The 115,343-nt window shown below is 44.8% G+C and carries 97 protein-coding genes (2 of these 97 running past the window's edge); 62 read left to right on the top strand and 35 right to left on the bottom strand.

Annotation, left to right across the window (positions count from 1 at the left end; genetic code table 11):
* The 6 genes from ACQEXS_RS04810 to deoD all read left to right on the top strand — a co-directional run.
* A protein-coding gene (locus ACQEXS_RS04810) for a NupC/NupG family nucleoside CNT transporter (protein WP_427009916.1) crosses the window boundary here: on the top strand, window positions 1–911 show its 3' portion. 352 nt of this gene lie to the left of the window's left edge; the window shows 911 of its 1,263 coding nt (coding positions 353–1,263); the start codon falls outside the window, past its left edge; it ends in the stop codon at window positions 909–911.
* Window positions 912–1,295: 384 nt separating this feature from the next.
* A complete protein-coding gene (locus tag ACQEXS_RS04805; protein ID WP_427013011.1) occupies window positions 1,296–1,466 on the top strand; it encodes a XapX domain-containing protein in 171 nt (56 codons plus the stop codon).
* A 282-nt stretch (window positions 1,467–1,748) separates the two neighbouring features.
* Window positions 1,749–2,525, top strand: coding sequence for a deoxyribose-phosphate aldolase (gene deoC / locus ACQEXS_RS04800; protein ID WP_053440112.1), 777 nt, complete (start codon window positions 1,749–1,751; stop codon window positions 2,523–2,525).
* A gap of 114 nt (window positions 2,526–2,639) precedes the next feature.
* Window positions 2,640–3,968 (top strand): thymidine phosphorylase, encoded by a 1,329-nt coding sequence (gene deoA / locus ACQEXS_RS04795; RefSeq protein WP_427013010.1) that lies wholly within the window; start codon window positions 2,640–2,642, stop codon window positions 3,966–3,968.
* 188 nt (window positions 3,969–4,156) lie between these two features.
* Window positions 4,157–5,377 (top strand): phosphopentomutase, encoded by a 1,221-nt coding sequence (locus ACQEXS_RS04790; RefSeq protein WP_427013009.1) that lies wholly within the window; start codon window positions 4,157–4,159, stop codon window positions 5,375–5,377.
* 90 nt (window positions 5,378–5,467) lie between these two features.
* Window positions 5,468–6,187, top strand: a complete 720-nt coding sequence (deoD, locus tag ACQEXS_RS04785; protein ID WP_005473519.1) for a purine-nucleoside phosphorylase — start codon at window positions 5,468–5,470, stop codon at window positions 6,185–6,187.
* Between the two features lie 51 nt (window positions 6,188–6,238).
* Here deoD and ACQEXS_RS04780 read toward each other — a convergent pair whose 3' ends face one another.
* Entirely contained in the window at window positions 6,239–6,841 is a 603-nt protein-coding gene (locus ACQEXS_RS04780; RefSeq protein WP_427013008.1) for a YtjB family periplasmic protein, read from the bottom strand.
* Window positions 6,842–6,944: 103 nt separating this feature from the next.
* On the opposite strand from ACQEXS_RS04780, the gene serB reads away from it, so the two are divergent.
* Complete coding sequence (serB, locus tag ACQEXS_RS04775) at window positions 6,945–7,925, top strand: phosphoserine phosphatase (RefSeq protein ID WP_427013007.1); 981 nt, start codon at window positions 6,945–6,947, stop codon at window positions 7,923–7,925.
* Between the two features lie 30 nt (window positions 7,926–7,955).
* Here serB and ACQEXS_RS04770 read toward each other — a convergent pair whose 3' ends face one another.
* Complete coding sequence (locus ACQEXS_RS04770; RefSeq protein WP_367987193.1) at window positions 7,956–10,298, bottom strand: PilZ domain-containing protein; 2,343 nt, start codon at window positions 10,296–10,298, stop codon at window positions 7,956–7,958.
* Between the two features lie 137 nt (window positions 10,299–10,435).
* Here ACQEXS_RS04770 and radA point away from each other — a divergent pair, with 137 nt between their 5' ends.
* Window positions 10,436–11,815 carry a DNA repair protein RadA gene (radA, locus tag ACQEXS_RS04765; RefSeq protein ID WP_427009922.1) on the top strand — a complete coding sequence of 460 codons (1,380 nt, stop codon included), beginning with the start codon at window positions 10,436–10,438 and terminating at the stop codon, window positions 11,813–11,815.
* A gap of 70 nt (window positions 11,816–11,885) precedes the next feature.
* On the top strand, window positions 11,886–13,484 hold the full coding sequence (locus tag ACQEXS_RS04760; protein ID WP_427013006.1) for a diguanylate cyclase domain-containing protein: 1,599 nt from the start codon (window positions 11,886–11,888) through the stop codon (window positions 13,482–13,484).
* A 51-nt stretch (window positions 13,485–13,535) separates the two neighbouring features.
* On the opposite strand, the gene ACQEXS_RS04755 is transcribed toward ACQEXS_RS04760, so the two are convergent.
* Both ACQEXS_RS04755 and ACQEXS_RS04750 read right to left on the bottom strand, forming a co-directional pair.
* The gene (locus tag ACQEXS_RS04755; protein WP_367987190.1) at window positions 13,536–15,122 is read right to left on the bottom strand and encodes a hypothetical protein; all 1,587 of its coding nucleotides are present in this window, start codon (window positions 15,120–15,122) and stop codon (window positions 13,536–13,538) included.
* Between the two features lie 239 nt (window positions 15,123–15,361).
* Entirely contained in the window at window positions 15,362–16,912 is a 1,551-nt protein-coding gene (locus tag ACQEXS_RS04750) for a hypothetical protein (protein WP_427013005.1), read from the bottom strand.
* A 317-nt stretch (window positions 16,913–17,229) separates the two neighbouring features.
* Between ACQEXS_RS04750 and fusA the strand changes: the two genes are divergently transcribed.
* Window positions 17,230–19,311, top strand: a complete 2,082-nt coding sequence (fusA, locus tag ACQEXS_RS04745) for an elongation factor G (RefSeq protein WP_427009926.1) — start codon at window positions 17,230–17,232, stop codon at window positions 19,309–19,311.
* A gap of 109 nt (window positions 19,312–19,420) precedes the next feature.
* Here the strand turns inward: fusA and ACQEXS_RS04740 are convergent, their stop codons facing one another.
* From ACQEXS_RS04740 to ACQEXS_RS04730, 3 genes are all read right to left on the bottom strand, one after another.
* Window positions 19,421–20,335, bottom strand: coding sequence for a LysR substrate-binding domain-containing protein (locus ACQEXS_RS04740; protein ID WP_427009927.1), 915 nt, complete (start codon window positions 20,333–20,335; stop codon window positions 19,421–19,423).
* A 131-nt stretch (window positions 20,336–20,466) separates the two neighbouring features.
* Window positions 20,467–22,152: an AMP-binding protein gene (locus tag ACQEXS_RS04735; RefSeq protein WP_427013004.1), complete on the bottom strand. Its 1,686-nt coding sequence runs from the start codon at window positions 22,150–22,152 to the stop codon at window positions 20,467–20,469.
* Window positions 22,153–22,353: 201 nt separating this feature from the next.
* Complete coding sequence (locus tag ACQEXS_RS04730; RefSeq protein ID WP_427009929.1) at window positions 22,354–23,031, bottom strand: helix-turn-helix domain-containing protein; 678 nt, start codon at window positions 23,029–23,031, stop codon at window positions 22,354–22,356.
* 553 nt (window positions 23,032–23,584) lie between these two features.
* On the opposite strand from ACQEXS_RS04730, the gene ACQEXS_RS04725 reads away from it, so the two are divergent.
* From ACQEXS_RS04725 to ACQEXS_RS04655, 15 genes are all read left to right on the top strand, one after another.
* Complete coding sequence (locus ACQEXS_RS04725; RefSeq protein ID WP_427009930.1) at window positions 23,585–23,755, top strand: Flp family type IVb pilin; 171 nt, start codon at window positions 23,585–23,587, stop codon at window positions 23,753–23,755.
* 74 nt (window positions 23,756–23,829) lie between these two features.
* The gene (locus ACQEXS_RS04720) at window positions 23,830–23,985 is read left to right on the top strand and encodes a Flp family type IVb pilin (RefSeq protein ID WP_427013003.1); all 156 of its coding nucleotides are present in this window, start codon (window positions 23,830–23,832) and stop codon (window positions 23,983–23,985) included.
* A 48-nt stretch (window positions 23,986–24,033) separates the two neighbouring features.
* Entirely contained in the window at window positions 24,034–24,552 is a 519-nt protein-coding gene (locus ACQEXS_RS04715) for an A24 family peptidase (protein ID WP_427013002.1), read from the top strand.
* 12 nt (window positions 24,553–24,564) lie between these two features.
* Window positions 24,565–25,911, top strand: a complete 1,347-nt coding sequence (locus tag ACQEXS_RS04710; protein ID WP_427013001.1) for an AAA family ATPase — start codon at window positions 24,565–24,567, stop codon at window positions 25,909–25,911.
* A complete protein-coding gene (gene cpaB, locus ACQEXS_RS04705) occupies window positions 25,908–26,651 on the top strand; it encodes a Flp pilus assembly protein CpaB (protein ID WP_427009934.1) in 744 nt (247 codons plus the stop codon). Before ACQEXS_RS04710 ends, cpaB begins: the two co-directional genes overlap by 4 nt.
* An 8-nt stretch (window positions 26,652–26,659) precedes the next feature.
* Entirely contained in the window at window positions 26,660–28,129 is a 1,470-nt protein-coding gene (locus tag ACQEXS_RS04700) for a type II and III secretion system protein family protein (protein ID WP_427013000.1), read from the top strand.
* Window positions 28,130–28,139: 10 nt separating this feature from the next.
* Window positions 28,140–28,409 carry a hypothetical protein gene (locus ACQEXS_RS04695; RefSeq protein ID WP_427012999.1) on the top strand — a complete coding sequence of 90 codons (270 nt, stop codon included), beginning with the start codon at window positions 28,140–28,142 and terminating at the stop codon, window positions 28,407–28,409.
* A gap of 9 nt (window positions 28,410–28,418) precedes the next feature.
* Window positions 28,419–29,642 (top strand): pilus assembly protein TadG-related protein, encoded by a 1,224-nt coding sequence (locus ACQEXS_RS04690; RefSeq protein ID WP_427012998.1) that lies wholly within the window; start codon window positions 28,419–28,421, stop codon window positions 29,640–29,642.
* Between the two features lies 1 nt (window position 29,643).
* Complete coding sequence (locus ACQEXS_RS04685) at window positions 29,644–30,078, top strand: TadE/TadG family type IV pilus assembly protein (RefSeq protein WP_427009938.1); 435 nt, start codon at window positions 29,644–29,646, stop codon at window positions 30,076–30,078.
* Window positions 30,075–30,554 carry a TadE/TadG family type IV pilus assembly protein gene (locus ACQEXS_RS04680; RefSeq protein ID WP_427012997.1) on the top strand — a complete coding sequence of 160 codons (480 nt, stop codon included), beginning with the start codon at window positions 30,075–30,077 and terminating at the stop codon, window positions 30,552–30,554. The genes ACQEXS_RS04685 and ACQEXS_RS04680 overlap by 4 nt, the downstream gene beginning before the upstream one ends.
* A gap of 10 nt (window positions 30,555–30,564) precedes the next feature.
* Window positions 30,565–31,785: an AAA family ATPase gene (locus ACQEXS_RS04675; RefSeq protein WP_427012996.1), complete on the top strand. Its 1,221-nt coding sequence runs from the start codon at window positions 30,565–30,567 to the stop codon at window positions 31,783–31,785.
* Window positions 31,786–31,803: 18 nt separating this feature from the next.
* Window positions 31,804–33,270: a CpaF family protein gene (locus ACQEXS_RS04670; protein WP_427012995.1), complete on the top strand. Its 1,467-nt coding sequence runs from the start codon at window positions 31,804–31,806 to the stop codon at window positions 33,268–33,270.
* A gap of 11 nt (window positions 33,271–33,281) precedes the next feature.
* On the top strand, window positions 33,282–34,250 hold the full coding sequence (locus tag ACQEXS_RS04665) for a type II secretion system F family protein (protein WP_427012994.1): 969 nt from the start codon (window positions 33,282–33,284) through the stop codon (window positions 34,248–34,250).
* Window position 34,251: 1 nt separating this feature from the next.
* The gene (locus ACQEXS_RS04660; RefSeq protein WP_367987173.1) at window positions 34,252–35,196 is read left to right on the top strand and encodes a type II secretion system F family protein; all 945 of its coding nucleotides are present in this window, start codon (window positions 34,252–34,254) and stop codon (window positions 35,194–35,196) included.
* 9 nt (window positions 35,197–35,205) lie between these two features.
* Entirely contained in the window at window positions 35,206–36,210 is a 1,005-nt protein-coding gene (locus tag ACQEXS_RS04655) for a tetratricopeptide repeat protein (RefSeq protein ID WP_367987172.1), read from the top strand.
* A gap of 57 nt (window positions 36,211–36,267) precedes the next feature.
* Here ACQEXS_RS04655 and chrA read toward each other — a convergent pair whose 3' ends face one another.
* Complete coding sequence (chrA, locus tag ACQEXS_RS04650; RefSeq protein WP_427012993.1) at window positions 36,268–37,410, bottom strand: chromate efflux transporter; 1,143 nt, start codon at window positions 37,408–37,410, stop codon at window positions 36,268–36,270.
* 105 nt (window positions 37,411–37,515) lie between these two features.
* Between chrA and ACQEXS_RS04645 the strand changes: the two genes are divergently transcribed.
* A complete protein-coding gene (locus ACQEXS_RS04645; protein ID WP_427012992.1) occupies window positions 37,516–38,433 on the top strand; it encodes a LysR family transcriptional regulator in 918 nt (305 codons plus the stop codon).
* A 7-nt stretch (window positions 38,434–38,440) separates the two neighbouring features.
* Here the strand turns inward: ACQEXS_RS04645 and ACQEXS_RS04640 are convergent, their stop codons facing one another.
* On the bottom strand, window positions 38,441–38,995 hold the full coding sequence (locus ACQEXS_RS04640; protein ID WP_427012991.1) for a gamma-glutamylcyclotransferase family protein: 555 nt from the start codon (window positions 38,993–38,995) through the stop codon (window positions 38,441–38,443).
* A 268-nt stretch (window positions 38,996–39,263) separates the two neighbouring features.
* Between ACQEXS_RS04640 and ACQEXS_RS04635 the strand changes: the two genes are divergently transcribed.
* Window positions 39,264–40,448, top strand: a complete 1,185-nt coding sequence (locus tag ACQEXS_RS04635; protein ID WP_427012990.1) for an NnrS family protein — start codon at window positions 39,264–39,266, stop codon at window positions 40,446–40,448.
* A 101-nt stretch (window positions 40,449–40,549) separates the two neighbouring features.
* Here the strand turns inward: ACQEXS_RS04635 and glpD are convergent, their stop codons facing one another.
* The 6 genes from glpD to ACQEXS_RS04605 all read right to left on the bottom strand — a co-directional run bounded on the left by glpD (window position 40,550) and on the right by ACQEXS_RS04605 (window position 48,117).
* Window positions 40,550–42,094 carry a glycerol-3-phosphate dehydrogenase gene (gene glpD / locus ACQEXS_RS04630; RefSeq protein ID WP_427012989.1) on the bottom strand — a complete coding sequence of 515 codons (1,545 nt, stop codon included), beginning with the start codon at window positions 42,092–42,094 and terminating at the stop codon, window positions 40,550–40,552.
* Between the two features lie 213 nt (window positions 42,095–42,307).
* A complete protein-coding gene (locus ACQEXS_RS04625; RefSeq protein ID WP_367987166.1) occupies window positions 42,308–43,105 on the bottom strand; it encodes a DeoR/GlpR family transcriptional regulator in 798 nt (265 codons plus the stop codon).
* A 177-nt stretch (window positions 43,106–43,282) separates the two neighbouring features.
* Window positions 43,283–44,800 carry a glycerol kinase GlpK gene (glpK, locus tag ACQEXS_RS04620; protein ID WP_427012988.1) on the bottom strand — a complete coding sequence of 506 codons (1,518 nt, stop codon included), beginning with the start codon at window positions 44,798–44,800 and terminating at the stop codon, window positions 43,283–43,285.
* A gap of 45 nt (window positions 44,801–44,845) precedes the next feature.
* Window positions 44,846–45,700 carry an MIP/aquaporin family protein gene (locus ACQEXS_RS04615; RefSeq protein WP_427009948.1) on the bottom strand — a complete coding sequence of 285 codons (855 nt, stop codon included), beginning with the start codon at window positions 45,698–45,700 and terminating at the stop codon, window positions 44,846–44,848.
* A gap of 453 nt (window positions 45,701–46,153) precedes the next feature.
* The gene (dapD, locus tag ACQEXS_RS04610) at window positions 46,154–47,185 is read right to left on the bottom strand and encodes a 2,3,4,5-tetrahydropyridine-2,6-dicarboxylate N-succinyltransferase (RefSeq protein ID WP_427009949.1); all 1,032 of its coding nucleotides are present in this window, start codon (window positions 47,183–47,185) and stop codon (window positions 46,154–46,156) included.
* 323 nt (window positions 47,186–47,508) lie between these two features.
* Complete coding sequence (locus tag ACQEXS_RS04605; protein ID WP_005424820.1) at window positions 47,509–48,117, bottom strand: peroxiredoxin C; 609 nt, start codon at window positions 48,115–48,117, stop codon at window positions 47,509–47,511.
* Window positions 48,118–48,316: 199 nt separating this feature from the next.
* Here ACQEXS_RS04605 and ACQEXS_RS04600 point away from each other — a divergent pair, with 199 nt between their 5' ends.
* From ACQEXS_RS04600 to aceA, 3 genes are all read left to right on the top strand, one after another.
* Complete coding sequence (locus tag ACQEXS_RS04600; protein WP_367987162.1) at window positions 48,317–49,222, top strand: hydrogen peroxide-inducible genes activator; 906 nt, start codon at window positions 48,317–48,319, stop codon at window positions 49,220–49,222.
* A gap of 604 nt (window positions 49,223–49,826) precedes the next feature.
* Window positions 49,827–51,464 carry a malate synthase A gene (aceB, locus tag ACQEXS_RS04595; protein WP_427009950.1) on the top strand — a complete coding sequence of 546 codons (1,638 nt, stop codon included), beginning with the start codon at window positions 49,827–49,829 and terminating at the stop codon, window positions 51,462–51,464.
* A gap of 119 nt (window positions 51,465–51,583) precedes the next feature.
* A complete protein-coding gene (aceA, locus tag ACQEXS_RS04590; RefSeq protein WP_367987160.1) occupies window positions 51,584–52,894 on the top strand; it encodes an isocitrate lyase in 1,311 nt (436 codons plus the stop codon).
* Window positions 52,895–53,067: 173 nt separating this feature from the next.
* On the opposite strand, the gene ACQEXS_RS04585 is transcribed toward aceA, so the two are convergent.
* The 3 genes from ACQEXS_RS04585 to ACQEXS_RS04575 form a co-directional block, all read right to left on the bottom strand.
* Complete coding sequence (locus ACQEXS_RS04585; RefSeq protein WP_427012987.1) at window positions 53,068–53,991, bottom strand: aminoimidazole riboside kinase; 924 nt, start codon at window positions 53,989–53,991, stop codon at window positions 53,068–53,070.
* Window positions 53,992–54,083: 92 nt separating this feature from the next.
* Complete coding sequence (locus ACQEXS_RS04580; protein ID WP_427012986.1) at window positions 54,084–55,457, bottom strand: PTS transporter subunit EIIC; 1,374 nt, start codon at window positions 55,455–55,457, stop codon at window positions 54,084–54,086.
* Between the two features lie 16 nt (window positions 55,458–55,473).
* Window positions 55,474–56,922 carry a glycoside hydrolase family 32 protein gene (locus tag ACQEXS_RS04575; RefSeq protein ID WP_427012985.1) on the bottom strand — a complete coding sequence of 483 codons (1,449 nt, stop codon included), beginning with the start codon at window positions 56,920–56,922 and terminating at the stop codon, window positions 55,474–55,476.
* Between the two features lie 198 nt (window positions 56,923–57,120).
* Here ACQEXS_RS04575 and ACQEXS_RS04570 point away from each other — a divergent pair, with 198 nt between their 5' ends.
* Window positions 57,121–58,116 (top strand): LacI family DNA-binding transcriptional regulator, encoded by a 996-nt coding sequence (locus tag ACQEXS_RS04570; protein ID WP_427012984.1) that lies wholly within the window; start codon window positions 57,121–57,123, stop codon window positions 58,114–58,116.
* Between the two features lie 57 nt (window positions 58,117–58,173).
* Here ACQEXS_RS04570 and ACQEXS_RS04565 read toward each other — a convergent pair whose 3' ends face one another.
* Together ACQEXS_RS04565 and ACQEXS_RS04560 are read right to left on the bottom strand one after the other, a co-directional pair.
* Complete coding sequence (locus ACQEXS_RS04565) at window positions 58,174–58,614, bottom strand: CBS domain-containing protein (protein WP_427012983.1); 441 nt, start codon at window positions 58,612–58,614, stop codon at window positions 58,174–58,176.
* A 148-nt stretch (window positions 58,615–58,762) separates the two neighbouring features.
* On the bottom strand, window positions 58,763–60,700 hold the full coding sequence (locus ACQEXS_RS04560; protein ID WP_427012982.1) for a methyl-accepting chemotaxis protein: 1,938 nt from the start codon (window positions 60,698–60,700) through the stop codon (window positions 58,763–58,765).
* A gap of 269 nt (window positions 60,701–60,969) precedes the next feature.
* Between ACQEXS_RS04560 and queA the strand changes: the two genes are divergently transcribed.
* The 7 genes from queA to mepA all read left to right on the top strand — a co-directional run bounded on the left by queA (window position 60,970) and on the right by mepA (window position 68,138).
* Window positions 60,970–62,022, top strand: a complete 1,053-nt coding sequence (gene queA, locus ACQEXS_RS04555) for a tRNA preQ1(34) S-adenosylmethionine ribosyltransferase-isomerase QueA (protein WP_427012981.1) — start codon at window positions 60,970–60,972, stop codon at window positions 62,020–62,022.
* A 307-nt stretch (window positions 62,023–62,329) separates the two neighbouring features.
* A complete protein-coding gene (tgt, locus tag ACQEXS_RS04550; protein WP_427012980.1) occupies window positions 62,330–63,460 on the top strand; it encodes a tRNA guanosine(34) transglycosylase Tgt in 1,131 nt (376 codons plus the stop codon).
* A 165-nt stretch (window positions 63,461–63,625) separates the two neighbouring features.
* Window positions 63,626–63,955 carry a preprotein translocase subunit YajC gene (gene yajC / locus ACQEXS_RS04545; protein WP_367987155.1) on the top strand — a complete coding sequence of 110 codons (330 nt, stop codon included), beginning with the start codon at window positions 63,626–63,628 and terminating at the stop codon, window positions 63,953–63,955.
* Window positions 63,956–63,976: 21 nt separating this feature from the next.
* Window positions 63,977–65,833, top strand: coding sequence for a protein translocase subunit SecD (gene secD / locus ACQEXS_RS04540; RefSeq protein ID WP_367987154.1), 1,857 nt, complete (start codon window positions 63,977–63,979; stop codon window positions 65,831–65,833).
* 14 nt (window positions 65,834–65,847) lie between these two features.
* On the top strand, window positions 65,848–66,795 hold the full coding sequence (gene secF, locus ACQEXS_RS04535) for a protein translocase subunit SecF (protein ID WP_367987153.1): 948 nt from the start codon (window positions 65,848–65,850) through the stop codon (window positions 66,793–66,795).
* Between the two features lie 131 nt (window positions 66,796–66,926).
* On the top strand, window positions 66,927–67,259 hold the full coding sequence (locus ACQEXS_RS04530) for a DUF1904 domain-containing protein (RefSeq protein WP_367987152.1): 333 nt from the start codon (window positions 66,927–66,929) through the stop codon (window positions 67,257–67,259).
* Between the two features lie 36 nt (window positions 67,260–67,295).
* Entirely contained in the window at window positions 67,296–68,138 is an 843-nt protein-coding gene (gene mepA / locus ACQEXS_RS04525) for a penicillin-insensitive murein endopeptidase (protein WP_427012979.1), read from the top strand.
* Between the two features lie 48 nt (window positions 68,139–68,186).
* Here the strand turns inward: mepA and ACQEXS_RS04520 are convergent, their stop codons facing one another.
* The 4 genes from ACQEXS_RS04520 to rdgC all read right to left on the bottom strand — a co-directional run bounded on the left by ACQEXS_RS04520 (window position 68,187) and on the right by rdgC (window position 71,676).
* The gene (locus ACQEXS_RS04520; RefSeq protein ID WP_367987150.1) at window positions 68,187–68,441 is read right to left on the bottom strand and encodes a YfhL family 4Fe-4S dicluster ferredoxin; all 255 of its coding nucleotides are present in this window, start codon (window positions 68,439–68,441) and stop codon (window positions 68,187–68,189) included.
* A 2-nt stretch (window positions 68,442–68,443) separates the two neighbouring features.
* Window positions 68,444–69,841 (bottom strand): tRNA 5-hydroxyuridine modification protein YegQ, encoded by a 1,398-nt coding sequence (yegQ, locus tag ACQEXS_RS04515; protein ID WP_427012978.1) that lies wholly within the window; start codon window positions 69,839–69,841, stop codon window positions 68,444–68,446.
* 171 nt (window positions 69,842–70,012) lie between these two features.
* Complete coding sequence (locus ACQEXS_RS04510) at window positions 70,013–70,549, bottom strand: Ail/Lom family outer membrane beta-barrel protein (RefSeq protein WP_427012977.1); 537 nt, start codon at window positions 70,547–70,549, stop codon at window positions 70,013–70,015.
* A gap of 212 nt (window positions 70,550–70,761) precedes the next feature.
* The gene (gene rdgC / locus ACQEXS_RS04505) at window positions 70,762–71,676 is read right to left on the bottom strand and encodes a recombination-associated protein RdgC (RefSeq protein WP_427012976.1); all 915 of its coding nucleotides are present in this window, start codon (window positions 71,674–71,676) and stop codon (window positions 70,762–70,764) included.
* 239 nt (window positions 71,677–71,915) lie between these two features.
* Here rdgC and phoB point away from each other — a divergent pair, with 239 nt between their 5' ends.
* Genes phoB through ACQEXS_RS04490 form a run of 3 tightly spaced genes read left to right on the top strand, consistent with a single transcriptional unit; the run spans window position 71,916 to window position 74,876 of the window.
* Window positions 71,916–72,605, top strand: coding sequence for a phosphate regulon transcriptional regulator PhoB (phoB, locus tag ACQEXS_RS04500; RefSeq protein WP_367987146.1), 690 nt, complete (start codon window positions 71,916–71,918; stop codon window positions 72,603–72,605).
* Window positions 72,606–72,630: 25 nt separating this feature from the next.
* Window positions 72,631–73,932 carry a phosphate regulon sensor histidine kinase PhoR gene (gene phoR / locus ACQEXS_RS04495; RefSeq protein WP_427012975.1) on the top strand — a complete coding sequence of 434 codons (1,302 nt, stop codon included), beginning with the start codon at window positions 72,631–72,633 and terminating at the stop codon, window positions 73,930–73,932.
* Window positions 73,929–74,876 (top strand): PstS family phosphate ABC transporter substrate-binding protein, encoded by a 948-nt coding sequence (locus tag ACQEXS_RS04490; RefSeq protein WP_427012974.1) that lies wholly within the window; start codon window positions 73,929–73,931, stop codon window positions 74,874–74,876. Before phoR ends, ACQEXS_RS04490 begins: the two co-directional genes overlap by 4 nt.
* An 8-nt stretch (window positions 74,877–74,884) precedes the next feature.
* Here the strand turns inward: ACQEXS_RS04490 and ppx are convergent, their stop codons facing one another.
* Entirely contained in the window at window positions 74,885–76,402 is a 1,518-nt protein-coding gene (gene ppx / locus ACQEXS_RS04485; protein ID WP_427012973.1) for an exopolyphosphatase, read from the bottom strand.
* The gene (gene ppk1, locus ACQEXS_RS04480; RefSeq protein WP_427012972.1) at window positions 76,359–78,470 is read right to left on the bottom strand and encodes a polyphosphate kinase 1; all 2,112 of its coding nucleotides are present in this window, start codon (window positions 78,468–78,470) and stop codon (window positions 76,359–76,361) included. Before ppk1 ends, ppx begins: the two co-directional genes overlap by 44 nt.
* A 183-nt stretch (window positions 78,471–78,653) precedes the next feature.
* Between ppk1 and ACQEXS_RS04475 the strand changes: the two genes are divergently transcribed.
* The 4 genes from ACQEXS_RS04475 to phoU all read left to right on the top strand — a co-directional run bounded on the left by ACQEXS_RS04475 (window position 78,654) and on the right by phoU (window position 84,204).
* Window positions 78,654–80,843, top strand: coding sequence for an ABC transporter permease subunit (locus ACQEXS_RS04475; RefSeq protein ID WP_427012971.1), 2,190 nt, complete (start codon window positions 78,654–78,656; stop codon window positions 80,841–80,843).
* A gap of 32 nt (window positions 80,844–80,875) precedes the next feature.
* Window positions 80,876–82,522, top strand: a complete 1,647-nt coding sequence (gene pstA / locus ACQEXS_RS04470; RefSeq protein WP_427012970.1) for a phosphate ABC transporter permease PstA — start codon at window positions 80,876–80,878, stop codon at window positions 82,520–82,522.
* Window positions 82,523–82,524: 2 nt separating this feature from the next.
* Window positions 82,525–83,343 (top strand): phosphate ABC transporter ATP-binding protein PstB, encoded by an 819-nt coding sequence (gene pstB / locus ACQEXS_RS04465; RefSeq protein WP_367987139.1) that lies wholly within the window; start codon window positions 82,525–82,527, stop codon window positions 83,341–83,343.
* A gap of 162 nt (window positions 83,344–83,505) precedes the next feature.
* Window positions 83,506–84,204 carry a phosphate signaling complex protein PhoU gene (phoU, locus tag ACQEXS_RS04460; RefSeq protein WP_427012969.1) on the top strand — a complete coding sequence of 233 codons (699 nt, stop codon included), beginning with the start codon at window positions 83,506–83,508 and terminating at the stop codon, window positions 84,202–84,204.
* 143 nt (window positions 84,205–84,347) lie between these two features.
* On the opposite strand, the gene ACQEXS_RS04455 is transcribed toward phoU, so the two are convergent.
* The 6 genes from ACQEXS_RS04455 to ACQEXS_RS04430 form a co-directional block, all read right to left on the bottom strand.
* A complete protein-coding gene (locus tag ACQEXS_RS04455; RefSeq protein ID WP_427012968.1) occupies window positions 84,348–84,842 on the bottom strand; it encodes a hypothetical protein in 495 nt (164 codons plus the stop codon).
* A gap of 41 nt (window positions 84,843–84,883) precedes the next feature.
* Window positions 84,884–85,426: a porin family protein gene (locus ACQEXS_RS04450; protein ID WP_427012967.1), complete on the bottom strand. Its 543-nt coding sequence runs from the start codon at window positions 85,424–85,426 to the stop codon at window positions 84,884–84,886.
* Window positions 85,427–85,602: 176 nt separating this feature from the next.
* On the bottom strand, window positions 85,603–86,529 hold the full coding sequence (locus ACQEXS_RS04445) for a LysR family transcriptional regulator (RefSeq protein WP_427012966.1): 927 nt from the start codon (window positions 86,527–86,529) through the stop codon (window positions 85,603–85,605).
* Between the two features lie 81 nt (window positions 86,530–86,610).
* Window positions 86,611–87,363: a copper homeostasis protein CutC gene (locus ACQEXS_RS04440; protein ID WP_427012965.1), complete on the bottom strand. Its 753-nt coding sequence runs from the start codon at window positions 87,361–87,363 to the stop codon at window positions 86,611–86,613.
* Window positions 87,364–87,521: 158 nt separating this feature from the next.
* On the bottom strand, window positions 87,522–87,827 hold the full coding sequence (locus tag ACQEXS_RS04435; protein WP_427009973.1) for a YebG family protein: 306 nt from the start codon (window positions 87,825–87,827) through the stop codon (window positions 87,522–87,524).
* Between the two features lie 79 nt (window positions 87,828–87,906).
* Complete coding sequence (locus tag ACQEXS_RS04430) at window positions 87,907–88,824, bottom strand: LysR family transcriptional regulator (RefSeq protein ID WP_367987132.1); 918 nt, start codon at window positions 88,822–88,824, stop codon at window positions 87,907–87,909.
* Window positions 88,825–88,953: 129 nt separating this feature from the next.
* Here ACQEXS_RS04430 and ACQEXS_RS04425 point away from each other — a divergent pair, with 129 nt between their 5' ends.
* The 4 genes from ACQEXS_RS04425 to recD all read left to right on the top strand — a co-directional run bounded on the left by ACQEXS_RS04425 (window position 88,954) and on the right by recD (window position 99,458).
* On the top strand, window positions 88,954–89,922 hold the full coding sequence (locus ACQEXS_RS04425) for a TDT family transporter (RefSeq protein ID WP_427012964.1): 969 nt from the start codon (window positions 88,954–88,956) through the stop codon (window positions 89,920–89,922).
* A gap of 93 nt (window positions 89,923–90,015) precedes the next feature.
* Window positions 90,016–93,474: an exodeoxyribonuclease V subunit gamma gene (recC, locus tag ACQEXS_RS04420; protein WP_427012963.1), complete on the top strand. Its 3,459-nt coding sequence runs from the start codon at window positions 90,016–90,018 to the stop codon at window positions 93,472–93,474.
* 258 nt (window positions 93,475–93,732) lie between these two features.
* Window positions 93,733–97,356 carry an exodeoxyribonuclease V subunit beta gene (recB, locus tag ACQEXS_RS04415; RefSeq protein ID WP_427012962.1) on the top strand — a complete coding sequence of 1,208 codons (3,624 nt, stop codon included), beginning with the start codon at window positions 93,733–93,735 and terminating at the stop codon, window positions 97,354–97,356.
* Window positions 97,353–99,458: an exodeoxyribonuclease V subunit alpha gene (gene recD, locus ACQEXS_RS04410; RefSeq protein WP_427012961.1), complete on the top strand. Its 2,106-nt coding sequence runs from the start codon at window positions 97,353–97,355 to the stop codon at window positions 99,456–99,458. Before recB ends, recD begins: the two co-directional genes overlap by 4 nt.
* Window positions 99,459–99,475: 17 nt before the next feature.
* Here recD and ACQEXS_RS04405 read toward each other — a convergent pair whose 3' ends face one another.
* Complete coding sequence (locus tag ACQEXS_RS04405) at window positions 99,476–99,658, bottom strand: hypothetical protein (RefSeq protein WP_367987127.1); 183 nt, start codon at window positions 99,656–99,658, stop codon at window positions 99,476–99,478.
* A gap of 191 nt (window positions 99,659–99,849) precedes the next feature.
* Window positions 99,850–101,187 (bottom strand): amino-acid N-acetyltransferase, encoded by a 1,338-nt coding sequence (argA, locus tag ACQEXS_RS04400; RefSeq protein WP_427012960.1) that lies wholly within the window; start codon window positions 101,185–101,187, stop codon window positions 99,850–99,852.
* Window positions 101,188–101,326: 139 nt separating this feature from the next.
* Here argA and ACQEXS_RS04395 point away from each other — a divergent pair, with 139 nt between their 5' ends.
* The 13 genes from ACQEXS_RS04395 to ACQEXS_RS04335 all read left to right on the top strand — a co-directional run bounded on the left by ACQEXS_RS04395 (window position 101,327) and on the right by ACQEXS_RS04335 (window position 114,484).
* Window positions 101,327–101,797: a DUF2850 domain-containing protein gene (locus tag ACQEXS_RS04395; RefSeq protein ID WP_427012959.1), complete on the top strand. Its 471-nt coding sequence runs from the start codon at window positions 101,327–101,329 to the stop codon at window positions 101,795–101,797.
* A 63-nt stretch (window positions 101,798–101,860) separates the two neighbouring features.
* Complete coding sequence (gene mltA, locus ACQEXS_RS04390) at window positions 101,861–102,979, top strand: murein transglycosylase A (RefSeq protein WP_367987124.1); 1,119 nt, start codon at window positions 101,861–101,863, stop codon at window positions 102,977–102,979.
* An 81-nt stretch (window positions 102,980–103,060) separates the two neighbouring features.
* Window positions 103,061–103,870, top strand: a complete 810-nt coding sequence (gene tcdA / locus ACQEXS_RS04385; protein ID WP_427009981.1) for a tRNA cyclic N6-threonylcarbamoyladenosine(37) synthase TcdA — start codon at window positions 103,061–103,063, stop codon at window positions 103,868–103,870.
* Window positions 103,871–103,878: 8 nt separating this feature from the next.
* On the top strand, window positions 103,879–104,307 hold the full coding sequence (gene csdE, locus ACQEXS_RS04380; RefSeq protein ID WP_427009982.1) for a cysteine desulfurase sulfur acceptor subunit CsdE: 429 nt from the start codon (window positions 103,879–103,881) through the stop codon (window positions 104,305–104,307).
* Window positions 104,308–104,489: 182 nt separating this feature from the next.
* Window positions 104,490–105,614 (top strand): bifunctional tRNA (adenosine(37)-C2)-methyltransferase TrmG/ribosomal RNA large subunit methyltransferase RlmN, encoded by a 1,125-nt coding sequence (locus tag ACQEXS_RS04375; protein ID WP_367987121.1) that lies wholly within the window; start codon window positions 104,490–104,492, stop codon window positions 105,612–105,614.
* Window positions 105,615–105,970: 356 nt separating this feature from the next.
* The gene (gene rodZ, locus ACQEXS_RS04370) at window positions 105,971–106,933 is read left to right on the top strand and encodes a cytoskeleton protein RodZ (RefSeq protein WP_427012958.1); all 963 of its coding nucleotides are present in this window, start codon (window positions 105,971–105,973) and stop codon (window positions 106,931–106,933) included.
* A gap of 5 nt (window positions 106,934–106,938) precedes the next feature.
* On the top strand, window positions 106,939–108,057 hold the full coding sequence (ispG, locus tag ACQEXS_RS04365; protein ID WP_367987119.1) for a flavodoxin-dependent (E)-4-hydroxy-3-methylbut-2-enyl-diphosphate synthase: 1,119 nt from the start codon (window positions 106,939–106,941) through the stop codon (window positions 108,055–108,057).
* Window positions 108,058–108,102: 45 nt separating this feature from the next.
* A complete protein-coding gene (gene hisS / locus ACQEXS_RS04360; RefSeq protein ID WP_427012957.1) occupies window positions 108,103–109,371 on the top strand; it encodes a histidine--tRNA ligase in 1,269 nt (422 codons plus the stop codon).
* Between the two features lie 63 nt (window positions 109,372–109,434).
* Window positions 109,435–110,049 carry a YfgM family protein gene (locus tag ACQEXS_RS04355; RefSeq protein WP_427012956.1) on the top strand — a complete coding sequence of 205 codons (615 nt, stop codon included), beginning with the start codon at window positions 109,435–109,437 and terminating at the stop codon, window positions 110,047–110,049.
* Between the two features lie 10 nt (window positions 110,050–110,059).
* The gene (bamB, locus tag ACQEXS_RS04350) at window positions 110,060–111,220 is read left to right on the top strand and encodes an outer membrane protein assembly factor BamB (protein ID WP_427012955.1); all 1,161 of its coding nucleotides are present in this window, start codon (window positions 110,060–110,062) and stop codon (window positions 111,218–111,220) included.
* A 273-nt stretch (window positions 111,221–111,493) separates the two neighbouring features.
* Window positions 111,494–112,981, top strand: coding sequence for a ribosome biogenesis GTPase Der (gene der, locus ACQEXS_RS04345; protein ID WP_427009987.1), 1,488 nt, complete (start codon window positions 111,494–111,496; stop codon window positions 112,979–112,981).
* Between the two features lie 72 nt (window positions 112,982–113,053).
* Window positions 113,054–113,932, top strand: a complete 879-nt coding sequence (locus tag ACQEXS_RS04340) for an alanyl-tRNA editing protein (protein ID WP_427012954.1) — start codon at window positions 113,054–113,056, stop codon at window positions 113,930–113,932.
* 327 nt (window positions 113,933–114,259) lie between these two features.
* On the top strand, window positions 114,260–114,484 hold the full coding sequence (locus ACQEXS_RS04335) for a zinc ribbon domain-containing protein (protein WP_427012953.1): 225 nt from the start codon (window positions 114,260–114,262) through the stop codon (window positions 114,482–114,484).
* Here the strand turns inward: ACQEXS_RS04335 and xseA are convergent.
* Window positions 114,477–115,343, bottom strand: partial view of an exodeoxyribonuclease VII large subunit gene (xseA, locus tag ACQEXS_RS04330; protein ID WP_427012952.1) — the 3' portion only. The gene runs 465 nt beyond the window's last position; 867 of the gene's 1,332 nt are visible here — the last part of the coding sequence; the start codon falls outside the window, past its right edge; its stop codon occupies window positions 114,477–114,479. The two genes, ACQEXS_RS04335 and xseA, sit on opposite strands and share 8 nt — an antisense overlap.

Here is a 115,343-nt window from a genome sequence, read left to right as displayed (position 1 = left end):
AGTGGGTTATCAAGATTCTTGGTGGCGGTCTACAAAAAGCACTAGGTACTTCACGTGCCGAGTCTATGTCTGCAGCAGCTAACATTTTCGTAGGTCAAACAGAAGCTCCGCTAGTGGTTCGTCCGTTTGTTCCTAAAATGACTCAATCTGAGCTATTTGCAGTAATGTGTGGTGGTCTAGCGTCTGTTGCTGGTGGTGTACTAGCAGGTTACGCATCTATGGGTGTACCTCTAGAGTACCTTGTAGCAGCATCATTCATGGCAGCACCAGGTGGTCTACTATTCGCTAAAATCATCAAACCAGAAACTGACACGCCAGATGAGAGTCTAGGCGATGACATCGACGGTGGTGAAGACAAGCCAGCTAACGTTATCGATGCAGCAGCAGGCGGCGCATCAGTTGGTCTACAACTAGCTCTTAACGTTGGTGCAATGCTACTAGCATTCATCGGTCTAATCGCGCTAATCAACGGTATCCTAGGTGGCGTTGGCGGTTGGTTCGGTATGGAAAATCTAACTCTAGAACTACTTCTAGGTTGGCTATTCGCTCCTCTAGCATTCCTAATCGGTGTTCCATGGGCTGAAGCAACAGTTGCTGGTTCATTCATCGGTCAGAAACTAGTTGTTAACGAATTCGTAGCTTACCTAAACTTCGTACCTTACGTTGGCGAGAACGCTCAAGTTGTTGCAGCAACAGGTGCAGTGATGTCTGAGAAGACTCAAGCAATCATCGCATTCGCTCTATGTGGTTTCGCAAACCTTTCTTCTATCGCGATTCTACTAGGTGGTCTAGGTGGTCTAGCTCCAAACCGTCGTCACGACATCGCACGTATGGGTGTTAAAGCGGTTGCAGCAGGTACGCTATCTAACCTAATGGCGGCGACAATCGCTGGCTTCTTCCTATCTTTCTAATTGATTAAGCGAAAGATTATATAGACGCCGTTTTAAAAAGCCCCGTAGTCACACGTTGTGTGCTACGGGGCTTTTTTATTTTTTCTTTCGTCGTTTTTTGCTTGCTAACGAAGTTAACTGCGAATATTCGCCCCAATCATTTAGTGAAATGAAACACCTTGGGAGTCATATTCTTGTTGCCTTTGTTCGCGAACAAAATACTTAGAAAGACATCAGCCTAATTGGAGTTAGGCGATAAATTCACTGCGTTTGGATATCGATAAGATTGAGCAAACGTTGAACAAAACCTTTTTTGAGATACAAACCGTTTGCGCTCTATGAGCAACTACAGTTTTGCGATAAATATCTATAATGTATATGTCTATAGAAAGTAGGGTAGAACTCATGTATGAAGTTATCCTCGCAACCCTAGCTGGGTTTGTTGTCGGAATCCTGTTTTCTGCCATTAAGTTGCCAATACCTGCTCCCCCAGTGTTATCTGGTGTGATGGGCATTGTAGGGGTGTACTTAGGTGGCATTACTTATCAATGGATTATTGAGAAGTTTTTTAGCTAGCGCTGATTGATACAAGGAGTATGATGAGCACTGGCGATATACATGTTAGACACCGCAATCACAGATTGTTGTGCCATAGACCAAACTGGTACTGTGCGGTGACAAGGATAGCAATTGGTATACGCAACCCTTTTAGCAATGTTGCTAAAGGTGTTTCATTCGCTGTATATACCGAGTCTTCAAGGAACCAAGTCCGTTCATTAATGACTGTTTAGCCATAAACTCACGGTGGAGTGCCGTGGGCTGAGTAGTGAAATTTTTGAATATTGATCGGAGATAGAAATGAGCGATTTAAAAGCAGCAGCACTACGTGCACTTAAACTAATGGACCTAACTACGCTGAATGATGATGACACTGATGCGAAAGTTATCTCACTTTGTCATGACGCAAAATCAGCAGTAGGTAACACAGCTGCAATCTGTATTTACCCTCGCTTTATTCCTATTGCTAAGAAGACACTTCGTGAGCAAGGTACACCAGACGTTCGCATCGCGACCGTAACTAACTTCCCACACGGTAACGACGACATCGAAATCGCAGTTGCTGAGACAAAAGCGGCAGTCGCTTATGGTGCGGACGAAGTAGACGTAGTATTCCCTTACCGTGCTCTAATGGCAGGTAACGAAGAAGTTGGCTTTGAGCTAGTGAAGCAATGCAAAGAAGCATGTGGTGACATCCTTCTTAAAGTGATCATCGAAACAGGTGAACTGAAAGAAGAAGCACTAATTAAGAAAGCTTCTGAAATCTGTATCAAAGCAGGTGCAGACTTCATCAAAACTTCAACGGGTAAAGTGCCAGTAAACGCAACTCCAGAATACGCTCGCATGATGCTTGAAGTGATTCGTGATATGGGCGTTGCAGAAACGGTTGGTTTCAAACCAGCAGGTGGTGTACGTACAGCTGAAGACGCGCAAGCGTACTTAGCAATGGCTGATGAAATCCTAGGTGACAACTGGGTTGATGCTCGTCACTACCGTTTCGGTGCGTCAAGCCTGCTAACTAACCTACTTAATACATTAGAAGTGACAGACGAGACTGCTGATCCAGCAGCATACTAATTCTCTCATTCGAGAGTAGATAACAAGAAAGTCTGTTTGGTGGAGCAGTGGTTCGCTGCTCCACATTACCTCTTTACCTTACAACCATTGCTACCTTTAGCATGGGAGGATCTAATGTACTTACCCCAAGAAATTATTCGTAAAAAACGCGACGGCGAAGTTCTAACTGCCGAAGAAATTAACTTCTTCATTCAAGGTGTTGCAAACAACTCTGTATCTGAAGGACAGATCGCGGCATTTGCAATGGCAATCTTTTTCAACGAAATGACAATGCCTGAGCGTATCGCACTGACGTGTGCAATGCGTGATTCTGGTATGGTGATCGATTGGAGCCACAAAGAGTTTGGTGGTCCTATTGTTGATAAACACTCAACGGGTGGTGTAGGCGACGTAACCTCGCTAATGCTTGGCCCTATGGTGGCAGCGTGTGGCGGTTTCGTTCCTATGATCTCTGGTCGTGGCCTTGGTCACACTGGCGGTACGCTAGACAAGCTTGAGTCAATTCCAGGCTACAACATCACACCGACTAATGAAGTATTTGGTGATGTGACTAAAGACGCAGGCGTGGCAATTATCGGTCAAACTGGTGACTTAGCACCTGCAGACAAGCGTGTTTACGCAACTCGTGATATTACCGCGACAGTAGACAACGTCTCGCTTATCACAGCGTCAATTCTGTCTAAGAAACTGGCTGCGGGTCTTGAGTCTCTAGTTATGGATGTAAAAGTAGGCTCTGGTGCGTTTATGCCAACTTACGAAGCATCTGAAGAGCTAGCGAAATCAATCGTAGCGGTAGCAAACGGTGCAGGCACCAAGACAACCGCAATTCTAACTGATATGAACCAAGTACTGGCTTCTTCAGCGGGTAACGCAGTAGAAGTTCGTGAAGCGGTTCAGTTCCTAACGGGTGAATACCGTAACCCTCGTCTACTTGAAGTAACGATGGCGTCATGTGCAGAGATGTTGGTATTGGCAAAACTTGCTGATGACACAGAAGATGCACGCGCGAAACTGTTGGAAGTACTAGACAACGGTAAAGCGGCGCAGTGTTTCGGTAAGATGGTTGCAGGCCTTGGTGGCCCAGCAGACTTCGTTGAGAACTACGATAACTACCTAGAAAAAGCAGAAATCATCAAGCCAGTCTTTGCTGATGAATCTGGTGTCGTTTCAGCAATGGATACCCGTGCAATCGGTATGGCAGTTGTTTCTATGGGTGGTGGTCGCCGCGTGGCAACTGACGTGATCGACTACGCAGTCGGCTTTGATGACTTTATTCGCTTGGGTGAACAAGCGTCTAGTGACAAGCCTCTAGCTGTGATCCACGCTCGCAATGAAGAGCAGTGGCAAGAAGCGGCGAACGCACTGAAAGCGGCGATTACGATTGGTGGCGAATATACGCCAACGCCAGAGGTATATCGTCAGATTCGCGCGGAAGACCTTTAAACTCTTCATATTTGAACTTGCAGCGGCGTTAACTGCGCTCGCTCACCCCAGTCACATAGACGAGCTATGCTCAGGGGATTCGCTTGCTTGTTGCCTAGCTGCAAGTCCAACTATCTTGAGTTGAATTACTATTATTATTAGATTGGTCGATTGAGCATTTCCTCTCGACCAGTTAAAGGAAGAGAGCAATGAAAAGAGCATTTATTTTAGTCTTAGACTCATTTGGTATCGGTGCAACGGCTGATGCGAAAGATTTTGGTGATGTGGGTTCTGACACCTTAGGTCATATCGCAGAACAGTGTGATAAAGGTTTAGCTGATAATGCGGATCGTAACGGCGCACTAAAGCTACCTAACCTATCTAAGCTAGGCCTAGCGATGGCGCACAAAGAGTCAACAGGTAGCTTTGCTCCTGGCCTTGACGCTGACGCTGAAATCATCGGTGCATACGGCCATGCGGCTGAGCTTTCTTCTGGTAAAGATACTCCATCAGGCCACTGGGAAATTGCTGGTGTACCAGTCCTGTTTGACTGGGGCTACTTCACTGATAAAGCAAACAGCTTTCCGAAAGAGCTAACAGATCGCATTCTTGAGCGTGCAGGTCTAGACGGCTTCCTAGGTAACTGCCACGCGTCAGGTACTCAGGTTCTTGATGACTTAGGTGAAGAGCATATGAAGACTGGCCAACCCATCTTCTATACCTCAGCTGACTCTGTTTTCCAAATTGCATGTCACGAGGAAACGTTTGGTCTAGAGCGTCTACTAGAGCTGTGCCAAATCGCACGTGAAGAGCTTGAAGATTACAACATTGGCCGTGTTATCGCTCGTCCATTCATTGGCTCAGGTAAAGGTCAGTTTGAGCGTACCGGTAACCGTCGTGACCTATCTGTTGAGCCACCTTCAGCAACGATTCTTCAAAAGCTAGTAGATGAGAAGGGCGGTGAAGTTCACTCGATTGGTAAGATCTCTGATATCTATGCTGGCTGTGGTATCACTAAGAAGACTAAAGCAACGGGCATCCCAGCTCTATTTGAAGCAACCAAAGAAGCAATCAAAGAAGCGGGTGACAATACTATCGTATTCACTAACTTCGTTGATTTCGATTCAGCTTACGGCCACCGTCGTGACGTAGCTGGTTATGCAGCAGCGCTAGAGTACTTTGACGGTCGTATCCATGAAGTAATGGAGCTGATGGAAGAAGATGACCTGTTAATTCTTACCGCTGACCACGGTTGTGATCCTACATGGCCGGGTACTGATCACACACGTGAACATATCCCTGTCATTGTCTACGGGAAAAAAGTGCCAGCAGGTTCACTGGGTCGTCGCGATAGCTTTGCTGATATCGGCCAAACCTTGGCGAGTTACTTTGGTACCTCTCCTATGGAATACGGGAAGAATTTCCTGTAATTACAAATAGTTTGATTTAAATAGAGGGCTTGTCCCTCTATTCTTTTATTTATTGCTAACTTACTCCGATTAAGAAAAGGAAATTGAATCATGGCAACTCCACATATCAACGCAGAAATGGGTGCATTTGCAGATGTTGTTCTTATGCCGGGCGATCCATTGCGAGCAAAATACATCGCAGAGACCTTCCTAGAGGACGTAGTACAGGTGTGCGATGTACGTAACATGTATGGTTTCACTGGGACATACAAAGGCCGTAAGGTGTCTGTTATGGGCCACGGTATGGGTATTCCGTCATGTTCAATCTACGCGACTGAACTAATCAAAGATTTTGGCGTGAAGAAAATTATCCGTGTCGGTAGTTGTGGTGCGGTAAGTGAAGACATCAAAGTTCGCGACGTTGTGATTGGCATGGGCGCGTGTACTGACTCTAAAGTGAACCGTATTCGCTTTAAAGGCCACGATTTTGCAGCTATCGCAGACTACAAGATGGTGCGTGCAGCAGAAGATGCAGCGAAAGCACGTGGTATTGAAGTGAAAGTGGGTAACCTGTTCTCTGCTGAGCTGTTCTACACGCCGGATCCAGAAATGTTCGATGTAATGGACAAGTACGGTATCGTCGGTGTTGAAATGGAAGCGGCAGGCATCTACGGCGTATGTGCGGAATATGGTGCGAAAGCTCTGACTATCTGTACGGTTTCAGACCACATTAAAACAGGTGAGCAAACCACTTCAGATGAGCGTCAAACCACGTTTAACGACATGATGATCATTGCCCTAGATTCTGTATTGCTTGGTGACGCAGAATAAGTGAAGAAAATTAAAAAAGCCTCAGCAACTGCTGAGGTTTTTTTATATCAGTTAGACATTTTTGAGTAGGAGGTTTTCCCCCTTATTTCGAGGTTTTCTGCGTAGGACAAACGCTAGTAGTAACCCACCGATAAAACTCATTCCAACCATTGAATACATGTAACGATCGCTTTTGCGATAGTAATGATCCGAAAACGCTGTGACTTTTCCTGTTTCAAAAGTAATGCGGACAAAGCCAATAATACTACTGTCATGTAAGATCGGTTCAACCAGTTGTTGACGGCCAATTCGTGCTGTTTCCAGTGGCGTATCAAGCCCTAAGATCTCTCGTACCGATTTTGATGTGTCACTTGCAGCTAGGCGTACCCCTTCAGAGTCGTAGATCGCGGCATCAAACACTAAGTTATCTTTCGCTAGCTGGTTGGTGAGTTTCAGCAGGCGCTCTTGATCTTGTTGAATGATCATCTCGCTAGCAGACAATGATGCTTGAGAGATCAGCACCTTGGTTAATGTTTCTAGCTGGTTCGCTTGAATTTGCTCATTACCTTTGGTGATCTTGACGCTGTTGATACCAATCACCCCGACCATTGCGATCAGCGATAGAATGGCTAACACCCTCAAAGCCATGCGAAATGAAAATAAAGAAGTATCCATAACAGTCCTATACGGAATATTCATACTATAGAGAATATTGAGACTTGCGTTTGTAAATTGCAATAGGGTAAGTTGTTGGGAGTTTAAATAAGGATTTAATTACATGGAAACGTTGAAGACATTCTCTATTCGTCGTCAAACTACTTTACTTAATCGCCTTCCTGAAACCCGTTTTGCTACCCAGTTTGATAAAGCAAAAGCGAGTTGGATTATCTACGGTGAATTCTTGTCACCACAGCACTTTGAAGACATCGACTTCTTCGTTGGTGACTATACTCCTGTTGTGGATGTATGGGCGGTAGGAAAATATGAAGTTGCGCTTATGGGCGTAGAGCTAACTCAAGAGCATGAATCAATTCTTCAAGCACTGGAGCTGGACTATGCGCGTTTAACAGAGGTGCCAGATTTATCTAAGCCCGGTTTGATCGTCATGGACATGGACTCAACAGCCATTCAGATCGAGTGTATTGATGAAATTGCTAAGCTCGCAGGCGTTGGTGAAGAAGTCTCTGAAGTGACTGAACGAGCGATGCAAGGAGAGCTCGACTTTGAGCAAAGTTTACGCCAGCGTGTTGGAAAGTTAGCTGGGGCGGATGAAAGTATCCTCGAGTCGGTTCGTGCAGAATTACCTCTGATGCCAGATTTAAAAGAGCTGGTGGCGACGCTACATCAATTTGGATGGAAAACAGCGATCGCGTCAGGCGGCTTTACCTACTTCTCTGATCATCTCAAGTCCTTGCTCGACTTAGATCATGCTCAGTCTAATCAACTGGAAATTATCGACGGTAAGCTCACCGGACGTGTATTGGGAGAGGTGGTTTCAGCACAGACTAAAGCTGACATTTTAGTTCAGCTTGCAGAGCAATATGACGTAGAAGTTCACAACACTATTGCTGTTGGTGATGGTGCAAATGATCTGGTCATGATGGAAGCGGCTGGGTTAGGCATTGCGTATCATGCAAAACCTAAAGTTGAAGCGCAGGCACAGGTTGCAGTGCGCTATGCTGGACTTGGCGGGGTATTGTGTGTCTTATCTGCCATGTTAGCCAAACAGAAGAAATTAAGCTGGAAACCAACACCTTAAATAGAAAGCGAGGCATAAGTCCTCGCTTTTTTATTTGGTCAGTTCGAGTCGAATAAGTACTTCTTCGGTGATATCAATCAGCTCGCCATAGCCAACAATGGTGGCTATTTCTTTCTCTAAGCTTCTTGCCTGATGCATGCTGATCTGGGTTAATTCTTCAATGTCTTTTCGTAACAAGGCGGTGATGGGTTCAAAAACTGGCGCACCACAAATTCGTAGCGCATAAAAGTCGCCCATTGCCTGCGCTTTTTTAATAAAGCTAATTCGCTCTTTGATTGACTCAAAATCACTGGCAAGTTTGGTCTCCAACGATTGAATTCGTGTGCCAAATTTTAGCGCGGAAAGGTATAGTTCGTGATATTGAGGTTCCGCCCCTTCGATACGCTTCATTGGCGTTGCAAGTAGGGTATTGGTACGTCCTTTATAGATGGGCTCAACGGAGAAGCTTTGCTCTTGTCCCAGCTTGGCAAGCAGGGCAAGGTGAGGTAGGAGTGGGTAGTTCACTCCAATAATACTAGGACTTAAGTTCCCCCCTTTTTTCTCGAAAAACAGTGGCGTACTGACCATTTTGTCGAGCAAGATATTATGCAATCCTTCAAGTAACTCATTACTAGGCAACAGCTCTTTCTTCGCATTGAGTTTCTCTTTATTGTGGTCGATTAAGGCACCAAAAAATGCGATGGTTTTGTTCGTATGGCTGTCTTCGTGAATCGCTAATTGAAGTTGTTTCCCACCCGGACTGATCCGTATCACTTTATAAGGGACGGCATCCAAAGGTAGTGACTTGTCATACAATTGAAGTTCACGGAAATTGACGAAACAGTTTTCTCCCGCTTTGAGCTTACTTGGCTCTGCCAACGCAACACTGCAGCCATGTTTAGATATATCAACGGTGACGCCAGCATTTTGCTGGTTAGAATAAGTTAATGTTAATGGTGAGCGGAACTGATAGCGTGGCTCTCTACGTCGTGACTTTGCATCAAAGTAGAGACAGGCAGGCTGCGAAGTCGATTGACGTGAGTGGATGAATTGATTCAGTGTGTTTGTTGGTAACCTAGGCTTTTCGGTCAGAATGTAGTCTCTACCCATGGATGAGTCAGAGATCTCTTGTAAGAAGCCACAATGTGTCAATTCATCATTGTTTAGCTGAAGCTCAGATGTGTGAGGGGCAAGCTGGGTTTTGTCTTCCTCAGACAGTTCAAAAACAGATAAGCGAAAGGCTTTCCAACAACTTTTTTTTGCTCCAACATGCCAAAACAACTGACGAATTTCTCGCGAAGCTTCAGGCATCATCATGGAGAAAAATAGTTTCTTATTTTGATGCTCATGGGTAAAGGAGTAGAGCACATTATTGCTGCCTCTAAGGCCCGGCATTGTTAAGTGCTTCATTCTTTCTTTATGGAATAAACTGCTTAAAGTCTGTTGGTTACGTTCATCGTGCCAGTACTGCCATATTGGCTTGTTGTTCTCAGTCATGAGCACCAACTTCAGCTCATTGCCACTAAAAAAGACAGGTAAATTGCAAGTGTGTTTTAGATAGGCGTGCTCGTAGCCTCTTGTTCTAGCTCGGATGATTTTGTCTTGGTTATCGTGTCGAGCTTTAAGCGAATCCGATTGAAGGTTTTCTTGAATCACTTGTTCAATGACGTTGGTCTCTGTTAGCCTCAATACGCGCAAAAACTTTACGGCATCATTCTCATAAGACTCATCAATGCCCACAATGCGGTATTGAAGCGGTGCCGCAATCTCGTAAATCTCAGAATGCTTTGCCAGCTCAACATAGGTGACTTCAATCACTTCGCCGAGTTTATAGTCAAATGCAGTCGGAACTTTGAAACGAGCACCAGAAGGGGAAACATCAACCGTTACGGCATGTACGAGTTGATCTCGAGGGAGCATGATTTCAATTTGAGAAGAGAGTTTGAGCCGGTTTTCTCGCCGCTTTAAATCGTAGCCGAGTGTGATGGGTTCAACTTCGAATTGATGGTCTTCGTTACTTAGACCTTTGTTTTTCAGTTTTCCTCGTTGTTGCATTACGCGGAAGTTGTTTCGAGTATTGCATAGTGCTTCCCAAACACCTTCGGTGTAACCACCAAACTTGCGTGTATTTTTGTGATAGGCATTAAAGGCGACATCATCCAGCCAGTGTTTGATCCCATCTAATTCGTATTCACGGCATTCGCCTTGGACTCGGCCGCGCAGATCTATACTCTTCGAGCATGGTGCCATGACTCGATTCAACTCCATTTTTACCAGAATTTTGACAGACGGCGCTTCACCTTCCGTCATTTGTGATAAAACGAAATTAAAATCATCAGAGTTGTAGGCTGGAATTAGTCTTTCCGCCAATGAGAGTATTTCAGATTGCTGCATACATTTCTGTTAGAGTATTCCATACCTAATCATATCGGCCTTGATATAAAGATCTTTAGTGATATGTTACGGCTAATCAAGTCAAAATGACGATGAATAACCCGTTTATTGTCACAAGTAAATAAATTTGAGGACTCATGGCAAAAGCAAAACGAGCCTACGTATGTAATGACTGTGGTGCAGACTTCCCTCGTTGGCAAGGACAATGTAATGCATGTGGTAGCTGGAATACGATCAGCGAAGTCAGGCTAGCGGCGTCACCTGCCGCTGCAAGAAATGAACGTTTGACAGGTTATGCCGGAAATAGTGGTGAGACTCAGGTTCAAACATTGTCTGAGATCGATCTACAAGATGTGCCTCGTTTTAGCAGTGGTTTTAAGGAGCTTGATCGTGTGCTGGGGGGCGGAGTGGTCCCAGGAGCGGCTATTTTGATTGGTGGTAATCCAGGTGCGGGTAAATCGACATTACTGCTGCAAACTATGTGCGTGTTATCGTCTCAGATGCCAACGTTATACGTCACGGGTGAAGAGTCATTACAACAAGTTGCGATGAGGGCTTCAAGACTCGGTCTACCGAAAGAGCATTTAAAAATGCTATCAGAAACCAACGTCGATCGTATTTGCCAAGTCGCAGAAAAAGAGCAGCCTAAGATCATGGTCATTGACTCGATTCAGGTTATGCATGTCTCAGACGTTCAATCCTCTCCTGGTAGTGTGGCTCAAGTCCGCGAGTCTGCAACGGCATTAACTCGTTATGCTAAGCAAAACAATGTTGCAGTATTCATCGTGGGCCACGTGACCAAAGATGGCACACTTGCAGGTCCAAAAGTGTTAGAACACATTATTGACTGTTCGGTGTTGCTAGATGGCGGTACCGACAGTCGATTCCGCACCTTACGTAGCCATAAAAACCGTTTTGGTGCGGTTAATGAGCTTGGCGTATTTGCAATGACAGGACAAGGACTGCGAGAAGTAAGCAATCCTTCGGCGATTTTTCTTTCAAGAGGGGAAGAGGATACCGCTGGTAGTTCAGTTATGGTTGTTTGGGAAGGTACCCGGCCTTTATTGGTTGAAATTCAAGCTTTGGTCGATTATTCCCAACTGGCAAACCCACGCCGTGTTGCGGTTGGCTTGGAGCAGAACCGCTTATCGTTGTTGCTTGCCGTCTTACATAAACATGGTGGGTTACAAATGGCTGACCAAGACGTGTTTGTTAATGTTGTTGGCGGTGTGAAGGTCACTGAAACCAGTGCGGATTTAGCACTATTAATGGCCTTGATTTCTAGCTTCCGTGACCGACCATTGCCGAAAGATGTTGTGGTCTTTGGCGAGATAGGATTGGCGGGGGAAATCCGCCCCGTACCTAGTGGGCAAGAGCGCCTCAATGAAGCATTTAAGCATGGCTTTAAACGTGCCATTGTTCCAGCGGCCAATATGCCAAAAGGTGGTATCGCAGGAATGCAAATCTTTGGCGTGAAAAACCTTTCTGAAGCTATTGAGCATTTCGATGATTTGTAATGATAGTATAATTAATAAGACGCAAGTTTTTGCATAATTGATAAGACATTACGTATATAAGGATATATTCGTGAAAATTTATGCAATGTTGCTGCTTTGGATGTGTGCCACTTTTAGTTGGGCACATCCAGAAACAACCGTTGAAACGAGCCAGTCTGTTCAGTGGTATCAAGGAGGTAAGTGGCAAGCCGGCACGTCATTACGTCATCATTTGCATTCGTTAAAGCCAAAGGACGAGTTTGCTCTCACCGGAGGTAAGCAAGTTAGCTTTTTTCGCTTTACCGTTCGTCAACCTCAGCGATATGTCATCGACTTTCGTAATTCAACTTTGATTGGGCACTTCCAGCATGTTCTGTTTGATGGAGGTGAGCAGCCTATTCAAGTTTTTACGGGAGGAATTCTTGAACAAGAAGCCAACCCGTATTTTCTCCGCCATGGTCGAATGGTAGAGCTTATCCCTGGGGATTACTCCTTACTCACCTTCCAGCAGTCACAGTTTAATATTGCCCCGCCAACGCCTTTTATTATGCCGGAAGCGGAATATATTCAAGAGATTAAGACCGGAAACAGCATCACTCTATTAGGGCTAGGTATTTTTGCTAGTCTATTTTTTTACTATTTGGTGCTATCTATTACCCGGCGCTCTCGTGTTGATCTGGCATACGCTCTGTTTATTCTTGGGAACCTTCTATTCAATGCCACATCGTTACTATTCTTAAGTGATGTGCTGGGTGCTACATGGTTCACTGGTGCGAGCTGGCCGATCTTGCTATCGAACATTGCTTATGTGGTTTTTGTTCTTGCATTGCTGGGTATTACTCGTTTGCAGCACCCTTGGTTATGGTGGAGTGGCTTTGCGATTGTTGCATTGTTTAGCGCTTTTTTTATCGTATCGTTTTTCTTGCCAAATTTTCAAAATGAGTTCAATCGGTTGGGGGTCGCCATTTTCTTGTGCTTTGGTTTGTGCAGTGGTTTGGTTCTCAGTTGGCAAAAGAACATTGTTGCAAGGTGGTATTTGCTAGCGAATCTCGGCTTTTTTATTCTAGCGATGATAGCGATTTCACAAGAGCAAATTGCTGGTGTGACAACGATTTATATGTCTCATATTGGGTTGGTTGCGGTTGCTTGTGAGGTGCTTTTGTTGTCTTGTGTGGTGGCATATCAGATGACTCGAATTGAACATGAGCGCCATGAAGCGTTGCAGCGTTCCGAGTTACATTTGCAATTGGCCCATCGTGATCCTTTAACTCAATTGCCAAATCGATATGCGATGGAAGAACGGTTACAAACGGCATCAGAGTCAGAGTCATTCATCTATATTGATTTGGACGGATTGAAGCAATGTAATGATTGTTATGGTCATAAGGTAGGTGACAAGCTTTTGGTTTCGTTTGCTTCCCACTTAGCTAAGGCGTTACCGAAAGAAGCGATGCTTTTTAGGATTTCAGGTGACGAATTTGGCTTGTTTTACGCTACGGGGATACAAGGTCATGTAGAACACGCGCTCATTAGTGTTGAAACGAAATTGAAAAAAGAGTTTTCCTCGTTTTGTGGTATCAGCTATGGCATCGCTGAGTTTAGTCAGTACATGAATTATCACGATACGGTGCAACAAGCTGATGAAAGAATGTACATCAATAAAAGAAAAAGGAAAGCAGCCAACGGCTGAAAGTAGGGCAATATAAAAAGAGGGAGCTTTCGCTCCCTCTTTTTATGGTGATTAGAAAGTATTGATACCCAATGCTTGGATTTCAAAACCATCACTTCTCAGTAGGTGAGATTCAAGTTGAGACTCACTTAAGTTGTGCTTGTCTTGCATTGTTACGCGGTGAGTTTTATCGGCAAAGCGAATCGCAGTTAGGCGACAGCCTTGGTACTCTTTGCCAAACTGAACATTAAGCGTACGGTTGGTACGAAGTAGTTGCTCGTTGCTTTCGTAACCTGGTAGCAACTCATCGTATTCACCGATATCAGCGACCGCTAGCCATGAGCTTTCAATCTCGCCATTACGTAGACATTTTAGCTGAACTTTTGTGACACCTTGCTCTGGGTAATCAGCAAATGTTCTGTTGTAACCACCACCAGTGAATTCACGAACAAAGAGAGATTTACCTTGAACTGGACAGTTTAGTTTCACTGTTGTTGCACCAGCACGGCCCACAGAGTAGAAGGTTGAAGAGTCTTCTGCACCTGTCATGTTTTCTGGGCGGTAACGTGTTTGGTCTGCTTCCGTACGAACACCTTCTTTATTGATACGAACGTAGGCATGACGGCTACCTTCAGGAGCTTCTTCTTTTCCATAAACGACAGTTTGGAGCGCTTCATCAACATTACATGACAAAACATTTGTGTCTGGTTCTGGATTGGTTAGACACTCTTTTAGGTTCTGGCTGTATGGTTCATACAAGCTTTCACATAGTTCGATATGGATATCAGTCAGGTCTTGATCATCACTTGGCTGTACTTTTAGCGAGTTAAGTAGTGGGCCATATGAGTTCGCTTTATCATTCGCACGAACCGTGATTGGTGTGAAGAATCGGTCAGCAACGAACTCAACTGTTGCTTTGTTAAAGCCGTTGTTTTGCTGTGTACGAGTTAAAGGTAGGTCAATACGATGTGCATCCACATTATCTTCAGGTAGAGACTGACCATTGACTTTGATTGTCTCTAATTGATCCGATTTTACGTTGACAATGAGTTTGTCTTGAGTGCGATCGTAACCATAAATGCGCTTTGCATAATCAAGATCGAATGTATAACGTACCCCTGGAGTGGTTGGAATAAAAGTTCGTACGCGGACAGAAGATGGGTTACCACGTTTATCCAGTTGATACCATCGACCATAAGGACTAGCGTACGGATTGTCGCTGTCTTTGATCTTAATGTAGTTCCCGCAGTGGTATAGATCAGAATCTAACTCTGCGACATTCATGTGGTATGGGTAAGGACCGTAAATAGATGCTTTGCCCACCTCCAATTTTGCTTTACAGGTACTATATGGTCCATTAAAAGCTTGGCGAACTTCTTTGACTGATAGAGTATCACTCCATTGCCACTCTAGTAGATCGCGAAGTGTACGTTCAGCCCAACGAACATCAAATAGAATGCGGTTATTCGGGGTGTATGCTAATTTTTCTTCAATGGATAAAGCACTATCATCGTAGCGATATGGGACTGGAGCAATCAGTCCCCAACCGTGTTGACGGTAACCACTAAAATCTTGCTCAAAAGTTTGATTGGTATCGTCCGCGATAGCCCAGCAGCTTGCTAACCCAAGAAAGGTTGCAGGTAATAGTTTCTGTAACATTAAGTCATTCCTTTTTTAGTATGAACTAATAAACAAACTGATGTTGTATGTTTCTTTTTTGTTGTTCGGACTAAAGGGTAATGGCATCTCTTGTGATGATAAATTGACACAGTCAATATAATGTTATTATTCTCATCAATGAGATGGTTTGGGAGTAAAAATCATAGACTTAGGACATGAGGTACGACCAGAACAGCCAAAAAAAGGGGAGCGTAGCCCCCCTTTGTTATGCATTGAAGTTAATGGATACTTAGTGCTTGAATTTCAAAACCATCACTTCTTAATAGATGTGATTGCAGTTGAGACTCTGACAACTTATGGTCATCCTGCATTGTGACTTTATGTGTTTTGTCCGCAAAACGAATGGCGGTTAATCGGCAACCTTGGTATTCATCTCCGAACTTAACATTTAGCGTACGGTTTGTTCGTAGAAGTTGTTCGTTGTTTTCGTAGTTGCTGATCAGTTCGTCAACTTCACCGATATCTGCAATGGCATGCCATTTGATTTCAACTTCTTCATTTCGTAGGCACATCATTCGAACTTTGGTTTCTCCCTGTTCAGGGTAGTCAGCAAATGTTCGACCAGGAGCTCCACCAGTAAACTCTCGCACATAGAGAGATTTGCCTTTTATTGGGCAGTTCATTAATACGGTTGTTACGCCAGAGCGACCTACAGAATAAAAGGTGTTAGAGTTTTCAGGCCCTGTCATACCTTTTGGATGGTAGCGGCTAAAGTCGAACTCAGTGCGAATGCCTTCATCAGTAACACGTACGTAAGGAATTTGAGTTCCAACCGAAGGTGTTGCGTTCTCACCGTATACAATGGTTTCTAACGCTTCATCAACATTACATGAGAAAACATCCCCACCATCTTCAACTTCAGTTAAGCATCGTTGTAGCTGTGGACTGTATGGTTCATACAAATTCTCACAAAGCTCAACATGAACATCTGTCACGTCTTGCTTCTTACTTGCTTTCACTTTTAGTGCATTGAGAATTGGACCATACGAGTTTGGATTATCGTTAGCGCGAATGATAATTGGTGTAAAAAAGTTGTTTGCCACAAAAGTCATTTTAGCTTTGTTAAAGTCGCTATAATGATGTGAAGTGTTTAATGGAAGCTTGATGGTCTGTAGGTCAATATTCTGACTACTTAAGCTCGCATTGTTAACTTTGGCACCTTCAATCGTTGCGGTGTTAATGGATACATATAAGTCTTTTTGAGATTTGTCATACCCATTCACTCGCTTCGCGTAATCCAACGAGAAGTCATATCGAATGCCCGGAGTTGTCGGAATAAACGTACGGATTTGAATTGACGAAGGGTTACCGCGCTTATCGATAGGGTACCAGTTCCGCTTAATCTTAATGCGATTACCACAGTCAGCCAGATCAGAATCTAACTCTGCAACCTTTTGGTTATGTGGATAAGGGCCATAGATTGAAGCAGCACCGACCTCGAGCTTTGCTGTACAAGTACTGTGCGAAGAACCGAATGCTTTTAAAACGTCGCGGCTTGTCAGTGAGCTATTCCAATGACTGTTCAACATGTTGCGGAATGTACTGGCACTCCAGCGCACATCAAAGAGAATATGATTATTTGGTGTATAAGCGAGCTTCTCAGAGATACTTAAATGTTGCTTGTTGTAATCAAAAGGAACGGGAGTAATTAACTGCCAGTTAGACTTATAACCATTAAAGTCTTGAGTGTAGATTTTATGGTGCTCACTTGCGATAGCTCCGTTGCTGGCAGCAGCAATAATGGTTAAAGGTAATATTTTACGTAACATTAAGTTATTCCTTAATTTTATGTTTAGGGAATAAGCTTACGTTTTATGTTGCTATGTTGTTGTTGGTGGGTAGATTAATCGGATAATACTTAAGAATAAATCACCAATATCAATAAGATGTAACTTTCTCGTGTGTGAGACGTGTGCGTGTCTCTTATTTGATTTAACGTTCGGTTAGGAAAGCAGAAAAGTCGAATTGGTAGGTAGTATATAGAGGGAAGGAATTTTTTTTTATCCAACAGCACGCAAGGGTATCAGTCTTGACAGATTGTGGTATACTCTGCGCGCACTTTATACCTTATTAACAGAGTAAGACAATGACTGATTTATCAAAATACAGAAACATTGGTATTTTTGCTCACGTAGACGCGGGTAAAACTACCTCTACAGAGCGTATCCTTAAGCTAACTGGTAAGATCCACAAGATCGGTGATACTCACGACGGTTCAACTACTACTGACTTCATGGAGCAGGAAGCTGAGCGTGGTATTACTATCCAGTCTGCAGCAACAACTTGTTTCTGGAACGATCACCGTCTAAACATCATCGATACTCCTGGACACGTTGACTTCACAATCGAAGTTTACCGTTCTCTAAAAGTACTTGACGGTGGTATCGGTGTATTCTGTGGTTCTGGTGGTGTTGAACCTCAGTCAGAAACTAACTGGCGTTACGCTGACGAATCCGGCGTATCACGTCTGATTTTCGTTAACAAACTAGACCGTATGGGCGCTGACTTCTACAAAGTTGTAGACCAAGTACAAAACGTTCTAGCAGCGACTCCGCTAGTAATGACTCTACCTATCGGTATCGAAGAAGATTTCGTAGGTGTTGTTGACGTACTAAGCCAAAAAGCTTACGTATGGGATGAGTCTGGTCAGCCAGAGAACTACGAAGTTCAAGACATCCCTGCAGACATGGTAGACAAAGCGGCAGAATACCGTGAAATGCTAATCGAAACTGCAGTTGAGCAAGACGACGACCTAATGATGGCTTACATGGATGGCGAAGAGCCTTCTCTAGAAGACATCAAACGTTGTATCCGTAAAGGTACTCGTGACCTAGCGTTCTTCCCAACTTACTGTGGTTCAGCGTACAAGAACAAAGGTATCCAACTTATTCTTGACGCGGTAGTAGATTACCTACCATCTCCAACAGAAGTTAACCCTCAGCCTCTAACTAATCCAGAGACTGGTGAACCAACAGGTGAAGTTGCAACTGTATCTGCAGACGAGCCACTAAAAGCGCTTGCGTTCAAGATCATGGATGACCGCTTCGGTGCTCTAACGTTCATCCGTGTTTACTCAGGTAAGATGAAGAAGGGTGATACTGTTCTTAACTCTGCTACTGGTAAAACTGAGCGTATCGGCCGTATGGTTGAGATGCACGCAGACGAGCGTAACGAGATCGATTCAGCACAAGCTGGTGACATCATCGCTGTTGTTGGTATGAAGAACGTTCAAACTGGTCACACTCTATGTGATCCTAAGCACGAATGTACTCTAGAACCAATGATCTTCCCAGATCCAGTTATCTCTATTGCTGTTAAGCCTAAAGATAAAGGCGGTTCTGAGAAAATGGGTATCGCGATCGGTAAAATGGTTGCAGAAGATCCATCATTCCAGGTTGAAACTGATGAAGATTCAGGTGAAACAATCCTGAAAGGTATGGGTGAACTTCACCTAGACATCAAAGTAGACATCCTGAAGCGTACTTACGGCGTTGAGCTAGAAGTAGGTGCTCCACAGGTAGCTTACCGTGAAACTATCACTCAACCAGTTGAAGATAGCTACACGCACAAGAAGCAGTCTGGTGGTTCTGGTCAGTTCGGTAAGATCGATTACCGTATCAAGCCAGGTGAAGCAAACTCTGGTTTCACGTTCTCTTCAACAGTTGTTGGTGGTAACGTACCTAAAGAATTCTGGCCTGCAGTAGAGAAAGGCTTTGCGTCAATGATGGAAAACGGTGTTCTAGCTGGCTTCCCAACTCTAGACGTTGAAGTTGAACTATTCGACGGTGGCTTCCACGCAGTTGACTCTTCAGCAATCGCGTTCGAAATCGCTGCGAAAGGCGCATTCCGTCAGTCTATGCCTAAAGCTGGTCCACAACTTCTTGAGCCAATCATGAAAGTTGACGTGTTCACTCCAGAAGATCACGTTGGTGATGTAATCGGTGACCTTAACCGTCGTCGTGGTATGATCAAAGACCAACAAGCTGGTACTACTGGCGTACGTATCAAGGGTGATGTACCTCTATCAGAAATGTTCGGTTACATCGGCTCTCTACGTACAATGACTTCTGGTCGTGGTCAGTTCTCTATGGAGTTCTCTCACTACGCACCATGTCCAGCAAACGTAGCTGAAGAAGTTATTGCTAAAGCTAAAGAAGAGAAAAAATAATTCTCTGATTTAGTTTGCTAGCTTAAAAGCCCCTGAAGTTTACTTCAGGGGCTTTTTTATATTCTGGCGATCTTCTTTAAACGAATTATTTGTTGCAATGTATTCGTATTTATAGCGCTGATTGTGACTCAGAGATTTCTTGGTGTAACCAATTGGCGAAAGTTTGAATACGATTTCTTCGAGGTGATTCTTCATCATAGAAAAGGTTAAACTGAATACCAGGTGTCAACCCGATATTGAATGGTTTGACAAGTAGGCCTCGCTCAACATAGTCATTGGCAAGTGAATCTGACGCAAGACAAGCTCCGTGTCCAGCCATGACTGCATTCATCGCATGATCAAAGGTACTAACGTCCATCCATTGTACTCTCTCTTTATCCATTATAATGCCGGCTTCTGCAAACCAACTCTGCCATGGGTAACCACCGGATTCATAATGTATTAACCAGGATTTAAGTAGCTGTTCTGGTTGCGTTAGGTTAATTGTGTTGGCGAAGTGGGGGGAACAAAATGGGTAAATGCTTTCTTCAAACAAGAACTCTTTATGCAGTTTTTTCTCGTTGTCAGTGTCTAACTCTTCTCCTTGCCAAATTGCGAGATCGGCCGCTCCCTGCCTGAGATTAGGGGCGTCACAGCTGGTAATGATACGAATAGGGATCGCTGGATATTGGGTCGAAAATTTCCAGAGCCGAGGTAGTAACCAACGAGAAGCAAATGAAGGAGTGGAGCTGACACAAAGTAGCCCATCGATGGGTTCATCTTGAATTTGGTTAAGTCCGGTAATGATGTGACTGAAGCCTTGTGATACGTGTTTGAACAGGTTTTTACCTTGTTCCGTTAAGCGCATTTCGCGCCCTTCACGCACAAACAGTTTGCAGCCAAGACCTTCTTCAAGTTGGCGAATTTTCTGGCTGATAGCGGCTTGACTAAGGCAAAGTTCTTCTGCCGCACGACTATAACTGTTGAGCCTTGCTGCGACTTCAAAATAACGTAAGCCATTTAGATGATGCAACCTTGCATCCATGGGTACTTCCTATACTCGATGTTATTGCTTTTATGCATCTTAATCGCTTCAAGTGAAAAAGCCAAAGAAGGGAGTAGGCTCTTCTTTGGCTTAACGTCTTTTCTATTGAGGCTGAAGGATGCGGTTAGCGCTTACTCTTCCCAGACGACTAATTGATCTTTGGGCCAATTGTGTCCGATATCATGATATTTCTGCTCTAATATGTGGCGTTTGATTTTTAATGTCGGTGTCAGAATGCCGTTTTCAATACTCCACGGATCTTTAATCATCAGTACGCCTTTAATCTGCTCATGAGATTCCAATTCAGCGTTCATGCGAGCAATGACTTTGTTGGTGGTTCGTTCATAGCGCTTGCGATCAAAATTGGGAAAATCATGAGGGACGACCAGTAAAATGGGAGCGGGAAGTCCCAATCCAATAAGGCACATCATTTCTACCCGGCTATATTCAAATAGCTTTTTCTCGATAGGGACTGGAGCAACAAATTTCCCTTTAGCTGTTTTAAAGGTGTCTTTTTTACGTCCTTGAATCGTCAGGTAGCCATCAGAATCGATAACACCAATATCACCTGTATGAAGCCAACCCTCTTGATCGAATGATTCTTGAGTGGCGATATCGTTTTTGTAATAGCCCGAGAACAAGCCGTTACTCCGAACCATGATTTCGTCGTCATCTGCTATTTTTAGTTCTATTCCAGGGCCAGCATTACCAACGCTACCAATTTTGTCGGCTCGGAATGGGTAATTCAGTGTGCTGTAAGCGAAAGACTCAGTCATTCCCCAAGCTTCGGTAATATTAAGGCCAACACTGTGGTACCAATCGAGCAAAGCTGGAGAAACTGGAGCTGAACCACAGCCGAGTACGCGAGCTTTGTTTAATCCAAGACCATCAGCTAATTTCTTTTTAATCAAATTATTAATGAATGGGATCTTCAGCAGAATATTCAATTTCTTTTGAGGCAATTTATCTTGAATACGCTGCTGGAATAGGGTCCACAGGCGAGGAACTGAAATAAAGAGTGTCGGCCGCTGCATCTTCACATCTTCAATGAAAGTATCAAGCGATTCTGGAAATGCCGTTTGTACGCCACCCATGATGGATGAACCAAAGATATAAACGCGTTCAGTAATGTGCGCCAAAGGAAGGTAGGAGAACAAGCGATCATTTTTCTCGATGCCAATATGTTGAATCAGCTTATCGACAGACCAACTAAAAGCACCGTAAGTTAGCATTGCTCCTTTTGGTAACCCAGATGTGCCGGAGGTATAAACCAAGGACATTAGCTTATCATCGTAGTGCTCTGGACGTTCTGTGCTAGCTTCTGCTTCTTTGATGAGCTCGCTATATTGATGTTGACACTCTGGAGCACTGTCATAAGGTAAGGCGATGCTAATGAGATCGGGTAGGTTAGCAAGAACTTGGTTTGTTGCCGCTGAGTCATCAAGCTTTCCGCCAATTAAGACCTTACTTTCACTATGTGTTAAGCAGTACTCAATCGTGTCTGCACCTGCCGTTGGGAAAACGGGGACACTGACATAATCTCCCAACATCATAGCAAGGTCGCAAATAAACCACTCTGCACAGTTTTTGGAAATCAAAGCGACTCGATCGCCCGGTTGCACACCTAAGTTACGTAGCACAGTGACGAGGCGTAAAGCTTGGTCTGCAACTTCGGCATAGGTAAATTCAACAAATTGTCGGTTGATAATTTGCTTGAGATAAACCTCGTTTGGGCGTTCCTCGGCCCATTTCAAGATCATTTCATTCGGTGGTGGGAGAGCACAGGTTGGTTTGCTTAACTCGTTAGGTTGAATCATTCTCTAACTCCGTGTTATTGGCAAAATTTATTTTGTAGTAGTTATGTTAAGATCTTGTTAACTCTAGCATGTTGTCTTAATAACTTAAAAGATAATTTGTAAGGAAGTGGAGGAGAGAGCGAATAATGAACTCCTTTGGGAGTAGGTTGGTTGTGTGTATTCGCTCTTAACATATTGAAATGATATGTGAGATTTATGGTGTTAATGCAATTGGCGATAGATGGCTGGTGTTAAGCCTGTCTTTTTCTTAAATATGCGGGAAAAATAGGAAACGTCTTTGTATCCACATTGAAAGGCAATAAAAGCAATTTTTGTTTTTCGATCTTCAACGAGCAGCTGTTTTGCTAAAGAAATTCTTTTACTAATGAGATAGTCTCGAAAACTCATCCCCACTGATTTGTGAAATAGTTTGGAAAAATAAGTAACAGAATAATGGCAGTAGTCAGCAATATCTTCTTCTCTTATTGTTTTTTCTAAGTTTTGTTCTATATATCTCAAAATTTCAATGATGTCTTTATTGATTGAGTGTTGCTCGAAGAGAGACTTATCTTTATGTATATCAATAATATTTTTTGAGTTTTTAAAATGGAAATAAACGTCTCGGCTCATATTTTCTATCCAATCGTTATACTTACCATTTTCAATATCAAAGTGGTTATAAACAACTTCCAGATCGAGGATTTCTTTAGCAATTTGGCCTTTATGAATAACAATGAGTTTTTTATTTAGGTTCTGACATATCTTGACCGCAGTAATCAGCAGAGGGTGGTTAGTGTGCGGCTCAAAAAAGAAAAAACAAAACTGAGTGTCCGCTTCACTTAACACTGAAACATCATGACCATTTTCTACAATGTGGAAGTACTTTTCGATTTGAAACATCATGTCTCTTGGGACAAATGAAATGGACTTTCCTATCCAATATCCCTTGTGCAGTACATTCATTCTTTTTTTACATTCCATTGTTCTGATTAAAAGGGCTAATGCTTAAAGACTAGAACATGGAGTTTTGACTGCAAATACGAATACTGATTGCGGTTTAGTTTTGTCGTTAATTCGACCCCAGTTTAGGGATAGAAAAGCACTTACGTGATATTAATCACATGTACTGTTCCGTATAAATATGTCAAGTTTCATTAATGAGACTTTTGTTTGATTTATTTGAGCGAAGGCGTGGTGAATTATATTTTGTACTTTTATCTCTATTAATCAGTTTGTTAGGGTTTATTGGTGCAAGCGGGTTCTTATAAGGTTGGATGTGAGTTAATTAACAGTATTATCATTAAATAATTCTAATTAGATTAAAAACTCCATAATTTGATGGCAAGAAAGTGCCAAATATTGGCAATAAAATCCTAACAATTAAGTTAATAAGTCTCTAAATTAATAGTTAAGCAATGACGCTGCATTGCATTATCTGGAAGGAGACCAAGAGATGGATAATTTAGTAAAAAACGTGAAAGCTTTCATGCAGGACGAAGAAGGGTTGACCGTTGTTGAGTACGTTGTCGGTGCAGGGCTACTGGTGGCAGCATTAGCTGCTGTATTTAGCCAGTGGGGAGCGACTATTTCTGCAGAGCTTGCTACCGTTTTTTCGACTAGTTAATAAACGTTCAAATAAAGAATCCCATGCAAAAGTTCTATACTTGCATGGGATTGTTTTATTTTAGGGCTAGCAGAATGATGGTTTTAATTCACCAATTCTTCAGCGATGAAGAAGGTTTAAGTGTTGTTGAATATGTCATTAGTGCAGCGTTACTAGTAGTGATATTAGCTGGTGTCTTTTCTGCTTGGCAAGATACGTTAATTCAGGAGTTTAGCGCCCTGTTTAATTAATTTATGCACTAGACTTTAAGTTCAATAGTTCACGAAAAGGGACGGTGCATGAGCTTTGCCTATGGCGGATGGTTGATCTTAATTTTAATTGCGGTGTTTGATGCTAGAGAGCATCGTATTCCTAATTTACTTGTCGCTACGTTGATTATTTTCTGCTTGTTTCAGCAATGGGTTATGACCCATGAACTTTATTCTGTTTTTATTACGCTCGGCTGTGGGATCACGTTATTTGTATTGGGACTAATCCTCTATTTTGCTCGGATTATGGCTCCCGGCGATGTGAAATTACTCGCGGGAATTGGGTGTTTCCTTGGGTGGGAACAACTACAGCCAGGCTTATATTGGATTGCCATTGCAAGCATTGTTGTTGGTTTGTTTTATGCAAGTCTTCACCTAGCGATGCAACCAGAGTCATTACGCCAACTCCTCGGCCGCTATCAAACTTACCTCCACTTAAACAAAAGTGCTATTCGAGCTCCGCAAGTATCGAGATCTTCTTCTAAACTTAGAATGCCGTTCGCTCCAATTGTCGTAATCGGACTGGCTCTGAATAACTATTTGGGATGACAAGGAGTCACCATGGCTATTACTTCGAGGGAAAGCCATCATCGATGCAAGTTAATACCACAGGCTGACGCTCCTAAAGTACCGACGTCATTCGACGATCTGCTGGTGCCTAAAGTTGTGTTAGAAAACTTGCTAATCAAGCAACTAGCCGCCTATCCAAAGTCAGACATTTTGGAGTTGACCCGTTTAATGGCTATCAATAGCCATATGATTGAAGATCTTATTGCTAATCTAAGAAAAAAATCCCTTGTTGAAGTTTTTCAAGCCGAGTCATCGGGTTTTAATACCCAAAGTAGTGGCCATGTGCGTTACGGTTTGTCTGAAACAGGGATGACAGAAGCAGATATCGCCTTTGCGAAAGATGCTTATTTAGGCCCGGCACCAGTCTCGCTCAAGCAATATGATGCCATGGTTAAAGCTCAGGATGTGCGAGCAAAAGTCGTTACCAAAGACGATGTCACTTCGGCTTTAAGTGAAGTGTATGGTGCTGAGCGCATGATTTCTGTCTTGGGGCCAGCGATTAATTCTGGCAGAGCCTTGCTGCTTTATGGCGACGCAGGAACAGGGAAAACCTTCGTTGCAACACGAATTCTTGATTCCCTTAATACTTCAGTCTATATCCCGTATGCAGTCTATGCGGCGGGAAATATCATTAAGGTTTTTTCCCCCCAACACCATAAAAAAGTTGTGACGGATGATGAGCGGAGTCTGCTGTATAAAGAACAGTTTGACCGCCGTTGGGCATTATGTGAAAGGCCCAGTATCCAGGTCGGTGGTGAGCTGACAATGGATATGCTCGAGGTGAATCATACGGAGCATAACCGCGTCTGGATGGCACCACTGCAAATGATGGCCAATAACGGTATTTTCATTATTGATGACCTTGGACGCCAACCCATGCCTGTCGCGACGTTACTTAACCGTTGGATAGTGCCAATGGAGTATTTCTTTGACCATTTATCTCTCCCTAATGGCCAGCAAATCACTATTCCCTTTATCTTAACGCTCGCTTTTTCAACGAACTTAGATCCGGAAAAGATCAGTGATCCAGCCTTTCTTAGACGGCTTGGTTACAAGATCCAGTTCTATCCATTAAAAGAACATGAATATAAGGCGCTGTGGGAAAAACTTGCTCAGGGCCGTGAACTAAATCTAGAACACTCGACATTCGAACAATTATTTGACTTACACCGTCAGCACAATGTTGGTTTTTATCCTTGTTTGCCTAAAGACATTGTTGGGATCAGTCGTGACATCATTGCATTTGAAGAAGTTCCTCCGATGATCACGCCAGACATTTTAAGTAGAGCATGGGAAGTCTATTTTACTGCTGATGGTAAAGGAGGAGGCGCCCGATGAGCAGAAACCAAGTCATATTACTCTTCTTATTGTCCATTATTTTTGGCTTAGGGGCGGTATTTTTTGCCAAACAATGGATGGATCGGCAAATGCAACCCCAGACGGAAGTAGAAGTGGTTGAACGAGAGCCTGTTGTAGTTGCGGTACAGGAAATTACCGCGGGAAGTGTGATTGAAGAGCAGCACTTAACCACCAAATTACTCGAAGTAGATTGGCGAAGTGAAGAGCAGTTTAGCAATGTTGATGAATTATTGGGGCAAGTAGTGGCTACGACCATATTTGCTGGTGAGATAGTCACATTGCCACGTTTATCGACACCAGGAGAAGGTTCTACATTGGCGGCTCTTATCCCCGAAAATAAACGCGCGGTGACTATACGAGTTAATGATGTGATTGGGGTCGCGGGCTTTTTGTTACCGGGCAATCGTGTGGATGTGCTGAACACGATTAAATACAGCGATACGTCAGCGAATACGATCACTGTTTTGAAAGACATTAAGGTCCTTGCTGTTGATCAAACGGCAAAAACAAAAGAGAACAAGCCAGTTATTGTTCGAGCGGTCACGCTCGAAGTTTCTCCCAAGCAAGCTGAACGATTATTAACGGCGAGAAGTCGAGGTGAAATTCAGCTTACGTTACGTAATCCATATGAAGAAGAAAAAGTGGTTAAGCGGTACGTGGCACCTAGTGTGACCATTATAAAAGGTACCCAGTCTTCTAACATCAAAGTCAAGGACTGAGGTGAGCTATGACAAGAATAATCACCCTTATTACGTTGTTTCTATTTTCTGTTTTTTATGTTCATGCAGCGACTCAAACCGGGCAAGTGGTTACGGTGCCACACCATAAATCGACCCATGTGACCCTTTCAGCCAAAGCAAAGCGGGTTTCATTGGGCGATCCGGAAGTCCTCGATATTGTGATGCTTAAATCCAACGAACTTTTTCTGATTGGTAAAAAGCTAGGCTCGACGAACTTGATGGCATGGAATAGCCGAGGTGAATTAATTGAATCGATCAATATTCAGGTAACTCATGATCTTAATAGCTTAAAAGCCAAGTTGTATGAGTTTTTGCCAGATGAGTCTATTCAAGTTCATAGCGCGCAAAATCGATTGATCCTCAGTGGGCAAGTCAGTAGTCAGGCCAATATGACCAAAGCGCTTCGCGTTGCTGAAACTTATGCATCAGGCCAAACGGCAGATGCAACCAAAGAGTCGCTCAGTGTGCAAGTAGAGCAAACTGGCGTGATAAACCTGATGACCATCGGTGGTGCTCAACAAGTGATGTTGGAAGTCACCGTTGCAGAGGTTCAGCGCAGCTTAGTTCGTCGATTTGATGCGAACTTTCACTTCTTTGAGCTCAATGGGAAATTCTCGTGGGGAGGAACATCTGCGGGGGGCATTATCGATGATGTTGACGGTATTGTTGCGCCGATTTTCAATGCGCCTGCCATTGAAGGTACTGGCTTATTAGGCACCTTCATTGACAGTGACACCTTGTTCACATTTGCTCTCGATATCGCGAAACAAAATGGTTCTGCCAAAGTACTGGCAGAGCCTAATTTGACCGCATTAAGTGGCTCTAAAGCGGAGTTTTTGGCCGGGGGAGAATTTCCGATTCCTGTGCCAGATCGGGATGGTATTTCCATTGAATACAAAGAATACGGTGTCGGCCTTAAATTCATTCCGACCATATTGAGTGATAAGAAAATTAACCTCAATTTGGCTGTTGATGTCAGCGAAATTGCTAACACTACGTCATTGACACTAAACCCGGGTAATACCAATGGGACGTATATTATTCCTCCTATTACACGCCGTAGCGCTTCTTCCACATTGGAATTAGCAGACGGTCAAACCATTGGAATTGCTGGGCTACTAAGTGAAAACGTTCGTGACGTCGTGAGCGAGATGCCCGGCTTCAGTGATATTCCAGTATTAGGACAGTTGTTTAACAGCCAAGAGTTTGTTTCTGGTGAGACTGAATTAGTCATACTGGTGACCCCTCGTTTAGCTCGTCCGATTGATCGCAGTCGCGTAACGCTACCCACCGATGCTTATGTTGAACCCACTGACGTGGAGTATTACTTATTGGGTCGAGGCTCGAGAATAATAAGTGATGATTCCATGAACAAACCCGTTTCTAAAGCAGAGCCGGGCGCATTTATCGAGCACTCAAAAGGCGGCACTGAAGGTTCATTCGGGCACAGCTTATAGGAGAAAGAACATGAAAACGATCATCATTCTATACAGTGCTTTGCTTGGGGCTTTGTTACTCGCTGGGTGCGCCAATCAAGAAGGCCTTGGGGCTCATGTTGCTAAGTTACGTGCAGAGCAAACATACAATCCAAATGCGAGCAAAGAGAATTTGGAAATCATTCCATCAGGCAGTGGTGAAAGAATGGAAGGGGCTTATCAAGTCTACACTGGCCAACAAAGTGAAGACTTGAAAGGTACAGAAAGTCAATTCTTAGAAGGATTCACAGGCAGTCCTTAAGGAATCACTATGACGCTGGCAACACGAAACGGTCCTCCCGCGAAAAAGCAGCGGGGGTTGGTCTTGGTTATGGTTACCGCCGCTATGATAGCTCTACTCGGCATAGCGGCGTTGGCTATTGATGTAAACCATGCTTTGCTCAATAAAACGCGACTGCAAAATGGTGCGGATGCAGCAGCATTAGCTGCCGCGATTGTGCTCGATAATGGAGGCTCTACCGACGATGCGACGGCAGCGGCCAACTCCGCATTATCAAACCTTGCCACTGCAACAGGAAATGCGGAGATGGACTTTTCTTCTGCCAACTTTGCTGTTCAATATTCTAATGATCCACAGATCTTTCCCTATTCAGGGTACAGCTCAGCAGAAGACACCTACGTTCGTGTGGCAATCAGTGGTTACCCATTGGAAGACTTTTTTGCTGGCGTATTTGGTTTTACTAAAGATATCGGGGCAACAGCGGTAGCTGGTCCGAGCCCTTCGATCCAAATCCTTGCTAACGTGGTGCCGATTGCTATTTGTGAAGGGGAAGATCCTGGCTCCAGTGGTTATAACCAAGGGCAAGTTTACGCCTTAAAACTTGCAGACCAAAATCAATCTGAGATGGGGCCTGGTAACTATCAATTGCTGGACTTTGGCTCTGGTGCAGACACGGTTCGCGAAGCGTTAGCTGGCGGTTACGAGGGAACCATTGATATCACGGAGCCTGTGATAACCAAACCGGGCAGTACCATTGGACCTGTAGGGCAAGGGCTAAATACCCGTTTTGGCGTGTATTCGGGTGGTGGAGTTAACGCGGTGGATTATCCCCCTGATGAGTACGTAAAAGAGCCTGCCGTCAAAGCCTCATTAGATCAAAATGGTAACTTAACCTATAACGATAATACTGGAGCTGATGGGGCATGGAGCTACGATGATTATCTTGCTGCATTGCCATGTGCTGAAGGCAGCACAGCCTGTGAAAGCAATGGGCAACCTAACCGACGTATTTTACCTGTTCCTATTGTGGATTGTTCTGGAGCAACAGGTGGGACCAGTAGCTATAATATTACCGCAATAGGGTGCTTTTTCATGTTACAAAAAGCCCCAACCAGCGCCTCAGGAAAAGAGGCGGTATTTGGAGAGTTTATTGAAGATTGTACAGTGACCGGGGGAACTCCAGGTGACAATTCAGACACCGATGGGCCATACCGAATTGTGCTTTATAAAGATCCGCTGAGTGAGGAGTCTTAATATGATTTCCTATCAACGTAAAGAGCATGGTGTAGCGGCAGTGGAGTTTTTAATTACCATTCCCGTTTTGATGGTGATTTTAGTGGGGATCACCGAGCTGGGTAATGCGCTTATCCGTTACAACTCGATAAATAAGTTGGTGCAAAACGGTGTCCGATACGCAACTTCTGATATTACGGGTACCGCTACGTATGATGCTATCGCATTGCCAAGTGAGATCAAAAATATGGTGGTGTATGGCAAGCCAACTGCGAGCACAGGGGATACACCTTTACTGAGTGGTTTAACAACTGCGGACGTTTTTGTTGTCCATGATGCAGGTTATGTCACCATTACGGTCAATCACACATACACCCCTCTACTCAATATCATTCCTGATAGTGTGAATTTTAACGTTCCGTTGAATGCCTCTGCAGTCATGAGGACTGCGCCATGAGAAAGCAGCATGGATTGAGCATAGTGGAATTTACTCTTGTATCGACAGCTTTGCTGATTGTAATTTTCGGCATGATAGAGGTGGGACGCTATGTCTATTCGTTGCAGTTGATCAATGAAATGACCCGAGTCAGCGCAAGGCTTGCAGCCGTTTGTCGAGTTGAAGATAGAGATGATATTCCAGCCTTAGTTGTGGGAACAAATGCACCGGATGGTTTCACCGCAGATAACTTACAGATTGATTACTTAGATGAAAATGGTGGTGAGATCGATCTGACAACTGCTGATGCCTTTTCTAGAATTAGATATGTAAGAGCCAAAGTTATTGATTTTAATTACCAGTTTGTCGGCCTACTTGGCTTATTTGATTCAATCGGTGTTTTGACGGTTCCAGATTATGAAGCCATTCGACCGAGAGAGAATTTAGGGTTTCATCGAGGGACGGATGATAACCCTACTGGGGAAACGGATTGCTAGGAGAGTGTGAATGGGAGAGGCGGTGAAGTTGACGCGAAATGATGAGAATCGCTTGCGGTTAAAAACCAACCTCAGCATTTGGGTATTTTATTCAAGTGACCGCTTTCACATGCACATTAGCCATGAACTTGGTAAATGCAAGAGCATTAACTTTGAGGCCATCTCTTTTCATAGTTTGGTGGTGTCGAATTTAGCTCAATTTTCACCACCTGATCTGATTTTTGTCGAAACGGGCCCCAATTGGGCGCAAAAGATCGTCGAACTGCAAACCTATGAAGGGCCTACTGCTTCTGAAGGACATGAAGCGTCGCTGATTGTATTCGGCAATGAAAATGACAATGGCGCATTAAAAATTGCATTACGTATTGGTGCGGCGGACTTTATCTCCGATAAAGCGGCGTTCGAAGAACTGATTCCGATGCTCAAAAACGTGGCGGAAGAGAAGGTCGCCAGTCGCCATTTGGGTGAGTTGTTGGTCTTTGTGAATAGCAAAGGTGGGGCTGGTGCTTCAATGTTGGCGCTTAACTCTGCAATGGAAATCGCCAAAGCGTATCCAGAGCAAGTGTTGTTATTAGACCTCGACCTGCAATTTGGGGTGATTGATGACTACCTAAATGTTTCTTCCCCTTACAGCTTGGCGGATGCTATTGCCCACGTGAATGACCTTGATGAAAGTTCCCTCGGTGGCTACGTGACCAAGCACCCGAGTGGTTTACATATGTTGAGCTTTAAGCACGAGAATGGGCATGAAAATTACGAAAAAGCGCATAATCTAAATAAGCTTCTACCGCTTTTACGTGAGTTTTACCCTTATGTTGTTGTTGATATGTCTCGAGGGGTTGATCAGCTGTTTGCCTCGGTGTTAGCTCCTGCCAGCAAGATATATTTAGTCACGCAACAAAACCTTGTTGCTGTTAAAAATACGACTCGTATTGCCAAGATGCTCTCGTTTGAATTTGGGATCCAGAAAGAGCAACTTGAGGTGATCGTTAATCGTTATGAAAAACGTCAGTCAATAAAAGTGAAAGACATTCAAGAAACCATCACAGGGGTTCAGGTTCATATCATTCCCAATGATTTTAAGGTTGCCATAGAAAGTGCCAACTTAGGGCGACCCTTTATCGAAGCCAAGAAAAACTGTTCATTATCCAAAGCCGTCAGACAGTTTGCACAAACAATCATTCCACAACAAGAAACTAAACAGAGTTGGTTTAAACGTCTGTTTTCCTGAATTAAATAGGGGAGTTATATGTTTTTCAAGCGAAAAAACATTAACCCTGAGTTACAGGAAAAAATAGCCGCCGCAGAGAAACAAGAGCTCGAAGTACTGCAAACAGAGGCTACTTTTGAAGTTGGTGAAGATACACAACCCGAAGCATCTCAGGACAAAAAAAAGCAGGAAGCAAAAGCGAAAGAGCAAGCGATTGACGAAACGCTTAGACAGTTAGAACAAGAGCAAGAAGTGAAGCATTACTATCACCAATTGTTATTGGAAACGCTGGATTTAGGGTTGTTATCAAGTTTAGAGAAGGACAGAGCGAAAAAAGATCTGCATGACTCAATCGTGCAGTTGATGGCCGAAGATCAATCTCATGCACTCAGCGCAGAAGCTCGCAAACGTATCATTCAACAGATTGAAGATGAAGTGTTTGGTCTTGGGCCTTTGGAACCGCTTCTAAATGACTCCACGGTGTCGGACATATTGGTGAATGGCCCGAAGAGTGTCTTTGTCGAGCGTCGCGGTAAGCTAGAAAGAACACCATACACTTTTTTAGATGACCGCCATCTTCGTAACATCATTGATCGGATTGTAAGCCAAGTTGGGCGACGTATTGATGAAGCATCTCCCATGGTGGATGCTCGACTCGTTGATGGTTCGCGGGTTAATGCCATTATTCCGCCTCTTGCTCTCGATGGCGCATCCGTTTCAATTCGTCGCTTTGCGGTGGATAAGCTCACGATGGACAATTTGCTCAATTACAACTCCTTGTCAGAGCAGATGGCTAAGTTTGTTGAAGCGGCAGTTCAAGGGGAAATGAACATCTTGATCGCTGGTGGTACCGGTTCTGGAAAAACCACAACCTTGAATATTTTCTCCGGTTTTATTCCCAGTGACGATCGCATCATTACCATTGAAGACTCAGCAGAACTACAGTTGCAACAACCCCATGTGGTTCGGTTAGAGACCCGTCCGGCGAATTTGGAAGGCAAAGGTGAAATTACTCAGCGGGATTTAGTGAAAAACTCATTGCGGATGCGACCTGATCGTATTGTGCTTGGTGAGGTACGTGGTGCAGAAGCGGTTGATATGTTGGCAGCAATGAATACCGGTCATGATGGTTCATTGGCTACAATACACGCCAACACCCCTCGTGATGCCTTAAGTCGGGTTGAAAATATGTTTGCGATGGCCGGTTGGAATATCTCGACAAAAAACTTAAGGGCACAAATTGCCTCGGCAATACACCTTGTTGTTCAGATGGAGCGTCAGGAAGACGGTAAGCGTCGCATGGTGAGTATCTCAGAGATCAATGGCATGGAAGGAGAGATCATCACTATGTCGGAAATCTTCAAGTTCCAACGGCAAGGAATGGATGCAGAAGGGAATGTTATTGGCTACTACACTGCAACAGGGGTAGTGCCTGCGTGCCACGACCAATTGTCAAAACGTGGTTTGCATTTGCCATTTGAAATCTTTAACGAGACTTATCAATAAGGAGGAATGCCATGCAACAAGATGCCACCTTCTTTTTCGTGTTGTTGTTTTTTGCAGTGATGTTTATCTCTCAAGCGCTCATTCTTCCAGCCGCGGGCAGTAAAGCAAAGCATAAGGAGCTTTCAAAACGGCTTAAAGACACCCAAGCCAATTTGGATGAAGAGACTCGTTCGTTATTGCAAGAGCACTATCTGAAAAGCCTAACGCCACTCGATCGCAAACTGGTTTCAATTTCGGTGTTCTCTTCGTTGAAGAAGACTATTGAGCTATCAGGCTACGATTGGAGCTTGACGCGTACGCTATGCATCACCTCGTTGATCTCCAGTAGCTTAGCGTTGATTGCTGTTCTATTACGCCAACCATTTTATGTTCCACTCGCCCTGTTTGGCGGGGTATGGGTGATCTTAAAGATGGTGCTGCAACAAAAGATCAGTAATCGTCTCTCTACGTTTGAAGAGCAGTTACCTGACGCGTTGGACATTATGCGCCGAATGCTTCAAGCGGGTCAGCCCATCACACAGGCATTTAATGAGGTTGGAAACGAAATGCCTGATCCGATTGGGAGTGAATTCAAAAATACCTTTAACTTACTCAATTATGGCTATGACATGCGCCTAGCGATAATGCAAATGGCAGAGCGCTCGCCCACCGTGTCCATGTTGGCATTTTCAAGTGCTGTATTACTGCAAAAAGAGACCGGCGGGAACTTATCGGAAAACCTAGAAAAAGTGTCTCATGTTTTGCGGGCTCGTTTTAAGTTAGCTCGAAAAATCAAAACGATATCGGCAGAAAGCCGTTTATCCGCTTGGATTTTGGTGTTGTCGCCTTTTGTATTGTTCGTTGGTATGGCGGTACTTCATCCCGACTATGTTCGGCCGTTATGGGAAGATCCGCGAGGGATGAAGTTGGTGACTGGCGGCATCATTAGCCTGTTTATTGGTTCAATTTGGATCCGCAATATCATCAATTTCGAGGTGTAGCATGGAAGAGATCTTAGCGGTATTGGAAAGCTATCAAATTGATGAAGAGATGCTGTTTCTTGGGCTGATTTTAATTTCGACTGTTTTGATGGTTGTCACCGTCACATTAGTAGTGGTAGGCGGGCGCTCACCCATTAAAGACAAATTAGAACAAATACGCCAAGACAGTGGTGCCGAAAAACTAAAGAAAAACCGTCGCTTAGATAATACCTTGGAATCATTGGCACCGATTATGGCGCCTAAAAGTAACAAGGAACGGGAGTCGGTGCGTCATCAACTTATGCATGCGGGCTATCATGACGCCAATTCACTGACATTTTTCTATGCCCTTAAAGGCATGTCTTTAGCCATGGGGTTGTCTATTGCAGGGATGATGTACTTCTTCCAACCGGATATGAGTAATCTGAATTTGATGATGGTGATCAGTGTTGGTGTTGGCCTGTACTTGCCGAATATTGGCTTAAAACAATTGGTGAATAAACGTCAGTCTAAAATTCGTGGAGGAGTACCGGATGCGCTTGATTTACTAGTTGTGTGTACAGAATCAGGCTTGGGTTTTAATGCCGCACTGAGACGCGTTGCTGATGAGTTGATGATCTCTCATCCTGATTTTGCGGACGAGTTGGACACGGTATGCGCCAAAATAAAAGCGGGTATTGAAATGTCGGATGCGTTTGAAGATCTGGTGGATCGCACTGGATTGACGGAGATCACCGGACTTGTCAATATGCTCGCGCACGCCTCACGGATTGGTGGCAGTTTGGCGCAGACATTACGGGAATATACCGAAGATTTTCGTGACAAACGCAATCAAGAAGTGGAAGAGATTGCAGCAAAGATCCCCACTAAAATGATCTTCCCATTGCTTTTATTTATTTGGCCCTGTTTCTTTATTGTTGCGATCGGGCCATCAATGCTGTCTCTTTCTGCCAGCCTTGGAAAATAAGGATTCACTATGAAAGGACTTCCGTTTGCTCTACTGACTTCATGCTTGCTATTAACGGCTTGCGCCGCAAAGGATGAAGGGCCAGATATTGATACCTCGCTTTATACGGGTAAGCCAATTGATACATTAACTAGCGATGCACCACCATTGAATGAAAAAGAAGCGATTCAACGTGCTGACATCGCACTGAATAACAACAACTTTGATTTGGCTTTGTATGAATACATCCGCTCATTAACCTTCGCTAACGCCAAAATGAAGGATCGCTCACTCTACAATATCGGCCGGATCCATCAGGCGAGAGGGAATTTTCCCTTGGCGGAAAAAGCTTATTTGATGGCGATTGAAGAGAACCCGAATAACGTTCAAGTATTGGAACAGCTTGGTAGCTTGTACACTAAAAGTGGTGATGTGAGCCAAGGAGCAACCTATTTTTATAGAGCGTTGAACGCCGATCAGTTGCGCTTAGGCAGCAATGTGACGGTTAATAAGCATAACCTGATCGAAAGCCAGAAAGTAAACACATTGGAAATTGATAACGCTTCACCGCAAGTCGCTTATATTGGTTTAGGCGTATTAGAAGATGTGAAAGCGAATCATGAATTGGCTCAAGCATTTTATAATCAAGCACTTAAAATTAATCCACATTCACAAAAAGCATTGATCAATGTGGGTTATTCCTACTACATGTCTGGAGATTATCAGCTTGCTCAGCGGTTCACATTGTCTGCTTTAGAAAAAGACACCGATAACGAAAAAGCACTCAACAATCTGGCGCTGATTTATTTAGGGAAAGGGGAAGTTAAGCGAGCGTTGAACGTATTCCAAAAACAGATGGATGTACCAGAGGCGTTAAACAACGTAGGGTATTTTCTAATGCTGCAAGGGCAACCAGAGAAGGCAATTCCTTATTTAAAACAAGCGATTGATAAAAAGCCTACTTATTATCGTGTTGCGAATGAAAACTTAGAGCGCGCATTGGCAATGGTTCGTGAAGAGCAGAGTGAGCCGTAAATTTAAAGGGTTAGATGTAATAAGGGAGAGCCGTCGCTCTCCCTTGTTTTTTTGAGTTTAGAACATACCGCGAATAGCGCCGGAAGTAACAAAGAAAGCGACCATCCAAACAATCGGTAGTTTCAGTTGTTTGAGCAAATAGAAACCGACCAGTACCAGAGAAATGTCAATGACATTGAGTACGGCACTTGTAAAAACGGGTTGGTACAAAGCGGCGAGCAATAAACCAACAACGGCAGCGTTCACACCATTTATGGCCCCCGAAACCTGACGGTTTTGAGCAAGTGCTTGCCAGTTTTTGAGGACGCCAAGCAGCAATAGAAAACCTGGAAGGAATACACCGGCGGTTGCAATCAATGCTCCTGTAATCGGGGCTTCTGGCATCATTTCATAACCAATATATGTGGCAAAAGTAAACATTGGGCCCGGAACGGCCTGAGCAGCGGCATAACCGGTGAGGAAGCCATCTTGCGTTAACTGATCACCAACAATGTTTTGCAACAGTGGAAGAACAACATGACCACCGCCAAAGACTAAGCTACCAGCTTGAAAGAAATCACTGAACAGTTGTAGCGGTTTTACGTGCAAACTCACCAGAGGTAACAGGACAAGTAGAGCGCCGAATAGCATCAGAGGGGCCATCGAAGGTTTAAATCGAGAGTGATGACTGATTTCTGCTTTAGGAAGGTATTTGATGCCAATTAACGCAGCTCCAAGTAGCACCAGTATTTGCGTTAATATGCTTGGCATAACGAGCAATGCAATGGCTGTGAAGACACAAAGCCCTGTCGATAGTTTGCTTTGGCAAAAGTTTTTATACATCCCCCAAGTAGCATCTGCGACCACAACAACCGCCAGTAATTTCAATCCATGAACGACGCTTTGGAATAAGGCCGTCTCTGTGAGCTGACTGCTTAACGCTGCTAGCGCCAACATGATCAAAACAGATGGCAAGGTGAACCCTAAAAAGGCCATGCAAGCGCCTGAAAGACCACCGCGTTTATATCCTAGTGCAAACCCTACCTGACTGGAGCCTGGCCCGGGTAAGAACTGGCTGAGCGCAACAATTTGCGCGTAATCTTTATCATCTAGCCACTTAAGCTTTTCTACAAATGTATTTCGGAAGTAGCCAATATGTGCCGCTGGGCCACCAAAGCTTATCCAGCCGAGCCAAAAAAAGGTTTTGAAAATCGAAAACATGAGGATCACTCACTTTGGTTTTAACTGCCTCCACTGTAAAAAAAAGAGTAGAATGACTCAAATTGATAGTTTTAATTAACTATATGAATGAAATGGGATTAGGTAATGAAAGAGTTTAACTGGAAAGGGGTCGACCTAAACCTGTTGGTTGCGTTTCAAGCTCTTTACCAAACTCACAGTGTTAGTTTGGCGGCTGAGCAGTGTTACATCAGCCAATCGGCTATGAGTCATACATTGCAACGAATGCGGGCTTTATTTGACGATCCTCTGTTTGAGCGGGTGGGACTGAAAATGGAGCCAACGCAGCGTTCACACGAACTTGCCCCGCTTATCGATAGCTTATTAGCATCGATAAAGAATGATTTGCTGAGCAAAAAACACTTTTCGGCACAAGAGTTCGCTGGCAGTTGGAAAATCGGGTTAACGGATTATGCTGAACAGCTCTTTGCTGCCTCGCTTTATGATCAGATCAAACTAGGCTCTCCACATTCACAAATCAGTTTCTACAATGTGAACCGCAGCAACTACTTTGAGTTGGTGGAGCGAGAAGGATTAGATGTGGTGATCGGCAGTATTGAAAACCTTAATCGTCGGTTTTTATCGGATAAACTCTATACTGAACAGCACATGTGCTTGTTTGACCCTGAAGTTGTCGATTTTTCACCACCCATTAGTCTGGAAGATTTTGTCGGTATTGAGCATGCGCTGGTTAGCCCTGATGGTAATTTACAGACTCAAGTGGATAAGCAATTAGCTAAGCTGGGTTATGAGCGCAGAGTTGGAGTTGCATCGCGACATTTTTTAACGGTGCGCCGATTACTAAAAGGACGTGAGCTGGTTTGTATTGTGCCAAAACGTTTTGCGCAAAGTGAAGGATATGATGATCAGCTTTGCGCGCTACCTGCGCCAATAGAAGTGGCGGATTTTGATATCCAGTTGCTTTATCTCAAAGCTCACAAGCATGAAGAGAAAAATCGTTGGCTAAGAAAAGTAGTGGCTGAGGCAGTGCTCAGCCACGCATAAATACGGACTATGTGGCGGCGATCAGCGCATCGATATGAGGGTGATGTTCGCAAGTTACACCAGCGAGGTTCGCGTATTTCGGCGCGAGTCTGTCGTTTTCTCGTGGAAAATGCCATCCGATGGTGTGCTGAACAAATTGTTTGGCAAATTGCTCTGAGATCTCTAAACAGCCCGCTAAAACCGTATCGACATAAGTTTGCATAATCGGGCTTAAATCACAGGGTGGCTCAGGATTGTTTTTAATGTAAACCCACACTTCACTGTCGTTTGGTACCGATTCATCGCAATGGAGCTGCTCAAGTGGTACCCGAACGCGATGATAGCCTCGCTCTCGACGGTCAAACTCTTTTAACTCTTGCTGGCAGACCTCAAGCAAAACGCCATTCACCTGACCTTCGCCTTTATCAACAACCAGTGGTGACAAAATGTAGCTCTCATCTACTTTTCCCCAATAACGAACATAACCATGTGCAATTGCGGGGATAGCAGGAGCGGTTTTGCCTGTAAGTCGTCGCGATGCTGAATTGATCAAGCTACCATAACCGAAAATGTACATGGTCATTAACTGTCTCCTAGTGTTAGAACAACCAGTGCTGTGTTGCATTTAAGCTAACGGCTTTTCATCCAAAGATACAGCAGCTAAATTTCATAACATATGCCTAGTCGAACATGTGATATTGTATTTTTGTAGTCATAATGACTTTATTTTGACAGGTCATTATGACTCGTATTTATGTCTTTTTTGTCATTATCACTATGATTTTTAATGGATTAAATTCTTGGAACAAAAAATGCTTTATTAGCGAGTATATAAGTTTGAGGAGCCATACATGCTCAATATTACCGATAAGAAAGTAGAAGAGGCGATTCCCGCTTGCCTGCGTTTAGGATTTCGCCCATTTTTTTTGCTAGGCAGTATCTATGCGGTTATCGCCATTGCTGTTTGGGTCTGGATGTTTCAAAAAGGTCAGCCCAGTATTTTGTCTGTTCCTGCACTTTGGTGGCATGTGCATGAGATGTTATTTGGCTTTGCGATGGCGATTGTGGTGGGGTTTGTTTTAACTGCGGTGCAAAACTGGACTGGCATTAACGGAACCAAGCATTACCGTTTGGGGTTGCTGGTGGCACTATGGATTGCACCAAGAGTGATGCTTTGGACGCCGGCGCCGCTTTGGCTCATCTCAAGTGTTGAAGCGCTATTTTTATTGGTTGCAGCCTATGAGATCGGATGGCGAGTAGTACAGGCTAAAGGTTGGCGCAATTTGTTTTTTGTGCCTCTATTTCTGCTGGCGATTGCGGCTAACTTTGCAAGTTATGCAACGATTAAAGGGATGCCACCCTTTACCGCATCGGCGGTCTGGAGTGCAATGCTTTGGTGGTTTACCTTGCTGCTTTCCGTCATGGGCGCACGAGTGATCCCATTTTTTACTGCTCGTCGCTTTAACTTCGAAAAACCGCAGCCATTGCTTTGGTTAGAGTGGCTCGCCAATGTTCCGGTTGTTTGCTTGTTCTTAATGAGCTTTTTCCCAGTCACAATGATGGAAATAGGTCAGCCATTGATGCTGATTGCAGGGCTTGCTCATCTTGCTAAGTTGCTTCGTTGGCAACCATGGAAAACGTGGAAAGAACCTTTAGTATGGTCACTGCATTTAGCGTATTTCTTTATTCCTGCCAGTTTGTTGTTACGAGGTGTATTGAATAATCCGTTTGCAGCGCACAACATGCTGCACCTATTTGCGATTGGAGCTCTGGGTGGTTTGATCTTAGCGATGATCGCGAGGGTGACCATGGGCCACACCGGACGTGCCATTTATCAAGGGCCTTCGATGAGCTTAGCGTTTTTGGTGATTGGGTTAGCTGCGATCATACGGGGTATTGGAGTCGCTTTTTTCCCCGCGCAATTGATGACATTGGTAAATATCAGCGCATTATTATGGTGTGCCGGATTTACGTTGTTCGTGATGAAGTTTGGTTTAATGCTTGTCACGCCCAGAGTTGACGGTCATCCAGGTTAAGGGAGATTAAAGAGCTCGCTGGATGAAAAAGGCTTGGAAAGAATCCAAGCCTTTATTTATGAGCCTATTTCATCTTGGTTAGATGCATTACCTTAGCGTGATTAACTCACCTTGCAGAAATCCAAGACTTTGTTTTCTGGATGCTGCTGGGCGATGTAGTCACACACATTTTGCTGCTCTTCTTGGGATAGATAGAGCCCTAGTTTGGTCCGGCGCCACAGTAAGTCTTGCCCATTTTTAACCAGTTCATGCTCAATCATATAGTCGATTTCTTGTTGATAAACCCCATCAGCAAAACGCGTTCCCATATCCATTTCTGAATGGGTGTTTGCTAATACTTTCCTTGCGTAGGTACCAAATTGGCACACATAACGAAAAGCGTGTTTATCACTGAGCCATGGGTATTGAGCTTTAAGCGATTGAGCCAATTGCTCGCGGCTGCAACTGAAGTTGCCGCCGGGTAAACTGTCTGTTGCTGTCCAAGGTTTCCCCATCTTGGTAAAGAAAGGCTCTAACTTCTTCATCGCGGCTTCACCCAGCTTACGATAAGTTGTGAGTTTTCCACCAAATATTGAGAGTAGTGGGGCTTGATCGTATTCCTGATCCAACTCTAAGGTGTAATCACGGGTAATCGCTTGTGGTGAATTCGATTCATCATCACATAAAGGACGAACACCGCTGTATGTCCAGACCACATCATCACGGCTGATTTGATGGATAAAGTGCTGATTGACGATATCAATCAAGTAATCGACTTCTTCCTCGTTGATGGCGACATCGCGTGGATCGCCGTTGTATTCGACATCGGTCGTACCAATGATCGAAAACTCTTTCATATAAGGGATCACAAAGACGATACGGCCATCTTTGTTTTGTAGAATGTAGGCTTGTTCGTCATCGTGTACTTTTGGAACCACAATGTGCGAGCCTTTGATCAAACGAATATTACGTGGTGATGGGATATTCATTCCGTCGTCAAAGAACTGTTTCACCCATGGGCCGGCCGCATTGACCAAAGCTTTGGCGTAGCGCTCATAGCGAACTCCGGTGATTTGATCTTCAATAATGACGCGCCATACTCCATTTTCACGGCTAGCATGGGTCACTTTGGTGTAGTTGCTTACTTCAGCCCCGTTTTCTTTGGCGGCTAAAATGTTGAGCAACACTAAACGTGCATCATCTACCCAGCAATCTGAATACTCAAAACCTACTTTCATCTCTTCTTTGAGTAGACCAGTTTGTGCCAAGTTCACCATGTGGCTTGCAGGCAAGGTTGTACGCTTGCCTAAGTGATCATACAAGAACAACCCGCAACGGATCATCCAAGCAGGGCGAAGATAAGGGCGATGTGGAAGGCGAAAACGCATCGGCTGAGCGACATGCGGTGCTTTCTTGAGGATCACTTCACGTTCAGCAAGCGCTTCCGAAACCAAGCGAAATTCATAATGCTCGAGATAACGCAAGCCGCCATGAATTAATTTTGAACTGGCAGAAGAGGTTGCGGATGCGAAATCTTGAGCTTCGTAAAGCCCGACGGTTAAGCCACGGCCTGCAGCGTCTGCTGCGATCCCAGCACCATTAATACCACCACCAATGATGATCAAATCTAGCAAGTGAGAATCACTGCGTTCTGTTTTGGTATCCATAAAACTGACCTTGTTATTTTGAGCGAACGAACATTTTAGAAACTAAAAGAAGAGTAACTTATGTTTCGTTTGTGATCATCTTTTATTTTCGTTTTTGTTCGTTTGTGTGATTTGCGCATAAAAAAACCTCCTCAATAATGAGGAGGCTTTTAAAACGAACAGTGGTGTATCAAAAAGGAAGGTAGCGTTTCTTAAGAGGAAACGTGCCCGACGTTATTCGTTTGATGCGGCAGTGAGTGCTCGTTCTTCAGTTAGGGTTTCCACCGGGATATTGTGCTCGTCAAGAATTGCCATGATTTCAGCAGGTGGCTCTTCGTCGGTAAACAGGGTGTGGATCTGGGCAATATTTCCGAGCTTCACCATTGCATTTCGACCGAACTTTGAACGGTCAACGGCAAGAAAAACGCTGCGACTGTTTTCAATAATGGCTTGTTTTACCCGTACTTCGTGATAATCAAAATCCAATAATGACCCGTCGAAGTCAATGCCGCTGATCCCTAGAATGCCGAAATCCAAGCGGAATTGCTTAATGAAATCTAACGTCGCTTCGCCAACAATGCCGCCATCGCGATTTCGGACCTCTCCCCCGGCAAGAATGACGGTAATGTCGGGGTTGGGCAGTAAAATTGTTGCAGCATTGAGGTTGTTAGTAACCACCCGCAACTGTTTGTGGTGCTTGCACAAAGCACGTGCGACTGCTTCTGGAGTGGTGCCGATGTCAATAAATAGCGTCGCGCCATTTGGAATGTGTTTGACCAACTCTTCTGCGATGAGGTCTTTCTCAGTAAAGTTTTGTGACTTTCGCGTGCTGTAGGATGTGTTCTCTGAACTGAGAGGAACCGTAGCACCACCATGATAGCGGCGAATTTTATTTTCATCAGCGAGTTCGTTTAGATCGCGACGGATGGTTTGTGGACTGACATTAAAGCGTTCGACTAGCTCATCGGTGCTCACGTATCCTTGTTTTTTCACCAATTCGATAATTTCTTGATGTCTTGGTATTTGCTTCACTCTTAGCTCCCTGAGGTGTGCAGGTAAGACTGCTTTCTCAATCGAAATAATTACTTTCACTATTGTGCTCTAAATCAGTCAGGGAGAGAAGGCAAGGGGTGTAGGAATTCGCCGTAAAACGCAAAAAAGAGCGCTCGATGAACGCTCTTTTGCTCATTACAAGAAGAAACTGTGACGTTAGTCTTCGCTATCGCGCAGCTCTGCCCATGTTTGCGCACACTTCACTGCACGCTTCCAGCCTTTGTAGCGGCGATCGCGTTTCTCTTCGTCGTGATGTGGTTGGAACGAACGATCCAGCTCAGCTTTGCCTTGAAGCTCATCAATGCTATTCCAAAAACCAACCGCAATTCCCGCAAGATAAGCGGCCCCTAGTGCGGTCACTTCGGTCACTTTCGGGCGATGCACTTCGGTATCAAGAACATCGGATTGGAACTGCATTAAGAAGTTATTAGCTACGGCTCCACCGTCCACGCGAAGTGCGGATAGCTTAATTCCCGAGTCGGCTTGCATCGCATCCAGCACATCTCGTGTTTGATACGCAATACCTTCCAAGGTTGCACGGATGATGTGGTTGGAGTTAACGCCACGAGTTAAGCCAACAATGGTACCGCGAGCATAGGCATCCCAATACGGTGCGCCAAGTCCGGTGAATGCAGGAACAACGTACACGCCATTGGAAGAATCTACTTTGGTCGCGAAATACTCAGAATCTTTCGCATCGGCTAAGAGTTTCATTTCATCACGCAGCCACTGGATTGAAGCGCCGCCCATAAAGACTGCCCCTTCTAATGCGTAAGCGGGTTCACCTTGTGGCCCGCATGCGAGTGTGGTGAGCAAACCATTCTTCGATGTGACTTTCTCTTGGCCCGTATTCATCAATAGGAAACAGCCAGTACCGTAAGTATTTTTTGCTTGACCGGCTTGGACACACATTTGGCCAAAGAGCGCGGCTTGCTGATCCCCTGCAATACCAGAAATTGGGATACGTGTCCCGCCTTTACCACCGATGTTGGTTTGACCATACACTTCAGATGAGCGTTTAACCTCTGGCATCATTGAAGCGGGAATGCCCATTTCTGCCAACAGTTTTTCATCCCAGCATAGGTTGTTAATGTTAAACAGCATGGTTCGTGACGCATTGGTGTAGTCAGTGACGTGTACGCGTCCTTGGGTCATTTTCCAGACCAACCAAGTATCGACCGTACCAAAGAGCAATTTGCCCGCTTCCGCTTCTTCGCGTGCTCCTTCAACGTTGTCGAGAATCCACTTCACTTTTGTTCCTGAGAAGTAGGGGTCTAATACCAATCCGGTATTTTCGCGAATGTAATCTTCCAAACCGCGTGCTTTCAGCTCTTCACAGATCTCTGCAGTGCGACGACATTGCCAGACAATGGCGTTGTATACGGGTTTGCCTGTTTCTTTGTTCCACACAATGGTGGTTTCACGTTGGTTAGTGATGCCAATAGCGGCCACTTCATCGCTACGAATACCTGATTTACCTAATGCTTCGACCAACGTAGAGCTTTGCGTTGCATAAATTTCGAGTGGATCATGTTCAACCCATCCAGCTTCTGGATAGATTTGGGTAAACTCGCGCTGAGCAACACTGACAATATTGGCATCATGGTCCAGAACGACGGCGCGTGAACTGGTGGTGCCTTGATCCAGTGCGACAATGTATTTTTGCTCGTTCATAGGGGAGTCCTTTTGTTTCTCTATATGTTTATTTTAGGTGATGCGTTAAACGCGAGCTTGTTCTGTTTCTTCAGTGCTGTCGCACTGATTTGGAATGGTACAGCCTTGGCCAATCTGAGGCAGGTGTGCTGCAATCGCTTTTGGATAGAGCCAGCCGCCAAAGCAAGCACCAGCGATAGGTGCCAAAATCGGTACGATGAAATAAGGAATATCACGGGCACCGGATAGGGCGTAATCCCAACCTGCAAAGTAGGCAAATAATTTCGGACCAAAATCACGCGCTGGGTTCATGGCAAATCCGGTTAGTGGACCAAGTGAACCCCCAATAACGGCGATCAGAATACCGATCAGCAGCGGGTTCATCGCACCACGTGATGCGCCATTGTTCTCATCACCGAGAGCCAAAATGGCAAACATGAGAACTGCGGTAATGACAAATTCAACCGCAAAAGCGCCAAAGAATGAGAGTGCAGCGTTCGGGTAGGTAGAGAAAATACCCGCAGTCGCAAGGGCTTCTTCACTACTGCGCACAAAGTTATGTGCGATTTCGTATTCAGTAAACAGGTTACTGTATAGGCTGTAAACCAAAGCCGCAGAGCAAAAAGCACCAAGAAGTTGAGAGATAATGTAAGGCAGTACTTTTGCTTTATCAAAACCGTGGAAAGCCGCTAAAGCGATGGTCACGGCAGGGTTTATGTGAGCCCCTGAAACGCCAGCGGTACAGTAAATCGCGATGGAGACCCCGAATCCCCAAACGATACTGATTTCCCATTGCCCGAATTGTGCACCCGCTAATACCAGTGCGGCGACGCAGCCGACGCCAAAAAAGATTAAGAGTCCTGTACCAATAAACTCGGCCAGGCACGCTCCCAGTAGGGAGGGTTGTTTTGTTGTAGTCATGTGCAGAGTCCTTTTTGTTTCACATGCACCAGAGTGGTTCTGGCACGCTGTCATTGTGCATATAAAAACGATTGCGAAAATAAACAAACAATCAAAATGAGCGTTCGAGCATGCTTTTATTAAATGAAAATAGATTTTTTGTTAAATATGTCATTATTTACGCAAAAACGAATAAAAGGGGTATGTACAACAAGGAAGGCTGTATTGGTAAGGGGTGTAGAATCGTAAAAACTTATTGAGTTAAAGCTAACTTATTGTGTTAATTACAATTTGTTAACCATTATTAATGGAATATGAAGGGTTGAGGTAAAGAAAAATACCGCGCTAGAGTGAAAAATGATAAAAGAATGAGGGAGGATTATTGTTCTGGTCGTACCAATTACAATGGTTTTCGAAAGAAAAATCCTCGGCCAATATGACCGAGGAACGACTAAAACCTTATCACGAATGTGATTAGTTATTGCTGTGTAGCTCGCTGTTTAGCTCAACTGCAGATTTGTTTGCTAGGCATTCGATTTGACCCGTCACTGAGTTGCGGCGGAATAGAAGATCGGAAACGCCAGCAAGGTCACGTGCTTTAACGATTTCCACTTCTTGACCAGAAGAGTCAAGCATACGTACTTTCGAACCCGCAGTAACATACAAACCAGACTCAACAGTACAGCGATCACCTAGAGGGAAGCCTAAACCTGCATTGGCACCAAGTAGTGAGTTCTCACCGATAGAAACAACCACAGTACCGCCGCCAGATAGTGTACCCATGATAGAGGCACCACCACCGATGTCTGAGCCATTGCCAACAACAACGCCTGCAGAGATACGACCTTCAACCATGCTCACGCCAGTAGTACCCGCGTTGAAGTTGATGAAACCTTCGTGCATAACCGTTGTACCTTCACCTACATGTGCGCCTAGACGTACACGTGATGTGTCTGCAATACGAACACCAGTTGGTACTACGTAATCAACCATTTTCGGGAACTTGTCTACACAGTCGACAGACAAAGCACGGCCTGCTAGACGAGCTTCAATTTGGCGATCCGCTAGCTCTGGTAGGTCGATTGGACCTTCGTTAGTCCATGCGATGTTGTGCAATAGGCCGAAGATACCGTCAAGTACTGTGCCGTGTGGCTGAACAAGGCGATTAGAGATCAATTGAAGTTTTAGGAAGCCTTCAGAAACAGACGCTGGCTTTTCGTCAGTTGCTAGCACAACAAGAACTAGAGGCTGAGAAGACTCTGCTGCTTTCGCTGCAAATGATGCATTTGCTGCATCGCCATTTGCTTCAAAAGCTGCGCTGAGTTCTGCACTTTGTGCTGCAGAGATTTCGATAGCTTGGTTACCTTGTTCATAACCTGCCACTTTTGCTACAGCCTCAACAAGAGCGTCTGCTGGGTTAAGGACTGGGTTTGGAAAAAATGCTTCAATGATTTTTCCATCGCGGTTTTTGGTTGCCGTACCAAAGGCCAAAGAAAAGTAAGCCATAGTCAATCTCCATGTTGAAAGCGGTAACGGGCAATTGGGTGCCCTGATTTAATTTTTACTCATCATAAAGAGAGCGCATTCGAGTTTAAATAGCTGGGTTTCAGAAAGTCTGTAAATCGATACGCCTTGTCTCTTTAGAGATACTTTTATCTATTAAGCAATATTTCTAAATGCTTTGTTGCTGAAAAATAAAAAGCCCGAAGTTTCCTTCGGGCTTTGATTCAGACTTTACTTATAACTGATTGGCGTATGCGCTTTTTGCGCTTATTTACTTTATATATCGTCCAACCAACTACCCGTTGAGCGCGGGCAGTAAAAGCAGATTACTTGCTTAGGTCGTCTGCGTGCTCAGATAGGAACGCTGCAACACCTTTTGGTGACGCGTCCATACCTGCTTTACCTTCTTCCCATTGTGCTGGGCATACTTCACCGTGTTTTTGGTGGAAGTTTAGTGCATCTACCATGCGTAGCATTTCGTCGATGTTACGACCTAGTGGTAGATCGTTTACTACTTGGTGACGTACAAGACCGTCTTCGTCGATTAGGAAAGAACCACGGAAAGCAACGCCTGCTTCTGGGTGCTCTACATCGTACGCTTTACAGATTTCGTGCTTAACGTCAGCAACTAGTGGGTACTTAACTTGACCGATACCGCCATCTTCGATAGCAGTGTTACGCCATGCGTTGTGAGAGAACTGAGAATCGATAGAAACACCGATTACTTCAACGCCTTTAGCTTGGAAATCAGCTAGACGGTTGTCGAAAGCGATCAGCTCAGATGGGCAAACGAACGTGAAATCTAGTGGGTAGAAGAAAACAACCGCTTTCTTACCTTTAGTGAATTCTGCAAAGTTGAAGTTTTCAACGATCTCACCGTTACCTAGAACAGCTGCTGCAGTAAAGTCAGGGGCTTGACGACCTACTAGTACCATTTTTTTGCTCCTAAAATGTATGGTTAGTTCCAAACCACTCTTTGTTGTTTTGGTTTGGTCCGTGTTTGTACGAGACAAACTATAGTACAAATTGTAGTATTGAAAAAAGCGAAATAAATAGATTGAGTTAATCGAAAAAAGCGATAATACGAGATCTTATAACGCCATCAAAAATGCATGACGAGATATCAATATAATTATGAATAAATGGCCCAGTTTGAAGCAGTTGCACTATTTGGTCACCTTGCACGAAACACGGCATTTTAGTGAAGCTGCTGAGCGATGTTTTGTTAGTCAGTCTACCTTAAGTAAAGGAATTCAAAACCTAGAAGAGCTTATTGGTTGTCCTTTGTATGAGAAAAAAGACAAAAAAAGCCCACTTGTTTTTACCCAAGCAGGAGAAATGGTGGTTCTCCAAGGGCGTGAACTTTTAGCCAAAGGACAAGATCTTGTTGAGCTTGGGCAAATTTGCCAAGGTGATGAGATGCAAGGTCAGCTCAAATTAGGATGTATCCCAACCATTGCACCGTTTTTGCTTTGCGATTTGGTGCAAGAGGTGAACCAACAATTTCCTCAATTGAATCTGCTTTTAAGAGAAGACACCACCACCAACTTATTGGCGGCGTTACGACATGGTGAGTTGGATGTGTTGATCTTAGCTTTGCCGGTCGAAATTGAAGGCATGGACAGTCAAGTAGTAGGGCAAGATCCTTTCCGAATGGTGATCAGCCGTAATCAGGCAGATGCGATCCGTGTCCCCATCAAATATGACGATCTGCCCGATGAATCAGTATTCTTGTTAGAGAAAGAGCACTGTTTAACAGAACATGCTGTCTCTGCCTGTAAACTGACAGATAGAGAAAAAATCAATCCTTTTACCGCCACCAGTCTACATACCTTAGTTCAAATGGTAGCTAATGGACTTGGTACGACATTCATTCCTCAAATGGCGATTGATCATGGATTGCTTGATAACCAAAACTTGGTGATTGTCGAGCCACCAGGTCAAAAGGCGTATCGTGATATTGGCTTAGTTTGGCGACCAAGTTCATCACGGGTGAGCTGTTTCCGCCAATTAGCGGAAGTGGTATCTGAACTGCTGTAGAAAATAGTCTTAGTCCTTCTTAACCAGCTAATACGATAAAAAGCACACTAGTTTTAGTGTGCTTTTTAGCATTTTATGCTGCGTGTAAACTTTAACTTGTAAAATTTTACAGCTCTTTTTTTGATGAAGCTTTCATTAAATTGTGAAATTTCACAATGTTAATTTTACAGACTTGCCTTCTTGGCTTGTTTAAGGCTTCAAATGTCGTGACGCTTAATCCCTTGCCAGTGATGACGTTCTGTCCACTTTCTCTCATTCAAAACCCTGTTTAAAACAATTTTACATCATCAATTTTACTGTAATTAAATTACGTAATTACTTACATGCTGGAGGCTCAATTTAACCCGTTATTAGAAACGGAATAAAACTTTGAATTTTACTTTTTTGTAACTTTTGAGTTTTAACTCTAATGTTTGTTGGTGTAAGTTAAATAAAGGCTTTGTAAGACTTATGTCTAGATTGCAAAGCGAATTTAAGTGAGTGAAGGTATAGACGAAAGGCAGTAAAGAGACAGTAAGTATGCAAATCACTAGGATGTATGGTTTGTTGTTTTATAGTTACAAATGTATCTCACTGCATCAAGACAGCTTTAAGGAAGAAGATTATGCTTGCCCAAACACCAGAGAAGAATCATATAACCGCAGAAGCCCAAGCGACCTTAGGTATGCTTGAGGTTACTGGTACCCTTTCGCCAGAACATCAGGCTATTTTCCCTGTCGAAGCCCAAACCTTTTTATCTCTGTTGTGTGCAAACTTTGCTGACAAGGTTGAGCCATTGCTCGCTGCTCGCGAAGAAAAACAAACCCGTATTGATCATGGTGAACTGCCCGACTTTTTACCGGAAACACAAGACATTCGTGAAGGCAGTTGGAAAATTTTAGGGATCCCGGAAGATTTGCAAGATCGCCGCGTTGAGATCACGGGACCGACGGATCGAAAAATGGTGATTAATGCCTTAAATGCCAATGTGAAAGTGTTCATGGCTGACTTTGAAGATTCAATGTCACCCGCATGGAGCAAAGTACTCGATGGCCAAGTGAATTTACGAGATGCGGTAAACGGTACCATTGAATACACCAACCCGGGAAATGGTAAACAGTACCAATTAACAGAAGATCCAGCGGTGCTGATCTGCCGTGTTCGTGGCCTGCATTTGAAAGAGAAGCATGTCTCTTTTAATGGGGCGATCATTCCGGGGGCTTTATTTGATTTTGCACTGTACTTCTACAACAACCACAAAGCCTTGTTAAACAAAGGCAGTGGCCCTTATTTTTATATTCCAAAGCTGCAATCTCACAAAGAGGCGCAATGGTGGAGCCAAGTGTTTCACTTTACAGAAGACTATTTTGGTTTAGATACCGGAACCATCAAAGCGACTGTTTTGATTGAAACATTACCGGCGGTATTTGAAATGGATGAAATACTGTTCTCGCTAAAAGAGCATATTGTTGGGCTCAACTGTGGCCGCTGGGATTACATTTTCAGTTACATCAAAACACTTAAGAAACACACCGACCGCGTGCTGCCGGATCGCCAAGTTGTGACCATGGATAAGCCGTTTCTCAACGCATATTCGCGTTTGTTGGTACGGACTTGTCATCGAAGAGGGGCATTTGCAATGGGGGGAATGGCCGCCTTTATCCCTGCAAAAGACCCACAAGCGAACCAAGTGGTGTTAGATAAAATCCATAATGATAAATCACTGGAAGCAAATAATGGTCACGATGGGACTTGGGTTGCCCATCCGGGGTTGGCGAATACTGCTATGGAAGTATTTACCGAAGCCTTAGGTGAGCGAACAAATCAATTGGATGTAAGTCGTGATGATGATGCGCCAGTAACAGCCGCAGACCTACTGCAACCCTGCGATGGTGAGCGCACCGAACAAGGTATGCGCCACAACATCCGTGTTGCACTTCAATACATTGAAGCGTGGATCTCTGGCAATGGTTGCGTGCCGATTTATGGTTTGATGGAAGATGCAGCTACCGCAGAAATTTCTCGCGCTTCGATTTGGCAGTGGATTCAACATGGAAAAACGTTGGACAACGGTCAAGTGGTTACGAAAGCACTATTTGAGTGCTATCTCGCTGAAGAGATCGAAGTAGTAAAAACTGAAGTCGGGGAAGCTCGTTATCAAGCAGGGCGTTTTGAGGAAGCTGCTGACTTGATGGCTCGGCTGACAACCAGTGATGAACTGACCAATTTCTTGACCATCCCTGGATATGACTATCTGGATTGAGTCAAAACCTAATAACCAACAATAACGTGAAACATCGCTTTCAAAGACAGATCAGGAAGTACTGTCAAAGAAAAGGAAGAAGAGTGCGCTCAGCGCACAGCAAAAAGAGGGATAGACCAATGACACTAACTCGCCGCCAACAAATTGAAGCTCTGGAAAAAGATTGGGCAACCAACCCACGCTGGAAAAATGTAAAGCGCCCATATACTGCTGAAGAAGTGGTAGAACTGCGTGGCTCAATGGTACCAGCAAACACCATCGCACAACGTGGTGCAGATAAATTGTGGTCACTGGTCAATGGCAGTGCCAAAAAAGGCTATGTGAACTGTTTGGGTGCACTCACCGGGGGGCAAGCGGTTCAACAAGCTAAAGCGGGCATCGAAGCAATTTACCTGTCAGGTTGGCAAGTCGCCGCGGATAACAATACGGCTTCTACCATGTACCCAGACCAATCGCTCTATCCAGTGGATTCGGTACCTTCAGTAGTAAAACGTATCAACAATTCGTTCCGCCGTGCTGACCAAATTCAATGGTCAAATGGTAAGTCACCACAAGACGAAGGGGGGATTGATTACTTCCTGCCGATTGTTGCCGATGCAGAAGCAGGCTTTGGTGGCGTATTGAATGCCTATGAACTGATGAAATCAATGATTGAGGCGGGGGCTGCTGGGGTTCACTTTGAAGATCAGCTAGCCTCAGTGAAAAAGTGTGGTCACATGGGCGGTAAAGTACTGGTTCCAACTCAAGAAGCCGTACAAAAATTGGTAGCAGCTCGCCTAGCGGCGGATGTTTCGGGCACAACAACACTGGTGATTGCGCGTACGGATGCGAATGCGGCCGATCTACTGACTTCGGATTGTGATCCATACGATAAAGACTTTATTGAAGGAGAGCGTACGCAAGAAGGTTTCTATCGTGTGCGTGCAGGAATTGATCAAGCTATCGCTCGTGGTCTTGCTTATGCACCGTATGCAGACCTTATCTGGTGCGAAACCGCAACCCCTTGCTTGGAAGAAGCGCGTAAGTTTGCAGAAGCGATTCATGCTGAATATCCGGATCAGTTGCTTGCTTACAACTGTTCACCTTCTTTCAACTGGGAGAAAAACTTGGACGCAGAAACCATTGCGAAGTTCCAACAAGCACTTTCTGATATGGGCTACAAGTACCAGTTCATTACACTCGCAGGCATCCACAATATGTGGTTCAACATGTTTGAGCTGGCACATGACTATGCGCAAGGCGAGGGGATGCGCCACTACGTTGAGAAAGTTCAACGCCCTGAGTTCCAAGCGGCTGAAAAAGGTTACACCTTTGTCGCGCACCAACAAGAAGTGGGTACTGGTTACTTCGATAAAATGACCAATACGATTCAGGGTGGAAAATCATCGGTCACGGCACTGACGGGTTCTACGGAAGAGGATCAATTTTAATCCATGCTGTGAATTTCTGTTTAGGCATAAACTTTGATGCATTTGAGCGGCTTAGGCCGCTCTTTTTTATTCATATGAAAATTAAAGCTGGGCAACGAGGCATTAGCATCAAATTAAGTGCTGATGGGAGAGGCTGGCACTCAATGTTAGAGTAACAGCCTACAAGGAAAAAATTACATAGTTAAACAATCAAGTAATGTTGTTTGATCGGGTAATGCACTCATCGCGCCTTTTTTCGTGGTTGCTAATGCGCCGCAGATATTGCCCCAACGAACGGCTTCAATCACTTTAGCTTCTTGCTGCCAATCATCATGCTGTGAGAGGTAGGCAAGTAAGCCACTGACAAATGCGTCCCCAGCTCCTGTCGTATCGACAACGTTGACGGATATTGAATCGACGTGGTGTTGCTGACCGTTAACGATCGCCAATGCACCATTTTCTCCTAGGGTGATGAGCACCAGCGGAATCGAGTAGCGAGATAGCTCTGTTAATCCCTCATCAAGAGAGCAAGTTTCAGTTAAATAGAGCAGCTCTTCTTCTGAAAATTTAACCACCTCGGCCAGTTTTATCGCACTCATCACAACGGGACGAATTTCTTGCGGCTGCTGCCATACTTCATCACGTAGGTTGGGATCAAAGCTAACAAAGCCGTTTGCCTCTTTCATCGCTTTCATTGCTGCCAAGGTCGTTGAACGGCTCGGTTCGTTGGCAAGGGCTATGGAACAGTAGTGAAGCCATTGGTTTGCTTCAAACGAGGGGATGTCAGTGAGCTGAGTAAATTGGTCTGCGCTAGGTTTAACCATAAAGGTAAATGAACGCTCGCCTTGATCGTCAAGATCAACAATCACGGTTGAAGTGCGTTGCTCATCATCCAATGTTAGGCGAGTGATGTCGATGTTTTCACTGGCTAACACTTCTGTCATAAAGCGGCCTAAAGGATCATCACCCACACGCCCAAAAAAGCCACACTGGCCAGACAGTCTTGCAATACCGACGGCGACATTCGCTGGTGCGCCGCCCGGACATTTCAGGTAGGTGCTGTCGCCATCTGGAATCAGATCCACCACAGCATCACCGGTGAGCCAAACTTTGTTCATGATTCGTTCCTTACAAAGGCGCCCATCGGAGCATAGCAAGATGGGCTAGGTCATTGGTGCACCTAGGGGGTGGTGCACCAACGAATTTATGATTATTGACTATGTTTTACAGGGTTGTAGATACGAGTCAGGACAAAAGCGGTCGCAAACGCACTCGCAATAACCGTTAGATAACCGAGAACTGCCGTTAATGATTGCGAGTAAAGTAAGATACCCGGAATGAAGGTGATACCCATACCAGTCGCACTGATGTTTAGTACATATGTTACCAAGCCACCCACGGCGCCACCGACCATACCGAACATGAACACTTTGCCGTATTGAAGGTTGACGCCAAACAGTAGCGGCTCAGTGATACCAAACAGTGTCGACATGGAAGCGCTGTAAGCATTACCTTTCTTGATCTTGTCTTTTAGTAGTGTTGCCACCGCGATAGCTGCACCAAATTGACCTGCCATTGAAGCCGTACCTAGTGGTTGAAGCGGGTTCACGCCTGTTTCATTCAGTAGGCCAATTTCAATTACGCCTAGTGCGTGGTGCAGACCGGTGATCACGATCATTTGCTGTACGGCTCCATAAAGGATGTAACCTAGACCAAGTGGCAGGTCGAGTGCCATGCGCACCAATGAGGTACAGCCGTGTTCAATGGTTTGTAGGATTGGGCCAAAGCCGAACAGGATGACGAACACAGCAATAGTGATGGTCAAAAATGGCGTAAAGACTAGGTCCATACTGGCTGGAATAAAGCGACGTAGGTTGCGCTCTAAGTAAGAGACAAACCAACCAGCAAAGATTGCAGGCAGCACCGTACCTTGGTAACCCACCAGAGGGAAGTTGATGCCAAGCAGATTGACCATCATCGGCTCTGCACCACCATTGGCGACCACCCAAGCATTAGGCAGTTGCGGGGCAACCATCATCAAACCCACAACAATGGCGATAATGGCATTGCCTCCAAATTTCTTTGCCGCAGAATAAGCGATTAAAACGGGTAAGAAGGCAAAGGCGGTATCGGTCAGCATGCTAAACAGAGCTAGCGTTTCTGGTGAGAAGTCGACGCCAGAGTGCAGCATCATGCCGCGTAACCCCATCAACAAGCCGGTTGTGACCAGCGCTGGGATCAGCGGGATCAAAATATCAGCAAGCGTACGAACGACTTTTTGGCTTGCCGTCATATCGGCAAACGCATCTTGTTTAAAGTCGTTCGTTTCAAACTCACCACCCAAGGCACGCTTGAGCGAATCATAGACATGAGAAACTTTGCCAGTACCAATAATGAACTGGTGTTGGCCTGACTGATAAAAGTAACCACTGATTTGGTTTATCTCTTTTGCTTTATCAGTATTGACCTTGTCATTGTCTTTAAGGATGAGGCGCAGGCGTGTAGCACAATGCTCAGCGTTGCGGATGTTGTCTAGGCCCCCGATACTATCCAGTATCTCGTTTACGGTAGCGTCATAATTCATTCTGTTCACCACTTTATTATATTGTAAGGTAGGTTAGCTGGGTATCGAGGTCTGCACCTTTTTCAGTCGATATAGTTAGCTGGTGGTTTTCTTGCTCGGGGAAGAAAAGACAGGTAAATACATCTCGGCCATCATTAATATAAATTTCAATAATGCTTTGATCGCAAATGAAGTGAATATTATTAATGTCATAATCTGTTTGGTGTTGACGTTTATTTCCATACTCCCAATCTTGGGTATGATGGTCATATAACGCTCTATCTAAAGTAATGGTGTTATTATTGATAGTCAGCGTTAGCTCTTTACCACTTTGTGTGTTCAAAGAAATGGTTATATTTTCCTCTTTAGATAAATGATTAACTTCTAGAGAAAAAGATAAACTTTCCAGTTCAACTCCTTGGTGTTTTGATTGATATCCATTTTGTTTTATTAATGAATCGGAATTAATAATGTTTGGTCGTTGAATAAGTCGATTATTTTCAACAGCCAACTCTCTAGTGAGCGTTAAACAGTTAATCCAACCATGTTGCTCGCTAGGCAAGTGCTCATCTGTCCCTGCCCATGCAATCAGTGTTTGTTTCTCTGGCGCATTAGCCATAGTTTGTGGCGCGTAGAAATCAAAACCACGGTCGAGTTCATCCCAATGGCTAACGGTGAACGTAAGTTGCTCGAAATCCACTTGGCCTAAGCAGTAAATAACGTTGAATTTATTGTGGAAGCGAGTTGCATCAGCAGTCACGCCTTGTGGAGAAAAGATCATCACGTCATGACCATCGACTTCTAGCAGGTCAGGGCACTCATACATGTAGGCATCAAGAAAGTCGCCGCTGACTTGAATATCCAGCGTCCCTTTGAACTCCCAGTCGAGTAAGTCAGGCGATTGGTACACGATGATCTCACCGCTTAAATCGGTTTCTCGCTGAGCGCCTAGCAACATAAAGTAGTGACTACCACGTTTAACGATTTTTGGATCGCGTACATGGCCGGTATAGCCTTGTGGTACTGATTCAATCAGCGGATTTAGAGCGTGTTTAGTCACTTGATTGTTTTTATCTAAGATCGCTAAACATTGGTTGGCATCGCGTTCATCACCACGTTTAACATTACCAGTGTAGAATAGGTAACTGCGATCATTTTCAACCATGGCACCACCTGAATAAGCACCGTGAGACTCATAGCTTTCCAGCGGGGTTATTTTTGAACCATGTTCAGACCAAGTTAATAAATCATTAGAGCTCAAATGCATCCAATGTTTCATTCCATGATAAGTATCAAATGGAAACCATTGGTAAAATAAGTGATATTGGTTATTAAAATAACAAAAACCATTCGGATCATTTAATAACCCATGTGGTGGGGTAATATGAAATAGTGGGCGAAATAAAGTGTTTGATTTTATTTCCTCAAACTTTTCATTATCTAATTCCGTTGCCGTGTTGATGGTTTTATATTTTTGTTGTTGCACGTTACTTACCTAATAACCTTGGGTTGAAGAAATCATAGAGAGCTTGATATAGGGTGAAAATAGCGCCGCACTTTTATTCACTCAATTTGACGGTGTTTTGAACAAATAGAGAACAGGTTGTGATGTAACACAAAGTCTTGTTACATGGCGAAGGTTAATATATGACGTTGATTGATAGAAAAGCTGGATGGGAGTGCAATGACGATTCGTGATGTAGCCAAAAAGGCAGGGGTCTCTATTGCCACGGTGTCTAGAGTGCTTAATGGCAGCGAGCGAGTTTCAATTGAAGTACAGCAAGCGGTAGAGTTGGCCATGACAGAGCTGAATTATCAAAAGCCTCCGCAGAAGCGCAAAAAGCCAACCAAGCTGTTCGCCGTCATTGTGCGTAATATGTCTAACCCGTTTTTTTCTCAGCTTGTCGATGTATTGGAACAAGAAGCATACAAGCATGGCCGCAGCTTATTGTTGTTTAATAGCCGCAATAACCTTCAGCTAGAAAAGACCTTTTTGTCTGAGTGTATTAATCACAAAGTAGATGGGGTATTTCTTGTTCCTCGCTCGCTAAAAGAGGAGCATTTAGCGCCATTAAAAGCGTTGCCTTTTCCTGTGGTATTGCTGACAGCAACTGCACCCGGCACCATTAGTATTGGTACTCATCATCAGCATGGTGGCGAGCTAGCAGCAAAACATTTTGTCCAGCAAGGTTATCGAAGGCTAGGTTACATCGGAGCCAGTGATACGCAGTCTGATCGTTTATGTGGTTATCGAAACCAACTCCAGAAATTGGGCGTTGACTTACCCAAATCTAGTGTACTGGCACCATATAACTCAGACACTTTGTACCAATTCATCGACAATAAAATCATTCATAGTGATAGCCCAATTGAAGCTGTATTTTGTTCAGATGATCTAGCCGCTGGTCACTTGCACCATGCTTTAAGGGAGAAACAGCTTGAACAAGAGGTTGATATAATAGGTTTTGATGATACCTATATTGCCCAGTCATTAGGCTTTTCAAGTATTAAGCAACCGATAGGAAAAATTGCCCTACTTGGGTTTGATATGATGATTGAAGCTATCCTGCAACAGGAGTTAAAGCAGCGATTAGTATTATTAGAACCAACACTCACAGTAAGGCAACACACACCACTTAGTGTGATTTCTCGTCAGCCAGAAATTTTACGTAGTAAATAACCTCACTAACGCTAAGAAGTGAACCTTCTTAGCGCAAATAAACAGAGACTATTGTACCTATTCCATTTCCTCTGGCTCTACTTCTTCTTGCAGTTCAAGTAAGTTAATCGCAATAGCAACAAAGTCACTGTCAGTGATGATGCCAACTAATTCACCATTATCAACCACAGGAAGACAGCCTACTTTATGTTTTTGCATATAGAGGGCGCTTTGTTTCAACCCTGCTTTCGGTGAAACGGTCATCAGCCCTGTGTGCATCACTTCATGCAGTGGGATACTGAGTGTATAAGTATCAGTGTCGGGAAGTTTTTGTAAGCTAGATTCTTGAGCGGCAAGAATATCGCGCTGTGAAACGATACCAAGCAACTTTCTGTCCGCATCAACAACCGGAATATGTCGAATATCAAGGGCATGCATTGTGCTTTTGGCATCGGCCAGTGAGTGAGAACGCAACAGGGTGTGCGGGTTGCGCGTCATCATATCTTCAACTTTGAACATGGGCTGCCTCCTGTCGTTGGCCTTATACTATTTAATATAGGAAGAAATCGTATACAGTTCTGAGAGCAGCGTCCTCTTTCGATAAAATATTCGTTATGGATAGAAGTGATACCTCTGAAATATCAATGACTTCAGAGGTATCAATGGACTAGATCCTAAAGAAACTTAATAGTACTTTTTGCTCAGATGCCAGAGTAGAAAGTTCTTCGCTGGTGGTTTTGCTTCGCTTCACTCCAGAGGCATTCTCATTGACGATGTCGAATGTGCTCGAAACGTTTCGAGAGATGTCCTGAGTTACACTAGATTGCTCTTCTGATGCAGTGGCAACTTGGGTGTTTACATCAGAAATCTCAGTGACTGATTTCGAAACCTCAGCAAATGAAGCTTGTAGATCAGAGTTAATGGTTTGTGATTCATTAATCAGTACCAGATTAGATTGCATGTGTTGGCTGGCAACATCCGCTTGGTTTTGTAAACGAGAGATGATCTCTTGAATATCAACAGTAGATTGTTGAGTTTTAGCGGCTAAAGAGCGAACCTCATCAGCAACCACTGCAAACCCTCGACCCTGATCACCAGCGCGGGCTGCTTCGATTGCGGCATTCAACGCCAGTAGATTTGTTTGCTCAGAGATACTGTTGATCACATTGATAACCTCGCCGATTTCATGCGAGTAATCCACCAACTGATCGACGATGACATTGGTGTCTTCGATTGAGTGGCTCATCTTATTGGATAGTGCATCAGAACGGTTCAAGGCTTGTTGACCATTGTTGACATAGTTCGTGGCTTCGCTTGCCGCTCTCTCTGCGTGTGCCGCGTTTTCGCTGACATTGCTCGCTGTGCTTGCCAATTCAGTTATTGCTGTCGCGATTTGTTCAACTTGACTGAGTTCTTGCTGAGCATTGCTTTCCGTATCAGACATGGTCATGTTGAGTTCTGTTGCCGCAGACGATACACGATCAGAGATCCCGTGTAAGCCAGTTAGCAACTTACTTAGCTCATCACGCATCAACAAAATATTGGCGTAAATCCCGCTCTCATTCCCAGTGGTCTTAATTTGACTGGATAAATCGCCTTCAGAAACGGCATGAACGATTTTTTCGATTTCATTTGGCTCACCGCCAACCGTGCGTAATATGCTTCTGTATATGTAAATACCTAAAAACACGGCTAACAAGGTTGCAAGAATGGAGATAAATAGCAGAATGGTTTTAGAACTTTCTGTGGTTGAAATAAGCTCAGGACCTACGGTGTCTTGCTGCTCTTTGGTGAGCAGTTTTACGTTTTCTATTTGCTGCGCAGCGGATGACCCTATTTCATTCAGCCGCGTACGTATCTGAGTTAGGCTTTGGTCGATCGTTTCGATGGCTAAGAACTCTTTTTCGTAGTTATCGATACCACGATTAAAGTCCTCGAATAATGACTTTTCTTCAGCAGAATAAGCAATGAGCTCTAAGTTTTTCCAGTTAAAGCGAATTTTGTCGATGACTTCCAGTACCTTGGCTGCGTCTTGTGTCGTACCAGTAGTAAAGTAAGTGACACTGCTATTCCAGCCCACTCGAAGTAACTCCAGTATCTCGGTGAGACGAAGCGCTGTGTCGAGTTGATTGTTGTTCTTAGCTTGTTCTATTAGGGTATTGAGGCTTTGTCTTACCTCGGTTCCTGCTTGTCCCAATTTACCATTAATAATCCGCTCTTTTTGCGCCAGCTGCGCCGCTTCTTGGTTAAATAGCAGACCATAGTCAGAGACCAGTAGTTTAATACTATTGAATTCAGTGTTTAGCTCAGGCTCCGATGTACGTTGAATCGTGGTATCCAACAACAACAAACTTGCTTGCAGGCGCTTTTCTACCGTGGCTTTGTATGTCTCATCTTGTTCGTGAATGTATTTGAGGGCGGCGATACGCGCTTCAAGAATGTTCGCTTGTATTCGTCCTGTGTATACGCTGGCTTGCGCTAAGTAGCGATAGTTTTGAAATCCCTTATAGGCTTCATCAAATCGAAAAAACGACAATGTGGAAATGATGAGTAGTAACGTCACGACTACACCAAATCCAAACCCCAGTTGATGTCTTAACAGCATTCTTACCTCTTCTTACTGTCTGTAAAGTTAATGAAATATTTATTGTTGTTATTAATCCCAAGTTAAGGATTTATTAACCTTATTAATGGTGTTGTTTTTATCAGTGAGAAGCTTTGCAGTTTTTATAAACGAAATGTTTTGTTTCAATTTAATACTGCACCTTGCTATTGCGCGTGGCCCGCCTATACTAAGCGGCTGGATTAAAATACTGGCCCATTCTCAACCACATAAATGGTTGGTTGAAGAGCAATATCTGAGTAGTACCTGACATGCAAGTATCTGATTTTAATTTTGAATTACCTGATGAGCTGATTGCCCGTTATCCACAACCTGAGCGCACAGCAAGCCGTCTTTTACAACTGGATGGTAATAGTGGCACCTTGGTTGATGGGACTTTTACGGATGTATTGGCACAGATCCAACCGGGTGACTTGGTGGTATTTAACAATACACGCGTCATTCCTGCTCGCATGTTTGGTCGCAAAGCCTCTGGTGGTAAGCTAGAAGTTTTGGTCGAGCGTATGCTTGATGAACAAAGCATTTTAGCCCATGTTCGTTGCTCTAAATCACCAAAGCCGGGGTCGACGATTTTCCTCGGTGAAAATGATGAATATCAAGCTGAAATGGTTGCTCGTCATGACGCACTGTTTGAGCTCAAGTTTGATGCTGACAAGAAGGTGTTGGACATTTTGGAAGAAATTGGCCACATGCCACTTCCTCCGTACATCGACCGCCCAGATGAAGACTCAGATAAAGAGCGTTACCAAACAGTCTACAACCAAAAGCCTGGTGCAGTAGCAGCGCCTACAGCTGGATTGCATTTCGATGAAGCATTGCTTGCTCAAATAAAAGAGAAAGGCGCTCAGTTTGCGTATGTCACTTTGCACGTTGGTGCTGGCACTTTCCAACCTGTGAAAGTGGACAATATCAATGAGCACCACATGCATGCCGAGTATGTTGAAGTACCGCAAGATGTGGTTGATGCGATTAATGCAACCAAATCTCGTGGTGGCCGTATTGTCGCGGTTGGTACCACATCTGTTCGTTCATTAGAAAGCGCAGCGCAAGATGCGCTGAAGAAGGGGACCGAATTGGTGCCATTCTTTGGTGATACTGAAATCTTCATTTATCCGGGTTACGAATATCAGTTAGTGGATTGCTTGATCACTAACTTCCACCTGCCAGAATCGACACTGATCATGTTAGTGAGTGCTTTTGCAGGTTATGAAAATACAATGAACGCATACAAACACGCCGTCGAGAACAACTACCGTTTCTTTAGTTATGGCGACTCTATGTTTATAAGCAAAAAAACAGACTAGCTCTGCTGGTTAGTTCTAAATTACAAATATTTACGAGTGCTAGCAGTAGGCTAGGAAGCAAGGTAAAAGGTTACTTTGTCTCTCGCATGGAAGGCGACCGCTCCTTACTATACCCGTTATATTTGGCGTAGCAGCGTTGTTGACTGCGTAAATTCACCCTAATTACATAGAGCTTTCTATGCTCATAGGGCTGAATCTACTTGTCGCCTAGCTGCAACCCCAACTATTTAGGGTAGAGAGGGTTAAGGTAATTACTATCTTGCTCTGAACTTAATGTCAGACTGTTTCTCTGACACTTGGAGGCTTCGTGAAATTATCATTCGATCTTAAGAAGAAAAACGGCAACGCTCGCCGTGGTCAACTGACCTTTGAGCGTGGCACTGTGCAAACACCAGCATTTATGCCTGTTGGTACTTACGGCACAGTAAAAGGCATGACGCCAGAAGAAGTAAAAGGCACGGGTGCTGAAATTCTTTTAGGTAACACTTTCCACCTGTGGCTACGTCCTGGGCAAGAAGTGATGAAAATGCATGGCGACCTGCACGATTTTATGAACTGGCAAGGTCCTATTCTTACAGATTCAGGTGGTTTTCAGGTATTCAGCTTAGGCGATATCCGTAAAATCACGGAAGAAGGGGTGCATTTCCGTAACCCTGTGAATGGTGACAAGATTTTCATGGACGCTGAAAAGTCGATGGAAATTCAAAAAGACCTTGGTTCAGACATCGTGATGATCTTCGACGAGTGTACGCCATACCCAGCGACGCACGATGAAGCAAAGAAATCGATGGAAATGTCACTACGTTGGGCACAACGTTCACGTGATCACTTCGATAAACTCGAAAACCCGAACAACCTGTTTGGTATTGTTCAAGGCGGTGTTTATGAAGATCTACGTGATGTATCCGTTAAAGGGCTGACTGAAATCGGTTTTGATGGCTATGCTGTTGGTGGTCTTGCTGTTGGTGAGCCAAAAGAAGACATGCACCGTATTCTTGAACACACATGTCCTCAACTTCCGGAAGACAAACCACGCTACCTGATGGGCGTAGGTAAACCTGAAGACTTAGTGGAAGGGGTTCGCCGCGGTATCGACATGTTTGATTGTGTTATGCCAACACGTAATGCGCGTAATGGTCACCTGTTTGTAACGGGTGGTGTGATCAAGATCCGTAATGCGAAACATAAAACGGATACAACACCGTTAGATCCGCATTGTGACTGTTACACTTGTCAGAATTACTCGAAGTCGTACCTACATCACTTAGATCGCTGTAACGAAATTTTGGGTGCTCGTCTAAACACCATTCATAACTTGCGCTATTACCAGCGTTTGATGGAGAGCATTCGTAGCGCGCTTGATGAAGATCGCTTCGACCAGTTTGTGGAAGAATTTTACGCGCGTCGCGATCGTGAAGTTCCACCACTAGTTAAATAACGTATTTAAAGCCTTTGGCGAGATGCCAAAGGCTTTTGCTAATAAAGTAAGCGAACGTACCGAAATTTTGAGAGAGTGATCTCTATTACTTGTTCTTGGACTTGAAACGAAAGTACGAAAGCCCAATTTGTTGGATTATCTAAAAAAATAATAGAGGATGTTTTAATGTTTATTTCTAAAGCTCACGCAGCAGCAGAAGGCGCAGCTCAAGGCGGCGGTTTTGAAATGCTAATCATGCTAGGTATGTTCGCGGTGATCTTCTACTTCATGATCTACCGTCCACAAGCAAAGCGTGTAAAAGAGCATAAGAACCTAATGGCAGCAATGTCAAAAGGTGATGAAGTACTAACCAGCGGTGGTTTGGTTGGTCGAATCACTAAAATTTCAGAAGACAATGACTACATCTCTATTGAGCTTAATGCAAACAATGAAGTTGTAATCAAAAAAGACTTCGTAACCGCAGTGCTACCAAAAGGTACGCTTAAATCTCTATAAAACAGCTAGAGGATCCTCGCTGTGCTAAACCGTTATCCTTTATGGAAGTACCTGATGGTGGTGCTGGCCATTGCCGTCGCTGCCTTGTATGCACTTCCAAATCTCTACGGTGAAGATCCGGCTATTCAAGTTACAGGGGCGCGTGGTGCCTCTGTAGATATGTCAACGCTGGATGCTGTCACTAAAGCTCTTGATAAACAGAGCCTTTCCCATAAATCCATTGCTCTTGAGAATGGATCAATTCTTGTTCGTTTCAACGATACTGATACTCAGATCAGTGCGCGTGATGTTATCAGCGAAGCGCTTGGCAAAGATAAAATTGTTGCTTTGAACTTAGCCGCTTCAACGCCTGATTGGCTTGAATCTATCGGCGCTGCGCCAATGAAACTTGGCCTTGACCTACGTGGTGGTGTTCACTTCTTAATGGAAGTGGATATGGATGCTGCAATGGAAAAGCTAGTTGGGCAACAAGAAGAAGCCTTTCGTAGTGAACTTCGTGAAGAAAAAATTCGCTACCGTGCTATTCGTCCTGCTGGTAAAGATGGCGTAGAAGTGCTTCTTCGTGATGCGGAGCAATTAGAACAAGCTAAACGTCTTCTTGAGCAAAAACATCCTGATATGTTATTTGCTGACTCTGATAGCAACGGTCGTTTTGCACTTGTCGCCACTTTTACAGAGCAACGTTTGCAAGAAATTCGCAACTACGCCGTTGAGCAGAACATTACTATTCTTCGTAACCGTGTGAATGAGCTGGGTGTTGCTGAGCCATTGGTTCAACGCCAAGGAGCAAGCCGCATTGTGGTTGAACTACCGGGTGTTCAAGACACAGCTCGTGCAAAAGAAATTTTGGGTGCTACAGCGACACTAGAGTTCCGTGAAGTGGACTCAAAAGCTGATCTTGCAGCTGCTGCAAGTGGTCGTGCACCAGCAGGTAGCGAAATCAAGCAAGATCGTGATGGTCGCCCTGTTGTGCTGAAAAAACGTGTCATCCTAAGCGGTGCAAGCATCACTGATGCAAGTTCAAGTGTCGATGAATACGGACGTCCACAAGTTAACATCTCGCTTGATAGCGAAGGTGGTAACAAGATGTCTGCTTTCTCGAAGAAGAACATCGGTAAGCTGATGGCAACAGTGTTTGCTGAGTACAAAGACAGTGGTCGCCGTACACCTGAAGGCAAAGTGATTCTTTCTAAGCATGAAGAAGTGATCAACCAAGCAACGATTCAGTCTGCGCTTGGCCGTAACTTCCGTATTACAGGTATTGATTCCGCTGCTGAAGCGCATAACTTAGCGCTACTACTACGTGCGGGTGCGTTGATTGCTCCGATTTCTATTGTCGAAGAACGTACGATTGGTCCATCTATGGGTCAACAGAACATCGACATGGGTATTCAGGCTTGTATCTGGGGTATGGTCGCGGTGATGTTGTTTACGCTGCTTTACTACCGTAAGTTTGGCTTTATCGCGAACCTTGCGTTGGTGGCTAACCTCGTATTGATCATCGGTGTCATGTCGATGATTCCTGGGGCAACAATGACGCTACCGGGTATTGCCGGTATTGTACTGACGGTCGGTATGGCGGTGGATGCGAACGTTCTGATCTTTGAGCGTATTCGTGAAGAGCTACGTGATGGACGCAATCCACAACAAGCGATTCACCAAGGCTACGCAAACGCGTTCAGTACCATTGCCGATGCCAATATTACCACCTTGATCACGGCAATCATCTTGTTTGCTGTGGGTACGGGTGCCATCAAAGGCTTCGCGGTTACACTGTCCATCGGTATTCTGACTTCAATGTTTACTGCCATTATCGGTACACGATGCGTCGTGAACTTGGTGTATGGTGGCAAACGCATTGACAAATTGTCGATCTAAGGCTGGGAATTATTATGTTTCAAATTCTAAAAGCAGAAAAAACGATCGACTTTATGCGTTGGTCGAAGGTGGCGTTTGTCTTCTCTCTCTTGATGATTGGGGCGTCGATTTTCACGCTGTCAACGAAATGGTTGAACTGGGGCTTAGACTTCACGGGCGGTACGCTGATTGAAGTGGGTTTTGAGCAACCAGCGAACTTAGAAGATATCCGTAGCGCGCTTGATGCGAAAGGTTTCGGCGATGCGACGGTTCAGAACTTCGGTAGTGCTCGTGACGTTATGGTGCGACTGCGTCCCCGTGATGATGTAGCAGGTGAAACGCTGGGTAACCAGATTTTATCTGCCATCAAAGACGGTACGGGTGAAAGTGTTGAAATGCGCCGTATCGAGTTCGTTGGCCCGAATGTGGGTGATGAACTGACAGAAGCAGGTGGCCTTGCAATTTTGGTCTCTCTTATCTGTATCTTGCTCTACGTATCGATGCGTTTTGAATGGCGTTTAGCTGCAGGTGCGGTACTCGCATTGGCACATGACGTGATCATTACGCTTGGTGTGTTCTCTTTGATGGAAATTGAGGTTGACCTAACCATCGTGGCGGCGTTATTGACGGTTGTTGGTTACTCGCTCAACGATACCATCGTTGTTTTTGACCGTATCCGTGAAAACTTCCGCAAGATGCGTAAAGGTGAGCCAGCTGACATTATGAACAGCTCTATCACACAAACTCTGAGCCGTACGTTGATCACATCGGGTACCACTTTGTTTGTTGTGATCGCTTTGTTTACTCAAGGCGGTGCTATGATTCATGGTTTTGCGACAGCACTTCTACTAGGTATTACGGTTGGTACGTACTCTTCAATCTATGTGGCTTCTGCACTGGCATTGAAACTCGGTATCACCAAAGAGCACCTAATGCCACCACAAGTGGAAAAAGAAGGCGAAGAGCTAGATCAAATGCCATAACGACAGGTTCGTTAATAAAAACCGCCATTTTTTATGGCGGTTTTTTTATGCCTTCACAACACTAGCATCCTAGTTTCCTTCTGCATAAGTAAGTTGCTATCATTTGTTAAAACAATAAAAGGAAGCAACTTATGCCACACCTACGTTTTCGCGCTGTTGAGCCACAAACAGTGCAGACTCTATCGAAATCTCTCATTGATGAGCTTCAACCATTAATGGATTGTCCTCGTGAAGACTTCACCTTCGAATACATCTACACTACGTTTTATCTTGAAGGGGAAGTGAATCCAGCTTACCCATTTGTTGAAGTGCTTTGGTTTGATCGCGGGCAGGAAACGCAAGACGCGGTTGCTCAAACCATTACTCGGCAAGTTCGCGGCATCATCGGTGAAGACGTTGATGTGGCTGTTATTTTCACTGCGTTAGAAGCGAAGGGCTACTACGATAACGGTGAGCATTATTAGCAATACCTAAGCCATCCAATGATGTAAGGAGAAAGGATGAAGCGGAAATTATTACTACTGGCGTCCTTTCTTTCTTTAGGAGTTTCTGCAAGCCCTTGGGAAAAGCTAACACAGCCCTCTTCGCTACCTTCAGAGTCAGTTGGTAGCTATGCCAATGGCTGTTTAGTCGGGGCCGCTGCTCTGCCTTTGAAAGGGGAAGGCTATCAAGTGCTTCGTAGCCAACGTGATCGCTACTTTGGCCACCCCAATACCATCGCTTTTATCGAGCGTCTGTCCCACTTTGCACAGCAGGATTTGCATACTAACTTATTGATTGGTGATCTCTCGCTGCCACAGGGAGGGCGGTTCTCCTCTGGGCACACTAGCCACCAAACGGGTTTGGATGCGGATATCTGGCTGCGTTTTGCTGACGAAAAGCTACCACCAGAGAAGTTAGCAGAGCCTAAAGCGATGAGCCTAGTGAATCTTGAACAGTACAAGTTACGCAAGAGTAATTGGGATCAACGCCACTTTGAACTAGTGAAAGCAGCAGCTTCGGATCAAGAGGTAGTAAGAATTTTTGTTCATCCCGTGATCAAAGAAAAGCTTTGTCAGAGTGAAAAGAGCAGTGATAGAGGCTGGTTACGGAAGGTGCGACCATGGTGGGGACACCATTACCATATGCATGTACGTCTGAAGTGTCCACAAGGCAGTACGCAGTGCTTACCACAAGCCGCCCCGCCCGCCGGTGATGGTTGTGGTGCCGAGCTTGCGAGTTGGAAGCCACAACCGAAACCTGTATTAAAAACAACCAATACAGCGACTAAACCGAAAAAGAAAAAGCCAAAAGTGATGCCTGCGATGTGTCAGACACTCCTCGATCAAAGTCACTCCCGCTAATACTAAAAACGCCGCTCATTGAGCGGCGTTTGTCTTTCAGTCAAAAGGTTATGCTAACCCTTGGATAATTACGAACTTTTCGAGTAACTCTTCGTCGGTTTCGACGTGGTTCGGATCCGTAATAATGCATTTCGTGATCGGACATACCGACTGACACGTTGGCTTCTCATAATGACCTTTACATTCAGTACACAGCGCAGGATCGATCTCAAAGATCGTATCACCCATGCTGATTGCCCCATTAGGACATTCTGGGTCACACATGTCGCAGTTAATGCATTTGTCAGTGATCAGTAATGCCATGATTACTTACCTGTTGGGTTACGGGTATCCTGACCTGAGTTTAGGTTACGCATTAACAGGCCGTATTCTAAGTCCATGTCTTGTGGAACAGGGATGAATACAAAGTGGCCGTTTCCTTTTGCGTCTTCGACTTGTTCTGATTTACGGTTTTCCATCGCTTCTAGCGTGAAAATCACGTTGCCTTTTGGTGTCATAAGCTCAAGGCTATCACCGACAACGAATTTGTTTTTCACTTCAACTTCAGCCAGATCACCACGGCGTTTGCCCGTGAACTCACCAACAAATTGCTGTGCGTCAGACACGGAGTAGCCATAGTCGTAGTTTTGGTAAGCATCGTGCGTGTGACGACGTAGGAAGCCTTCGGTGTAACCACGATGTGCTAGGCTTTCTAGCGTGCCCATTAGGCTCTCGTCAAATGGTTTACCAGCAACGGCATCATCAATCGCTTTACGGTAAACCTGCGCAGTACGCGCACAGTAGTAGAAAGATTTAGTACGACCTTCGATCTTCAATGAGTGAACACCCATCTTGGTCAGACGCTCAACGTGCTGGATAGCGCGTAGGTCTTTCGAGTTCATGATGTAAGTGCCGTGTTCGTCTTCAAATGCCGCCATTTTTTCTTCTGGACGGTGCGCTTCAGAAAGCAGAACCACTTCATCGGTTGGTTTGCCACGACCGATAGTGGTTTCAGGGCGCTCATCTTGAACTTCAACCGCTTGAGCTTTTGCTGGGTCGAATTTCTCTACGATGTCGCCAGTGTCGTTTTCTTTGCCTTCTTCAACTTTGTATTCCCAACGACATGCGTTAGTGCATGTACCTTGGTTAGGATCGCGTTTGTTGATATAGCCAGAAAGTAGGCAGCGGCCTGAGTAAGCCATACATAGTGCGCCGTGAACAAAAACTTCAAGCTCTGTTTCAGGGCAATGTTCACGAATTTCTTCGATCTCTTCTAGAGAAAGCTCACGAGAAACAATCACACGTTCAACGCCGTTAGCCGCCCAGAATTTTACGGTTGCCCAGTTTACTGCGTTCGCTTGAACTGACAGGTGAATCGGCATCTCAGGGAAGGCTTCACGAACCATCATAATTAGACCTGGGTCAGACATGATCAATGCGTCTGGGCCCATTTCTACCACTGGTTTCAAGTCGCGGATGAAGGTTTTTAGCTTTGAGTTGTGTGGTTGGATGTTACAAACCACGTAAAGCTTTTTGCCTTGGGCATGTGCTTCATCGATACCAATTTTTAGGTTCTCGTGGTTGAACTCGTTGTTACGTACGCGAAGGCTGTAACGAGGTTGGCCTGCGTATACCGCGTCTGCGCCGTAGGCAAATGCGTAACGCATATTTTTAAGGCTACCTGCAGGTGACAGTAGCTCAGGTACGAATGCTTTCTCAGTCATGTGTAATTCTCTTTATCTGATCTCAAGTCAGGCCTATTCCACCTAATGGAATAAGGGGCGCAAATTTTACGTCAAAACGTGACTTGTGACTAGGAAAATTACCATTGAGCCTTGAAGAGAAGGAGAGTAAAAAGCCTACACTCAGGCAGGCTTTAATAAGGTTGGATTGGGTTAGAAACGATATCCGAGAGCCACAGAATAGGTCAGTGCTCTTGCGTCTGCGAGGTGCTCACTGTATTCAAAGCCAGTATTAATCACAAAACCACGAGTCACGTTGAATTCAAGACCCGCTCCACCGGCAAAGTTTTCATCTTCGATTTTGGATGTCGTGCGTCCACGAGCTTCGTTTTCAATGATGTACTCAGAGTAACCTAATGTGGCATAGGCGCTAACGATGTCGTTGAAGCGGTATGTAGGACCAACATGAAGGCTAGCGTAGCTGCGCGTTGTTTTTGCCGTTTCTACCACATTGATATCTGGTTGGAATTGAACCCCATACGCAACGTCTTCATCAGCAGTAATGGTCGCGCTAACTAAGAAACCAAGTCTGTTGGCGCCGTCATAACGGTATTTTAGTGTGAAACCACCGAGGACATCTTCTGCATGTTTGATATCAGTCGCGGCATAACCCAGCATGACGGAGTGATCGGCAGCTTGGGCCGCAAATGATATTGCGAGAAGAGCTGCAAGCGTTGTAAGTTTTTTCATTGTGTGTTCTCTATATTTATTATTTTAAATTGATAGGCTTAAAATTTGGATGAAATGCGGTTGCAAATCATTCTCAGGAATAATACATCTTGTCAATATAGAGAGAAAATAGAGGTAAAGTTAAAAGACTTTTAACTTCAGGTGAATGTGAAATTAAAAAAGCTCCTTTAATAAGGAGCTTTCATCAATTGAGTGTCGATGTACTTGAGCGGCTAGGCATTCGGGTGCGGTAAGCCACCTAGTGCCTCGTAAAGGTTAGGTAGGAATGCGCTGAGCTCACCGCACAATAATGAAAAGTCTGCATCAAAACGTGCAGCTTGATCTTCACGTGGAATATCATCATTTTGATCGCGCAATTCGTCGGAAAACTTCAAGCGTTTGATGCTACCATCATCTGCAAGAACAAACTCTAATCGCTCTTGCCACCAAAGAGCCAGCTTAGTCACCACTTTATCAGCGTCGATATGGCTACGAATTTCGTCTGCGGTCAGCTCTTGTTTTTTACAGCGGATGATTCCGCCCTCTTCAAGAACAGATTTTAGTTCAGCTTCATCCAACATTTGGAAACCAACGGGTGTGTTGCCTGTCTTAACCCATTCAGTCAATGTCGACTCCACTGCTTTTTCTGGAATCGCTGGGACAACGGGTAAGCTACCCATTGTTTTACGCAAAAGTGCGAGCACGTCTTCGGCTTTTTTGTAGCTGCTGGCATCGACTAAAATGAAGCCTTCTTTTGGCAGAATAAGGACAAAGGTATGGTTACTGCGGCTAAAAGCACGTGGGAGTAAATCCATAATGATGTCTTCTTTTAGGTTGTCCTTTTCCTTTTTCTTTATAGGACGGCCTTCCTGCGCTTCCATTGCCTCGACTTTTGCATTCAACGAGTCTTTGATAACCGAAGCCGGTAGCATCTTTTCTTCTTTCTTAGCACAGATAAGAATTCGGTTTTCAGAAACATGGGTCATCATATCCCCATGCTTGCCCATTGCAGTTACCCAACCAAATTTCTGCTTGTCTTGGCTGCCGCACGGCGTAAAACGAAACTCAGCTAACTGTTTTTCTAGCTGATCTGCATTGAATTCGATATCGCGATTAACACGATAAACCATACAATTTTTAAACCACATATTGTTTCTCTTACCTGAATTGAGTCGGCAATCATAGGCAATTTTGCCGATGATGTCCTGATGGATTTTTTCAATATGTCAGGCCGCGCATATTAAAGTTGTTTGCAGGAAGCGAGAAAGTTATATGAAAATTTGTTTGCAAAGGTCACAAAAGTGTCATAATTGCTAGTAATAATGCTTAGCGTCAACGCCTGAGAATAACTCAGAAAACGGTATAACTAACATAAGGTTAATCAATTATGTCTAGAAGGATTCTGGTAGTAGAAGATGAAGCGCCTATTCGCGAGATGCTTTGCTTCGTTCTTGAACAGAAAGGTTACCAGGCAGTGGAAGCTGAAGATTATGACAGTGCAGTAACTAAGCTGGCTGAACCTTTTCCTGATCTGGTTTTGCTCGACTGGATGCTACCGGGTGGCAGTGGTATCAACTTCATTAAACACATGAAACGTGAAGAGCTGACGCGCAATATCCCTGTAGTCATGTTGACGGCGCGCGGTGAAGAAGAAGACAAAGTTCGTGGCCTAGAAGTTGGGGCGGATGATTACATTACTAAACCATTCTCACCCAAGGAGCTGGTGGCAAGGCTAAAAGCGGTGATTCGCCGCGTTACACCAACAGCACTAGAAGATACGATTGATGTTCAAGGACTGAAATTGGATCCGGTTTCCCATCGGGTCACGGCGAACAATCAAGCCGTAGAGATGGGACCAACAGAATTTAAAATGCTGCACTTCTTTATGACTCATCAAGAACGAGTTTATAGTCGAGAGCAGTTGCTCAATAATGTATGGGGCACCAATGTTTATGTGGAAGATCGTACGGTTGATGTGCACATCCGTCGTCTTCGTAAAGCATTGGAAGAAGCGGGCCATGATAAGCTCATTCAGACCGTTCGTGGAGCTGGCTACCGTTTCTCAACCAAAGCATAACGAGTGAATATAAGCGGAGCGATATGTGGTTGAAAGGTTAACCTGGAAAAAGCTGGCCTGGGAGCTGGCTTTTTTTTACACCCCTTGGGTGATTGTTGGATGGATATTCGGATATTTGCCGTGGTTGCTACTCGCTGCCACGGTTTTGCAGTTATTTTGGCACCTGCATAATCAGATGCGCTTGTCGGCGTGGCTTTGGGATGAGAAACGCCTAACGCCGCCTTCTGGCAGTGGTAACTGGGAGCACTTGTTCAACGGTATCTACCGTCTTCAGCAACGCCAGCGTAAGAAGCGCAAAGAGCTAACGAATCTGATTCGCCGCTTCCGAAATGGTGCAGAATCCTTACCCGATGCCGTGGTGGTTTTTCGTGGTGAAGGGAACATCGTCTGGTGCAATAAGTTGGCGCAACACCTGCTTGGTTTCCGTTGGCCAGAAGACTCTGGGCAACCTATCTCTAACCTAATTCGTACCCCAGACTTTATCAAATACCTCAATAAAGCCGATTTTTCTGAGCCGTTGGAAATGCGCTCGCCTTTGAATGTTGAGCGATTGCTCGAGCTGCGTATTGTGCCGTATACCGAAGGTGAACATCTAATGGTGGTACGTGATGTTACCCAGCTCAAGCAGCTTGAAGGTATGCGACGTAACTTCTTTGCCAATGTCTCACATGAATTGCGTACCCCGATGACAGTACTGCAAGGTTATCTGGAAATGACGGAAGACCCAGATATGCTCGGTGGACTGATGTGGAGCAAAGCGCATGGGGTAATGACCGAGCAGCTCAACCGAATGAACAGCTTAGTTAATCAACTACTGACGCTTTCTAAAATTGAAGCTGCGCCAATGCATGAGCTGGAAGATGTAGTCAACGTGCCATCCATGTTGGACGTGTTAGAAAAAGAAGCAGTGAGCCTCAGTGGTGAAAATGCCCACCAACTGACGTTTGATGTTGATGCGTCACTTCGAGTACTGGCAGATGAAGATCAATTGCGCAGCGCAATTTCAAACTTGGTCTACAATGCGGTGAAATACACCCCAGCTGGTGCTGATATTCAGGTGCGTTGGTATCGCACGCCGCAGGGCGCTTGCCTTGAAGTGGAAGATCGTGGGGACGGAATAGAGCCTCAACATTTACATCGATTGACGGAACGGTTTTACCGCGTGGATAAGGCACGCTCGCGTGATACAGGGGGAAGTGGTCTTGGATTAGCGATTGTAAAACATGCGCTAACCCACCATGACTCTCACCTAGAAATTCACAGTGAAGTGGGCGTGGGCAGTAAGTTTTCCTTCGTGTTGCCAGAGCGCTTGGTGGTGTCGTCATGAAGAAGTGGATATTAGGTGCTTGTTTTGCGGTACTGAGTACACCAGTGATGGCACAAGCGTTACAAAGTTATCAAAAAGTACCGGGGATCACCGGGAGTATATCAACGGTGGGGTCAGACACACTGGCTGGCATGACAACCTTGTGGATTGAAGAGTTCAAACAAATCTATCCCAGTATCAATGGTCAAGTTCAGGCATCTGGTTCCTCAACCGCGCCACCTGCTTTAACGGAAGGAACGGCGCAATTTGGCCCTATGAGCCGCCCGATGCGAAATCGAGAAATCGAGGCGTTTGAACGTGAGCAAGGATATAAGCCAACCGCATTGCGAATCGCGATTGATGCCATTGGTATTTTTGTTCATCGTGATAACCCCATTGAAGGGCTCAATTTCACTCAACTGGATAGTATTTTTTCATCCACATTGCGTTGCGGGGCCAATCACCCGGTGACGACTTGGTCGCAGCTAGGGCTGGAATATCAATGGGCCAAACGCTCTATGCAGCTGTTTGGGCGTAATTCTGTTTCTGGTACGTATGGTTATTTTAAAACCAATGCCTTATGTGGAGGGGATTTTAAGAACAGCGTTAATGAACAGCCTGGCTCGGCTTCGGTGGTTCAATCGGTGGCTTCGGCAATCAATACGATTGGTTATTCTGGTGTTGGGTATCAGGTGACGGGCGTGAAGCTACTGCCGATCGCGCGTCATGGGGATGCGTATATTGAAGCGACACAAGACAATATTTTATCTGGCAAGTATCCACTATCACGATATTTGTATGTGTACGTGAACAAGCATCCAACCAAGCCGTTATCACCGATTGAGAGAGAGTTTATCCGCTTCATCTATTCTCAAGAGGGACAAGAATTAGTGGCTAAAGATGGATATGTACCAATTTCGGCTGAGTTTGCTGCTCAAGAATTGAAGAAAGTGGGGATCGAGTGATCACCACTTTAAAATGCCAATACCCAACCCACGCTCTTCCAATATTCGCGTTCAGTTTTTAGATCCGCATACAGCAATTTATTGTCGCTGAGCCACTGCGAATCCTGACAGGCTAATGTCCACTTTTCGTCGTCAATCTGCAGAGTTATCTGAGGGAGAGCTTCTTTAGTTCTCTGTCCATGGAGCAAAATACTTAACCTGAGAATTCGGATCAAGCTGATGATCTGTTGTTTCTCGAATAATGAGAACGTGTCCATTTCATGCAGCTTGAGTGCTTTACGTTGAAAACGCACTAGTGTGGATAGTACACGTTGTTGTTCACGGTTAAATCCGGGCATGTTAGTGTGGCGAAGAATGTAAGCCGAATGGCGATGAAACGCTTGCAAGCTAATGCTTAAACCTACTTCATGAAGCAGTGCACTCCACTCAAGTAGATCAAACAGTTGGCTATTTTGGCTTATGCCCAAAGTTTGGTGGGTTTGCAGCAAGAACTCACGGGCTTGCGTTTTGATTTTTGTCGCATGGTCGACATCAACTAAATGTTTTTGAGCCAGACTTTCAGTGGTTCGCATTCGAATATCGGAACGCTTAAAACCTGCCTCCATTTCATAGAGTACCCCTTCTCGTAATGCGCCTTCAGAAAAGTGTAATTCTTTAATGCTCAAAGAATGGAAAATAGCACTTAGAATGGCAACACCGGCTGCAAATACGGGTTTTCGCTCGGCACTCAGTCCGGTTAATTTTATCTCATCAATGTGTGGCCACTGCTGTATTTCTTGTCGTAGCAAAGTGAGCCTATCTGGCGTGATCAAGCCATCTTCAAATCCAAGGCCAATGAGCACCTCACGAATCGCTTTAATGGTACCGGAAGCACCAAATGCAATATCCCACCCTTGTTTTTGGTAGCGATAGGCGATGGATTCCAGTTTTTGCTCTGCCGCAATCATGGCGTGATTGAGGTTTTCAAGCGATGGCTTTCCATTCGCAAAGAAACGGTGAGTAAAACTGACGCAGCCCATCGGTTTACTGTGCACTAAGTTGGCATTGAATCCTTGACCAATAATGAGCTCGGTACTGCCGCCACCGATATCGACGACTAATTTGGAGTTAGATTCTGGTTGAGTATGGGCCACGCCAAGGAAAATTAACCTAGCTTCCTCGGTGCCGGGAATAATTTCGATCGGGAAAGGCAATACCTCTCTGGCGCGCTGTAGAAAAATGTGGGCGTTGTTTGCTTGGCGAAGTGTGTGAGTGGCGGCAATGCGCACGTTTTCGCTGTCAAAGCCTCTTAGCCGCTCGGCAAACATGCTCAAGCACTCAACGCCACGCTCAATTGCCGCATGGTCGAGATTTTTCTGGCTATCCAATCCGGAGGCCAAGCGCACTCGCTGTTTATGCCGACTGACGAGTTGTAGGTGTTTATCCACGACTTTAGCGACTACCATGTGAAAGCTATTCGAGCCTAAATCTATGGCGGCGATATCACGAGTAGGTGTTGGTTGCGTCATCAGTTTTGGCTCGTTCATAGGCTTTTCTAGCTTGCTTTTCTACCTGTTTAAGATAGTCGTAAATGGCAGTTTGTGAGCGTACCTTTTTGCGATTACCTCGCGGTACATACGTATTGCTCATCTCTTTATCAATCCAGCGGGCTTTGACGGTATCGGTAAAATGGAGCTCAATGATATCAATGATCCGTTGCTTTAACCTAGGAGCATTGATTGGCGTAGCCACTTCAATACGGTGATCAATATTACGAGTCATCCAGTCAGCCGAGGAGATATAGACCTTCTCGTCTCCGTTATTATGGGTGATCAAGACTCTCGGATGCTCTAAAAAGCGGTCAACAATACTGATGACTTGAATATTCTCGCTAACACCCTGAATTCCCGGGATCAGTGAGCACATTCCGCGAATGATCATTCGGACTTTGACGCCAGCGCTACTCGCGTCATAAAGCTTATTGATCAAGCCTTTATCGACCAGATTATTCACCTTAAGGGTAATGATGGCCTTTTTGCCTGCTTGGGCATGTTCGATTTCTTTGTCGATCAAGCGATAGAGCTGCTTACGCGAATTACGCGGTGAGACGATCAGGTGCTTGAATTTCACTGGCAAATAAGGGTTCTCAATATAGGCAAACACATTGCGAACTTCGTGAGTCAGTGCTGGGTCGGCGGTGAGTAAGGCAAAATCGGTATAGACCCGCGCGGTTTGTTCATGGAAGTTTCCTGTACCGATATGGGCATAATGCGTGATCTGCTCATCTTCTTTGCGGCTGATCAGTAGCAACTTGGAGTGAATTTTTAAACCCGGTGTGCCAAACATGACTTGAACGCCAGCCTCTGTCAGCAACTTAGCCCACTCGATGTTGGCTTGCTCATCAAAGCGCGCTTGAAGCTCAACCACGACAGTGACACTTTTTCCATTGTGCACGGCGTCAATCAGTGAGTTCATTAAACGCGAGTCTTTGGCGACGCGATACACGTTCATCTTGATCCCCAGAACTTTAGGATCAAAGGATGCCTGACGAACCAATTCAGCTACATGCTCAAAGGTATGATAGGGGTAGTAGAGCAAAATATCGCGTTGCTTGATGGCATCGAAGTTATTGTTAAATCCGGTAAAATCGGCACTCTCCATCGGAGATAGCGGCTTATTTTCTAAGTGTTTGTGACCAACATTGGGAAAGGCGATAAAGTCTTTGAAGTTGTGATAACGTCCGCCGGGGATCAAGCTGTCGTAGCTGGATATCTTAAGTTTCTGACATAAAAAATCGAGCATTTGTGATGGCATGTCACGTTCATAAACAAAGCGAACTGGCATGGCGGTCAGTCGCTGGCTTAAACCTTCCGACATCTGCTCAATTAAGTTGAATTCGACCTCATGGCGCAAGTCATACTCTGCATCACGTGTCATTTTCATCGCATAGCCTTTGAGCTCATCATACTCAAAGAAGCCACGGAAAATATCGTCGAGACAATAGCGAATAATATTGTCCAGCAGGATGATGGTTTTTCGTTGCGTACCTTTCTGCTCTGGCATCATCACAAAACGGGGCAAATGATCCGTTGGGATTTCGAGTAGTGCGTATTGATAGTGTTCTTGTTGTCGAAGAGACACCGCTATATAAGCATACTCATCTTTCAGAAATTGCAGCACATCGATGTCATCACTCATCAATAACGGTGTGATATAGGGTAGGACTTGGCTGCGAAAATACTTTTTTAACCACTTTTCTTGGTTGCTACTGAGCTGGTGTTCATTGACCAAAAAGATACGCTGGCGGGCCATTTCTCGGATTAATTCAGCGTACAAGGCATCAAATCGTTCATTGAGTTTGAGGGCTTTGCTTTGCATTCTGCTCAACAGATGCTTAGAACTGTCACTTTCTCCCCGTTCTTGACTGATCAAAATCCGGCGCTTTACATCGGCGAAACGAACTTTGTAAAACTCGTCTAAGTTATTGGAAAAAATACCTAAAAATCGAACTCTTTCTATCAGAGGGACACTTTTGTCGGCGGCTTCTTGCAGCACGCGTTCATTAAATGAAAGCCAGCTTAGCTCTTTTTCGATGTAGAGTTTTTCTGCATTCATGGCGATCCCTCGAGAGACAATGGCGTTTTTCTATAGTGACATTAATTATGTCGTAGCGTTAGCATATTCAGTGGTTATATGGCGATTTTATTGCACTATTTTCAGTTGTTTACTGTGAACTGTAATATAATTGTCACCTAAGTGACATAATATAGCGTCGGGCATTAATAGGTAGAGTAATCCATGGCTAAAGCCGAATTTTCATTGAGAGAGAAAGATCGTAAACGACTATTTAAAGATCGAGTGATTCGTTTTGCGGTTTCTTTTGGTGGCGTCGGTGTGTTAGCTGCACTTGTACTTATTTTTGTTTATTTAGCCATGATGGTGCTGCCGCTGTTTTCCGATGCTCATATCAATGCGGACTTTGCTAAGCAATCCATTCACACCAAATCTGCGGTTAATATTGGCGTAGACGACTATGGTGAACACGCTTATGTGGTTAGTCGTGACGGCAATGTTGATTTTTGGCCCTTAAAGCAGTTAGCAACCACTCCTACCTTATCTGTTCCGTTAAGTGTTGAACCGCAACTCTATGCTGCAACAATGCCATCACAAGGTTGGCAAGGGGTTGCGGATCCAAGCGGCAATATTGATCTATTCAAACCTAAACTCACCAGTGTTGTGAATGAGCAAGGACGACGTTTTGCGCCGCAAGTTCTTTTTGCACAACAGCCTATGCCAGATCTGCAAAACTCGGGCAAAGCATTAGAAGAGTTTGCGATTGCATTGCGAGATGAATACTGGACGTTGGCAGGGCGCTATGACGATCAAAGCGTTTTAATTCGCTGGCAAACCGAAGTGGGATCAGTCCAGCAATTTGAGTTTCATCCACGGCAAGAGATCGAGCAGATGCTCCTGACGCCAGATGGCAAGACGCTCTATCTCCGCCGCGCTTCGGAGCTGATCATCGCGGTCCGCTTGCAAGGCAAATATCTGATCCGCGAAATCGTCGATTTGAGTCTGGGGAATCAAAAGCATGCTGTGACGAACGTCAGTTTGCTTTCTGGCGCACATTCGCTGTTGGTCACACACCGTGATGGATTAGTGTCACAATGGTTTGACGTGCTTGATCAGGGCGCTCGTCATTTAAGGCATATCCGAGAATTTAAGCTCGCGTCAGAGTTACAGTTTTTATTACCAGATACCTATCGCAAAGGTTTCTACAGTTTCTACATTAATGGCACGGTGCAGAGCCATTACACCACCAGTGAAAAGCTGGTGATGTTTAAGCGGGTATATAAAAAAGCGCCTGAGATGGCGGCAATGTCGGCTAATGAGCAATTTTTGATTAGTCTGTCGAATGGCATCTTGAATGTAGCGCAAATAGATAACCCATTCCCTGAAGTGTCTTTGTCTTCTCTGTGGCAAAAAGTGTGGTACGAGAGTTACCCAGAGCCTGCTTACGTTTGGCAAACCACGTCTGCCAGTGATGAGTTTGAAGCAAAATTCAGTCTACTACCGATAGCCTTTGGCACATTAAAAGCGGCAATGTTTGCCATGTTATTTGCAATTCCTATTGCTGTGTTAGGTGCGATATATACCGCTTACTTCATGACGCCTAAAATGCGCAGGATCGTGAAGCCATCGATTGAGTTAATGGAAGCGTTGCCGACAGTAATTATTGGCTTTCTGGCAGGGTTATGGTTTGCGCCAATTGTGGAAAGCCACCTTGCGGCGGTGGTGTCGTTGATGCTGCTGCTTCCACTCTCCACCATTGTGATTGGAGCGTTATGGCATAAATTACCTCGAACATGGTTAGAGCGAATTCCCAATGGTTGGCATGCTGCGATATTGATGCCGCTGCTAGCGCTGACGGTGTATTTGGTGATTGGCCACAGCGGCAACATCGAGGCTTGGTTGTTTGATGGTGATGTGCGCGTCTTTTTGGCCGAGCAAGGGATCGATTTCGATCAGCGCAATGCATTAGTGGTTGGCTTCGCTATGGGGTTTGCGGTGATCCCGACCATTTTTACCATCGCAGAAGACGCCATCTTTTCGGTACCTAAACACCTTTCTGATGGTTCCTTAGCTCTAGGTGCAACGCCGTGGCAAACGCTCATTTATGTGGTTTTATTGACAGCCAGCCCCGGTATTTTCTCAGCCATCATGATGGGGCTAGGGCGTGCGGTTGGAGAAACGATGATTGTGTTGATGGCAACGGGAAATACGCCAATCATGGACTGGAATATTCTGGAAGGGATGCGCACGCTATCGGCAACCATTGCGGTTGAAATGCCAGAATCTGAAGTCGGCAGTTCCCACTATCGTATTCTATTTTTAGCTGCGCTGTTATTACTTATATTTACCTTCGCGGTGAACTCGTTGGCGGAGTGGGTAAGACAACGATTAAGAGAGAGATATCGTGCATTGTAGTTTTTTAGGTTCTCTCGTTGGAGTAAGTGATCGTGTTTAAATGGATTCAATCAGGTGCGCCATGGATTTGGTTAACCGGTGGCGCGGTCAGTATCAGTTTATTGTCAGTGCTAGGGCTGCTGCTTTTAATTGGCTGGAAGGGCTTATCTTACTTTTGGCCAGCGCCGCTGTATCAGTGGGAAACTCATGCAGGCGATAAGTTTATTGGTCAACTCTATGCCCAAGAATACATCCCAATCAGCCACTTGCGTGAAATGGCTGTGGAATTGCCGGAAGATGTCATTGAAAAAGGCTTGGTGAATCGCCTTAGTATTAAAGTGGCAAACCGGGATCTTTACCCTGCGGATTTTATTTCTATCCTTGAAATCAATGTATTTAGACCAAGGGAGCCGAAAGGTTGGGCGGTGGTTGAACGGAGCCGTGATGGCGACTTTTTTGGTCGTCCTATCGGTTATCAAAAAGCGGATGGTCAACTGGCTGAGCAATTTGATACCGAGCTTGCCGCTGAAATCAGTTTTGCCAATGTTGTCCGTAAAGAAATTGATCGATTAATTCATCAAGATATTCGTCACATTAGTACGGCGTTAGAACGGCTGCGTTTGGAAAAACGTAAGCGCGAATTGAACGAGACCATTAATGATGAGTTTAACCAATCTTATGACGGTCGTTACTCAGCGCTAAGCCAAAAGTTGTCGGCAGCGGAATCTAAACTTGATGCGCTTCGAGCCCAGTTGCAGAATCAAAGTTTGATCGTGGAAGACATGTTTGGACAGCAGGTGACAATACCGCTGAGCCAAATCTTAGATATTTGGTACCCAAACCAGATGAGTTTTGTGCAAAAAGTCATGCACTGGGGTAAGCAGGTATGGAAATTCCTCTCTGAAGATCCGCGAGAGTCCAATTCTGAAGGCGGCGTTTTTCCGGCCATGTTTGGCACAGTTTTGTTGGTTCTGATCATGTCGATCATTGTCATGCCTTTGGGAGTGGTTGCTGCGATTTATCTACATGAATACGCGAAGAACAATGCCTTTACTCGGCTAATACGTGTGGCAGTCATCAACCTCGCTGGGGTGCCTTCCATTGTTTATGGGGTGTTTGGCTTGGGCTTTTTTGTCTACACCTTAGGCGGCTCTATTGATGCGCTATTTTATTCGGAGCGACTACCTGCTCCGACGTTTGGAACGCCAGGTTTGTTGTGGTCTGCTTTGACCTTAGCCGTATTGACGTTGCCAGTTGTGATTGTGGCCACCGAAGAAGGTTTAAGCCGGATCCCGAGCTCGGTTCGTCACGGCTCTCTGGCATTGGGTGCCACGCAATCGGAAACCTTGTGGCGTATCGTGCTTCCGATGGCAAGCCCAGCGATGATCACTGGGTTGATTTTAGCGGTGGCGCGCGCCGCTGGTGAGGTTGCACCACTAATGCTGGTGGGGGCGGTGAAGCTTGCATCCAGCTTGCCGGTTGATAGTGAGTTCCCATTTATTCATCTCGAACGTAAGTTCATGCATTTAGGTTTTCATATCTATGATGTGGGCTTTCAAACCGCTAACATAGAAAGTGCAAGGCCACTGGTTTATGCAACGGCATTTCTACTGGTTACGGTGATTGTGGGTTTGAACTTAACTGCCATCAGCATTCGTAATAATTTACGGGAAAAATATCGTACCTTAGGACAAGATTAATTATGTTTTCAGTCAATCAAGCACTTGGATATCAACCTCCTCTGGACGTCAACAACTTATCTGATGAGCAGACGGCAATCGCGATCGAAGAGCTCAATCTGTTTTATCAAAATACCCAAGCATTACACGACATTTCTATGCGTCTTCCGAAAGGGCAGGTTACCGCATTCATCGGCCCTTCGGGTTGTGGTAAGTCGACTTTGCTACGTTGTATTAACCGTATGAACGATTTAGTGGAAGGGTGCAAGGTCGAGGGGAAAGTTAAACTGCATGGTAAAAACGTCTATCACTCTGATGTAGATGTGGCGACATTGCGTCGTCGTGTTGGGATGGTGTTCCAGCGTCCGAATCCGTTTCCGAAATCGATCTATGAAAATGTGGTCTATGGCTTACGGTTACAAGGCATTAAAAACAGTCGAGTGCTCGATGATGCAGTAGAGCGTTCCCTGCGCGCTGCGGCCTTATGGGATGAGGTCAAAGATCGGTTACATGAAAATGCATTTGGTTTATCTGGTGGTCAGCAGCAACGTTTAGTGATAGCTCGAGCGGTTGCAATTGAACCTGAAGTTTTATTATTGGACGAGCCCACTTCAGCGCTCGATCCTATTTCCACCCTGACCATTGAAGAGCTGATCAACGATCTCAAAACCAAATACACGGTTGTGATTGTGACGCATAACATGCAGCAAGCCGCCCGAGTGAGCGATCACACGGCGTTTATTCATATGGGTAAGTTGATCGAGTACTCAGATACCGATTCTATTTTCACTTCGCCATTGAAAAAGCAAACTGAAGACTACATTACAGGTCGGTATGGCTAATTTATTAGTCATATTTGAAGTTGTATCGGCGTCGACGGTGGAGTTTCACTCTAATCACATAGACGAGCTATGCTCATAGGGGGGAAACTCCTAGTTTCCTTGCTACAACTCCAACTATTTAGAATAAAATTTTATTCGTCAATTGGGAGATTAACGTTAACTATGAATTTTGGTCGTCATATATCGGGTCAGTTTAATGTGGAGCTAGAGTCCATCCGAACGCATGTGCTTACCATGGGAGGGTTGGTAGAGCAGCAACTCTCTTTTGCGATGCAAGCGCTGCATAGAGAGGACATCGAACTGGCAAGAAAAGTGGTGCGTGACGATCATAAAGTGAACGCCATGGAAGTCTCAATTGATGAAGCCTGCACCCGCATTATTGCTAAGCGCCAGCCCACTGCGAAAGATCTGCGTCTGATTATGGCAATAATAAAAACCATCACGGATTTAGAGCGCATCGGCGATGTAGCGACGAAGATCGCGTATGTAGCGATTGAAAGCCCATCATCCAAAGAAAAGCAGTTCCATGTTTCCCTCGAACCTTTATGCCGACAAGCGATTGCGATGTTGCACCAAGTTCTCGATGCTTATGCCCGTATGGATGTTGATGCCGCAGCTGAAGTTTATAAGCTCGATGATAAGCTGGATGCCGAATATGAAGCGGTGGTTCGCCAATTAATGACTTACATGATGGAAGACCCGAAGAATATTCCCCATATCCTTCAGATTATGTGGTCTGCCCGAGCGATTGAGCGGGTAGGTGACCGTTGTCAAAACATCTGTGAATACATTATTTACTTTGTTAAGGGCAAAGATGTGCGTCATCTGGGTGAACAAAGTATTGATGACGCATTGCGTTAATGGCTGAACAGAGAAATGATTCCCCATAGTGCGGTACAAGCACTGAGCACTATTGCGATTTGAGTTCGTCGATAGCGGCGATAGAGTGGATGCTTTTTCATAGAATGAATGAGAGCTGTTATCCAGCTCTCAGGATGTTGATGCTAGAAACGTAGAATTACGCCAGTACTGAACATGGAAGAGATTTCTGAAGCCATATCAGGTATGTAGTTGATGTCCATTCCCATTCGTACACCTAAGTGATCATTGAAGTTGTAGACGGCAGAAACCGTTGAACTTACTCCTGTGCTTGAAATACTCTCTTGGCCAGCCCACCAATCTCTTTCTCCTTCATACTTGAGCCCTCCCAGTTCGGCTTGAAAGCCAACCGCTGGGAATGATGGAATGTTATGCTGAACGCCAACACGGTATGTTTTGATCCTGTCTTTATCAATATTTAAAAACTCAGATGAGGTATGGCTATAGCTGACATATACCGCATCCATACCTAAAACATCCGTGAGCCCAAGCTGCGCACCGCCACCAGAGATCCCTGAACCAAGATAAGGACCGATCCTGATTTCGGGTGAAAAGTGAAGTGTGGTTGCTGAAACATTAGAGCCAATCAGAGTGGCTAAAAGTATTGTGAATTTTTTCATAATAAACCCAACGAATAGGGCCATCCTTGGCGAGAGAGAGCCTAAAATTTGTAGCCAACGGTTAGAGAGAACTGATCGATAAATACATCATCACCAGCATCTTTCATATTCATGAAATCCATTCTGAAGTCGGTATAAAAATGGTCACCAAACTGAGCTCGTGCACCAGCACCAAGAAAGAGACTTGAATCGTTCCAGTCATAGACATCATGTCCCAGTACGCTGATGTCTTCACTGAATTTGGTCCAGCCTACTACTCCATAGGGTTTAATGTTGAAATCGTTGAAGATAAAGGTGTAGCCGATATCAGTATCGATTTTGAAAGAAGACGTATCACTATCTACAGGGCTTGCGTAGTTGCCGCTGCCTTTCGTGTAAGAGAGGTTCAGACCAAAAATTCGGTTGATATCGTAGCCATATTCCAACTTAAATCCCTTGGTGGAATAGTCGTAATCGAACGGAACCTCTTCAATGTTAGAAGTCAGGAATCCGAGACCAACACGGTGGCCTTCTATGTTATTTGCGAGCACTGGTGTTGCGGAAAGTAACGTGGTTGCAAGGATGGTTGTTACTACGGTTTTCATGAATGTTCTCTCTCATATCCTGTTATATCTCATCCGTGTTGATGGTTTGTTCATCCAGTGAGTGAAATACTATTGATAAGAGTGATGATGAGCTAAGTAGTAACACTTATATTGGTGATAAGCATTGCTTATTATAAGGTGCGATTCTCGTTGGTTTTGGGCTGTAACGATTAGGGTTAATTTGTTATTTGTTGTCTCAGTGCATCAACAATGAGCTGATCAAGCCACAATAACAGAGGTTGTTTGCGGTGTTTGGTGTGGTAGTAGGCGTAAACATCGTAATGGTAAGGGTGTCCGTCTAGCTCAATATCGATGGCTCTTAAATACGGATACTGCTCAATGGGGAATAGGTTGGAGTGGGGCATGTACATGTCGGTATGTGTAATGACATCGAAGATCGCCATTAGTAACTCAGAACGAAAACCGATCTTATGCCTTAACCCTCTTTGTTTCATGATTTCCGCCGCCAGACTGAAGTTCTCATTCCATCCTGGTGTGATGAATGAGGCAATTTCATAGTCTTCAAAATCTTCGGGTGAAGCGAGCGCTTTTTTTATTGGATGGTCTTGTCGAACAATCACCTGCCCTGAGAGCTGAATAACGTGTTTGATGTAAACATCTTTCGGTGGGTCTAAATCGTAGTTAATACCAAGAAGTACTTCACCTTTACGAATATCATCAATAGTCGAAGCTGACCAACTGACGAGTTCTAGTTGGGCATTTGGGGCTTGCTCACGGATCTGGTGAACCAAGCTACCGGACAAACTTGCCATCACAATTGGAGATAAGGCAATTTTGATTTTTTGCTGAATATTAGCAGGGTCAAATTCCTGGGCTTGGTTTAATGCGCTTGAAAGGGCATCGAGATGGGGGGTGATATTGGTAGCAAGCGCTTCGGCAAAAGGGGTTGCTTCTAAGCCATGTGGTACTTTGACAAATAATTCATCATTGAAGTGGTTGCGTAGCTTTCGCAGCGATTGACTAATCGCGGGCTGCGACACAAATAATCGCTCTGATGCTTTGCGCATATTGAGCTCTTGAGAAAGTACCAGAAACGTTCTTAGTAAGTTTAAATCTAAGCTGTAGAACAGATCCTTTGCCATCACATCACCACTTCCTGCCGTTTACTTCATATGTCGGTTACCGAACAGTGAATATACTTGGGTTTTCGCTTGAGTAAAAGATCAGTCTAATGATGATAGCTGTTTCACAACGGCCTGAATTAAATCAGGATTCGTCACTGGAATGGAAAAATCATCGGTGTCAGAGCTACCCATTTTCGCTTGTTCGGAGACAAAGTTCATTTTGGAAGGACGGACGCTTTTACCCGATAAGTGCACTTGAGTGATGCCGGTTGCGGCTACGATCTCTTTGACATTATCCGCATTGAGGCCAGCACCAGCCATAATTGCAAAGCGATCGCCTGCTAATTCGACCATCTGTTTTAACGTCTCTTTCCCTTGGCATGCATTGGAAGCTAAGCCAGAGGTAAGGATACGTTCACACCCTAGTGTTGCTATGTCTTCGATCATGCGGCGAACATCACTGCATTGGTCAACGGCACGGTGGAAAGTCACGCCCAAGTTTAATGCTTTTGCACGTTTGCTCAGTCGTTGTGCGACAGGTAAATCAACATGGCCCTGAGCATCCAATACACCAAATACGACACCTTGTAAGCCAGCTTTGGCAGCGGCTTCAATATCGCAGATCATGCAGTCGATATCTTCGCTACTATAGAGAAAATCGCCTTGGCGTGGTCGGATCATCGCGTAGACAGGAACGGTTGCGTATTTGGCCGCTTGTTGTATGAAGCCATAACTTGGGGTTAATCCGCCAAGTGCAAGTGACGAGCATAACTCAATACGTGTAGCCCCTCCTTGAATAGCAAGGTGAAGAGATTCGAGGTTATCAATGCAGACTTCTATTTGATAGTTCATTATTTTTCTCGTGAAAAGGCACTGTACTGTCGTATTGTAATGAAGGAGTGAGGCGGTTATTAGGGTAAAAGTAGGGAAATTTATTTCCTCTATACAAGCAGAGAAGAAATAAAAAAACGCTCCTTAAAGGAGCGTTTTTTTAAAATAGCTAAGAGCAATTATGCTGCGTCTTCTTGTTCAGGTTCTGCGTTGTCTTCAACCGCTTCTACCTTTTTGGCTTTCTTAGGTGCTGGTTTACGTTTAGCACCCAATGCGTATAGCACTTCTTCTTTGTTTTGGGCCAGGAACATAGCGAGATCTTCCTGTTTCGATTCATCTTCAAGAAGTTCACTTTTACCTAGCAGACTAAATAGTTCATCTGCCATGTCCAGCATTTTGTCATAGGCGTCAGCTTCCGCTTTAGAGGTAAAAGTCATTTTCTCTTCTCCGTTGCGTTCTACCACGTACTTGACGATTACAGCCATGGTTGTTCCTCTAACTCAAATTGTTGTGAATTTATTACTGTGTGTTTATACAGTTTTTAACCAGTTAAGTCTAGGCCGATTAGCGAAACTGAGACTTGGGTGGTGACGTTTTGTCCCATTGTTGGCAAAAGTCGACGAAGGCTTTTAGCAATGGGCTTTGGTATTTCTCTTTGTGGAGGAGCAGCCAGAAGCGGCGACGCATATCAAGTGGTACCTGAAGTGCTTTCACTCGACCATCAGAGATCGCCGGTTGGGCGGCCAGTGTCGATAAGCAGCCCAGCCCAAGCCCGGCGGCGACGCTGTTGATGAGTGCTTCGGTGGTATTGAGCTCAAAAGCTTCATGCCAGTGTTCAATGCGGGGAGCAACAGTGCGTAAAAAGAACTCTCGCGAGCCAGAGCCCGCTTCGCGTAAAATCCATTCGCTATCTTCTAAATCACTCACTGTGATGACTTGTTTGGCACTCAGAGGGTGATGGGGTGGGCAAATGATGCACATTTGGTCTTCGCTAAACGGGGTTGAAATAAGCTCTGGATGAACGGTTTTCCCTTCAATGAGTGCTAAATCGAGCTCGTAGTCGACCAGTTTTTGGCAGATCAGTGCGGAGTTTGAAATAAACAAACTTTGAGAACAATGTTGGCTATTTTGGCGAAACTCACTTAGCAAATAGGGCGCTACCTGATTGCCGATGGTATCGCTGGCTCCAATGCGAAGTTGTCCGGATAGATTTTGGTCACCTTCAAATAATTCTTCAATATCGTTGGCTCGGTGTAATAGTTCATCGGCCAGTGGCAGCAGCTTTTGTCCTTCTTGATTGAGAATTAAACGGTTGTTGACCCGGTCAAATAAGGCATGGCCAAGCTGTTTTTCTAACTCAGACAGCGCCATACTGACGGCCGCTTTTGATAGAAAGAGGCTTTCTGCCGCAGAAGTCAGCGTTTCATGTTGAGTGATAGTGATGAACACTTTGAGTTGTTTGAGTGAGATATTAGCAGCCATAATGTTCGTTCAGTGTTTCTTAACGACTGTTTTAAATAATTAGATATATCCAAACAAATAGCAAGTCTAGAATGTGACCATTGATTAAATTGCTGATAAATGCAATTGAAGTAGTGAGTTGAGGTAGAAATGATTCGAAGAACCAAAGCAAAAGTAATGGGAGCGCCAACACCAATGGCGGGTCTAGCGCTTGGTATCGCCAGTTTAGGCTGGTGCTGGGAGAATGCAGCATCTCTTAATGGTTATGGTCAATGGACGGCGGCAGCCATTGCGAGCGTATTACTGTTGATTTTGGCGGTTAAGTTCCTTTTTCATCGTCATTTGTTGCAAGAAGACTTAGCGCACCCTGTCGTTGGAAGCGTCGTACCGACGTTTGCGATGGGAACCATGGTAGTATCAAACTCTGTCGGGCATTTTCATGCCTTTACAGGTGATGTATTGTGGCTTATCGCAGTGGCATTGCATGTCGCATTTTTGGTGAGCTTTATTTATCACCGTAGCAACGCTTTTGAATTGCACCATATGGTGCCAAGTTGGTTTGTTCCACCCGTTGGGATCATTGTGGCGGATGTGTCTTTTTCGGGGAATCCGGCCTTAGCGCCGATAGCACAAGGGGCTCTTGTGTTTGGCATGTTTGCTTATGCGATCATGCTGCCAATGATGATTTACCGTTTTATGTTTACTCAAGAGATACCTGATGCGGCCAAACCAACCATGGCCATTATGGCTGCGCCAGCCAGTTTATCACTCGCAGGCTATTTAACTGTGACTCAGGATCCTTCGCCTGTGATTTTAGGCTTACTGTTTGGGATTGCGGTGCTGATGACTGCAATTATCTACCTGGCGTTCTTTAAGCTGCTTCGCTTGCCTTTCAGTCCGGGTTACGCTGCCTTTACTTTCCCGATGGTGATTGGTGCGACAGCATTATTTAAATTAGCGGCATGGATGGAGCGTATCGATCTCCAAGCGCATTATGTCGCTCAAGTTCGTGGATTAGCTTATGTTGAGCTGCTGGTTGCGACGCTTGTTGTGGGATATGTTGCGCTTCGCTACATTGCTTTTTATAAACCGCATCGCTGGAGTTTGAAGCACGCATAATCTTTTCTGCATTTCGATGCGCTATTGTTCTTGAAACTTATGCACTTATGCTAATCTGAACCCTAATTGCGGCAAGTTTAGTGTGAGTGCATTTTGTTTACTGTCTACCATTCCAACCAAGTTGATATCCTCAAGTCATTATTGGTTGAGTTGATCCGCTTAAATCCCTTAGCTAATCCTTTTGAAAAAGAGCAGATCTTGGTGCAAAGCCCGGGGATGTCACAATGGTTGAAAATGGAGTTGGCGAAAGAATTTGGTGTTGCGGCTAACATCGACTTCCCGCTTCCCGCGACCTTCATTTGGGACAGGTTTACGCAGGTATTGGCCGATGTCCCTCAGCGCAGTGCTTTTAACAAAGAGGCGATGGGCTGGAAGCTGATGAGCATCCTTCCCGGGTTATTAGAGCAATCAGAATTCGCCGCACTCAAGCGTTATCTTGATGGGGATACTGATCAATCTAAACTGTTTCAGCTCTGTGAGAAAATTGCTGATATTTTTGATGGTTATTTGGTGTATCGCCCAGAATGGATTGCCCGTTGGGAAGCAGGAGAGAGTGTTGCCGAGTTGGAAGGTGAGCACCCTTGGCAACCGATTTTATGGCAGGCACTTTACGACTATACTGTCGCTGCTGGTCAGTCACCGTACCATCGCGCGAATTTGTACGAACATTTCATTGATTCACTCGAAAATTACACCAGCACCTTTGAACACTTACCACCACGTTTGTTTGTTTTTGGTATCTCTTCGCTTCCACCACGTTATATGGACGCATTAAAAGCACTTGGTGAGCATATCGATGTGCATTTGATGTTTACCAACCCTTGTCGTTATTACTGGGGAGAGGTCAGAGACCGCAAATATCTGGCAAAGCTGGCAGCGAAACATCGCCAACATGTGGTGTGGCAACAGGATCATTCTGAACACCAAGGGCAAAGTGAGCAGCTAAAGGGCTCCATTGAAGACAACATGCAAGATGAGCTACATACCGATGTGGTGGGAAACAGCTTGCTGGCTTCGATGGGCAAACTCGGTCGTGACAACATGTATTTACTGTCACAACTTGAGTCGCACGAGATTGAAGCATTTGTGGATGTGCAGCGAGACAGCCTGCTTCATCATCTACAAGCCGATATTTTAAATCTGGAAGAGCATCAAGATGATCAAACACTGGATAGCAGTCACCACAAACAGGTCATTGCCGCCGACGATCACTCATTAACCTTGCATGCTTGTCATAGTCCAATGCGCGAAGTCGAAGTCTTGCATGATCAGCTTCTGGCAATGTTCGATGCCGACCCAAGTTTAAAGCCGCGCGACATCATCGTGATGGTGGCCGATATTAATGCCTACAGTCCGGCGATTCAGGCCGTCTTTGGTAATGCACCGGGCGAGCGCTTTATTCCTTACTCCATCTCGGACCGAACAGCGGATCAAGAAAGCCCGATTTTAAATGCATTTATGCAGTTGGTGAGTTTGCCAAATACCCGCTGCTTAGCATCCGAATTACTTGAGTTACTCGAAACCCCGGCGATCCTAAAACGTTTTGCGCTCACGGAAGAGGAATTTTTGCATGCTAAACGTTGGGTGGAAGAGTCGGGTATTCGCTGGGGGTTGAGTAAATCGACGGCTGGAGAATTCGAACTGCCTGAAACGGAGCAAAACACATGGCAATTTGGTATTCAAAGAATGCTGCTCGGTTATGCGATTCCTGATTCCGCTGGCGTTTATCAAAGCCAAGATTTGACGCTTTGGCCGTATAACGAAGTACAAGGCATGGGCGCAGAGCTTGCTGGTAAACTTGCCCATTATATTGACAGCATCAGTGCATATCGTTCCCGATTGGCGGCTTCTCAAAGTATTGATGAATGGCGCTCGGTATTATTGCAATTGTTGGATGACTTTTTTGCTGTGGAATTAGAAGGGGAAATGGCACTCAAGGCCATTCGCGATACCCTCACACAGCTGAAGCAACAGTTGTCTGATGCTCATTATAACCAAGAGTTAGCGCCGGAAATTATTCGTCAATATCTTCATAACAAGCTATCCGGCACCCGTGTATCTCAACGTTTTCTCGCAGGACAAGTTAACTTCTGTACCTTGATGCCGATGCGCTCGATCCCATTCCGTACCGTATGCTTACTAGGGATGAACGATGGGGTTTACCCACGCACGATGCCACCAGAAGGTTTCGATTTAATGAACAATCGTCATCGGGCTGGGGATCGCTCGCGTCGAGATGATGACCGTTATCTGTTCCTTGAAGCCTTGCTATCAGCGCAGCAGACGCTTTACATCAGTTATGTGGGCCGTTCGATCCAAGATAATACAGAGCGAGTTCCATCGGTACTGGTTTCTGAGTTAATGGAATACTGCCATCAAAACTACTGTTTGGTTGGTGATGAAGCGCGTTCTGTCGATGAGTCGGGAGAGATGTTAGTCGACAGGCTTGTTACTCATCATGCAATGGTGCCTTTTAGCAGCAGCGCTTTCACCTCAGAGTTTGGCAGTTATGCCAAAGAGTGGTTACCCGTTGCAAATCGTATTGGCCATCAGCGTCGCGAGTTTAATCAATCGCTGAGCGATTATTTGCTTGATACTCCAAGCACCATTGAGTTGGACTTGGTTGAGTTGCAGCGCTTTTGGCGTTTACCCGTGCAGTATTTCTTTAATCGCCGCTTAAAAGTGACCTTTGAGCCCCCATTGCCTGTCATGGAAGATGACGAACCATTTGCGTTGAATGGTTTGGAAAGTTACCAAATGCGAGATGAGCTACTGGAAGTGTTGCTAGACAATCAAGGGAAGGATCATGATGAACAGACTGTCCAACAGTTTGTTCAACAGCAGCGGGCTCAGGGCAAGCTACCTGTTGGTGCATTTGGTGATATTGAGTTTGAAACTAACCGCGTGCAGACCGAAGAGCTGGTGGAGAAAATTACTTTCTTATCGGGAGTGAAACAGGATGACGTAGAGATCAAACTGAATATTGAACTCGCTGATCATGCTAAGCAAGTGATGCTCGCAGGTTGGGTAACGCAAAGTTATCAGTCTGGATTGGTGCGCTACCGCACCGGTGTTATTCGCTCTCAAGATTATCTAGCTGCATGGATTGATCACCTTGCGATGTCGGCAATGGGGCATAGTAAACCCACTCATCTGATTGGTTACGATCGTAAAGAAGGCGCGCAGCATCTGATATATCCACCGTTACCCGGTGCGGATTATGCCAAGCAACTGCTTACAGAGTTGGTTCGATTGTTTTATCAAGGGATGACACACCCCTTACCGTATTTTCCTAAAACCTGCTTAGCGGCTATTGAAGCTGGGTTTAGTCGAGGAAACTGGGTGGATGATGAAGAAAAGTCACTCAAGAAAATGGCTGATACATTTAACGACGGTTATATGAGTACCGGTGAAGGTAACAATGTATATATTGCTCGTATTTGGCCTGAGTGGCATGAAGGGTTAGCGAATGATGTCAGAACGTTAGCGACTCTGGTAATGCAAGGGCCAAGATTAATGATAAAACAAGCGCAAGATGCTGAGTCAGAGTAGGGTGGCCGCCAGTAAATCGTTATTTATGTGTAGGGCGTTCGCTGTGCGGCCACAAGGTCAGAGGGACCATAATGAGGTTAGTTACATAAGTGTTCGCTTATGCAATGAATGACGCGCATACTAGCGCGTGACAGGGTGAGCTTCCGTGAGTGAGATCTCACAAAGCCTTAATAAAATAACCACTTATATCAATTGTTAGAATTTTTGAGTCTGGATCACACTCGCTCCAATCTCTTTCATAACAAGGGCTTATTTTTTATGACATTAATGTCAGTAGTAACTCCACTGGATACCATGACGTTCCCTTTACATGGGGCGCGTTTAATTGAAGCCTCTGCCGGTACCGGGAAGACTTTTACCATCGCTGGTTTGTATTTACGTCTGCTGCTTGGTCATGGCTGCGAGCAAAGTAAACATCAAGTGCCATTGACGGTAGATCAAATTCTGGTGGTGACCTTTACTGAGGCGGCAACCGCTGAGCTTCGCGATCGTATTCGTGCACGAATTCATGATGCGCGCATTGCGTTTTCACGTGGAGAAAGTACAGACCCTGTGATAGCTCCACTGCTGACAGAGATAAGTGATCATAAACAAGCGGCAGAAATCTTACTGCAAGCCGAACGACAAATGGATGAGGCGGCCGTCTACACCATTCATGGTTTCTGCCAACGTATGCTTACCCAGAATGCTTTCGAGTCTGGCAGTCGGTTTAATAACGAGTTTGTAACGGATGAAAGCCACCTCAAAGCTCAAGTCGTTGCTGATTATTGGCGGCGTAATTTCTATCCGCTGCCATTAAATTTAGCGGGTGAAGTACGCCGCTTGTGGAGCGCTCCTTCAGCCTTGTTGCACGACATCAGCAGCTATCTGACAGGATCGCCTTTGCATTTATCTACGCCAGCTATGCAGGGCAGTTTGGCGCAACTTCATCAAGATAACTTACAAAAAATCGAACAACTGAAAGCGCTTTGGCGTGAGAGCGAGGACGATTTTCTCTCGTTGATTTCCGGATCTGATGTCAATAAACGCAGTTACACCAAAAAGTCACTGCCTAGCTGGTTAGAAGCTGTGACAGTCTGGGCAGCCAGTGAAACCACCAGTTACGAGTACCCAGATAAGCTAGAGAAGTTTTCTCAGCAAACGCTACTGGAAAAAACGCCCAAAGGTACTGCGCCGCAGCACCCCGTGTTTGAAGCTATCGAGGAGTTTCTCGCTCAGCCAGTCAATTTGAAAGCTCCGTTGCTCGCTCATGCAATAACACAATGCCGGACGATGTTGGCTAATGCTAAGCAACAAAAGCAGTGGCTATCTTTTGATGACTTACTGACTCAACTTTCTGCCGCAATTGATAACGATGAACAAGCCTTGCTCACTGAACGCATTCGCACGCTATATCCAGTGGCAATGATTGACGAATTCCAAGATACCGATCCATTGCAGTACAGCATTTTTAGCCGAATTTATCTCGATCACCCGCAGTCTGGATTATTTATGATCGGTGACCCAAAACAGGCGATTTATGCATTCCGTGGCGCGGATATCTTTACTTATATCAAAGCGCGAAATCAGGTCAGCTCTCACTTCACCTTAGGTACGAATTGGCGCTCTAGTGCTGATATGGTGTCGGCAGTCAATCAAGTATTTGCATCTGCCGACAGCCCTTTTGTCTACGATGATGACATTCCATTCTTACCGGTTCAGCCTAGTCCAGTTGCCGATAAGCGCGTTTGGAACATGGGTGACCAAAAGCAACCAGCATTGACGTATTGGCTTATGGAAGCGGATGACAAACCGCTTGCGAAAGGTGAGTACGTAAAAGTGATGGCCGAAGCAACGGCGAGCCAAATTCAAACGATTTTGACCGAAGCGCAGCAAGGGCGTGCTGTTTTCGAAAACGGCAAAAAACGCAGTGCGATCCAAGCGGGAGATATTGCTGTCTTAGTGCGCACCGGAAGCGAAGGCAGAATGGTTAAAGAGGCGTTAGCAAAACAAGGTATTGCCAGTGTTTATCTTTCTAACCGTGATAGCGTCTTTCTCAGTATTGTGGCCAGTGATCTACAGCGCTTACTGCAAGCGGTTTTGACGCCAGAAAATGATCGCGCACTAAGAGCGAGTCTAGCCTCTGAATTGTTTGCACTTGATGCAGCTCAGCTTGATGCGCTGAATAATGATGAAAATGAATGGGAAAATGCCGTCAACGAGTTCAAAGAATACCGCAAGCTTTGGACACTGCGTGGCGTGCTTCCTATGCTACGGGCGGTGATCAGTAAGCGTCACATTGCTGAGCGACTGTTAGAAGAAACCAATGGTGAGCGTACTCTGACCGATTTGATGCACATTGGTGAGCTATTACAGCAGGCGAGCAATGAACTCGACAGTGATCATGGTTTATTGCGTTGGCTCGCTCAATCGATCAGTGATGCAGAGCAAGGGTTAGGCGGCAGCGATGATCAAATTCAGCGTTTGGAGTCTGAACGTAATCTGGTGCAGATTGTTACTATCCATAAATCCAAAGGTTTGGAGTACGATCTGGTCTTTTTGCCATTTGTTATGGCCTATCGAGAAGCCAGCGAAGCCAAGTACTTTGATGAGGCTAGCGGTTTGACTGTGCTGGATATTGACGCAAATGACGCATCGCTCAAGCAAGCAGACAAAGAACGATTAGCCGAAGACTTACGCTTGATCTATGTGGCATTAACGCGTTCTGTTTATGGCTGTTTTATTGGTGCAGCGCCACTGCGGAATGGTCGTTCAACCAAGGAGCCGACTGGCGTTCACCATAGTGCGATGGGGTACTTATTACAAAATGCTCAGCAAGGCGGTATTAGCGATTTGACCATGGCAATCCAAAAGCATGTTTCACAGTCTGAGTCTGTTGTGGTATCTGCTCCGCCTAGTGTTCAAAATGAGGTGTTCCGAGCGATTGAACCTGAATTACCGGAACTGACTGCCAAAGAACTGCAACAAGCGATCGACCGCTTATGGCGTGTTACCAGTTATTCTGGTTTGGTGAAGCAAGGCAGCCATCACCAATCCTATGATGCAACAATAGAAGTCAGTGGTTTTGATATCGATTCGTCGCAAGAAGAAGATGAGCTAACCCTATCAGAGCCAGAGCGTTCGATTTTCACCTTTCCGAAAGGTGCTCAGCCGGGCACCTTCTTGCACAGTTTGTTTGAAGAGATTGAATTTACGCAGCCAGCGAGCAATGAAGATAATACTCAAGTAATTCTTTCGCTGATGGAAAACGAGCAGTTGGATGAAGCATGGTTACCCGTTTTGCAGCAGATGATAGATACCGTATTGGAGACCCCATTAGATGGCAAGTCGTTACGTCTGAATGAAAAAGGGCCGTCACAACGTTTGGTAGAAATGGAGTTTCTGTTGCCGATAGCCGTTTTGTCTGCACCAGCATTGAATCGCATTATCCAGCGACATGATCCACTCTCTGCTAAAGCGGGTGATCTCGGTTTTCAGACCGTTCAAGGCATGTTAAAAGGCTTTATTGATTTGGTGTTTGAGCATCAGGGTAAGTACTACGTCTTGGACTGGAAGTCGAACCATTTGGGGGATGATGTCAGTTTCTATCATGGTGAGGCGCTGAAGTCAGCGATGGCCGATCATCGCTATGATCTGCAATACCAAATCTATGCGTTGGCCCTGCACCGTTTTCTGCGTAGCCGCATCGCCGATTACGATTACCAAACTCATTTTGGCGGCGTTTACTACCTATTTTTAAGGGGATTGGATGGCGAAAGTGACAACGGTATTTTTTCAGCCAAACCAAGTGAAGAGTTTCTACAAGAAATGGACCGATTAATTGATGGTAAGAGTATTGAGACGCGAAGCACGACAGCAGGGCAGATGGAATTGGATTTATGATTGAACACCAGACAACACCGCTCAGTTTAATGGAAACACTTCAACAACTTGCTGAAAAGTTAGTAATACGCCAACTGGATTATCAGTTCGCGCGTTTCATTTATTCTCAGACTTCAGATGACAAACTCGCTATTATTGCCGCCGTTGTCAGTGCCGAGCTAGGCAAGGGGCATATTTGCTTGCCATTGCATGATCCGCAAGGCCAACCGACGGATATTGCACAAAAATTGGGTTTGTATGGTGATGCCGCTACACAGCTAAATCACTCTTTGCTTTCAACCGATTGGCATACACGACTTACCGATTCTCCAATGGTTGGCCAACACGGCGAAGCGGTGCCATTGATGTATGACGGACAACGTTTGTACTTGCACCGGTACTGGCATTACGAAGTTGCACTTGCCGATCGTTTACATAGCTTTGGGACACCCATGAGCCTAAAGCCTATCGATGTCCAAAAGCTTGCCGAACTGCTCGACAATCTCTTCGCTCGCCGCTATCACTATTTGTATTCCGCGTTGAATCAGGACAAGGCAACAACTCAAGTCTCACGCCAACAACTGGTGTGTGACCATCTCGATATCGTAAATGAAACTCCCCTTGATTGGGTTGCGATTGATCAAACGTTAGTGAGCGCAAAATCGGCTCGTGATCTCGCTGTTTTGGATGATTTAGTACCGTCTGCAAGCTGCCTCAACTGGCAAAAAGTGGCGGCTGCCGTTGCGTTAACTCGTCGATTTGCGGTGATCTCCGGTGGACCTGGAACGGGTAAAACGACAACGGTGACCAAATTGCTTGCTGCACTCGTGGAGCAGGCGCAACAACAAGGAAATATCCCGACAATTAAGCTGGTGGCGCCGACAGGAAAAGCGGCTGCGCGCCTGACTGAATCGATTGGTAAAGCATTAAGTGAGCTTTCGGTTTCCCCTGATCTAAAAGCTCATATTCCAACCGAGTCTAGTACCATACACCGTTTGCTAGGGGCTATCCCAAACAGCGTTGAATTTCGCCACAATCAGCACAATCCACTGCATCTGGATATTCTTGTTATTGATGAAGCCTCAATGGTTGATTTACCAATGATGTTTAAAGTTGTGGATGCATTACCAAAACATGCTCGCTTGATCCTGTTGGGTGATAAAGACCAGCTTGCATCCGTAGAAGCCGGCGCCGTTCTTGGCGATATTTGTTCTTTCCATCAGCAAGGGTATAGCCAAACGCAAAGTAGTGTTTTAGCACAGTTAACTGGCTACCAAGCGTTGCAACACACATCTTCTCAGTCAGTCACCATGGCTGACAGTTTGTGCATGCTGCAGAAAAGCTATCGCTTTGATGCACGTTCCGGTATCGGGCAGCTAGCGAAAGCGGTGAATGCAGGTTCTGCGCAGCAGATGGATGGAGTGTGGCAGAAAGCATTCCACGATATTGAAAAGTTTCCTCTTGATAGCCAGCACTACAGCCAAATGTTGCAGAGCTTAGTTGAGCAATATTCAGAATATTTAACCCTTACCGCTGCACCCTTGAATCACAATGAGGGAGAGCTCGCTGACAAGGCCAAACAAGTGCTTATGGCGTTTAACCGTTGTCGATTGTTATGCGCTATTCGTGAGGGAGACTTTGGTGTGGCGGGGCTTAATACTCGTATTGAGAAAGCTTTAGCCGCAAGAAAGCTTATTCAGACTCAAGATGAATTATGGTATCCAGGTCGTCCTGTTATGGTAACGCGTAACGATCACGGTTTAGGTTTATACAACGGTGATATTGGCATCTGTATGTTGGACGACAGTCAGCAAGAACCGCGTTTGAAAGTTTTTTTTGAATTGCCTGATGGTCGTGTGAAAGCGGTATTGCCAAGTCGAGTGCCTGAGCATGAAACGGCGTATGCGATGACGATTCATAAATCTCAAGGCAGTGAATTTGATTTTACCTTAATGATTCTGCCTCCTGAATTTAGTCCTATTTTAACGCGGGAGCTGATTTACACTGGCATTACAAGGGCAAAGAAGCATTTGGCCTTATATTGCAATGATCATGTATTAAAGCGTGGTATTCGGATTAAAACAGAGCGTGCTAGTGGGTTGATGGAGCGCTTAAGTAGGTAACCATCCCTGGTATTGGACTATTCGGAAAATGCAGAAGTAAACGAAATATGACGGATTTTGTATTTGTCTTTGTAATTTAGGATGAAGGATTTGAGCCCTTCTGAAACGGGAAATACGCAGTGAACATCGAGTCCTTCAAGGAGTTCGTTGTCTGCCATATCCCAAAAACTTTGTATTGAGTTACAAATGATGGTTCTCATGACTGTTGCTCTTAGTGACGTTGATATCTACCTCAAGCAATCCGTGCAGCTTGGCTTACACCAAGTGAAGAATAGTCCAATAATAATTCTAAGTCTCCCCGCATTGGGGAGAACAAATATTAGTCAATTAAAGGCTAAAATACCATCCGAAAATTGTGCAAACTCCCGTAATACTGTCTCCTTGTTGAGAATTAAACTTGTAAGGCAAGGATCTTCGATTTGCGCTGAAAGTTATATAACCCCTGTTTTTGCATTGGCAGGGATTCAACCCCAATTTCATGGAACCCTTGCTCTCTAAACCAGTGTAAGCTTCGCGTCGTTAAAACAAAGATTTGTTTAATGCCGCGTGAGCGAGATTGTTGCTTCATGTGGTTCAGTAGCAATAGCCCTCGATTGCCATCTCGGTATTCGGGTTTGATGGCAACACAGGCCATTTCTGCCATTTTATCTTCGGTATATGGGTACAGCGCGGCGCAACCAATGATCAGGCCATCTTTGTCGATGATGGTAAATTGATGGATCTCTTGTTCAAGTTGTTCCCGTGAACGGCGAACTAAAATACCTTGTTCTTCCAATGGTCGGATAAGCTCCAAGATCCCACCAATATCATCGATGCTGGCTTGACGAACTTGCTCAGCGCTAGCCATAACGATTTGAGTTCCAATACCATCAAGAGAGAACAATTCCTGAATTAAAGCCCCATCTTCTTTGTAGCTGACTAAATGACAGCGAGGGACACCAGCCCGGCACGCTGTGGTTGCGGCACGAAGAAAACGTAAAGTACCAGAAGAGTTGTCATTGTTTTGGTCATGATCAGATTCGATGCGTTGCAAGATTTGTTCTGCCTCTTTGGGGAACAGCTCTGCAATGGCTTCTCCGTTCTCATCAATGATCCCTTGTTCTGAACAAAAGCCAACCAGCTTATCGGCATTGAGGCGGATGGCAACTTGAGTCGCGACCTCTTCGGAAAGAAGGTTGAATGACTCTCCAGTGACGGAGCTAGCGATTGGGCCAAGCAGCACAATAGAGCCTTGATCCAACATGCGGTTGATACCTTCAATATCGATACGACGTATTTTGCCGCTGTGGCAATAGTCGACGCCGTCATCTATACCTAAAGGTTGAGAGATAACAAAATTCCCACTCACGACGTTGAGCTGAGTCCCCGCCATCGGTGTGTTGTTTAAACTCATTGATAATTGAGCGGTGATCGCAAGCTGCAGTTGCCCTGAAGCTTGCATAACCAAGTTCAATGCGTGCTCGTCAGTTACGCGGGTCCCCTTGTGGTAGGGAGTCGAATAGTTATGTGTTTCTAGCAAGGTGTTGATTTGTGGCCTTGCACCATGCACAAGAACGATTTTGACGCCTAGGCTATGCAACAGAGCAAGGTCGCTAATGATATTTGAAAAGTTTTTATCAGCTACGGCTTCTCCTCCTAACATCACCACCATGGTCTTATCTCGGTGGGCATTTACATAGGGGGCAGATTGGCGAAATCCCTTAACTAAAGCGGTACTGCGAAGTTTCAATTTAGTGACGTCCTTGTGAATTAATATTTACTGATACTGTCTTTTTATTCATTTGTGGGCAAGTGTTTTTTGATAGTATTAGGCACATTCTTAACCGATCACCTGTTCAATCGTGGATCGGTTCGGGGGGAATAAACGAGTGGCAAGCGTTGCAAATAAAGGAAAGTCGGGATACTTAAAACGAGCTTCGGTTAGCGAAGAAGAGCTGACAGGTCGAAAGTCGAAAAAAGCACTAGAGCGAACATTGCTGGTGGTGGTATCTGTTGGAACGGTAGGTGTTGTGTTGGTTTACGGAAGTTTGTTTCAACATGTGAGAGACCATTTTGTTGATCGAGAAGCCATTTACGGGACTTGGGTTGAACACAATGTGGCATCTTATGCTGCTGAAAAAATTGAAGTCGGCCAGAATGGTATTGTGAAAAATGGAAAGCTTGTTAGCAGTCAGTTTGATTTCGATGGCGATGTCCTTACGTATCAAACCGGAAAAACCACCTATCACTATCGAATGCTCAATGAGGAAAATACTGAAATGCAGTTATTGTCCGATAAACGTTACAAACCCAAGTTTCGATTGTCAGGAAAATACAAAAAAAATATTCGGAAACGTTAGTTAGATTGCGATTTAATTAGGAGTTTGTCATCCTCGCTGCACAGTATTAGAGGAATGGCCTTCGTGATTAAAAAATATCTTCCCTTGACAGCCGCTGTGTTACTTTTTGGCTGTGCACAATCGACTAGCGAACTAGACAATCAATTAGCTCATCAATATGTTGATGGCGAGTTCAACTATCTACTAAACAAAGTAGATGCCGTTGAGTCAGAGAAGCCTCGTGATTTTACCGAATTTAGCCGCCAGGCTGAGCAAGTGGTCAATAAGTCACCATCTATGGCAAAAGTGTACCAACCACTCTATGAAAAGCTGAACGAGTGGGTATTACAGAGTGGTAATCCGACAGACCTAAGCAACTTTGGTATTCAAGCGGCGCAGTTTGGTGGCGCTGATAAGAAAGGGAATGTCTTATTCACTGGTTATTTCTCTCCAGTTATTGAAATGCGCCATCGTCCGGATAGCGTGTTTAAGTATCCGGTTTACCGCAAACCGAATTGTTCTTCGAACTGCCCAACGCGCGCCGAAATTTACGCTGGTGCATTAAATGGACAAGGCTTAGAGCTTGGTTATGCCTCTAATATGATTGACCCATTTATGATGGAAGTGCAGGGCAGTGGTTTTGTTCACTTTGATGACGACGATTCTCTGGAGTACTTCGCATACGGCGGCAAAAATAACAAAGCTTACATCAGTGTGGGTCGCGTGTTGATCGAACGTGGTGAAGTGCCTCGCGAGAAAATGTCGATGAAAGCAATTAAAGAATGGGTGATGGCGCAAGATGAAGCGGTAGCGCGTGAGCTGCTAGAGCAAAATCCTTCTTACGTGTTTTTCCAACCTCAGGCGGATGCACCTGTCACCGGATCGGCAGGCATTCCACTATTACCAATGGCTTCCGTTGCTGGTGATCGCTCAATCTTGCCAATGGGCACGCCAATTCTTGCGGAAGTTCCTTTGCTAAATGCCGATGGTTCTTGGAGCGGGGCACACCAACTACGTTTGTTGATCGTGTTGGATACAGGCGGCGCGGTAAAACGTAACCACCTCGACTTATATCATGGTATGGGCGCTCGTGCGGGTATCGAAGCGGGTCACTACAAACATTTTGGTCGCGTGTGGAAGTTGGGCTTGGAAAACAGCACAACTCGCGCACCTTGGGCGCTCTCGCCAGAAAAGCGTCAGTAACCCAATTGACGTGACTAGACATTTTTTCCAAGAGTGCGTATAAATCGCACTCTTTGTTTTTCTACCAAGCGGAAATACCTCATGCGTGAACTCGACACTCCAGCTTCAGACAGCTATAACCAACGTTTTGGTGGCACTCGTCGTTTGTATGGCAATAGCGAAGTGGAAATTCTTCGTGCAGCACATGTGTGTATTATCGGTATTGGTGGCGTTGGATCTTGGGCTGTTGAAGCTCTGGCCCGTACTGGTATTGGCGAATTAACCTTAATTGATATGGATGATGTGTGTGTCACTAATATCAACCGCCAAATTCATGCAATGTCAGGCACCGTTGGACAGAGTAAGATTGAAGTGATGGCGGAGCGGGTTAAACTGATCAACCCGGAATGTAAAGTTAACCTAGTTGATGACTTTATTACGCCAGACAATCAACATGAATATCTCAGTAAAGAGTTTGATTACGTGCTTGATGCCATCGATAGCGTGAAAGCAAAAGCTTCATTGCTGGCGTACTGTCGCAGTAATAAAATTAAAGTGATCACGACAGGTGGCGCTGGTGGGCAAATTGACCCAACTCAAATCCAAGTGGCTGATTTAACCAAAACTATCCAAGATCCCTTGGCAAAAAAAATCAAAGATACATTGCGTCGTCACCACAACTTTCCTAAAAATCCACAGCGTAAATTTGGGATTGAGTGTGTCTTTTCTACTGAGCAGTTAAAATATCCTCAACCTGATGGCAGTGTCTGTGGTGTAAAATCGACCGCTGAGGGACCAAAACGTATGGACTGTGCCAGTGGTTTTGGTGCGGCGACTGTGGTTACGGCTTCCTTTGGTTTTGTCGCTGTTTCGCGTATCGTCGAGAAGCTGATTCAAAAGTACAAAAAATAGGAACGACCATGTCTGTATTTCCATCTTCACCGTTTGGTACAGAGATTACGACAAAAGATATCGTAACAACGATGCAAAATTTCCATGGTTGGGAAGACCGCTATCGTCAGGTAATTCAGTGGGGGAAAAAATTACCCACCCTGCCGGATGAGTTGAAAACTGAGCAAGTGATGGTTTCTGGTTGCGAAAGTCAGGTTTGGTTAGTGAGCCAGTGTGATGGCGAAACTTGGTATTTTTGTGCAGACTCGGACGCACGCATCGTAAGAGGACTGATTGCTTTGGTGCTTGCGGCTTTTAATGGCAAAACTCGCCAACAGATCCGTGAATTTGATGTTGACGACTATTTTGAAAAGCTCGGTTTAATTGCCCATTTGAGCCCATCGCGAGGCAATGGTTTAAAAGCGATAGTCGAGCAAATCAAAGCAATCGCAGACTAGGCCGAATTGCGAAATTGATTTTAGAAACCCGCTGTAAAGGCGGGTTTGTTATTTTTGTATAAAATTTAATCATTGTGTTTTTAAAGCCTTAATAAATCGAGGGTGTTACAGCTCTTGTTGAAGCTGCATAAAGGCTGTACAATTCGCGCCCTTATTTAATGTTCCGTCATTTGAGAGGTTACATGACCACTGAAAAAATCAATCTACTCGATTTTGATCGCAAAGGTATGCGAGCGTTTTTCGCAGATGAGCTAGGCGAGAAAGCATTCCGTGCTGATCAGGTGATGAAGTGGATCTACCATTTCGGTGTTGATGACTTCGACAACATGACCAACATCAACAAGAAGCTACGTGAAAAACTGCAACACAAGTGTGAAATCAAAGCACCAACAGTAGCAGAAGCTCAACACTCTTCAGACGGCACCATCAAGTGGGCGATGAAGGTGGGTGATCAGGACGTAGAAACGGTTTACATCCCGGAAGATGATCGCGCAACATTGTGTGTGTCTTCTCAGGTAGGGTGTGCGTTGGAATGTAAGTTCTGTTCAACCGCGCAGCAAGGTTTTAACCGCAACCTAAAAGTGTCTGAAATTATCGGCCAAGTTTGGCGAGCAGCTCGCGAAGTGGGTTTAGAGAAAGAGACCGGTCGTCGTCCTATCACTAACGTGGTAATGATGGGGATGGGTGAGCCACTTCTTAACATGAAGAACTTGATCCCTGCGCTTGAAATCATGCTTGATGATCTTGGTTTCGGTCTTTCTAAGCGTCGTGTAACTGTCTCGACTTCAGGGGTGGTTTCTGGTCTTGATCAGATGACGGGCAAAATCGACGTTGCATTAGCAATCTCTCTTCATGCGCCAAACGATAAGCTGCGCAGTGAAATCATGCCAATCAACGATCGTTGGGACATCCAAGATTTCCTAGCGTCGGTTCGTCGCTACCTTGCGTCTTCAAATGCGAACCGCGGTAAAGTGACGGTGGAGTATGTATTGCTTGATCATGTGAACGATGACATGGACCACGCGCGTGAATTGGCTCAGTTGATGAAAGACACGCCGTGTAAAATCAACCTGATCCCATTTAACCCGTACCCAGGTTCACCTTATAAGAAGCCAAGTAATTCACGTATCGATCGTTTCCAGAAAACATTGATGCAATATGAGCATACTGTGACGGTTCGTAAAACGCGCGGTGATGATATCGATGCCGCATGTGGCCAGTTAGTTGGTGATGTGATTGACCGAACTAAACGGACGCAAATGATCAAAGCGGCACGTGGCGAAAGTATCGATGTAAAAGCGGTTTAATACTTATCCCAATTGAAATTAAAAAAGCCAGAGCATTGCTCTGGCTTTTTTAATTTGTAGCAATTTGAAAAACTTTAGCGTCTAAGAGATGTCAAATTTAGGAAAAACCTTGAGCTGTCTGTAAATTATGCGTCTTTTCTATGTTGTTTCACCTCTGATATCTATTAGAATTAAGAGTTAAGGTACTCCAATTGGAGTGCTTCGTTGCATATAAGGTGAATAATTCCTTAAATTGCACTTATTTTCACTTGAGGAAATGTCCTCAACCTAATTGCTATGACTGTTTAATGCGCACTACCAACGAATAACAAGCAAAAGTGCAGGTAAGCAGGAATCAAAACGAGAACAGAATAATTATGAGTGCCGAAATTGAAACCAGCATTGATGAAAAAAAATTAGAAGCAGGAACTATCTTAAAACGCAAACGTGAAGAATTAGGTTTAAGCCAACAACAAATCGCCGATCGCCTACGTTTACGCCTCAATATCATTCAAAACATCGAAACGAATCAGTTTGAAAAAGATCAGGTTGCGACATTTACTCGTGGCTATCTCCGTTCTTATGCCAAAGCCGTTGGGCTTGAAGAATCTGTCGTATTATGTGCTTTAGATGATTGCGGAGAAGCGCAACCGCAAGAGCAGAAAATGCAAAGTTTTTCGGGGAAGGCAAAACGCGAGAAACACGATAGCCGCATCATGACCCTAACATGGGGCATCTTTATTATTATTTTGGGCATTTCTTCTTTGTGGTGGTGGCAAAATCAGCAAACTTCCATCATAGAGATCTCTGATGAACCTGTTATTGCAGAGGCTGAAGCGACAACCTTACCTGAAGAGCCTCAATCGACAGACTTTCTTACGTTAGATGATGATCAAGCTTTAATCGAGGCAGAACAAAGCATTAACTCTCTACCAGTACCGTTACCAGAGAATAGTGAGCAAAATGACGATGTTACTGTAGAAGGTGTTATCGAAGTTCAAGAACCGGCAGCTACAGATTCAGTCGAGACGACAGTGACAGAAGCGGCAGTTGAGGAACCAGAGCAACAGCAAACGACCTCACAACCAGCAGAAGTGGTAGCCAACAGCTTACAGATGTCTTTTAAAGCGGACTGCTGGATTCAGGTCAAAGATGCATCAGGGAAAACCTTGGCTACGGGAATCAAAAAGCCTGGTCAAATTTTACAGCTTTCGGGCAAAACACCATATAAAGTGATTTTAGGTGCACCCGAAAACGTTTCAATGACATTTGCGAGTGAACCTGTCGACCTTTCTGGGTATACTTCAGGCAAAGTAGCAAGATTCACCTTACCTAGATAAATAATATGCAACACGAATCTCCTATAAAACGTCGCCCATCGACACGTATCTACGTGGGTGATGTTCCAATTGGTGATGGCGCACCAATTGCGGTGCAGTCAATGACAAACACCAGAACAACAGACGTGGATGCGACTGTTGCACAGATCAGAGCATTGGAAAATGTCGGTGCAGATATCGTACGAGTTTCCGTACCTACGATGGAAGCCGCTGAAGCTTTTAAATTAATTAAGCAGCAAGTGAACATTCCACTTGTCGCAGATATTCATTTTGACTACCGAATCGCACTTAAAGTTGCGGAGTATGGTGTGGATTGTTTACGCATCAACCCGGGCAATATTGGTAAAGAAGATCGTATTCGTGCCGTTGTAGATTGTGCACGCGATAAAAATATACCAATCCGAATCGGTGTGAACGGCGGCTCTTTGGAAAAAGACATCCAGATGAAATATGGCGAGCCGACGCCTGAAGCGTTAGTTGAATCAGCCATGCGCCATGTTGATATTCTCGATCGCCTTAACTTTGACCAATTTAAAGTCAGCGTAAAAGCTTCAGATGTTTTCCTTGCTGTAGATTCATACCGCTTACTGGCGAAAAAAATTGATCAACCACTACACCTTGGTATCACTGAAGCAGGTGGTGCACGTGCTGGTGCGGTGAAATCGTCCGTTGGCTTAGGCATGCTCTTAGCCGAAGGCATTGGTGACACGCTTCGTATCTCTTTGGCGGCAAACCCAGTGGAAGAGATCAAAGTTGGTTTTGATATTCTGAAGTCTTTGCGAATTCGTTCTCGCGGCATCAACTTTATTGCTTGTCCAAGCTGCTCGCGTCAAGAGTTTGATGTGATTGGGACAGTCAATGCATTGGAAGAGCGCTTGGAAGACATCATTACACCAATGGATGTGTCGATTATCGGCTGTGTTGTAAACGGTCCCGGAGAAGCAGAAGTTTCCCACCTTGGCCTAGCTGGCAGCAACAAAAAAAGTGCTTTCTACGAAGACGGTAAACGTCAGAAAGAGCGATTTGACAACGATGATCTCGTTGCTCAACTTGAATCTAAAATTCGAGCTAAAGCAGCCGTACTAGATCAAGAAAATCGCATCGATATCAAAGTACAAGATTAATCTCAACGAGCTTTACGTTAAGTAATAAAAATTTCGGTAAATATTGTGGCAAAAACTATTCAAGCAATCCGAGGCATGAACGACTGCCTCCCAACTCAATCTCCGCTGTGGCAGAAACTTGAAAACACAGTGAAAAATGTAGTTAGCGCATACGGTTACAACGAAGTGCGCATGCCAATCGTTGAAGAAACAAACCTATTCAGTCGCGCTGTTGGTGAAGAGACAGATGTCGTTTCAAAAGAAATGTACACCTTTGATGATCGTAACGGTGACAGCCTAACACTTCGCCCTGAAGGTACGGCGGGCTGTGTACGTGCATGTATTCAAAACAGCCTGATCAACCGTGACGAACAGCGTCTGTGGTACATGGGGCCTATGTTCCGCCATGAGCGTCCGCAGAAAGGCCGTTACCGTCAATTCCACCAGTGTGGTGTTGAGGTATTTGGTCTAAATGGTCCTGATGTTGATGCTGAGCTTATCATGATGACTGCACGTCTATGGCGTGAGCTGGGTATCAATGAACATGTTCGTCTTGAGCTTAACTCTATCGGTTCTCAAGAAGATCGCGCAGACTACCGTACTGCACTGGTTGCATTCCTTGAGCAACATATCGATGTGCTAGACGAAGATTGTAAGCGTCGCATGCACACGAACCCACTGCGTGTTCTAGATACTAAGAACCCTGACGTTCAAGCGATTTTGGGTGATGCACCTCGCCTTTCTGAGTACTTAGGTGAAGAATCTAAAGCACACTTCGCAGGTCTATGTGAACTTTTAGACGCTGCAGGTATCGAATACACAGTTAACGAGCGTCTAGTTCGTGGTCTGGATTACTACAACCGCACGGTATTTGAGTGGATCACTGAGAGCCTAGGTGCTCAAGGCACAGTATGTGGCGGTGGTCGTTACGATGGTCTTGTAGAGCAATTGGGTGGTAAACCAACACCAGCTGTTGGCTTTGCAATGGGCCTAGAGCGTCTTGTTCTGATGCTAGAAACACTAGAGCTGACAGACGTTCGTCGTAGTGTTGATGTTTACGTAGTAACAGCAGGCGAAGGCACCATGATGGCGGGTATGAAGCTTGCTGAACAGCTTCGTGAAGCTATCCCTGGTGTTCGTGTAATGAACCACTTTGGTGGTGGTAACTTTAAGAAGCAGTTTAAACGTGCGGACAAAGTCGGTGCCGTTGTCGCACTAGTACTTGGTGAGAACGAAGTTGCAGATAACAGCGTTGTTCTTAAAGATCTTGTGGGTGGTACTCAAGAAACTTACAGCCAAGCTGATATCGTTGCTCAATTAGCGCAACTTATCTAAATATATCTGATTTTGAAGTGGCGATTTCGATCGCCACTTTTTGTGAATTTAAGAGGACAGGAAGTGGAACTCTACGATACTGAAGAACAACAAGTTGAAGCGATCAAAGATTGGTGGAAAGAGAATGGCAAAGCTGTCATTTTTGGTGCCGTGATCGGTTTAGGTGGTCTGTTTGGTTGGCGTTATTACCAAGATTCAGTGACTGCGGCTCAAGAAGCTGCTTCTGAGTCATACACGAAAGTTATCACTTCACTTCAAGCGCAAGGCGCGGAAGCTGAAGGTGCGGTTCAGAGCTTTATTGATGGCAATAAAGAGACTGAGTACGCAGTATTGGCTGCATTGCAACTTGCTAAAGTTCAAATTGAAGCAGGTAACCTTGATGAAGCGCTAGCGCAACTAGAGTGGGCGAAAGGTGCAACGAAAGATGCGGCTTTATCTACCGTTGCAACTTACCGTTTAGCCCGTGTTACGGCGGAACAAGGCAATTTTGATGCAGCGATTTCTGAGTTAGCAAATATCAATGATTCAGGTTGGGCTGGGCGCATCGCTGAATTACGTGGTGATATTTTGCTACGTAAAGGCGACAGTGCTGGCGCATATGCGGCTTACACAGAAGCTCAGCAAGCAGAAGATGCAAGTCAGACATTGCAAATGAAGTTGGATGATCTGGCCAAGTAAGGGCGTTTGAATGAAGAAGCTTCTTAGTAAAGCACTAGCTACTGCAGTGATCCTTGGTACTCTAGCGGGTTGTGCAAGTGAAGAAGACACCATCATTATGGCGCCATTGCCACAGGTGGACAGTGAATTCACACCGAGCTCAAATTGGAGCACTTCAATCGGTGATGGTGTTGGTCATTACTTTTCGAACCTATCGCCAGCTTATGCATACGGTAAAGTATTTGTTGCTGCGCGAGATGGTTTAGTAAAAGCATTGGATCCTGAGAATGGTCAAACTTTATGGGAGACCGATTTAGAGCAAGACACCATCGCTCGTTTATCTGGTGGCATTACTGCAGCCTACAGCCAGATATTTATCGGCAGTGAAAATGGTCAAGTAATCGCACTGGATGAAGAAACCGGTGAAGTTATGTGGCGCGTCGATGTTGATGGTGAGGTTCTCGCAAATCCTACGACTGACAATAACCTAGTTATCGTACACACCAGCCGCGGTATGTTGATTGCTCTTGCGCAAGATACTGGAGAGCAAAAGTGGACCATTAGCACTGAAGTGCCAAACCTCACATTGCGTGGTGATAGTACACCTGCAGCCGTTGGTGGCGGTGTATTCTGGGGTACGGCAAATGGTCGTCTAGCGGCCGCAATTGTTGAGCGTGGTCAGTTGATCTGGCAACAACCAATCGGTACACCACAAGGTGCCACTGAAATTGATCGATTGGTTGATGTGGATGCATCGCCAGTAATTCTAGGCAGCTCACTCTACATTGTCGGCATTAATGGGCAGTTGACAGCGATTGATTTGCGTTCAGGTAAGCCTGCTTGGAAGCGTACTTACTCTTCTGCGACAGACATGAATAGCGATGGTAGCCGACTATTTCTTGTGACGGACAAAGATCACGTTGTGGCAGTTGATGCTCGTAGTGGGACGGAGCTATGGAGTAATGATTTACTTCAACACCGTTTATTAACTGCACCAGCAATCATCGATGGCTACGTTGTTGTAGGTGACAGTCAAGGTTACTTGCACTGGATAGATCGTAGTTCGGGCGAGTTTGTTGCTCAGCAATATGTGAGTGACAGTGGTTTAGCTATTGCACCAATTGCGTTAGACGAAGGCTATGTCATTGTTACTCGTGATGGCGATGTAAAGAAACTGACGATCAACGAATAATTTCGTGATACAATTCACATTCGGCTCCTGGCTGGTTAACAGTTAGGAGCCGTTTTGTTGCGTATACTCTGAAAATTTAAGAACAAATAATTCACTTGGGTGTTGTGCTAGACATAGTTTCGACTAGCCACTGCTTTTTGATACGGTTTTAATCGCTCGTTCTATCATAAAGAGTATCCCAATGTAGGTTTGTAGTTATAGGTAAACACTGGTTAACGACTGATAACAAGTCATTACCTATAACTACATAGAAAGAATATTGTAGAGGTTATTATGGTACCTGTTGTTGCCCTGGTTGGGCGTCCGAACGTAGGTAAGTCTACGTTATTTAACCGATTGACTCGCACGCGTGACGCATTGGTTGCGGATTTTCCTGGCCTAACGCGTGACCGTAAATATGGTCAGGCAAAATTGGGTGAACATGAATTCATTGTTATTGATACTGGTGGTATTGATGGCAGTGAAGAGGGTGTTGAAACTAAAATGGCAGAACAATCATTAGCGGCAATTGATGAAGCTGATGTTGTTTTGTTTATGGTTGATGGTCGTGCTGGTCTAACTCCAGCTGATATCGCGATTTCCAATCACCTACGTAAAATTGAAAAACCGTCAATGCTGGTTGTCAACAAAGTTGATGGTATTGATGCGGATGCTGCATCGGCTGAGTTTTGGCAGCTTGGTGTAGAGAACATGTACCAAATTGCAGCGGCTCACGGTCGTGGGGTTGGTGCTCTTATCGATCGTGCTTTAAATCCATTTGCAGAGCAAATGCTTGAATCAGTTCAAGGTGAGATTGAAGATCTAACTGGTTTTGAAGACGAAGAAGAAGAGAAAGTCGATTACACAGAAGAAGAAGCTGAAGAAGAGTTTAAGCGTCTTCAAGAGCAGCCAATCAAGTTAGCGATTATCGGTCGTCCAAACGTGGGTAAGTCAACGCTGACTAACCGTATTTTGGGTGAAGAGCGTGTAGTTGTGTATGACATGCCGGGCACGACTCGAGACTCAATTTACATCCCAATGGAGCGTGATGGTCGTGAATACGTGCTTATTGACACTGCCGGTGTTCGTCGTCGTAAGCGTATCAATGAAACGGTTGAGAAATTCTCCGTTGTTAAAACGTTGAAAGCGGTAGAAGATGCCAACGTTGTGCTGTTGGTTATTGATGCACGTGAAAACATCTCAGATCAAGATTTAAGCTTATTAGGCTTTGCCCTGAATGCGGGTCGTTCAATTGTTCTTGCTGTCAATAAATGGGATGGTTTGGACATGGATGTGAAAGAGCATGTGAAGAAAGAGCTGGATCGTCGTCTTGGATTTGTCGACTTTGCTCGTATTCACTTTATCTCTGCGCTTCATGGTACTGGTGTTGGCCATCTATTTGAATCGGTTCAAGAGGCTTACAAATCAGCAACGACACGTGTGGGTACTTCGGTATTGACACGTATCATGAAGATGGCAACAGAAGATCACCAACCACCAATGGTTCGTGGTCGCCGTGTGAAACTTAAATATGCACACGCAGGTGGCTATAACCCACCAATCGTTGTAGTTCACGGGAACCTAGTTAATGAGCTGCCAGATTCATACAAACGTTACCTGATGAACTATTATCGTAAGTCACTGGAAATCATGGGGACACCAATCCGCATTAACTTCCAGAGCAGCGATAACCCATTTGAAGGTAAAGGCGGTAAGATGACATTATCTCAAGAGCGTAAACGTAAACGCCTAATGAGTATGATGAAAAACCGTAAGAAATAGCATCTCATAGGAAAATTTAGTAAAGCGCCATGTATTCTACTGGCGCTTTTTTGTACTTGAAGGAAATGAAAAATGGCAGTGAGTGCAACCATCACGAAGTTTTGTCATGGTATTTGGCAGTTGGAGAGTCAGATCCAGTTCGTCGAATCCTATGATGATGGCATTTACGTGATTACAGAAGAGACCCCATTTCACCCTGTAAGCCATATTTGGCCAGATCACCCTGCTGACAAAGGTTGTTTGCGCATTGGCAGTCAGCGCTTCTCGGTCTTCAACTGTCTGGTAGGCGCCGTAGAGCGAGAGACTGAGACGTTGTACGTAGGTGAAGCCATTCCCGTAAAACGAGATGAACCCGGTTGGTCCTTTGTTGTCGTGCATTGCATTAATGCTGATGCATCTTCTGTCATCGAAGGTGAGCGTGTGTGCTTAAGTGTCGATAGAACTTACCAAGAGGCATTAAGCCGAGGCCATAGTGCTGGTCATTTAGCCTTCTTGGCGTTAAATAAGGTACTCACTCGTGATGGTTATTGGCGTAAAGATGCAGACAGAAAAGACGCTCACGGTAACTATGACTTTAACAGCTATGCGCAAGTGACGAGCTTTGTCACTGAAGATTGTTGCGTGGATACTTATCGGCTAGGTAAAACATTGCGAAAACGCGGCCTAAACAGTGTCGATATGCTAACTGATCTGCAGCTTATTGCTGATAAGGTCAACGACCAATTGACAGAATGGCTGGCTGCTCAGCCACAAGTTGAGATGTTATGTCATGGTGAAACCTTAACTGATTCAAGGTACTGGCAATGTGACTTAGGAGAAGGGGAGCTTGCTGTCATCCCATGCGGTGGTACACATGTTTCTGGCTTAGCTGATTTTGCTGAAATCAAAGTGAGCCTGACTGAGCTTGATGCTCAGAATATTGAAATGCAAACCGATGTAAAACCATCATAGTTGAATTACGATCATTTTATGTAATTCTGATAATCTAATTTTTATATCTATATTTGGTTTATTATATTGTTTTAAATTCAAAAACAGCACATGTAACTTATGCTTTCGGTGTGTGGTTATATAAATGTTCTTTTTTGGGCAGATCGCTGATCAAAATGGATTTTGCCGATGATCTTGAAATGATCATCCGTATAAAAGAAAACATAAACGATGCTGTCGCTCAGTGCCAACAATGGCTTAACTCCATGTGACAGAGATCAATACTCAAATGAATGCAATTGTTACTATGCGCATCTGTCAGAGGAATAAGCTTAATGAGAGATCGAAATGTCTGATAATTTATGCCCAGAATGTCATCAGGAGCTCGATTGGCAAGGTCACTATCATTGCAAAGAATGTAATGTTGACTATAAAAAAGCAGGATTTTGTCCTGACTGTGAGGCTGAGCTTGAAAAGCTGCAAGCTTGTGGTGCGGCAAATTATTTCTGCAATAGTTGTAATGAACTCAAATCAAAGTCACGGGTTCGATTTGAGTTTCAAAAAGTCAGTTAACCGTAGAGCGAAGCTCACCATCAGATAAGCGGGTGACTAAAGTGTCGCCCGTTTTTACATCTTTCGCTTGAGTCACCACCTGACCTTGCTCTGTTTGTGTGATTGAATAACCACGTTTTAGCGTTGCCAGTGGACTTACCGTATCAAGCTTCTCTGCAGCAATCGCCAGTTGGTGACGCATGGTCAGTAACTTACGATCCATTGCATCCATTAGCTTTTGCTCAACGCGATCAAGCTTCGATTTTTGCTCTGCTAAACGTTTTACTGGTGAATTCAATTGTAGGCGATGATGCTTACGCTCAACGGCTTGCTGGCGCGTTGTGATGAATCGTTGCATTGCGCGTTGCAAGCGCATGTCCAACTCATCAAGTTGTTGTGTTTGACGCTGCAGTTGATAGCTTGGATGCTGACGCTCTAATCGGTGCATCAGTTGAGCTGATTGCTGCTTTTGCTGCGCTAAGTAGTAACGCATTGCGCTGGCTAATTTATGTTGCCGCGTTAGGAGTGCTTGATCTTTATGGCTGTTGTCACGGCTCACCAGTTCAGCCGCAGCTGAAGGGGTTGGCGCCCGCATGTCGGCGACAAAGTCTGCAATCGTCACATCGACTTCATGACCTACGGCACTGATGATAGGGATCTGACTTGCTGCAATGGTGCGCGCTACAATTTCATTGTTGAAACACCACAGATCTTCGAGTGAACCACCACCACGGCCGACGATGAGTACATCACACTCATTTCGACTATTTGCACGACCAATCGCTTGAGCAATTTGAATTGCAGCTTCTTCTCCCTGAACCATTGTCGGGTAAATAACTACAGGTAACGAAGGATCTCGGCGCTTTAGTACATCAAGAAT

It is taken from the genome of Vibrio sp. TRT 17S01 (assembly GCF_050113695.1).
GTDB lineage: Bacteria > Pseudomonadota > Gammaproteobacteria > Enterobacterales > Vibrionaceae > Vibrio.
Note: the sequence above shows the minus strand (reverse complement) of the source record. Positions and strands in the feature narration are given on the sequence as shown.

Coding starts and splice junctions, on each gene's coding strand:
- bamB (WP_427012955.1), top strand. CDS start 110,060: ATGAAGAAGCTTCTTAGTAAAGCACTAGCTACTGCAGTGATCCTTGGT.
- aceA (WP_367987160.1), top strand. CDS start 51,584: ATGACACTAACTCGCCGCCAACAAATTGAAGCTCTGGAAAAAGATTGG.
- aceB (WP_427009950.1), top strand. CDS start 49,827: ATGCTTGCCCAAACACCAGAGAAGAATCATATAACCGCAGAAGCCCAA.
- tcdA (WP_427009981.1), top strand. CDS start 103,061: ATGCGTGAACTCGACACTCCAGCTTCAGACAGCTATAACCAACGTTTT.
- ACQEXS_RS04720 (WP_427013003.1), top strand. CDS start 23,830: ATGATGGTTTTAATTCACCAATTCTTCAGCGATGAAGAAGGTTTAAGT.
- rodZ (WP_427012958.1), top strand. CDS start 105,971: ATGAGTGCCGAAATTGAAACCAGCATTGATGAAAAAAAATTAGAAGCA.
- glpK (WP_427012988.1), bottom strand. CDS start 44,800: ATGAACGAGCAAAAATACATTGTCGCACTGGATCAAGGCACCACCAGT.
- ACQEXS_RS04530 (WP_367987152.1), top strand. CDS start 66,927: ATGCCACACCTACGTTTTCGCGCTGTTGAGCCACAAACAGTGCAGACT.
- ACQEXS_RS04725 (WP_427009930.1), top strand. CDS start 23,585: ATGGATAATTTAGTAAAAAACGTGAAAGCTTTCATGCAGGACGAAGAA.
- ACQEXS_RS04510 (WP_427012977.1), bottom strand. CDS start 70,549: ATGAAAAAACTTACAACGCTTGCAGCTCTTCTCGCAATATCATTTGCG.
- ACQEXS_RS04605 (WP_005424820.1), bottom strand. CDS start 48,117: ATGGTACTAGTAGGTCGTCAAGCCCCTGACTTTACTGCAGCAGCTGTT.
- ACQEXS_RS04585 (WP_427012987.1), bottom strand. CDS start 53,991: ATGAACAAAGTTTGGCTCACCGGTGATGCTGTGGTGGATCTGATTCCA.
- ACQEXS_RS04405 (WP_367987127.1), bottom strand. CDS start 99,658: ATGAGAACCATCATTTGTAACTCAATACAAAGTTTTTGGGATATGGCA.
- deoD (WP_005473519.1), top strand. CDS start 5,468: ATGGCAACTCCACATATCAACGCAGAAATGGGTGCATTTGCAGATGTT.
- glpD (WP_427012989.1), bottom strand. CDS start 42,094: ATGGATACCAAAACAGAACGCAGTGATTCTCACTTGCTAGATTTGATC.
- ACQEXS_RS04375 (WP_367987121.1), top strand. CDS start 104,490: ATGACCACTGAAAAAATCAATCTACTCGATTTTGATCGCAAAGGTATG.
- dapD (WP_427009949.1), bottom strand. CDS start 47,185: ATGGCTTACTTTTCTTTGGCCTTTGGTACGGCAACCAAAAACCGCGAT.
- ACQEXS_RS04475 (WP_427012971.1), top strand. CDS start 78,654: ATGGCTAAAGCCGAATTTTCATTGAGAGAGAAAGATCGTAAACGACTA.
- ACQEXS_RS04425 (WP_427012964.1), top strand. CDS start 88,954: ATGATTCGAAGAACCAAAGCAAAAGTAATGGGAGCGCCAACACCAATG.
- ACQEXS_RS04715 (WP_427013002.1), top strand. CDS start 24,034: ATGAGCTTTGCCTATGGCGGATGGTTGATCTTAATTTTAATTGCGGTG.
- recB (WP_427012962.1), top strand. CDS start 93,733: ATGACATTAATGTCAGTAGTAACTCCACTGGATACCATGACGTTCCCT.
- radA (WP_427009922.1), top strand. CDS start 10,436: ATGGCAAAAGCAAAACGAGCCTACGTATGTAATGACTGTGGTGCAGAC.
- ACQEXS_RS04695 (WP_427012999.1), top strand. CDS start 28,140: ATGAAAACGATCATCATTCTATACAGTGCTTTGCTTGGGGCTTTGTTA.
- ACQEXS_RS04565 (WP_427012983.1), bottom strand. CDS start 58,614: ATGTTCAAAGTTGAAGATATGATGACGCGCAACCCGCACACCCTGTTG.
- ACQEXS_RS04665 (WP_427012994.1), top strand. CDS start 33,282: ATGCAACAAGATGCCACCTTCTTTTTCGTGTTGTTGTTTTTTGCAGTG.
- queA (WP_427012981.1), top strand. CDS start 60,970: ATGCAAGTATCTGATTTTAATTTTGAATTACCTGATGAGCTGATTGCC.
- cpaB (WP_427009934.1), top strand. CDS start 25,908: ATGAGCAGAAACCAAGTCATATTACTCTTCTTATTGTCCATTATTTTT.
- secF (WP_367987153.1), top strand. CDS start 65,848: ATGTTTCAAATTCTAAAAGCAGAAAAAACGATCGACTTTATGCGTTGG.
- ACQEXS_RS04670 (WP_427012995.1), top strand. CDS start 31,804: ATGTTTTTCAAGCGAAAAAACATTAACCCTGAGTTACAGGAAAAAATA.
- ACQEXS_RS04735 (WP_427013004.1), bottom strand. CDS start 22,152: ATGATTCAACCTAACGAGTTAAGCAAACCAACCTGTGCTCTCCCACCA.
- ACQEXS_RS04660 (WP_367987173.1), top strand. CDS start 34,252: ATGGAAGAGATCTTAGCGGTATTGGAAAGCTATCAAATTGATGAAGAG.
- ACQEXS_RS04710 (WP_427013001.1), top strand. CDS start 24,565: ATGGCTATTACTTCGAGGGAAAGCCATCATCGATGCAAGTTAATACCA.
- csdE (WP_427009982.1), top strand. CDS start 103,879: ATGTCTGTATTTCCATCTTCACCGTTTGGTACAGAGATTACGACAAAA.
- pstB (WP_367987139.1), top strand. CDS start 82,525: ATGTTTTCAGTCAATCAAGCACTTGGATATCAACCTCCTCTGGACGTC.
- ispG (WP_367987119.1), top strand. CDS start 106,939: ATGCAACACGAATCTCCTATAAAACGTCGCCCATCGACACGTATCTAC.
- der (WP_427009987.1), top strand. CDS start 111,494: ATGGTACCTGTTGTTGCCCTGGTTGGGCGTCCGAACGTAGGTAAGTCT.
- ACQEXS_RS04490 (WP_427012974.1), top strand. CDS start 73,929: ATGAAGAAGTGGATATTAGGTGCTTGTTTTGCGGTACTGAGTACACCA.
- phoB (WP_367987146.1), top strand. CDS start 71,916: ATGTCTAGAAGGATTCTGGTAGTAGAAGATGAAGCGCCTATTCGCGAG.
- ACQEXS_RS04690 (WP_427012998.1), top strand. CDS start 28,419: ATGACGCTGGCAACACGAAACGGTCCTCCCGCGAAAAAGCAGCGGGGG.
- ACQEXS_RS04645 (WP_427012992.1), top strand. CDS start 37,516: ATGAAAGAGTTTAACTGGAAAGGGGTCGACCTAAACCTGTTGGTTGCG.
- ACQEXS_RS04640 (WP_427012991.1), bottom strand. CDS start 38,995: ATGACCATGTACATTTTCGGTTATGGTAGCTTGATCAATTCAGCATCG.
- rdgC (WP_427012976.1), bottom strand. CDS start 71,676: ATGTGGTTTAAAAATTGTATGGTTTATCGTGTTAATCGCGATATCGAA.
- ACQEXS_RS04570 (WP_427012984.1), top strand. CDS start 57,121: ATGACGATTCGTGATGTAGCCAAAAAGGCAGGGGTCTCTATTGCCACG.
- ACQEXS_RS04805 (WP_427013011.1), top strand. CDS start 1,296: ATGTATGAAGTTATCCTCGCAACCCTAGCTGGGTTTGTTGTCGGAATC.
- ACQEXS_RS04740 (WP_427009927.1), bottom strand. CDS start 20,335: ATGGATGCAAGGTTGCATCATCTAAATGGCTTACGTTATTTTGAAGTC.
- yegQ (WP_427012978.1), bottom strand. CDS start 69,841: ATGACTGAGAAAGCATTCGTACCTGAGCTACTGTCACCTGCAGGTAGC.
- yajC (WP_367987155.1), top strand. CDS start 63,626: ATGTTTATTTCTAAAGCTCACGCAGCAGCAGAAGGCGCAGCTCAAGGC.
- ACQEXS_RS04730 (WP_427009929.1), bottom strand. CDS start 23,031: ATGTTTCAAATCGAAAAGTACTTCCACATTGTAGAAAATGGTCATGAT.
- ACQEXS_RS04440 (WP_427012965.1), bottom strand. CDS start 87,363: ATGAACTATCAAATAGAAGTCTGCATTGATAACCTCGAATCTCTTCAC.
- fusA (WP_427009926.1), top strand. CDS start 17,230: ATGACTGATTTATCAAAATACAGAAACATTGGTATTTTTGCTCACGTA.
- deoC (WP_053440112.1), top strand. CDS start 1,749: ATGAGCGATTTAAAAGCAGCAGCACTACGTGCACTTAAACTAATGGAC.
- deoA (WP_427013010.1), top strand. CDS start 2,640: ATGTACTTACCCCAAGAAATTATTCGTAAAAAACGCGACGGCGAAGTT.
- ACQEXS_RS04430 (WP_367987132.1), bottom strand. CDS start 88,824: ATGGCTGCTAATATCTCACTCAAACAACTCAAAGTGTTCATCACTATC.
- ACQEXS_RS04340 (WP_427012954.1), top strand. CDS start 113,054: ATGGCAGTGAGTGCAACCATCACGAAGTTTTGTCATGGTATTTGGCAG.
- ACQEXS_RS04580 (WP_427012986.1), bottom strand. CDS start 55,457: ATGAATTATGACGCTACCGTAAACGAGATACTGGATAGTATCGGGGGC.
- ppk1 (WP_427012972.1), bottom strand. CDS start 78,470: ATGAATGCAGAAAAACTCTACATCGAAAAAGAGCTAAGCTGGCTTTCA.
- ACQEXS_RS04675 (WP_427012996.1), top strand. CDS start 30,565: ATGGGAGAGGCGGTGAAGTTGACGCGAAATGATGAGAATCGCTTGCGG.
- serB (WP_427013007.1), top strand. CDS start 6,945: ATGGAAACGTTGAAGACATTCTCTATTCGTCGTCAAACTACTTTACTT.
- ACQEXS_RS04600 (WP_367987162.1), top strand. CDS start 48,317: ATGAATAAATGGCCCAGTTTGAAGCAGTTGCACTATTTGGTCACCTTG.
- ACQEXS_RS04755 (WP_367987190.1), bottom strand. CDS start 15,122: ATGTTACAGAAACTATTACCTGCAACCTTTCTTGGGTTAGCAAGCTGC.
- ACQEXS_RS04450 (WP_427012967.1), bottom strand. CDS start 85,426: ATGAAAACCGTAGTAACAACCATCCTTGCAACCACGTTACTTTCCGCA.
- ACQEXS_RS04635 (WP_427012990.1), top strand. CDS start 39,264: ATGCTCAATATTACCGATAAGAAAGTAGAAGAGGCGATTCCCGCTTGC.
- ACQEXS_RS04655 (WP_367987172.1), top strand. CDS start 35,206: ATGAAAGGACTTCCGTTTGCTCTACTGACTTCATGCTTGCTATTAACG.
- ACQEXS_RS04780 (WP_427013008.1), bottom strand. CDS start 6,841: ATGGATACTTCTTTATTTTCATTTCGCATGGCTTTGAGGGTGTTAGCC.
- ACQEXS_RS04770 (WP_367987193.1), bottom strand. CDS start 10,298: ATGCAGCAATCTGAAATACTCTCATTGGCGGAAAGACTAATTCCAGCC.
- ACQEXS_RS04455 (WP_427012968.1), bottom strand. CDS start 84,842: ATGAAAAAATTCACAATACTTTTAGCCACTCTGATTGGCTCTAATGTT.
- ACQEXS_RS04680 (WP_427012997.1), top strand. CDS start 30,075: ATGAGAAAGCAGCATGGATTGAGCATAGTGGAATTTACTCTTGTATCG.
- ACQEXS_RS04445 (WP_427012966.1), bottom strand. CDS start 86,529: ATGGCAAAGGATCTGTTCTACAGCTTAGATTTAAACTTACTAAGAACG.
- recD (WP_427012961.1), top strand. CDS start 97,353: ATGATTGAACACCAGACAACACCGCTCAGTTTAATGGAAACACTTCAA.
- ACQEXS_RS04700 (WP_427013000.1), top strand. CDS start 26,660: ATGACAAGAATAATCACCCTTATTACGTTGTTTCTATTTTCTGTTTTT.
- ppx (WP_427012973.1), bottom strand. CDS start 76,402: ATGAACGAGCCAAAACTGATGACGCAACCAACACCTACTCGTGATATC.
- chrA (WP_427012993.1), bottom strand. CDS start 37,410: ATGTTTTCGATTTTCAAAACCTTTTTTTGGCTCGGCTGGATAAGCTTT.
- ACQEXS_RS04520 (WP_367987150.1), bottom strand. CDS start 68,441: ATGGCATTACTGATCACTGACAAATGCATTAACTGCGACATGTGTGAC.
- ACQEXS_RS04435 (WP_427009973.1), bottom strand. CDS start 87,827: ATGGCTGTAATCGTCAAGTACGTGGTAGAACGCAACGGAGAAGAGAAA.
- ACQEXS_RS04560 (WP_427012982.1), bottom strand. CDS start 60,700: ATGCTGTTAAGACATCAACTGGGGTTTGGATTTGGTGTAGTCGTGACG.
- phoU (WP_427012969.1), top strand. CDS start 83,506: ATGAATTTTGGTCGTCATATATCGGGTCAGTTTAATGTGGAGCTAGAG.
- ACQEXS_RS04685 (WP_427009938.1), top strand. CDS start 29,644: ATGATTTCCTATCAACGTAAAGAGCATGGTGTAGCGGCAGTGGAGTTT.
- ACQEXS_RS04790 (WP_427013009.1), top strand. CDS start 4,157: ATGAAAAGAGCATTTATTTTAGTCTTAGACTCATTTGGTATCGGTGCA.
- ACQEXS_RS04335 (WP_427012953.1), top strand. CDS start 114,260: ATGTCTGATAATTTATGCCCAGAATGTCATCAGGAGCTCGATTGGCAA.
- mepA (WP_427012979.1), top strand. CDS start 67,296: ATGAAGCGGAAATTATTACTACTGGCGTCCTTTCTTTCTTTAGGAGTT.
- ACQEXS_RS04615 (WP_427009948.1), bottom strand. CDS start 45,700: ATGACTACAACAAAACAACCCTCCCTACTGGGAGCGTGCCTGGCCGAG.
- ACQEXS_RS04750 (WP_427013005.1), bottom strand. CDS start 16,912: ATGTTACGTAAAATATTACCTTTAACCATTATTGCTGCTGCCAGCAAC.